The 113914-nt window shown below is 70.8% G+C and carries 102 protein-coding genes, 2 rRNA genes and 1 pseudogene (1 of these 105 cut by a window edge); 43 read left to right on the top strand and 62 right to left on the bottom strand.

The features are described from left to right. From IEY82_RS27730 to IEY82_RS27705, 6 genes are all read right to left on the bottom strand, one after another. A protein-coding gene (locus tag IEY82_RS27730; protein ID WP_189127172.1) for a GNAT family N-acetyltransferase crosses the window boundary here: on the bottom strand, positions 1 to 80 show its 5' portion. Its footprint begins 394 nt before the window's first position; 80 of the gene's 474 nt are visible here — the first part of the coding sequence; the start codon lies at positions 78 to 80; the stop codon falls past the left edge of the window. 133 nt (positions 81 to 213) lie between these two features. Then, positions 214 to 951, bottom strand: a complete 738-nt coding sequence (gene dapB, locus IEY82_RS27725) for a 4-hydroxy-tetrahydrodipicolinate reductase (protein WP_189127171.1) — start codon at positions 949 to 951, stop codon at positions 214 to 216. A gap of 63 nt (positions 952 to 1014) precedes the next feature. Further along, on the bottom strand, positions 1015 to 2322 hold the full coding sequence (locus tag IEY82_RS27720; protein WP_189127204.1) for a M16 family metallopeptidase: 1308 nt from the start codon (positions 2320 to 2322) through the stop codon (positions 1015 to 1017). A gap of 135 nt (positions 2323 to 2457) precedes the next feature. Beyond that, the gene (locus tag IEY82_RS27715; protein ID WP_189127170.1) at positions 2458 to 4776 is read right to left on the bottom strand and encodes a polyribonucleotide nucleotidyltransferase; all 2319 of its coding nucleotides are present in this window, start codon (positions 4774 to 4776) and stop codon (positions 2458 to 2460) included. A 279-nt stretch (positions 4777 to 5055) separates the two neighbouring features. Further along, complete coding sequence (gene rpsO / locus IEY82_RS27710) at positions 5056 to 5325, bottom strand: 30S ribosomal protein S15 (RefSeq protein WP_189127169.1); 270 nt, start codon at positions 5323 to 5325, stop codon at positions 5056 to 5058. A 130-nt stretch (positions 5326 to 5455) separates the two neighbouring features. Next, positions 5456 to 6427 (bottom strand): bifunctional riboflavin kinase/FAD synthetase, encoded by a 972-nt coding sequence (locus IEY82_RS27705; RefSeq protein WP_189127203.1) that lies wholly within the window; start codon positions 6425 to 6427, stop codon positions 5456 to 5458. An 83-nt stretch (positions 6428 to 6510) separates the two neighbouring features. Here IEY82_RS27705 and IEY82_RS27700 point away from each other — a divergent pair, with 83 nt between their 5' ends. Continuing rightward, the gene (locus tag IEY82_RS27700) at positions 6511 to 7521 is read left to right on the top strand and encodes a TRM11 family SAM-dependent methyltransferase (RefSeq protein WP_189127168.1); all 1011 of its coding nucleotides are present in this window, start codon (positions 6511 to 6513) and stop codon (positions 7519 to 7521) included. Between the two features lie 4 nt (positions 7522 to 7525). Here the strand turns inward: IEY82_RS27700 and truB are convergent, their stop codons facing one another. From truB to rimP, 8 genes are all read right to left on the bottom strand, one after another. Continuing rightward, positions 7526 to 8398 carry a tRNA pseudouridine(55) synthase TruB gene (gene truB / locus IEY82_RS27695; protein WP_189127167.1) on the bottom strand — a complete coding sequence of 291 codons (873 nt, stop codon included), beginning with the start codon at positions 8396 to 8398 and terminating at the stop codon, positions 7526 to 7528. Next, on the bottom strand, positions 8398 to 9414 hold the full coding sequence (locus IEY82_RS27690) for a DHH family phosphoesterase (protein ID WP_225263836.1): 1017 nt from the start codon (positions 9412 to 9414) through the stop codon (positions 8398 to 8400). Before IEY82_RS27690 ends, truB begins: the two co-directional genes overlap by 1 nt. A gap of 8 nt (positions 9415 to 9422) precedes the next feature. Further along, on the bottom strand, positions 9423 to 9944 hold the full coding sequence (gene rbfA, locus IEY82_RS27685) for a 30S ribosome-binding factor RbfA (protein WP_189127165.1): 522 nt from the start codon (positions 9942 to 9944) through the stop codon (positions 9423 to 9425). 40 nt (positions 9945 to 9984) lie between these two features. Continuing rightward, on the bottom strand, positions 9985 to 10281 hold the full coding sequence (locus IEY82_RS27680; RefSeq protein WP_189127202.1) for a DUF503 domain-containing protein: 297 nt from the start codon (positions 10279 to 10281) through the stop codon (positions 9985 to 9987). Positions 10282 to 10402: 121 nt separating this feature from the next. After that, entirely contained in the window at positions 10403 to 13522 is a 3120-nt protein-coding gene (gene infB, locus IEY82_RS27675; RefSeq protein ID WP_189127164.1) for a translation initiation factor IF-2, read from the bottom strand. A 111-nt stretch (positions 13523 to 13633) separates the two neighbouring features. Beyond that, the gene (locus IEY82_RS27670) at positions 13634 to 13948 is read right to left on the bottom strand and encodes a YlxR family protein (protein WP_189127163.1); all 315 of its coding nucleotides are present in this window, start codon (positions 13946 to 13948) and stop codon (positions 13634 to 13636) included. Beyond that, positions 13932 to 14936, bottom strand: coding sequence for a transcription termination factor NusA (gene nusA / locus IEY82_RS27665; RefSeq protein ID WP_189127162.1), 1005 nt, complete (start codon positions 14934 to 14936; stop codon positions 13932 to 13934). Before nusA ends, IEY82_RS27670 begins: the two co-directional genes overlap by 17 nt. Positions 14937 to 14948: 12 nt before the next feature. Next, on the bottom strand, positions 14949 to 15443 hold the full coding sequence (rimP, locus tag IEY82_RS27660; protein ID WP_189127161.1) for a ribosome maturation factor RimP: 495 nt from the start codon (positions 15441 to 15443) through the stop codon (positions 14949 to 14951). 222 nt (positions 15444 to 15665) lie between these two features. Between rimP and IEY82_RS39445 the strand changes: the two genes are divergently transcribed. Both IEY82_RS39445 and IEY82_RS39440 read left to right on the top strand, forming a co-directional pair. After that, positions 15666 to 16154 carry a twin-arginine translocation signal domain-containing protein gene (locus IEY82_RS39445; RefSeq protein WP_225263838.1) on the top strand — a complete coding sequence of 163 codons (489 nt, stop codon included), beginning with the start codon at positions 15666 to 15668 and terminating at the stop codon, positions 16152 to 16154. Beyond that, positions 16151 to 16600 (top strand): ferritin-like domain-containing protein, encoded by a 450-nt coding sequence (locus IEY82_RS39440; RefSeq protein WP_225263841.1) that lies wholly within the window; start codon positions 16151 to 16153, stop codon positions 16598 to 16600. The genes IEY82_RS39445 and IEY82_RS39440 overlap by 4 nt, the downstream gene beginning before the upstream one ends. A 108-nt stretch (positions 16601 to 16708) precedes the next feature. Here the strand turns inward: IEY82_RS39440 and IEY82_RS27650 are convergent, their stop codons facing one another. From IEY82_RS27650 to IEY82_RS27640, 3 genes are all read right to left on the bottom strand, one after another. Continuing rightward, complete coding sequence (locus tag IEY82_RS27650) at positions 16709 to 18454, bottom strand: proline--tRNA ligase (RefSeq protein ID WP_189127159.1); 1746 nt, start codon at positions 18452 to 18454, stop codon at positions 16709 to 16711. A 70-nt stretch (positions 18455 to 18524) separates the two neighbouring features. After that, positions 18525 to 19196 (bottom strand): hypothetical protein, encoded by a 672-nt coding sequence (locus IEY82_RS27645; RefSeq protein WP_189127158.1) that lies wholly within the window; start codon positions 19194 to 19196, stop codon positions 18525 to 18527. Positions 19197 to 19353: 157 nt separating this feature from the next. Then, a complete protein-coding gene (locus IEY82_RS27640) occupies positions 19354 to 19815 on the bottom strand; it encodes a hypothetical protein (RefSeq protein ID WP_225263843.1) in 462 nt (153 codons plus the stop codon). Between the two features lie 279 nt (positions 19816 to 20094). Between IEY82_RS27640 and IEY82_RS27635 the strand changes: the two genes are divergently transcribed. After that, entirely contained in the window at positions 20095 to 21402 is a 1308-nt protein-coding gene (locus tag IEY82_RS27635; protein ID WP_225263851.1) for an FAD-dependent oxidoreductase, read from the top strand. Positions 21403 to 21428: 26 nt separating this feature from the next. Beyond that, the gene (locus tag IEY82_RS27630; RefSeq protein WP_189127156.1) at positions 21429 to 22598 is read left to right on the top strand and encodes a DUF6986 family protein; all 1170 of its coding nucleotides are present in this window, start codon (positions 21429 to 21431) and stop codon (positions 22596 to 22598) included. 37 nt (positions 22599 to 22635) lie between these two features. Here the strand turns inward: IEY82_RS27630 and IEY82_RS27625 are convergent, their stop codons facing one another. The 3 genes from IEY82_RS27625 to IEY82_RS27615 form a co-directional block, all read right to left on the bottom strand. Beyond that, positions 22636 to 23316: a copper homeostasis protein CutC gene (locus IEY82_RS27625; protein ID WP_189127155.1), complete on the bottom strand. Its 681-nt coding sequence runs from the start codon at positions 23314 to 23316 to the stop codon at positions 22636 to 22638. Between the two features lie 108 nt (positions 23317 to 23424). Continuing rightward, positions 23425 to 24030 (bottom strand): GNAT family N-acetyltransferase, encoded by a 606-nt coding sequence (locus tag IEY82_RS27620; protein WP_189127154.1) that lies wholly within the window; start codon positions 24028 to 24030, stop codon positions 23425 to 23427. Between the two features lie 200 nt (positions 24031 to 24230). After that, positions 24231 to 24968 carry a GntR family transcriptional regulator gene (locus tag IEY82_RS27615; protein WP_225263853.1) on the bottom strand — a complete coding sequence of 246 codons (738 nt, stop codon included), beginning with the start codon at positions 24966 to 24968 and terminating at the stop codon, positions 24231 to 24233. Between the two features lie 618 nt (positions 24969 to 25586). Here IEY82_RS27615 and IEY82_RS27610 point away from each other — a divergent pair. From IEY82_RS27610 to IEY82_RS27600, 3 genes are read left to right on the top strand one after another with little or no spacing between them, the layout of a single operon-like run. Beyond that, on the top strand, positions 25587 to 26882 hold the full coding sequence (locus IEY82_RS27610; RefSeq protein WP_189127152.1) for a DUF2252 domain-containing protein: 1296 nt from the start codon (positions 25587 to 25589) through the stop codon (positions 26880 to 26882). Positions 26883 to 26915: 33 nt separating this feature from the next. Further along, positions 26916 to 28118, top strand: a complete 1203-nt coding sequence (locus tag IEY82_RS27605; RefSeq protein ID WP_225263855.1) for an ATP-grasp domain-containing protein — start codon at positions 26916 to 26918, stop codon at positions 28116 to 28118. A gap of 33 nt (positions 28119 to 28151) precedes the next feature. Continuing rightward, positions 28152 to 28898 carry an SDR family oxidoreductase gene (locus IEY82_RS27600; RefSeq protein WP_189127151.1) on the top strand — a complete coding sequence of 249 codons (747 nt, stop codon included), beginning with the start codon at positions 28152 to 28154 and terminating at the stop codon, positions 28896 to 28898. Between the two features lie 16 nt (positions 28899 to 28914). Here IEY82_RS27600 and IEY82_RS27595 read toward each other — a convergent pair whose 3' ends face one another. Further along, positions 28915 to 29730: an ATP-grasp domain-containing protein gene (locus tag IEY82_RS27595; RefSeq protein WP_189127150.1), complete on the bottom strand. Its 816-nt coding sequence runs from the start codon at positions 29728 to 29730 to the stop codon at positions 28915 to 28917. 254 nt (positions 29731 to 29984) lie between these two features. On the opposite strand from IEY82_RS27595, the gene IEY82_RS27590 reads away from it, so the two are divergent. Further along, positions 29985 to 30647, top strand: coding sequence for an NIPSNAP family protein (locus tag IEY82_RS27590; protein WP_225263857.1), 663 nt, complete (start codon positions 29985 to 29987; stop codon positions 30645 to 30647). A gap of 173 nt (positions 30648 to 30820) precedes the next feature. Here the strand turns inward: IEY82_RS27590 and IEY82_RS27585 are convergent, their stop codons facing one another. Both IEY82_RS27585 and IEY82_RS27580 read right to left on the bottom strand, forming a co-directional pair. Next, entirely contained in the window at positions 30821 to 31492 is a 672-nt protein-coding gene (locus IEY82_RS27585; RefSeq protein ID WP_189127149.1) for a pentapeptide repeat-containing protein, read from the bottom strand. Positions 31493 to 31496: 4 nt separating this feature from the next. Next, a complete protein-coding gene (locus tag IEY82_RS27580) occupies positions 31497 to 32993 on the bottom strand; it encodes a glycoside hydrolase family 3 protein (RefSeq protein ID WP_189127148.1) in 1497 nt (498 codons plus the stop codon). A 156-nt stretch (positions 32994 to 33149) separates the two neighbouring features. On the opposite strand from IEY82_RS27580, the gene IEY82_RS27575 reads away from it, so the two are divergent. Continuing rightward, complete coding sequence (locus IEY82_RS27575; RefSeq protein WP_189127147.1) at positions 33150 to 33812, top strand: TetR/AcrR family transcriptional regulator; 663 nt, start codon at positions 33150 to 33152, stop codon at positions 33810 to 33812. Beyond that, positions 33809 to 34489 carry a DNA alkylation repair protein gene (locus IEY82_RS27570; RefSeq protein ID WP_189127146.1) on the top strand — a complete coding sequence of 227 codons (681 nt, stop codon included), beginning with the start codon at positions 33809 to 33811 and terminating at the stop codon, positions 34487 to 34489. The genes IEY82_RS27575 and IEY82_RS27570 overlap by 4 nt, the downstream gene beginning before the upstream one ends. Here IEY82_RS27570 and IEY82_RS27565 read toward each other — a convergent pair. After that, complete coding sequence (locus IEY82_RS27565) at positions 34482 to 35318, bottom strand: LysR family transcriptional regulator (protein ID WP_225263872.1); 837 nt, start codon at positions 35316 to 35318, stop codon at positions 34482 to 34484. The two genes, IEY82_RS27570 and IEY82_RS27565, sit on opposite strands and share 8 nt — an antisense overlap. An 83-nt stretch (positions 35319 to 35401) precedes the next feature. Here IEY82_RS27565 and metE point away from each other — a divergent pair, with 83 nt between their 5' ends. After that, the gene (gene metE, locus IEY82_RS27560) at positions 35402 to 37675 is read left to right on the top strand and encodes a 5-methyltetrahydropteroyltriglutamate--homocysteine S-methyltransferase (protein WP_189127144.1); all 2274 of its coding nucleotides are present in this window, start codon (positions 35402 to 35404) and stop codon (positions 37673 to 37675) included. Positions 37676 to 37775: 100 nt separating this feature from the next. Here metE and IEY82_RS27555 read toward each other — a convergent pair whose 3' ends face one another. Genes IEY82_RS27555 through IEY82_RS27530 form a run of 6 tightly spaced genes read right to left on the bottom strand, consistent with a single transcriptional unit; the run spans position 37776 to position 43564 of the window. Next, positions 37776 to 38621: a phosphotransferase family protein gene (locus IEY82_RS27555; protein ID WP_189127143.1), complete on the bottom strand. Its 846-nt coding sequence runs from the start codon at positions 38619 to 38621 to the stop codon at positions 37776 to 37778. A 52-nt stretch (positions 38622 to 38673) separates the two neighbouring features. Continuing rightward, a complete protein-coding gene (locus IEY82_RS27550) occupies positions 38674 to 39591 on the bottom strand; it encodes a carbohydrate ABC transporter permease (RefSeq protein WP_189127142.1) in 918 nt (305 codons plus the stop codon). A gap of 30 nt (positions 39592 to 39621) precedes the next feature. Then, the gene (locus IEY82_RS27545; RefSeq protein ID WP_189127141.1) at positions 39622 to 40530 is read right to left on the bottom strand and encodes a carbohydrate ABC transporter permease; all 909 of its coding nucleotides are present in this window, start codon (positions 40528 to 40530) and stop codon (positions 39622 to 39624) included. Then, complete coding sequence (gene ngcE / locus IEY82_RS27540; RefSeq protein ID WP_189127140.1) at positions 40530 to 41939, bottom strand: N-acetylglucosamine/diacetylchitobiose ABC transporter substrate-binding protein; 1410 nt, start codon at positions 41937 to 41939, stop codon at positions 40530 to 40532. The genes IEY82_RS27545 and ngcE overlap by 1 nt, the downstream gene beginning before the upstream one ends. A 19-nt stretch (positions 41940 to 41958) precedes the next feature. Further along, positions 41959 to 42693: a sugar isomerase domain-containing protein gene (locus IEY82_RS27535; RefSeq protein ID WP_189127139.1), complete on the bottom strand. Its 735-nt coding sequence runs from the start codon at positions 42691 to 42693 to the stop codon at positions 41959 to 41961. Position 42694: 1 nt separating this feature from the next. Beyond that, positions 42695 to 43564 (bottom strand): MurR/RpiR family transcriptional regulator, encoded by an 870-nt coding sequence (locus IEY82_RS27530; RefSeq protein WP_189127138.1) that lies wholly within the window; start codon positions 43562 to 43564, stop codon positions 42695 to 42697. 79 nt (positions 43565 to 43643) lie between these two features. On the opposite strand from IEY82_RS27530, the gene IEY82_RS27525 reads away from it, so the two are divergent. From IEY82_RS27525 to IEY82_RS27510, 4 genes are all read left to right on the top strand, one after another. Beyond that, positions 43644 to 44591 carry an N-acetylglucosamine kinase gene (locus IEY82_RS27525; RefSeq protein WP_189127137.1) on the top strand — a complete coding sequence of 316 codons (948 nt, stop codon included), beginning with the start codon at positions 43644 to 43646 and terminating at the stop codon, positions 44589 to 44591. A 135-nt stretch (positions 44592 to 44726) separates the two neighbouring features. Continuing rightward, positions 44727 to 45197 (top strand): methyltransferase domain-containing protein, encoded by a 471-nt coding sequence (locus IEY82_RS27520; RefSeq protein WP_189127136.1) that lies wholly within the window; start codon positions 44727 to 44729, stop codon positions 45195 to 45197. Between the two features lie 146 nt (positions 45198 to 45343). Continuing rightward, positions 45344 to 46192 carry a LysR family transcriptional regulator gene (locus tag IEY82_RS27515; RefSeq protein ID WP_189127135.1) on the top strand — a complete coding sequence of 283 codons (849 nt, stop codon included), beginning with the start codon at positions 45344 to 45346 and terminating at the stop codon, positions 46190 to 46192. A gap of 15 nt (positions 46193 to 46207) precedes the next feature. Further along, positions 46208 to 46843: a MerR family transcriptional regulator gene (locus IEY82_RS27510; RefSeq protein WP_189127134.1), complete on the top strand. Its 636-nt coding sequence runs from the start codon at positions 46208 to 46210 to the stop codon at positions 46841 to 46843. A 90-nt stretch (positions 46844 to 46933) separates the two neighbouring features. On the opposite strand, the gene IEY82_RS27505 is transcribed toward IEY82_RS27510, so the two are convergent. The 4 genes from IEY82_RS27505 to IEY82_RS27490 form a co-directional block, all read right to left on the bottom strand. Then, complete coding sequence (locus IEY82_RS27505) at positions 46934 to 47302, bottom strand: hypothetical protein (RefSeq protein WP_189127133.1); 369 nt, start codon at positions 47300 to 47302, stop codon at positions 46934 to 46936. Between the two features lie 23 nt (positions 47303 to 47325). After that, entirely contained in the window at positions 47326 to 50715 is a 3390-nt protein-coding gene (locus IEY82_RS27500; protein WP_189127132.1) for an NUDIX domain-containing protein, read from the bottom strand. 215 nt (positions 50716 to 50930) lie between these two features. Further along, entirely contained in the window at positions 50931 to 51236 is a 306-nt protein-coding gene (locus IEY82_RS27495; RefSeq protein WP_189127131.1) for a hypothetical protein, read from the bottom strand. Next, positions 51233 to 51637 carry a YbaB/EbfC family nucleoid-associated protein gene (locus tag IEY82_RS27490; protein WP_189127130.1) on the bottom strand — a complete coding sequence of 135 codons (405 nt, stop codon included), beginning with the start codon at positions 51635 to 51637 and terminating at the stop codon, positions 51233 to 51235. The genes IEY82_RS27495 and IEY82_RS27490 overlap by 4 nt, the downstream gene beginning before the upstream one ends. A 241-nt stretch (positions 51638 to 51878) precedes the next feature. Here IEY82_RS27490 and IEY82_RS27485 point away from each other — a divergent pair, with 241 nt between their 5' ends. Continuing rightward, a complete protein-coding gene (locus IEY82_RS27485) occupies positions 51879 to 52757 on the top strand; it encodes an alpha/beta fold hydrolase (RefSeq protein WP_189127129.1) in 879 nt (292 codons plus the stop codon). Here IEY82_RS27485 and IEY82_RS27480 read toward each other — a convergent pair. After that, positions 52747 to 53421, bottom strand: a complete 675-nt coding sequence (locus IEY82_RS27480) for a ThuA domain-containing protein (protein WP_189127128.1) — start codon at positions 53419 to 53421, stop codon at positions 52747 to 52749. The genes IEY82_RS27485 and IEY82_RS27480 overlap by 11 nt on opposite strands. 65 nt (positions 53422 to 53486) lie before the next feature. On the opposite strand from IEY82_RS27480, the gene IEY82_RS27475 reads away from it, so the two are divergent. The 5 genes from IEY82_RS27475 (at position 53487) to IEY82_RS27455 (ending at position 59867) form a co-directional block, all read left to right on the top strand. Beyond that, positions 53487 to 54347: an RNA polymerase sigma-70 factor gene (locus tag IEY82_RS27475; protein ID WP_189127127.1), complete on the top strand. Its 861-nt coding sequence runs from the start codon at positions 53487 to 53489 to the stop codon at positions 54345 to 54347. A 7-nt stretch (positions 54348 to 54354) separates the two neighbouring features. Then, a complete protein-coding gene (locus IEY82_RS27470; RefSeq protein ID WP_189127126.1) occupies positions 54355 to 55113 on the top strand; it encodes an SDR family oxidoreductase in 759 nt (252 codons plus the stop codon). An 88-nt stretch (positions 55114 to 55201) separates the two neighbouring features. Further along, positions 55202 to 56851: an NAD(P)/FAD-dependent oxidoreductase gene (locus tag IEY82_RS27465; protein WP_189127125.1), complete on the top strand. Its 1650-nt coding sequence runs from the start codon at positions 55202 to 55204 to the stop codon at positions 56849 to 56851. A gap of 86 nt (positions 56852 to 56937) precedes the next feature. Continuing rightward, positions 56938 to 58389 (top strand): ATP-binding protein, encoded by a 1452-nt coding sequence (locus IEY82_RS27460; protein ID WP_189127124.1) that lies wholly within the window; start codon positions 56938 to 56940, stop codon positions 58387 to 58389. Between the two features lie 218 nt (positions 58390 to 58607). Beyond that, positions 58608 to 59867: a serine hydrolase domain-containing protein gene (locus IEY82_RS27455; RefSeq protein ID WP_189127123.1), complete on the top strand. Its 1260-nt coding sequence runs from the start codon at positions 58608 to 58610 to the stop codon at positions 59865 to 59867. 11 nt (positions 59868 to 59878) lie between these two features. Here the strand turns inward: IEY82_RS27455 and IEY82_RS27450 are convergent, their stop codons facing one another. Continuing rightward, complete coding sequence (locus tag IEY82_RS27450) at positions 59879 to 60616, bottom strand: SDR family NAD(P)-dependent oxidoreductase (protein WP_189127122.1); 738 nt, start codon at positions 60614 to 60616, stop codon at positions 59879 to 59881. A 225-nt stretch (positions 60617 to 60841) separates the two neighbouring features. On the opposite strand from IEY82_RS27450, the gene IEY82_RS27445 reads away from it, so the two are divergent. Further along, positions 60842 to 62677, top strand: a complete 1836-nt coding sequence (locus IEY82_RS27445; protein ID WP_189127121.1) for a serine/threonine-protein kinase — start codon at positions 60842 to 60844, stop codon at positions 62675 to 62677. A gap of 130 nt (positions 62678 to 62807) precedes the next feature. Beyond that, positions 62808 to 63557 (top strand): glucose 1-dehydrogenase, encoded by a 750-nt coding sequence (locus tag IEY82_RS27440; RefSeq protein WP_189127120.1) that lies wholly within the window; start codon positions 62808 to 62810, stop codon positions 63555 to 63557. A gap of 22 nt (positions 63558 to 63579) precedes the next feature. On the opposite strand, the gene IEY82_RS27435 is transcribed toward IEY82_RS27440, so the two are convergent. Beyond that, a complete protein-coding gene (locus tag IEY82_RS27435) occupies positions 63580 to 64266 on the bottom strand; it encodes a PaaI family thioesterase (protein ID WP_189127119.1) in 687 nt (228 codons plus the stop codon). Positions 64267 to 64564: 298 nt separating this feature from the next. On the opposite strand from IEY82_RS27435, the gene IEY82_RS39435 reads away from it, so the two are divergent. Next, entirely contained in the window at positions 64565 to 66718 is a 2154-nt protein-coding gene (locus IEY82_RS39435; RefSeq protein ID WP_225263860.1) for a CHAP domain-containing protein, read from the top strand. A 15-nt stretch (positions 66719 to 66733) separates the two neighbouring features. Here IEY82_RS39435 and IEY82_RS27425 read toward each other — a convergent pair whose 3' ends face one another. Further along, entirely contained in the window at positions 66734 to 67699 is a 966-nt protein-coding gene (locus IEY82_RS27425; protein WP_189127118.1) for an alpha/beta hydrolase, read from the bottom strand. A gap of 147 nt (positions 67700 to 67846) precedes the next feature. On the opposite strand from IEY82_RS27425, the gene IEY82_RS27420 reads away from it, so the two are divergent. The 4 genes from IEY82_RS27420 (at position 67847) to IEY82_RS27405 (ending at position 71387) form a co-directional block, all read left to right on the top strand. Next, complete coding sequence (locus IEY82_RS27420; RefSeq protein WP_189127117.1) at positions 67847 to 68452, top strand: VOC family protein; 606 nt, start codon at positions 67847 to 67849, stop codon at positions 68450 to 68452. Between the two features lie 293 nt (positions 68453 to 68745). Continuing rightward, positions 68746 to 70089: a glycoside hydrolase family 16 protein gene (locus IEY82_RS27415; RefSeq protein ID WP_189127116.1), complete on the top strand. Its 1344-nt coding sequence runs from the start codon at positions 68746 to 68748 to the stop codon at positions 70087 to 70089. Between the two features lie 135 nt (positions 70090 to 70224). Further along, positions 70225 to 70740, top strand: a complete 516-nt coding sequence (locus IEY82_RS27410) for a cupin domain-containing protein (protein ID WP_189127115.1) — start codon at positions 70225 to 70227, stop codon at positions 70738 to 70740. Further along, a complete protein-coding gene (locus IEY82_RS27405; RefSeq protein ID WP_189127114.1) occupies positions 70740 to 71387 on the top strand; it encodes an ArsR/SmtB family transcription factor in 648 nt (215 codons plus the stop codon). The genes IEY82_RS27410 and IEY82_RS27405 overlap by 1 nt, the downstream gene beginning before the upstream one ends. Positions 71388 to 71398: 11 nt before the next feature. Here the strand turns inward: IEY82_RS27405 and IEY82_RS27400 are convergent, their stop codons facing one another. From IEY82_RS27400 to IEY82_RS27380, 5 genes are all read right to left on the bottom strand, one after another. After that, positions 71399 to 71893: a flavin reductase family protein gene (locus tag IEY82_RS27400; RefSeq protein ID WP_189127113.1), complete on the bottom strand. Its 495-nt coding sequence runs from the start codon at positions 71891 to 71893 to the stop codon at positions 71399 to 71401. Continuing rightward, positions 71890 to 73107, bottom strand: a complete 1218-nt coding sequence (locus tag IEY82_RS27395) for a styrene monooxygenase/indole monooxygenase family protein (protein ID WP_189127112.1) — start codon at positions 73105 to 73107, stop codon at positions 71890 to 71892. Before IEY82_RS27395 ends, IEY82_RS27400 begins: the two co-directional genes overlap by 4 nt. Positions 73108 to 73140: 33 nt before the next feature. Next, a complete protein-coding gene (locus IEY82_RS27390) occupies positions 73141 to 74184 on the bottom strand; it encodes an AraC family transcriptional regulator (protein WP_189127111.1) in 1044 nt (347 codons plus the stop codon). A gap of 123 nt (positions 74185 to 74307) precedes the next feature. Beyond that, positions 74308 to 74847, bottom strand: coding sequence for a hypothetical protein (locus tag IEY82_RS27385; protein WP_189127110.1), 540 nt, complete (start codon positions 74845 to 74847; stop codon positions 74308 to 74310). 128 nt (positions 74848 to 74975) lie between these two features. Further along, positions 74976 to 76736, bottom strand: a complete 1761-nt coding sequence (locus IEY82_RS27380; RefSeq protein ID WP_189127109.1) for a hypothetical protein — start codon at positions 76734 to 76736, stop codon at positions 74976 to 74978. Positions 76737 to 77392: 656 nt separating this feature from the next. On the opposite strand from IEY82_RS27380, the gene IEY82_RS39430 reads away from it, so the two are divergent. Next, positions 77393 to 78439 carry a PLL family lectin gene (locus IEY82_RS39430; protein WP_465263433.1) on the top strand — a complete coding sequence of 349 codons (1047 nt, stop codon included), beginning with the start codon at positions 77393 to 77395 and terminating at the stop codon, positions 78437 to 78439. Between the two features lie 65 nt (positions 78440 to 78504). Here the strand turns inward: IEY82_RS39430 and IEY82_RS40400 are convergent. After that, positions 78505 to 78663: pseudogene (locus IEY82_RS40400) on the bottom strand (type I restriction enzyme endonuclease domain-containing protein); the annotation flags it as partial. Positions 78664 to 78935: 272 nt separating this feature from the next. After that, entirely contained in the window at positions 78936 to 81149 is a 2214-nt protein-coding gene (locus IEY82_RS27370; RefSeq protein WP_189127108.1) for an MMPL family transporter, read from the bottom strand. A gap of 97 nt (positions 81150 to 81246) precedes the next feature. On the opposite strand from IEY82_RS27370, the gene IEY82_RS27365 reads away from it, so the two are divergent. Continuing rightward, positions 81247 to 81768 carry a TetR/AcrR family transcriptional regulator gene (locus IEY82_RS27365; protein ID WP_189127107.1) on the top strand — a complete coding sequence of 174 codons (522 nt, stop codon included), beginning with the start codon at positions 81247 to 81249 and terminating at the stop codon, positions 81766 to 81768. Positions 81769 to 81970: 202 nt separating this feature from the next. Here the strand turns inward: IEY82_RS27365 and IEY82_RS27360 are convergent, their stop codons facing one another. The 3 genes from IEY82_RS27360 to IEY82_RS27350 form a co-directional block, all read right to left on the bottom strand. After that, positions 81971 to 83920 carry a serine/threonine-protein kinase gene (locus IEY82_RS27360; RefSeq protein WP_194518803.1) on the bottom strand — a complete coding sequence of 650 codons (1950 nt, stop codon included), beginning with the start codon at positions 83918 to 83920 and terminating at the stop codon, positions 81971 to 81973. 108 nt (positions 83921 to 84028) lie between these two features. Further along, positions 84029 to 84448: a hypothetical protein gene (locus tag IEY82_RS27355; RefSeq protein WP_189127105.1), complete on the bottom strand. Its 420-nt coding sequence runs from the start codon at positions 84446 to 84448 to the stop codon at positions 84029 to 84031. 11 nt (positions 84449 to 84459) lie between these two features. Further along, positions 84460 to 85269 (bottom strand): LLM class F420-dependent oxidoreductase, encoded by an 810-nt coding sequence (locus tag IEY82_RS27350; protein WP_189127104.1) that lies wholly within the window; start codon positions 85267 to 85269, stop codon positions 84460 to 84462. Between the two features lie 203 nt (positions 85270 to 85472). Between IEY82_RS27350 and IEY82_RS27345 the strand changes: the two genes are divergently transcribed. Both IEY82_RS27345 and IEY82_RS27340 read left to right on the top strand, forming a co-directional pair. Then, positions 85473 to 86282: a HipA family kinase gene (locus IEY82_RS27345; RefSeq protein ID WP_189127103.1), complete on the top strand. Its 810-nt coding sequence runs from the start codon at positions 85473 to 85475 to the stop codon at positions 86280 to 86282. Continuing rightward, positions 86279 to 86656, top strand: coding sequence for a DUF3037 domain-containing protein (locus tag IEY82_RS27340; protein ID WP_189127102.1), 378 nt, complete (start codon positions 86279 to 86281; stop codon positions 86654 to 86656). Before IEY82_RS27345 ends, IEY82_RS27340 begins: the two co-directional genes overlap by 4 nt. A gap of 45 nt (positions 86657 to 86701) precedes the next feature. On the opposite strand, the gene IEY82_RS27335 is transcribed toward IEY82_RS27340, so the two are convergent. The 4 genes from IEY82_RS27335 to dxr form a co-directional block, all read right to left on the bottom strand. After that, positions 86702 to 87544, bottom strand: a complete 843-nt coding sequence (locus tag IEY82_RS27335) for a GNAT family N-acetyltransferase (protein ID WP_189127197.1) — start codon at positions 87542 to 87544, stop codon at positions 86702 to 86704. A 36-nt stretch (positions 87545 to 87580) separates the two neighbouring features. Then, the gene (locus tag IEY82_RS27330) at positions 87581 to 89158 is read right to left on the bottom strand and encodes an alpha/beta hydrolase (RefSeq protein ID WP_225263866.1); all 1578 of its coding nucleotides are present in this window, start codon (positions 89156 to 89158) and stop codon (positions 87581 to 87583) included. A gap of 127 nt (positions 89159 to 89285) precedes the next feature. Further along, positions 89286 to 90452: a flavodoxin-dependent (E)-4-hydroxy-3-methylbut-2-enyl-diphosphate synthase gene (gene ispG, locus IEY82_RS27325; RefSeq protein ID WP_189127100.1), complete on the bottom strand. Its 1167-nt coding sequence runs from the start codon at positions 90450 to 90452 to the stop codon at positions 89286 to 89288. A gap of 42 nt (positions 90453 to 90494) precedes the next feature. Beyond that, complete coding sequence (gene dxr, locus IEY82_RS27320) at positions 90495 to 91694, bottom strand: 1-deoxy-D-xylulose-5-phosphate reductoisomerase (protein ID WP_189127099.1); 1200 nt, start codon at positions 91692 to 91694, stop codon at positions 90495 to 90497. A gap of 197 nt (positions 91695 to 91891) precedes the next feature. Here dxr and IEY82_RS27315 point away from each other — a divergent pair, with 197 nt between their 5' ends. Together IEY82_RS27315 and IEY82_RS27310 are read left to right on the top strand one after the other, a co-directional pair. Next, entirely contained in the window at positions 91892 to 92887 is a 996-nt protein-coding gene (locus IEY82_RS27315; protein WP_189127098.1) for a trypsin-like serine peptidase, read from the top strand. Positions 92888 to 92943: 56 nt separating this feature from the next. Further along, complete coding sequence (locus IEY82_RS27310) at positions 92944 to 94017, top strand: trypsin-like serine peptidase (protein WP_189127097.1); 1074 nt, start codon at positions 92944 to 92946, stop codon at positions 94015 to 94017. Between the two features lie 16 nt (positions 94018 to 94033). On the opposite strand, the gene IEY82_RS27305 is transcribed toward IEY82_RS27310, so the two are convergent. Continuing rightward, the gene (locus IEY82_RS27305) at positions 94034 to 95461 is read right to left on the bottom strand and encodes an aldehyde dehydrogenase family protein (protein WP_189127096.1); all 1428 of its coding nucleotides are present in this window, start codon (positions 95459 to 95461) and stop codon (positions 94034 to 94036) included. A 230-nt stretch (positions 95462 to 95691) separates the two neighbouring features. Between IEY82_RS27305 and IEY82_RS27300 the strand changes: the two genes are divergently transcribed. After that, entirely contained in the window at positions 95692 to 96315 is a 624-nt protein-coding gene (locus IEY82_RS27300; RefSeq protein WP_189127095.1) for a TetR/AcrR family transcriptional regulator, read from the top strand. Here IEY82_RS27300 and IEY82_RS27295 read toward each other — a convergent pair. Then, entirely contained in the window at positions 96275 to 97843 is a 1569-nt protein-coding gene (locus tag IEY82_RS27295; protein ID WP_189127094.1) for a PucR family transcriptional regulator, read from the bottom strand. The two genes, IEY82_RS27300 and IEY82_RS27295, sit on opposite strands and share 41 nt — an antisense overlap. A gap of 94 nt (positions 97844 to 97937) precedes the next feature. Between IEY82_RS27295 and gabT the strand changes: the two genes are divergently transcribed. Further along, positions 97938 to 99266 carry a 4-aminobutyrate--2-oxoglutarate transaminase gene (gene gabT, locus IEY82_RS27290; protein WP_189127093.1) on the top strand — a complete coding sequence of 443 codons (1329 nt, stop codon included), beginning with the start codon at positions 97938 to 97940 and terminating at the stop codon, positions 99264 to 99266. 174 nt (positions 99267 to 99440) lie between these two features. Then, positions 99441 to 99674, top strand: coding sequence for a hypothetical protein (locus IEY82_RS27285; protein WP_225263868.1), 234 nt, complete (start codon positions 99441 to 99443; stop codon positions 99672 to 99674). On the opposite strand, the gene IEY82_RS27280 is transcribed toward IEY82_RS27285, so the two are convergent. From IEY82_RS27280 to IEY82_RS27265, 4 genes are all read right to left on the bottom strand, one after another. Next, positions 99671 to 100885, bottom strand: coding sequence for a saccharopine dehydrogenase family protein (locus IEY82_RS27280; RefSeq protein ID WP_189127092.1), 1215 nt, complete (start codon positions 100883 to 100885; stop codon positions 99671 to 99673). The genes IEY82_RS27285 and IEY82_RS27280 overlap by 4 nt on opposite strands. Positions 100886 to 101066: 181 nt before the next feature. Continuing rightward, a complete protein-coding gene (locus IEY82_RS27275; protein ID WP_189127091.1) occupies positions 101067 to 102188 on the bottom strand; it encodes an extracellular solute-binding protein in 1122 nt (373 codons plus the stop codon). 92 nt (positions 102189 to 102280) lie between these two features. Further along, positions 102281 to 103786, bottom strand: a complete 1506-nt coding sequence (locus IEY82_RS27270) for a CoA-acylating methylmalonate-semialdehyde dehydrogenase (RefSeq protein WP_189127090.1) — start codon at positions 103784 to 103786, stop codon at positions 102281 to 102283. Further along, entirely contained in the window at positions 103783 to 105060 is a 1278-nt protein-coding gene (locus IEY82_RS27265) for an aspartate aminotransferase family protein (RefSeq protein ID WP_189127089.1), read from the bottom strand. The genes IEY82_RS27270 and IEY82_RS27265 overlap by 4 nt, the downstream gene beginning before the upstream one ends. A 314-nt stretch (positions 105061 to 105374) precedes the next feature. On the opposite strand from IEY82_RS27265, the gene IEY82_RS27260 reads away from it, so the two are divergent. Then, the gene (locus IEY82_RS27260) at positions 105375 to 106097 is read left to right on the top strand and encodes an alternative oxidase (RefSeq protein ID WP_189127088.1); all 723 of its coding nucleotides are present in this window, start codon (positions 105375 to 105377) and stop codon (positions 106095 to 106097) included. On the opposite strand, the gene IEY82_RS27255 is transcribed toward IEY82_RS27260, so the two are convergent. Next, positions 106094 to 107539, bottom strand: a complete 1446-nt coding sequence (locus IEY82_RS27255; protein WP_189127087.1) for an MFS transporter — start codon at positions 107537 to 107539, stop codon at positions 106094 to 106096. The genes IEY82_RS27260 and IEY82_RS27255 overlap by 4 nt on opposite strands. Positions 107540 to 107593: 54 nt before the next feature. Here IEY82_RS27255 and IEY82_RS27250 point away from each other — a divergent pair, with 54 nt between their 5' ends. The 4 genes from IEY82_RS27250 (at position 107594) to IEY82_RS27235 (ending at position 113282) form a co-directional block, all read left to right on the top strand. Next, on the top strand, positions 107594 to 108292 hold the full coding sequence (locus IEY82_RS27250; RefSeq protein WP_189127086.1) for a TetR/AcrR family transcriptional regulator: 699 nt from the start codon (positions 107594 to 107596) through the stop codon (positions 108290 to 108292). A 13-nt stretch (positions 108293 to 108305) separates the two neighbouring features. Then, complete coding sequence (locus IEY82_RS27245; protein WP_189127085.1) at positions 108306 to 109925, top strand: AMP-binding protein; 1620 nt, start codon at positions 108306 to 108308, stop codon at positions 109923 to 109925. Between the two features lie 64 nt (positions 109926 to 109989). Next, positions 109990 to 111606, top strand: coding sequence for a PucR family transcriptional regulator (locus IEY82_RS27240; RefSeq protein WP_189127084.1), 1617 nt, complete (start codon positions 109990 to 109992; stop codon positions 111604 to 111606). Positions 111607 to 111806: 200 nt separating this feature from the next. Next, positions 111807 to 113282 (top strand): phosphodiester glycosidase family protein, encoded by a 1476-nt coding sequence (locus tag IEY82_RS27235; protein WP_189127083.1) that lies wholly within the window; start codon positions 111807 to 111809, stop codon positions 113280 to 113282. 108 nt (positions 113283 to 113390) lie between these two features. Here the strand turns inward: IEY82_RS27235 and IEY82_RS39425 are convergent, their stop codons facing one another. From IEY82_RS39425 to IEY82_RS27225, 3 genes are all read right to left on the bottom strand, one after another. Further along, positions 113391 to 113504, bottom strand: coding sequence for an Lrp/AsnC ligand binding domain-containing protein (locus IEY82_RS39425; protein ID WP_225263870.1), 114 nt, complete (start codon positions 113502 to 113504; stop codon positions 113391 to 113393). A gap of 111 nt (positions 113505 to 113615) precedes the next feature. Further along, positions 113616 to 113732 (bottom strand): 5S ribosomal RNA (gene rrf, locus IEY82_RS27230). Positions 113733 to 113808: 76 nt separating this feature from the next. Further along, positions 113809 to 113914: ribosomal RNA gene (locus IEY82_RS27225) — 23S ribosomal RNA — on the bottom strand; the annotation flags it as partial.

The following is a 113914-nucleotide window of genomic DNA, read 5'->3' as shown; positions in this document are numbered from 1 at the left end:
ACCTGCTGGAAGAGCCCGTCGGCGGCCAGCTCGACGGAGATCAGACCGGACAGTTCGCTGGATTCGGCCCACCGCACCATGGCGACACGGTCTCATGTCCGGGCGGATCCGGTCACTGTATTAATGTGAAGATCGTGGCTCGGCTGTGCGGAGCCGAGACCCCCTCCCCACTTCGTGCCCACCGCCTGCCACCAGGCCGTGGGCACGTCGTGTTCAGAGGTCGAGCAGAGGCTCCAGGCCGAGGGTGAGGCCGGGCAGCTCGTGTACCCGCCGGATGCCGAGCAGCACGCCAGGGGTGAACGCCGCGCGGCTCATCGTGTCGTGCCTGATCGTGAGGGTCTCGCCGTCACCGCCGAGCAGCACCTCCTGGTGCGCGATGAGGCCCGACAGGCGTACGGCGTGCACGTGCACCCCGTCGACGTCGGCGCCGCGCGCTCCGTCGAGCTCGGTGCTGGTGGCGTCGGGCATGGCGCCCAGCCCGGCCTTGGCCCGCGCCTCGGCGACCAGCTCCGCGGTGCGGCGGGCGGTGCCGGACGGGGCGTCGGCCTTGTTGGGGTGGTGCAGCTCGATGATCTCGACCGACTCGAAGTGCCGGGCCGCCTGCTGCGCGAAGTGCATCATGAGCACGGCCGCGATGCCGAAGTTGGGGGCGATCAGGGCGCTGGTGCCGGGCGAGGCGGCCAGCCAGCCGCGCACGGTGTCGAGCCGCTCTGCGTCGAACCCGGTGGTGCCGACCACCGGCCGGATGCCGTGCTCGATGGCCCACCGCAGGTTGTCCATGACCACGTCGGGATGGGTGAAGTCGACCACCACCTCGGCCCCTTCGAGGCCCTCGATGGCGTCGTCCTTGTCGAGCGCGGCCACCAGCTCCATGTCGGGAGCCGCCTCGACCGCCTTGCACACCTCGACGCCCACACGGCCCCGGGCACCGAGCACGCCTACCTTGATCACAGGGTCAACCCTATACGGCCACCCGGACGCGGGCCCACCCGAGGGCCCGCGTGCGGGCGTACGTCAGCGGATGGCGTCGGAGAAGTCCCGGTCGCCGTAGGGGCCGATCACGGCCAGCGTGAGCGGCCGGCTCAGGATGTCTCCGGCCACCTCGGCGATCTCGTCCGGGGTGACGCCCTCGATGCGCCCGAGCACCTCGTCGATGGACATCAGCTCGTCGTAGACCAGCTCGTTCTTGCCGATCCGCGACATGCGCGAGCCGGTGTCCTCTAGGCCGAGGACGAGCCCGCCGCGCATCTGGCCCTTGCCCCGCATGATCTCGTCGGCGCTCAGCCCGTCGGCCACCACCCTGGCCACCTCGTCACGGCAGATCTTGAGCACGTCGTCGATCTTCGACGGCAGACAGCCGACGTAGATGCCGAACTGCCCGGTGTCGGCGTAGCCCGAGGTGTAGCTGTAGGCGGAGTAGGCCAGACCGCGCTTCTCGCGGATCTCCTGGAAGAGCCTGGACGACATGCCGCCGCCGAGCGCCGCGTTGAGCACGCCGAGCGCGAAGCGGCGGTCGTCGGTGCGGGCCAGGCCGGTCGTGCCGAGCACCAGGTTGGCCTGCTCGGTCGGCCGGTCGAGGACCATGGCCCGGGACCGGGTCTCGGCGCCCGGGCCGCTCGTGCGTGGCGGATCGAACTCCGGCGGCCCGTCAAGGGCGCCCGCCCGCTCGTAGGCGCGGGTGACGAGCTCGACGACCTCCTCATGGCGGATGTTGCCCGCCACCGAGACGACCGTACGGCGTGGCTCGTAGTGACGCCGGTAGTACTCGGCGATCCGGTCGCGGTCGAGAGAGTTGATCGATTCGACCGTGCCCAGGATGGGCCGCCCGATCGGCGAGTCGCCGTAGAGGGCCGCCGCGAACTGCTCGTGCACCACGTCGGACGGGTCGTCGTCGTGCATGGCGATCTCTTCGAGGATCACCCCGCGCTCGGACTCGACGTCGTCGGGGGTCACCAGCGAGCTGGTCACCACGTCGGCGAGGACGTCGACCGCGACCGGCAGGTCCTCGTCGAGCACCCGCGCGTAGTAGCACGTGTATTCCTTGGCGGTGAACGCGTTGATCTCGCCGCCGATGCCCTCGATGGACGCCGAGATCTCCATGGCGTCACGCGTGGGCGTGCCCTTGAACAGCAGGTGTTCGAGGAAGTGGGTGGCTCCCGTGTGCTCGGGGGCCTCGTCACGCGAGCCGATGCCGACCCACATCCCGACCGCGACGCTTCGCACGGTCGGCATGGTCTCGGTCACCACGCGCAGCCCACCGGGGAGGACGGTGCGCCTGACCACCCCGGCCCCATCGCGGCCGGGGTGCAGCGTCACGGTGATCACGGGACCTCCTTCGTCGGCCCCGTGATCGAGATGCTGCGTCTAATCGTTCCCTCGCAACGCTCGGTCACAAGACCTCCTTCGTCGGCCCCGTGATCACCGTGCCACCTCGAATGGCTCCCTTGGTGAGCTCGATCACGAGTTGCGGTCGTCGCCGTCGTTACGGGGAGCGCGAACGCGGGTGCGGGTGCGGCGGGGCCGCTCCTCACGAGGCTTGTCGTCGGCCTGCGCGGCCTCGCCCTCGTCGGCGCCGGACTCGCCCTTGGCCTCCTTCTCGGCGGCCTCCTTCTCGATGACCTCGACCGGCACCAGCGAGAGCTTGCCCCGCTGGTCGATCTCGGCGATCTCGACCTGGATCTTCTCGCCGACGCTCATCACGTCCTCGACGTTCTCGATGCGCTTGCCGCCGTGCAGCTTGCGGATCTGGGAGACGTGCAGCAGACCGTCCTTGCCGGGCATCAGCGAGACGAACGCGCCGAACGCCGCGATCTTGACGACCGTGCCCAGGTAGCGCTCGCCGACCTCCGGCATGTGCGGGTTGGCGATGCCGTTGATCGCGGACCGCGCGGCCTCGGCCGACGGGCCGTCGGTGGCGCCGATGTAGATCGTGCCGTCGTCCTCGATGGTGATCTCGGCGCCCGTGTCGTCCTGGATCTGGTTGATCATCTTGCCCTTCGGGCCGATGACTTCGCCGATCTTGTCGACCGGGACCTTGATCGTGATGATCCGCGGCGCGGTCGGGTTCATCTCCGCCGGAGAGTCGATCGCCTCCTGCATCACGTCGAGGATCGCCAGGCGGGCGCCCTTGGCCTGCTTCAGCGCGCTCGCCAGCACCGAGGCGGGAATGCCGTCGAGCTTGGTGTCGAGCTGGAGCGCGGTGATGACATCCTTGGTGCCGGCGACCTTGAAGTCCATGTCGCCCATGGCATCCTCGGCGCCGAGGATGTCAGTCAGCGTGACGTAGTTGTCGCCGTCACCGATCAGGCCCATCGCGATGCCCGCGACCATCGCCCGCAGCGGCACACCCGCGTCGAGCAGCGCCATCGTGGAGGCGCAGACCGAGCCCATCGAGGTCGAGCCGTTGGAACCGAGGGCCTCGGAGACCTGCCGGATCGCGTAGGGGAACTCCTCACGCGCGGGCAGGACCGGGATCAGCGCCCGCTCGGCGAGCGCGCCGTGGCCGATCTCGCGGCGCTTGGGCGAGCCCACCCGGCCGGTCTCACCGGTGGAGTAGGGCGGGAAGTTGTAGTTGTGCATGTAGCGCTTGGTGCGCTCGGGGTTGAGCGTGTCGACGTTCTGCTCCATGCGCAGCATGTTGAGCGTCGTGATGCCCATGATCTGGGTCTCGCCGCGCTCGAACAGGGCCGAGCCGTGCACCCGCGGGACCACCTGGACCTCGGCGGACAGCGCGCGGATGTCCTTGGTGCCACGGCCGTCGATGCGCAGGCCCTCCTTGATGACCCGCTCGCGCATGAGGTTCTTCATCACCGAGCGGAACGCGGCGGAGATCTCCTTCTCGCGCCCCTCGAACTCGGGCAGCAGCTTCTCCGCGGCCAGCGCCTTGACCTTGTCGAGCTCGGCCTCGCGCTCCTGCTTGGCGCCGATGGTCAGCGCGGCGGCCAGCTCGGTCTTCACCGCGGCCTCGACCGCGTTGTAGACGTCGTCCTGGTAGTCGAGGAACACGGGGTACTCGGCCGTCTCCTTGGCCGCCACCTGCGCGATGCGGGCCTGCGCCTCGCACAGCACCTTGATGAACGGCTTGGCGGCCTCAAGCCCCTGCGCGACGGTCTCCTCGGTGGGCGCGACGGCGCCGTCGGCGACCAGCTTGAGCGTGTCCTTGGTGGACTCGGCCTCGACCATCATGATCGCGACGTCGCCGTCACCTAGCACCCGCCCGGCCACGACCATGTCGAACGTGGCGCGGGCCAGCTCGGTGTGGGTCGGGAAGGCCACCCACTGCCCGTCGATCAGCGCGACGCGTACGGCGCCGATCGGACCTGAGAACGGCAGCCCGGCCAGCTGGGTCGACAGCGAGGCGGCGTTGATCGCGACCACGTCGTAGAGGTGGTCGGGGTTGAGCGCCATCACGGTGGCGACGACCTGCACCTCGTTGCGCAGGCCCTTGACGAACGACGGGCGCAGCGGCCGGTCGATCAGCCGGCAGGTGAGGATGGCGTCCTCGGACGGACGGCCCTCACGCCGGAAGAACGAGCCGGGGATGCGGCCCGCGGCGTACATGCGCTCCTCGACGTCGACCGTCAGCGGGAAGAAGTCGAGGTTTTCCTTGGGCGACTTGGACGCGGTCGTCGCGGACAGCACCATCGTGTCGCCGTCGAGGTAGGCGACGGCGGAACCCGCCGCCTGACGGGCCAGACGACCGGTCTCGAATCGGATCGTTCGTGTGCCGAACGTGCCGTTGTCTATGACGGCTTCGGCGATGTGGACACCCTCCACGGGGGACCTCCTTGGTCGGTCGGTCTCCCGCGCCCTTCTTCTCACCGGCACCCTCGTTAGGTGCAGCGCCGGTCTTCGATCGAAGCGCCCGGTCCTGATGACCGGAAGCCACTACCGAGGACCGGCCCGCATGCGTCGCGGGTCGCATGGTGCTTGTGCGGACGCGGGGCTGTAAGTGTCTCGGATCTTCAGTTGTACGCCAGGCGCGCGGTGGCATGCCTCCCGACGCGCCGGGCTGATAGCCGAAGGGAGCGACGCGGACGCCGCTCCCTCCTCATGCTATCGGCGCAGGCCGAGCCGCTCGATGAGCGAACGGTAGCGCGCGATGTCGACCTTCTGCAGGTACTTCAGCAGGCGGCGCCGGCGCCCGACGAGCAGGAGCAGACCACGACGGCTGTGGTGGTCGTGCTTGTGCGTCTTCAGGTGCTCGGTGAGCTCGCTGATGCGCTTGCTGAGGAGCGCGATCTGCACCTCGGGCGAACCGGTGTCGCCGTCGGCCGTCGCATACTCGGCGATGATGGACTTCTTGGCAGCGGTGTCGAGGGACACGGCTCTCCTTCAAATACATGGACACGCGCGGATGAACAAGAATTGCGAACGACCGTGCGTGCCTACAGTCGCCGCAGCGAAGCCGTTCGGGCAGCGCTCTCCGCCGCCGTCACAGAGCCGACATGCAAGGTTACCACTCCGAGTCGGGTGCTCGCGTATCGTCACGCGCCACGGACTCGGCGGTCAGGCGGCGGGTCTCGGCGACGTCGGCGTGGATCTGGGTGACGAGCGCCTCGATGGAGTCGAACCTGGTGTTGCCGCGCAGCCTCGCGGCGAAGTCGACCGCCACGTGCACGCCGTACAGCTCCAGGTCGTCGCGGTCGAGCGCGTACGCCTCGACGGTGCGTGGCACGCCCTCGAACGTCGGGTTGGTGCCGACCGAGATGGCCGCGGGCCAGCGCTCTCCCTCGTAGAGGGTGGGCAGGTTGGCGACCGGCACGCATTCGAGCCACCCCGCGTAGACCCCGTCGGCGGGGATGGCGCTGTGCGGCGGGGTCTCGACGTTGGCGGTGGGGAAGCCGAGCTGGCGGCCACGCTGGTAGCCGCGCACCACCACGCCCTCCACCCGATGCGGACGGCCCAGGCCGGCGGCGGCGCCCTCGACGTCGCCCGCCGCGAGCCGCTCGCGGATCCGGCTGCTGGAGATCGCGTCGAGCAACGGGACGGCCTCGACGGTGAAGTCGTACTTGTCGCCCAGCGCGCGCAGGGTCTCGACGTCGCCGGCCGCCCGGTGGCCGAACGTGAAGCCCTCCCCCACCACGACGACGGCCGCGCGCAGGCGGTCGGCCAGCACGGTCCGCACGAACTCACCGGGGCTCATCCTCGACAGCTCCAGCGTGAACTCCAGCACGCAGATGTCGTCCACCCCCAGCTCGGCCAGCAGCTCGGTGCGGCGGCCGGGCGTGCTGAGCCGGGGCGGCTGCATGCCGGGCCGCACCACCTCGTCGGGATGCGGCTCGAACGTGACGGCCACGCCGCGCAGCCCCTTCTCACGGGCGATGCCCACGGCCCGCTCGACCACCCGCCGGTGCCCCCGGTGGACCCCGTCGAACATGCCGATCGCGACGACGGCCCTCTCCGAATCCAGCACTCCCGGCCCCATTCGCTCGTGGCAGATCAATCCCCACCAGCCTGCCATGCTGGTCGGTCTTCGTTCCAATCGAGGGCGGTACGATCGGTCGCACCATGCCTCGATACGCCCTTCTGATCCTGCCTGCCTTCAACCGGGTCTACGGCGCCAGCGCCGTCCGGCTGACCCGCGCCGAGCTGACCGTCTTCGGCGGCGCGCTGGAAGGCGAGCTGTCGGGGATCGAGGAGACCACCCTCGGTGGCGTACCTTATGTCACCTTCGAGGGGTCCTTGACCTCGCACGACCTCGACCTGCTGGCCAACCTGTCGTCGGTCTACGCGATCTTCGGCATGGAGGGCGACCTGCTGCGGCCGCTCACGATGCGGCCGCTCGACCGGCTGAGCAGCGACCTGATCACCATCCAGAAATACGCCGGCAAGACCAACGAGCACTTCACCAAGCTCCTGCTCAACGTCACCGTGCTGGCCTCCGGCTTCCCCCTCGACGGCAAGCTGTCGGTCCTCGACCCGATGTGCGGCCGCGGCACCACGCTCAACCAGGCCCTCATGTACGGATACGACGCCTACGGTGTCGACGTCGACGGCAAGGACTTCGAGGCCTACTCCGGCTTCCTCAAGACCTGGCTGAAGAACAAACGGCTCAAGCACACCGCCGAGACCGTGCCCGTACGCCGTGAGCGGGCACTGGCCGGGCGGCGGCTCAACATCTCCTTCGGGTTGACGAAGGAGGCGTTCAAGGCGGGCGACGTGCAGCGCGTCTCGGTGGTCAACGCCGACACCCTGCGCGGGCGGGAGTTCTTCAAGCCACGTTCGTTCGACGTGATCGTCACCGACGCGCCCTATGGCGTACAGCATGGCAGCAAGAGCGGCGGCGGCGGGCTCTCGCGCAGCCCGCTCGAGCTGATCAGGCAGGCCGTGCCGGTCTGGGCCGAGCTGTTGCGGCCCGGCGGCGCGCTCGGCATCTCGTGGAACACCTACGGCGGCAGCCGCGACGACCTCGCCGAGATCCTCACGTCGGCCGGGCTCGACGTGGCCGGGCATCCCGACTTCGAGCACTGGGTGGACCAGGCGATCGTCCGTGACATCCTGGTGGCCCGCAAGCGGTGACCCGTCAGGTCACGAAGACCGCCAGCGGCTTGGCCAGCCGGCCCTGCTCCTCGACCAGCGCGAGCAGCTCCCCGTCCGGGCCGAACACGCCGATCGGCTCCTTGCCGAGCCCCGCGGCCGGCAGCCGGCCCCCATGCCGGACGATCACGGCCTCCTCGACCGTCACGTCGCGCCGTGTGAACGCCGCCGCGACGGCCTCGCCGATGGGCAGGATCGCGCACTCGGCGGCCAACTCGTCGAGGGTGCGCGCCAGGGACAGGTCGTAGGGGCCGACCCGGGTGCGGCGCAGCGCCGTCAGGTGACCGCCGACGCCCAGCCCGGCGCCCAGATCGCGGGCCAGCGACCGGATGTAGGTGCCGCTGGAGCAGGTGACGACCGCGTCGACGTCGACGACGTCGCCGTCCGTCCGGATGTCGAGCACCTCGAAGCCGCGCACGGTGACCGGACGGGCGGCCAGCTCGACGTCCTCACCCGCGCGGGCCCGCTTGTAGGCCCGCTCGCCGTTGACCTTGATCGCGCTGACCTGCGGGGGGATCTGCATGATCTCGCCGGTGAGCGCGGCGACGCCCTTGTGGATCTCGGCCGGCGTCACGCGCGCCGCCGATGCCGTCACGGTGACCTCACCCTCGGCGTCGTCGGTGTTGGTGGTCACGCCCAGCCGCATCGTGGCGGAGTAGACCTTCTCCGTCAGCGCCAGGTGACCGAGCAGGCGGGTCGCCTTCTCCACGCCGATCACCAGCACACCTGTGGCCATCGGGTCGAGCGTGCCCGCGTGGCCCACCCGCCGGGTGCCCGCGAGACGCCGGATGCGGGCCACCACATCGTGGGAGGTCCAGCCGGCCGGCTTGTCAACGATGATCAGACCGCTCTCGGCCATCAGACCTTCCCCAGCAGACGGCGGAATGCGCCGATGGTGTCGTCAACGCTCTCGTGCGAGGTGAACCCGGCCGCGTTGCGGTGACCGCCGCCACCCATCGCCGCGCAGAGCGCGCCCACATCGGCCGTGCCCTTGGACCGGGTCGAGACCTGCCAGGCGCCCTCGTCGTCCTCTTTCAGCACCACGGCCACCTCGGCCTCGTCGGTGCGCCGTACGATGTCGATGATGCCTTCGACCTCGGAATAGGGCAGGCCGTAGGCCGCTCGGTCGACCCGGGTGACGTAGGTCCAGACCAGCTCGTCACAGAGCTCCACCCGGTCGAGCGCGGCGGCGAGCACCTTGAGATAGCCGAACGGCGAGCGGTCCCACAGCTCGCGGGCGATCTCGTCGGTGCGCAGACCGGTGGCGACCAGCCGGGCGGCCATCTCGTGGGCCGCGGGCGTGGTCGAGGAGTGCCTGAACGATCCGGTGTCGGTCACCAGCCCGGCGTACAGGCAGGTGGCGATGTCGCGGTCAAGCGTGCCCCCGAGCCGGTGGATGAGCTGCTCGGCGAGCATGGCCGTCGCCGCGGCGCCGGGATCGACGAGGCCGACCGTGCCGAAACCGGTGTTGGACCGATGATGGTCGACCACGATGACCTCGCGGGCGGCGGCGACGCTCGGCCCGATCAGGCCCAGCCGCTCGGCCGATGGGGAATCGAACGTCATCATCAGCTCGGGCGCGGCCGGATAGTCCTCCGGCGGGACCAGCATGTCCTGGCCCGGGAGGAACCGCAGCAGGCGCGGCACCGCGAAGTGCCGGTCGCCGAAGGACCCGACCACCCGCTTGCCCATCGACCTCAACGCGAAGCCGGTGGCCAGCATCGAGCCGAGCGCGTCACCGTCAGGTGACACGTGACAGGCCAGCGCGATCTCGTCGGCTCCCGCGATCAGGTCGAGCGCCCGCTCCCAGGTGGCCTCGGAGATCGGTGACACCGCGGCCCCCAGGCGGGGCGGGCGCTCAACGCGGTCGCGCACGTCCGGCGTCACGGTGCCGCATGTCCCGCCTGGTCGGCCTCGTCCTCGTCGGGCTTCCGGTCGAAGTCGGCCTCGTCCTCGTCGGGCTTCCGGTCGAAGTCGGCCTCGTCCTCGTCGGGCTTCTTGTAGGGGTCGGCCTCGCCGGCGTAGGCGGCGCCCTCCGCCTTGCGGGCCACCTCCGCGTCCCGCGCCCTGGCCACGCTGATCAGATCGTGGAGCTGGCGGGCGCTGTCGGGCAGCGGGTCGTGAGTGAACGTCAGTGTCGGAGTGAAACGCACGCCGGTCTGCCTGCCCACCTCAGATCGGATGATGCCCTTGGCGCTTTCCAGAGCGGCGGCGCTGTCGGCGCGCTCGGCATCGGAGCCGAACACCGTGTAAAACACCGTGGCCTCACGCAGGTCTGCGGTGATGCGGGTGTCGGTGACGGTCACGAACCCCAGGCGAGGGTCCTTGATCCGGCGCTCCAGCATCTCGGCCACGATCTGCTGGATGCGATCGGCAAGCTTACGCGCTCGTGCTGCATCCACCATGTTCGCTCCCCCTCACGCACGACCGTGGTCGTGCCGTCGTTCAGTCATCGTCGTTGTAGAGCCGCTGCCTGGCGGACAGCAGCTCGATCTCAGGATGGAACGCCACCACCCGCTCGCAGGCGTCCAGCACCTCCTTGCAGTTACCCGCTGAGGCGGAGACCACCGCGATGCCGACCTCCGCTCTGCGATGCAGGTCGAGGTGGCCGGTTTCGGCTACGGCGACGGCGGGAAAGCGCCGGTGCAATTCGGCGACCAGAGGCCGCACGACCGAGCGCTTCTGCTTCAGCGAATGCACGTCGCCGAGCAGGATGTCCAGGGTTAGCGCACCCACATACATCGTTGGCAACCACCGCTTGTCCTGGTGTGTGAAGCGCACGCCGAGCCTGCTGCGGTGGTGACCAGACTCTGACGTACGAGAGGCGCCCGGCGGATGGTCCGCCGGGCGCCCGGCCGCGCGGTTATGCGCGCGGCTTCTCCCGCATCTCGAACGTCTCGATCACGTCGTCGATCCGGAGATCGTTGTAACCGAGCCCGATGCCGCACTCGAAGCCCTCACGGACCTCGGTCGCGTCATCCTTGAAGCGCCGCAGCGAGGAGACCGTCAGGTTGTCGGCGACGACGACGCCGTCGCGGATCACCCTGGCCTTGCTGTTGCGGACGATCACACCGGAGCGGACCAGCGAACCGGCGACGTTGCCGATCTTCGGCACCTTGAAGACCTCGCGGACCTCCGCCGTGCCCATCTGGACCTCTTCGAACTCGGGCTTGAGCATGCCCTTGAGCGCCGCCTCGATCTCCTCGATCGCCTGGTAGATGACCGAGTAGTAGCGGATGTCGACGCCCTCGCGCTCGGCCAGGTCGCGCGCCCGAGGCTCGGGGCGGACGTTGAAGCCGATGATGACCGCGTTGTCGTCGGCGACCGCCAGGTTGACGTCGTACTCGGTGATGGCGCCGACGGCGCGGTGCAGCACCCGAAGGTTGACCTCGTCGCCCACGTCGATCTTGAGCAGGGCGTCTTCCAGGGCTTCCACCGAACCGGACACGTCACCCTTGATGATGAGCTTGAGCTCGTCGACGCGACCCTTCTCGAGGTCGCTGAACAGCTCCTCGAGGGTGCGGCGACGGCTCGACTTCGCCATGTCGGCGCTGCGCTTGCGCGCCGCGCGCTGCTGGGCGATCTGCCGGGCCATCCGGTCGTCGGTGACGACGATGAAGTTGTCACCGGCGCCGGGCACGGCCGTCAGACCCATCACCTGAACGGGACGGGACGGCGTGGCCTCGTCGACCGGCTCGCCGTTGTCGTCGAGCATCGCCCGGACGCGGCCGAAGGCCTCGCCACAGACGATGGAGTCGCCGACGCGGAGCGTGCCGCGCTGGACCAGGACGGTCGCGACGGGGCCGCGGCCCTTGTCGAGGTGGGCCTCGATCGCGATGCCCTGGGCGTCCATCGTCGGGTTGGCCCGCAGGTCGAGCTCGGCGTCGGCGGTCAGCACGATGGCCTCGAGGAGGTTCTCGATGCCGGTGCCGTTCTTGGCCGAGATGTCGACGAACAGCGTCGAGCCGCCGTACTCCTCGGCCACCAGGCCGTACTCGGTGAGCTGGGCCCTGACCTTGTTGGGGTCGGCGCCCTCCTTGTCGACCTTGTTGACCGCGACCACGATCGGCACGTCGGCCGCCTGGGCGTGGTTGAGGGCCTCGATCGTCTGAGGCTTCACGCCGTCGTCGGCCGCGACCACCAGCACGGCGATGTCGGTCGCCTTGGCACCACGGGCACGCATGGCGGTGAACGCCTCGTGACCCGGGGTGTCGATGAAGGTGACCTTGCGCTCTTCGCCCTCGTGCTCGGTGGCGACCTGGTAGGCGCCGATGTGCTGGGTGATGCCACCCGCCTCGCGCGCCGCCACGTTGGTCTTGCGGATGGCGTCGAGCAGCTTGGTCTTACCGTGGTCGACGTGACCCATGACGGTCACGACCGGCGGCCTCGCGGCCAGGTCGGCCTCGTCGCCCTCGTCCTCGCCGAACTCGATGTCGAAGGCCTCGAGAAGCTCGCGGTCCTCCTCCTCCGGGCTGACCACCTGGATGTTGTAGTCGAGCTCGGCGCCGAGCAGCTGCAGCGTCTCCTCGTTGACCGACTGCGTGGCGGTCACCATCTCGCCGAGGTGCAGCATGATCTGCACCAGCGCGGCGGGGTTGGCGCCGATCCGGTCGGCGAAGTCGGCCAGCGACGCACCGCGCGGAAGACGGATGGTCGCGCCGTTGCCACGGGCGACCTGCACACCGCCGATCGCCGGAGCCGACATGTTGTCGAATTCCTGGCGCCTCTGACGCTTGGACTTGCGGCCACGCGCGGGACGACCGCCGGGACGCCCGAAGGCACCCGCGGTGCCGCCGCCACGACCACGGCCACCGCCACCCGGACGACCGGCGAAACCGCCGCCGCCACCGGGACCACCGGTGCTCGTGCCGGGACGACCCGCACCGCCACCGGGACGACCGGCGAAACCGCCGCCGCCACCGGGACGACCGCCGCCGCCACCCGGACGGCCACCGCCGCCACCACCACCGGGACGGCCACCGCCGCCACCGCCGCCAGGACGGCCACCGCCGCCACCGCCGGGACCGGAAGGCCGGCCCTGCGGCATCATCATCGGGTTGGGACGCGGACCACCGGGACGGGGACCACCCGCGCCGGGACCGGGACGCGGTCCGGCGGCGCCGGGCGGACCCGGACGCGGACCGGCCGTGCCCGGCCTGCCCTCGCCGCCGCCACGACCCTGCGGCGGGCGCGGGATGGCGCCGTCACGCGGCGGGCCGTCACGACGCTCGCGCTGGCCGGGGCCGCCGCCATCGCGACCGGCGCCGGGACGCGGCGGACGGGACTGGCCCATGCCGCTGGCGTTGGACGAGAAGGGGTTGTTGCCCGGACGCGGGCCACGGGGACCCGGCTTGGGACCGGGACCCGGACGGGGGCCACCACCGGTGGACGCACCCGGACGCGCGCCGCCGGAGGCACCGCCACCGGACGCCCCGGGACGGGCCGCGGGGCCGGGCTTGGGACCCGGACGAGCCGCGGGACCCGGACGCGGGCCGGGCGCGGGACGCGCGCCGCCGTCGGAACGCGGAGCGCTCTCGGGACGCGCGCCGCTGTCGAAACGGGCCTGCGGAGCCCCGGACGTGTCGCCACGAGCGGCCTCGGGCTGCTGCGCCGGGGGCTGCTGCTGGGGCATGGGGACCGGCGGGCGAGGCGTGCCGCTCGTCGCCGGGCCGGGACGCGGACCGGGCTTGGGACCCGGACGCGGAACCGTGGGGGTCGGCGCCTCGGCGGCGCCGTTGGCGGCCTGGCTGCTCGCCGGCCGTGGTGCAGCCTTCGGCGGCTGCGGTCTGGACGGCGAACCGCCGCCCCTTGAGGGCCCACCCTTGGATGCGCCCAGTGCTTCGGTGAGCCTGCGGACCACCGGCGCCTCGATGGTGGAGGACGCCGAACGGACGAACTCTCCCATCTCCTGGAGCTTGGCCATGACGACCTTGCTCTCTACGCCGAACTCCTTAGCGAGCTCGTATACCCGGACCTTCGCCACTGCACTCCCTTACTGGCCCGGGAGGCTGGCTGTGCCGTCCGGACCGTCGCTACCTTGACGTCTTCATCGCCGCGTGCTCATCAGGCGCTCATAGCAATCTGACTCCGCCCATCAACTCGGCGTCCTACATGACATTTCGTATTTCTCCTCTTCCAGGTGCGCCCGCACGCGCGAGACGTCAAGCGGCCCCGGCACGCGGAATGCGCGCGGAAACGCCCGGCGACGCTCGGCAAGCTCCAGACAACTCATGGTCGGATGCAGCGATGCACCCCGGCCAGGAAGCCGTCCTCGCAGGTCAGGGACCAGATGATCCTCGACCAGCACCAGGCGGAGCAGCTCGGACTTTGCCGTGCGGCCCCTGCAGCCCACACAGGTGCGCTGTGGAGCCGCGTGGCCACCATATTCCAGCTTACCGTGTTGACGCATCTACGGAACCGGCGGCATCCTCGGCCTGGGTGTCAGGGCGGATGTCAATCCGCCATCCGGTGAGCCTGGCCGCGAGCCGGGCATTCTGCCCTTCCTTGCCGATGGCCAGCGAAAGCTGGTAGTCGGGCACGGTCACCCTCGCCACCCGTCCGTCGAGGTCGAGGACCTCAACGTGGGAAACACGCGCGGGAGACAGGGCATTCCCGACGAACTCGCCCGGATCCTCGGACCAGTCGATGATGTCGATCTTCTCGCCGTGCAACTCGGTCATCACGTTGCGCACCCGGGAGCCCATCGGGCCGATGCAGGCGCCCTTGGCGTTGACGCCCTGCTTGCGAGACCTCACCGCGATCTTGGTACGGTGACCGGCCTCGCGGGCCACCGCGGCGATCTCCACGGTGCCGTCGGCGATCTCGGGCACCTCAAGGGCGAACAGCTTCTTCACCAGGCCGGGGTGGGTGCGCGACAGCGTGACCGAGGGACCCTTGTGGCCCTTCTTGACCTGCACCACGTAGACGCGGATGCGCTCGCCGTGCACGTAGTCCTCGCCGGGCACCTGCTCGTTGTGCGGCAGCACGGCCTCGATCTTGCCGAGGTCGACCAGCACCACGCGCGGGTCCTTGCCCTGCTGGATCACGCCGGAGACCAGCTCGCCCTCGCGGCTGGCGAACTCACCGAAGTTGATCTCGTCTTCGGCGTCGCGCAGCTGCTGCAGGATCACCTGCTTGGCGGTGGTCGCCGCGATCCGGCTGAAATTGCTGGGTGTGTCGTCGTACTCCCGGACGATCTCGCCGTCGTCGTCGAGCTCGGCCGCCCAGATCGTCACGTGCCCGCTGCCCCTGTCGAGCTCGGCCCGCGCCTTGGGCGCGGCGCCGTCGGTGCGGAAGTAGGCGATCAGCAACGCGTCCTCGATCGCCTTGACGACCAGGTCGAAGGAGATGTCCTTCTCCCGCTCCAGGCTGCGCAGGACGCTCATGTCGATGTCCACGAGGCTTCCCCCTTAGCCTTCGTCGCCGTCGACGTCGGTGTCGTCGTCGATCCGGCGGAACTCCACCTGCACCCGTCCGCGGGTCAGGTCCTGATAGTCGAGCCGGCGATCGGCGCCGCCGATCTCGAGGTCTACGCCGCTCTCGTCGGCCGAGCGCACCCGGCCCTCCAGCACGGTGCCGTCTCTCAGCTCGGCCTTCACCAGCCGCTTGGCCGCGCGCCGCCAGTGGCGCGGCTCGGTCAGCGGGCGGTCGACGCCCGGCGAGGAGACCTCGAGCGTGTAGGCCGCGTCGCCCATCGCGTCGTCCTCGTCGAGGGCGGTGGAGACGGCCTGGCTCACGTCGGCGACGTCGTCGAGGCTCACCCCTCCGTCGCGATCGACGATCACGCGCAGCAGCCGGCGCTTGCCGGCCTGGGTGACCGTGACGTCCTCCAAGTCGAGGCCCTCCGCGCTGACGACGGGCTCGAGGAGCTTCATCAGGTGGTCGCGGGGTGATGCGCTGCCCATATCGACCTCCCCTATTGTCAAGTCTCAGCCGGGCGGACCTCGCCACTGGCTCTCCGCCGTGCGGGCGCTCAGCCAGCGACGACAGTTGACACCCTATCTGTACGAGGGCACGGATAGAGCGCCACTCGACGCGCGGGGAACGGCAAGCCCGGCCTGACAGCGAGCGGGGGCACGAGCCCTTACGATGCTAGCTGCGGTCCGTAGTCCTGGAGGTCCCTGCCCGTGCGCCCTTCTCTCTCCCGGCGAGCCGTGCTGGCGGGCGCAGCGGCCGCGGCGGCGCTGGCCGGATGCAGCACCACGACCGGCGCCCCGCCCACCTCACCGCCGCCGGAGCCGCCGGAGCGGGTGCTGGCCCGGCAGTTGATCGCCGAGAAGGAGGCGACCATCGCCCTCTACTCCACGCTGATCGCGGACGGCGGCGCCAGGCTGACCCCGTTCAGAGATCGTCACCAGGCCCATCTGTCCGAGCTGCGCAGGCGCTTCCCCGGTGTCCCCGCCGCCTCGGCCACTCCCTCGGCCACTCCCTCCGCCGCCCCTTCGGCCACGGCCGCTCCCAAGGTGACGCTGTCGCGGCTGCGGACCCTCGAACGCAGGGCGGCCGCCCTGCGCACCCGACAGCTGACCGGGGTGCCGCCGGCCATGGCCCAGCTGGTGGCCAGCATCGGCGCCTGCGAGGCGGCCCACGCCGTCGCCCTGCCGAGGTCGCTGTGAGCGACGATCTCGACAAGCTGCGCAAGGCGCTGGCGGCCGAGCACGCGGCCGTCTTCGCCTACGGTCTGATCGGTGCCCGCACGTCGGGGTCGCTGCGGGCGCTGGCCACCCAGGCGTTCGACGCCCACCGGGCCCGCCGCGACCAGCTCCGCGCGCTCATCACGGGCCGGGGCGGGCAGCCGGTGGAGCCGGAGGCGTCCTACGCCCTGCCCGCGGTGCCCACGGGAGCGGCGGCCGCCGTACGGCTCGCGGCGCACGTGGAGGCGGGCATGACGGCCGCCTACCTGGAGCTGGCGGCCGGTGAGGACGCCGCTTTGCGGAAGTACGCGGCGCTGGCCATGCAGGAGTCGGTCACCCGGTCCTACTCGTTCCGGCCCACGATCGCCGCCTTTCCCGGTCTGCCCGAGGCGACCCCGCAGCCGTCCGGCACGACGCCGGGCGGCTGACCCGGGCTGCGGCCCGCGAGGGCGGGGTCAGGCATCGGGGGCCGGGCATCGGACGACCAGGCCGGGGCCCGCCGACAGTGGACCCACCCGGCCGGGGCCGCGTGGGCGTCAGGACCGGGTGGCGGCGAGGACGAGGTCGGCGGCCTCGGCGAGCGGGATCTCCGACTTGTCGCCGGTGACCCGGTCGCGCAGCTCGACCACGCCCTGGGACAGGCCGCGGCCCACGACCACGATGGTCGGCAGCCCGAGCAGCTCGGCGTCCTTGAACTTGACCCCGGGCGACACCCCGGGCCGGTCGTCCACCAGCACGCGCAGGCCCCGGGACTCGAGCTCCGCGCCCAGCTCCAGTGCCGCCTCCACCTGGTGCTCCTTGCCGGTGCCGACAATGTGCACGTCGGCGGGGGCCACCTCGCGGGGCCACACCAGGCCGAGCGAGTCGTGCAGCTGCTCGGCGATGACGGCCACGGCTCGGGAGACGCCGATGCCGTAGGAGCCCATCGTGACGCGGATCGGCTTGCCGTCGGGGCCGAGGGCGTCGAGGCCGGCCGCGTCGGCGTACTTGCGGCCGAGCTGGAAGATGTGGCCGATCTCGATGCCGCGGTCGATGGACAGCGGCGACGCGCAGCGGGGGCAGGAGTCGCCCGCGCGCACCTCGGCGGCCTCGATCGTGCCGTCGGGGACGAAGTCGCGCCCCGCGACCACGTGGGCGGCGTGCTTGCCCGGCTGGTTGGCGCCGGTCACCCAGGAGCTGCCCGTGACCACGCGCGGGTCGACGAGGTAGCGGATGCCCAGGTCGCGCAGCACCTGCGGGCCGATGTAGCCGCGCACCAGGCCGGGGTGCCGGGCGAAGTCCTCGGCCTCGAAGATCGCGGGCTCCCCGGGGGCCAGTGCGGCCTCCAGACGCTTGAAGTCGACCTCACGGTCGCCGGGGACGCCGATGACCAGGGTCTCGACCTTGTCGGAGCCAGGCGTGGAGATCTTGACGACGACGTTCTTCAGGGTGTCGGCGGCGGTGATGGACAGGCCGTGGTGCTCGTTGACGAACGAGACCAGCGTCTCGATGGTCGGCGTGTCAGGGGTGTCGAGGACCCGCTGCTCCTCCAGGCCGTCGAGGGACACGGCGGCGGGGGGTGTCGTGGTGACGGCCTCGGCGTTGGCCGCGTAGCCGCACGAGCGGCAGGCGACGAAGGTGTCCTCGCCCGTGGGGGTCGGCGCGAGGAACTCCTCGGAGGCCGAGCCGCCCATCGCGCCGGACGTGGCGAACACGATCTTGTAGTTGATGCCCAGCCGCTCGAAGGTCTTGATGTAGGTCTCGCGGTGCTGCTCATAGGAGCGCTTGAGCCCGTCGTCGTCGAGGTCGAAGGAGTAGGAGTCCTTCATGAGGAACTCCCGGCCGCGCAGGATGCCTGCGCGGGGCCTCGCCTCGTCGCGGTACTTGGTCTGGATCTGGTAGAGCGTGACCGGATAGTCCTTGTACGAGGAGTATTCGCTCTTGACCATGTCGGTGAAGAGCTCCTCGTGCGTGGGCCCGAGGAGGTAGTCGGCGCCCTTGCGGTCACGCAACCGGAAGAGCGTGTCGCCGTATTCGGTCCAGCGGCCGGTGGCCTCGTAGTATTCGCGGGGCAGCAGGGCGGGGAAGAGCACCTCCTGGCCGCCCATCCGGTCCATCTCCTCGCGGACGACGCGGGCCACGTTCTCCAGCACCATCTTGCCCAGGGGCAGCCACGAGTAGATGCCGGGGGCCACCCGGCGGACATAGCCGGCGCGGACGAGGAGCTTGTGGCTCGGCACTTCCGCGTCTGCCGGGTCGTCCCGCAGGGTGCGAAGAAACAGCGACGACATGCGCAGCAACACGGCTACTCCTTGGTCGAGCCTGGATGTGAAGGACTACAGGCTATCGACTCGGGGCGGCAGGCCGCTCCGGTTAAACGAGGGGCGGAAACCAGCCTGACAGCGGACCGGCGAGCAAGAAGGCGGCCAGGCCGGCCAGCGTGGTGGTGACGGCGAGCGCGCGCACGCGTCCTCGGGCGCCCCTCCGCACGACGATCACCAGGATGACGGCCAAGGAGCCGATCACCAGAGCCGGGACCGGCCAGAACTCCCGCACCTCGCCGATGAAGCCCGGCGTGGCCCGGTCGACCACGTCGGTGAGCAGCACCGCTCCCACGAGGCCGGCGGCGAGGTCGCCCCAGCGGTCGCGCCTGCGCGTCAGGTAGGCGAGCAGCCCCAGACCGACCAGCAGGACGAGCGTCCAGTTGAGCCCGGCGGGGCTGTCACCGACCACGTCGAAGCCGAGATCACCTCGGAACACGCTCCCGCCCATGGCCGCGACCAGCATGGACACGGCGGCGAGGAAGGTGGTCAGCAGCGCCCAGCCGAACCCGGACGCGGTCGCCCCCACGACCAGGGTCAGCGCGAAATAGGCATAGGGATGGTAGATCTGTTCCACCCATCCAGGCCCCCTGCCGGACATGAGCATGCCGATCAGGCCGACGACCAGCCCTCCGAGGAAGGCCGCCAGCACATGACGCTCGATGCCGCGCTGCCGCCGGTCGAACTCGGCGAAGTCGGCATAGTCGATCGCGGTGTCGTTCATCTCCATTCCCTGGTCATCCCTGCCCCGGAAATGTCTTGGGACGACCACCCAAAGACTATGCAACCCTACAGAAAAGGCAAATTTCGGTTAACCCTTTTTGACCAAGCTATTGCTTGTTCGACAGTGGAGTCCCGTCCTCGCCCTGGAGCCTGGGCGGCTAACCGCCGAGGAGCTCCTCCCACGGGTGACGGGTGTTGGTGGCGCGGGTGGTGTCGAGCGCCTCGGCCAGCCTCCAGAACCCCGGCCGGGCTCGTACGCTCACCCTGCCCATCGGGTCGATGGCCCGCAGCACGAAGCGGACGCCCATCACGCGCAGGACGGCCGAGGAGGCTCCGCCGGGGGCGTCGGCCGTGACGAGGCCGGCCATCCGCTCGTCGAGCAGCGCCGCCACCTCGGAGGCGTAGGGGCCGTCGCGCCACTCGAGGTGCCAGCTCCGCTCGGAGCCCCGCCACCAGGTCAGGTCGCGGCAGGACTCGATGAACTCGGCCTCGGCGGCGAGCGCGGCCATCACCCGCCCGAACGCTTCGTACCTGCGGGAGCTCGTGGGCGAGAGGTCGTCGTCCCGGGTGCCCGGGAGCGGACCATCCTTCGGCCGCCGTAGCGCGTGCTTTCGCCTCACGAACACCCACTTTGATCGCGAGCGCGCCCTTCCCGCAAGAGTTTGGTCCCGCCAGTCTCGACGACCGGCCTCCACCCGCCCATGGCGGACTCGACGGGCGGATCCTCCGCGCCGGGCCTCGGCATGCCGATTCGGCAGGTCCTGATATGTCATAAGAAAGGTCAAGTCAGGGTATGGATTCGTCGCTCGGGGCGTCCGGGGATACATCGAACACGCCGGCCCGTTACATCTGGTGTAACGCGGGCTCTCTGTTGCAGAATCGCCGGCTAAGGAGGCGACGTGACATTGCGCGTGGCGGTCATCGGATCCGGCCCTGCCGGGATCTACACGGCCGAGGCACTGGTCAAGCAGTCCGCCGGAGCGGTCGAGGTCGACGTGATCGAGCGGCTGCCCACCCCGTACGGGCTGGTCAGATATGGTGTCGCGCCCGATCACACGTCGATCAAGTCGATCGCCAACTACCTGCGCCGCGTCCTGGAGCTGCCCGAGGTCAGATTTCTCGGCGGGCTCACCCTCGGCGACGACGTCACGGTGGACGACCTGCTCGGCGCCTACGACGCCGTCGTCTACGCCACCGGCGCGATGGTCGACCGCAAGCTCGGCATCCCGGGCGAGGACCTTCCGGGCAGCGTGGCGGCCACCGACTTCGTCAACTGGTACTGCGGCCACCCCGACGTCGACTCCTCCAGGTTCGTCCTCGACAGCTCCGAGGTCGCGGTCATCGGTGTGGGCAACGTGGCCGTGGACGTGGTGCGGATCCTGGCCAAGACGGCCGCCGAGCTGAGCGCCACCGACGTGCCGCACGAGGTGCTCGAACGCCTGGAGGACAGCCAGGTCAAGGCCATCCACATGATCGGCCGCCGGGGCCCCGAGCACGCCAAGTTCACCCTGAAGGAGCTGCGCGAGCTGGGTGAGCTGGCCAACGCCGACGTGTGCGTGCGGCCCGACGAGGCCGTGGTCCTCGGCGGCGACTTCCCCCGGCAGATCCGCGGCAACATCGACGTCCTGCGCTCCTGGGCGGCCCGCGAGCCGACCGGCCGGCCGCGCCGCCTCGACGTGCGCTTCTGGATGCGGCCCGTCGAGATCCTCGGCACCGACCGGGTGGAGGGCCTCCGGCTCGAACGCACCCGGCTGTCGCCCGAGGGCCGCGTGGTGGGCGCCGGCGAGTTCGAGACGCTCCCGGTCGGCATGGTGCTGCGCTCGGTCGGCTACCAGAGCGTCCCGCTGCCGGGCGTGCCGTTCTCGGCCGAGACGATGACGGTGCCCCACGAGGCGGGCCGGGTGCGCGAGCGCGAGTACGTCGCGGGCTGGCTCAAGCGGGGCCCCACCGGCGTGATCGGCACCAACAAGTCCGACGCGGCCGAGACCGTCCGCACCCTCCTGTCCGACCTGGCCGGTCGCGAGCCGGCGCGGACCACCGACATCGACACGCTGCTGGCCGAGCGCGGGCTGCGGCCGGTCAGCTACGAGGAGTGGCTGGCCATCGAGGCGGCCGAGGCCGAGCTGGCCAGGTCGCTGGGCCGGGGCGAGCGGGTCAAGCTGGCCGGCCTGGAGGCCATGCTGCGCGCCTACCGACCTGGGGAGTGATCCGCTTCCCGGCTAGGGTGCGGGACATGCGTGTCAGCCTGGAAGACGTCCCCATCGCCGGGTTCGAGGAGAGCTACCGGGTCCAGCGGGCCCGCTATCCGGGCGCCGGCCCCGACCGCCAGCCGGTGCACACCGTCTACGTGCCCGCCGACCGGTTCTCCGCCACCACGGTCGCCGACTGGGGCGGGCAGGCGCTGGCCCTGGTCTGCGAGCATCTGGCGGGTCCCGCCGAGCTGGCCGAGGTGTTCGGGGTGCCCGGCGACCTGGCGGCCGCCGTACACGAGCGGGTGCTGCGCAAACTCGGCCGCGAGCCGGTCGAGGACCTGCGGATCGACTTCGAGGACGGCTACGGCGTACGTCCGGGGCAGGAGGACGGCGACGCGGAGCGGGCGGCGGTCGCGGTGGCCGAGCTCTGGGCGGCGGGGACGTTGCCGCGCCGGTGGGGCCCGCGGGTCAAGTCGTTCGCCGACGGCGACCCGGCGCGGTCGGTGCGGACCCTCGACGGGTTCGTCACCACGGTGGTCGAGCGGGCGGGCGAGCTGCCTCCCGGGTTCACGGTGACGTTCCCCAAGGTGCTGATGGAGGGCTATCTCCGGCAGTTCGCGGGCGTCCTGGAGCGGCTGGAAGCCGCGCTGGGGGTGCGACTGCGGTTCGAGATGCAGGTGGAGGCGCCGCAGACGCTGGGGTTCCTGAGCGCGGAGCTGGCCGAGTCGCTCGGCGGCAGGCTGGCCGCGGCGCACTTCGGCGTGTTCGACTACACGGCGGCGATCGGCCTGCCGCCGCACGAGCAGCGGCTCGACCACCCGGCCTGCGACCACGCGCGACACGTGATGCGCGTGGCGTTCGCGGACACCGGGGTCGAGCTGTCCGACGGGTCGCTGGCCGCCTCCCCCGCCTCCGGCTCGGCCGGCGACGTGCGGGCGCTGTGGCGCCGGCACGCCGAGCTCGTCAGGCACTCGCTGGCGCACGGGTTCCAGCAGGGGTGGGACATGCATCCCTCGCATCTGGTGAGCCGGTTCGCCACGGTCTACGCGTTCCATCTGGCGCGCTACGACTCCTACCGCGAGCGGGTGCGCGCCTGGGAGGAGCGGCGCGACGCCGGAGGAGGGGTCATGGACGAGCCCGCCACCGTCGGGACGATGGCCGCCGCCCTGCGGCGTGCCGACGCCGCCCTGGACGAGCCTCCGGCCAGGTGACGTCCGGTCCCGGGGCGAGCGTCCGGCCGCGCGACGCTCAGTCGCGCTCGACCAGGTCGCGCCAGCGTCGGACGAGGCGCCACTCGACCGGGTCGGACCAGCCGGCCCGCACCGCGGAGCCGACGTGGAAGGCGCGGATGCCGAAGTCCAGCAGGGTCGGCACGTGCGCGGCCCGGAGCCCGCCGCCGGCCAGGATGATCGAGCCGTCGCCCGCGTCGGCGCGCCCTCTGAGCACGGACATGCCCTCGCCGACCCCGGTGGGTGAGCCCGAGGTGAGGACGGTCGCGAGGTTCGGGAGCAGGCGCACGGCGCGCCAGGAGGCCTGGATGTCGGCCGCGTGGTCGACGGCCCGGTGGAAGGTCCACGGCAGGGGCGACACGGCGTGGATGAGCGCCTCGGTGGCCGCCAGGTCGACGGCGCCCGCGCCGTCGAGGAAGCCGAAGACGAACCCGGCCGCGCCCGCCTGGGCGAGCGCCTTGGCGTCGCGGCTCAGCCGGCCGATCACGTCGGCGCCGGCCGTGAAGGAAGCGTCGCAGCGGAGCATCACCATCTGGGGAAGCGGGCACTCCGCGGCGATCGCGGCGACCGTCTCCGGCGAGGGGGTGAGCCCGTCGGCGGCCATGTCGGCGACGACCTCCAGGCGGTCGGCGCCGCCCTGTTCGGCGGCCACGGCGTCGCGCACGTCGAGCGCGATCACCTCAAGGAGGGATCCGGTCATGCAGCAGAGGCTATAGGGTGCTCTGCACCATTTTGCATGAATGACGGCAGAAGATCCCGTCTCTACCTGGCGCCCGGTTCACCTCGGACGCGAGGGCTGCCCGAGAGGTCAGACCGCGATCAGCTCAGGAACCGTGAGGTCACGGAAGGCCATGACGCCCACGTCCTCCGCACGCCGCTGGAAGAGCGCGCCGGAGCTGCGGTGCGGGAGGTCGACCGTGCGCACGTGCCGGAAGCCGCGGCTGCGGTAGTAGTGCTGCAGCCCGGGGTTCGCCTTGGCGCAGTCGAGCCGCAGCCAGGGCCGCCCGGTCGCGTAGGCCCACGTCCCGGCCCAGTCGAGCAGCGCGTCACCGAGCCCGCTGCCGGACCACTGCCGCGCCACGGCCAGCTTGTGCACGTACAGAGCGGCGCCCGGGTCATCCGCCTGGGTCCAGAACTCGGGGTCGGCGTGCTCGTCGACGGCGATCGTCGCGACGGGCGGCGCGTCCTCGTCGGGGTCGAGGTAGCGGAGCTCGTCGTCCAGCAGGTACAGCACTCGTTCCTCGATCAGGGGCTCGATCCGCGCCGCGCTGAACCCGCCGCGCGGCCACTGCCGCACCCCCCGCGCGTGAAGCCACTCGGCGGTGTCGGCCAGCAGTCTCAGCACGCCCTTGAGGTCGGCCGGCTCGGCCTGGCGCAGGGCGAGCGGGTGCAGGAGGAGGGTGTTCGAGAGCATGATCCATCCCTTCGTCGCATGGTGCGATCAGTTGATGACACAGAGTGACAGTCGTGTAGCGCACTGGATAGGCTTGGGTGACGGAAGGCAATATGAACGGATAAAACGGGTTTCAGGGGAGCGCGCACAACTCCCCTAGCCCTGCGAGGCCGGATTACTCGCGGCGGGCGGCCGGCGGGATCACCCCCAACCGAGCTCGATCAGCGGCGGTCGAGCTCGTACCTGATCAAGTGCTTGTCCGCGGGGAGCACCGACACCGCGACACGCACCGGCAAATCAGCCCTGTCGTAGCCAACTCGGACATACACCACAACTGGGGTACCGAGTTCCAATTGAAGCCTCTCTGCTTCCTCTTGGTTGGGCATACGCGCTGAAATGTCGTCAATTACTCGCATTTGCTCGTGCCCGAGCTCCTCGAGCACCCGGTTCGCGCCGCGCGCGATGTCGCCTGGCCTGGCGATTTCCGAGTTGGCGACCAACTCGCGGGGAAAGTAGGAGTCATTGGTGTTGTACGGCTGCCCGTCCACGAAGCGCAGGCGCCGGCGCACCACCGCGAGCTCACCGTCGGCCAGCTCCAGCCGGCTGGCGATCTCCTCGACGGGGGTGACGGTCAGCACCTCGATGAGCTGAGTCGGCTCCCGGCCCTCCTGCGAGACGGCGAAGGCGAAGGCCTCGCGCACCTCTCCCGTCGGCTGGGGCTCCAGCTCGCGTTGCGGATAGATGAGCAGCGGCCGGCGGTCACGGACCACTGTGCCGCGCCGGGGAGTGCGCGTCACGAGCCCCTCATTGACGAGCTCGCCCAGCGCCAGCCGGACGGTGTTGCGGCTCACCCCGTGGTCGTCCATGAGCTGCGCCTCGGTCGGCAACTGCGCTCCGGGACCGAGGACACCGGAGTAGATGGCTTTACGGAGTTCCGAAGCCACCTGCTGATACAGCACCGACCTTGCCACTTTCACCCCTTTTGTTCCAACAATTTAGACGATCTGGTTCTAGCAGGCCACAACCTCTTGACCGAACGGCTCCGACAGCCGCATCATCCATTCGTTGGTACAAATCCATCGAAAAGCCGGTGAGGAGGTGGAGGCCGTGCTGCCGGTCCGCGCGGGTATGCCATACCTGCCCTGGCATGACCCACACGATGCAACACGTTTACTGCGTTACGCGTCGCATCGCCAGGGGTTCAGCCACACCCACCAGCGCGAAGGTCATGGCACGTCCGTGCACTCCGTGCCGACCGAGCCGACCGTGTGGTGCGAAGACGGTCCGTTCGAGTCTCCTCACCCCCTCACCGACTCCGTGCGCGAACCAACGACCCAGGACTCCATCCCTCGCCGGAGTCCTGGAGTCACCGCGCATGGGGCAGGAAGCGCGCCCTGGCGGGTCCCCCACGCCCGCCAGGGCGCGCGATCCTTTCCTCAGGCCCGGCCCGGCGGCCGGTCGGCCGGGCTTGAGCGCCCCCTTCCCGCCTGCGAGGTGGTCTCGGTGCCGGCGCGACACCCCCTGACCTGGTCGCCGAAAGGGTAGGCGGGGGCCGTCGGGCGGCTTACCGTCCAGGTATGCACACACGCTCCAGGTATCTGCTCGACGTGCTGATGACGGAGTTCGGCGATTCGATCAAGCGCGATCCCGCGGCTTTCCGGCGGAAATTTCGGAAGATGGCGGCCTCGCCGTTCGCGTTCTACCGGGGCAGCGCCTGCCTGTTCTACGCCGACCTGACCGACGCGTTCACGGACCGGTCCTACCTCGACCCGGCGACCAGCAGGGTGTGGATCCACGGCGATCTGCACGCGGAGAACTTCGGCACCTACATGAACGCCTCCGGTGTCCTGGTGTTCAACGTCAACGACTTCGACGAGGCGTACGTCGGGCCCTACACCTGGGACCTCAAGCGGTTCGCGGCGAGCGTGGCGCTGCTGGGGTACGCCAAGGCGCTGTCGGACGACGTGATCGGTGCGCTCGTGGCCGGGTTCGGCACCGCGTACCTGGCCGAGCTGACCGGGATCGCGCACGGCGGGGACGACGCGATCGGGTCGCTCACCATCGACACCACCAGCGGCGTGCTGCACCGGGTGCTGCAGACCGCCCGGCTGAGCACCCGGGTGGCGATGCTGGACGTGGAGACCGTGATCGACGCCTACGACCGGCGCTTCGCGATCATGGAGGGGCGTGAGCCCGTCGACCGGGCGACCCGCTCGGCCGTGCTGACGGCGTTCGACGACTACCTGACGACGCTGCCGGGGCAGGCCAACCCGGTCGAGCACGTCATCAAGGACGTGGCGCTGCGCAAGGGGGTGGGCATCGGGTCGGCCGGGCTGCCCTCGTACAACCTGCTGCTGGAGGGACGCTCGCAGGCGCTGGAGAACGACGTGATCCTCTACATGAAGCAGGCGCAGGTGCCGGCGGTGGCGCGGCACATCATGGACGAGAAGGTGTCTGGATATTTCCGGCATCAGGGGCATCGCACCGCCGAGTCCCAGCGGGCGTTGCAGGCCTACGCCGACCCGTGGCTCGGCTACACGATGCTCAACGGCGTCGGCCAGCTCGTGGCCGAGGTCTCGCCCTACTCCGCCGACCTCGACTGGGACGACGTCAACGAGCCCGACGAGCTCCAGTCGATCATGCGGGATCTCGGTCGGGCGGTGGCGCGCATGCACGCGGTGGCCGACGACGAGTCGAGCCACGACCTGGTGGACTTCTCGACCGAGGAGTCGATCGTGGCGGTGGTGCGAGACGACAAGCCCGGCTTTATCGCGATGCTGGTGGATTTCGCCCATCGGTACGGGGCACAGGCCCGGGAAGACCATCGGACGTTCGTCGACCTGTTCCGCAACGGCCGCCTCCCCGGAGTGTGACGGCCGGCGCGTTCGGGCGTGGGAGGAGCCATCGTGAGGCATCTGGTCGGGTTACTCCTGGGCACGGAGCAGGACTGGCCGGCGGCGTTCGAGACCGTGTTGCGACGGCTCGGGCCGGTCAAGGGCGTGGGCGAGTTCGACGTGGAGCGCATCACGATCGAGCCGTTCGACCTGCGTGACTCCCCGCGTCACGATCTGGTGATCGACCGGCTGGCCTACTGGTACTACCACCCGCGCGAGTGGCTCAAGAAGATCGCCATGATGGACGACGTCTACCTGCTGAACAGCCCGTTCACCTTCCAGTCGATGGAGAAGCAAGCCGCCTACTGCGCGATGATGCGGCTCGGGCTCAAGGTCCCCGACACGGTGCTGGTGCCGTACAAGAATCCGCCCGACAACACGCGGTACGCCTACACGGCGGCCCGCTACAACCGCCCGTTCGATCTCGACGAGGTCGCCGACCGGATCGGCTACCCCCTCTTCATGAAGCCGTACGACGGCGGGGCGTGGCGGGGCGTGTCGCTGGTGCGGGACCGGGCCGAGCTGCACCGGGCCTACGACCAGAGCGGCGAGATGCTCATGCATCTGCAGAAGGCCGTCGAGGGGTACGACGTGTTCGCCCGGTCCCTGTCGATCGGGGCGGAGACGATGGTGATGAGGTTCCGGCCGGACGAGCCGATGCACGCCAGGTACGCGGTGGACCACGAGTTCCTGTCACCCGCCCTGGGTGAGGAGGTGGTCACCATCGGCCGGCTGGTGAACGCGTTCTTCCGGTGGGAGTTCAACTCGTGCGAGACGCTGGTCAAGGGCGCCGACGTGCACCCGATCGACTACGCCAACGCCTGCCCGGACGTGGCGCTGACCAGTCTGCACTACTACTTCCCGTGGGCGATCAAGGCGTTGGTGCGGTGGAGCGTGTTCTGCGTGGGCACCGGGCGCAGGCCCCGGCTCGATCTGGACACCCGCGAGTACTTCGCGGTGACCGGCTCGTACGAGGAGCGGCTCGCGGCCTACCGGCGGCTGGCCGACGCCTACTTCGAGACCGACCGCTACCACGACTTCTGCGAGAGCCGGCTGCGGCACCTCGACGAGATCGTGCTTGACTGGGTGGCCGGGCCCGACTTCGACCGGCTCCTGGTCGACACCGTGACGGCCACCTATCCCGCCGCCGAGCGGGATAGGTTCGTGGCGCACTTCCGCGGGCTGCTGGGTCTGTGGGTGAAGGATTCCGGCTAGCGACCGACCAGTCGGTATGGCATGCTCCAGAACATGACTCTGTTCTCGGTGGAAGGCAAGACCGTCGTCGTCACCGGTGGATCCCGGGGCATCGGACGCATGATCGCGGCCGGGTTCGTCGAGGCCGGCGCGACCGTCTACATCTCCGCGCGCAAGACGCCCGAGGTCGAGAAGACCGCCGCCGAGCTCGGCTGCGTCGGCGTGCCCGCCGACCTGTCCACGCCCGAGGGCGTGGCAGCGCTCGTCGCGGCGGTGGACGGCCCCCTGCACGTGCTGGTCAACAACGCGGGCGCCACCTGGGGCGCGCCGCTGGAGGAATATCCCGAGCACGCCTTCGACAAGCTCTGGAACATCAACGTCAAGGGCGTCTTCTACCTCACCCAGAAGTTCCTGCCGCAGCTGCGGGCCGCCGCGAGCGCCGACGACCCGGCGCGGGTGGTCAACGTGGGCTCCATCGACGGCATCAGGGTGCCGTCGATGGAGAACTACGCCTACTCGGCCGCCAAGTCGGGCGTGCACATGCTGACCCGGCATCTGGCCAGGCAGCTCGCGCCGGAGCACATCACGGTCAACGCGATCGCGCCCGGGCCGTTCCCGTCGAAGATGATGGCCTTCGCGCTGGACGACCCGGCGACCCGCGACCTCGTCTCGTCGAGCGTGCCACTCGGCCGCATCGGCCGCCCCGACGACATGGCCGGGGCGGCGATCTTCCTCTCCTCGCGGGCCGGGGCCTACCTCACCGGCACGATCATCCCGGTGGACGGCGGCATCTCCTGCTGACGGACGTGGCCGACGCTCAGATCAGCTCGCGCAGCGCCCTCGCGAGGTTGGCCGGGGCGCTGGGCTCGTAGCGCAGGAACAGGTAGGGCTCGGTCAGCTCCACCTCGATCACCACGGGGCTGCCGTCGGGAAGCCGGACCAGGTCGATCCGCGCGTACAGAAGGGCTTGGGGGATGGCGGCAAGCACCTTCTCGGCGAGCTCGACCTGGTCCGGTGCTGGGGTGCGCGGCTCCGCCCTGACGTGGTCCGCGCCTGATCTCCCCGGTGACAGCATCGGAGTGCGCCGGACCGCGTGACTGAACCGGCGGTTGAAGTAGAGGAGCGAGGTCTCGCCCTCGGACTCGACCATGTCGAGGTAGGGCTGAACCATGGGGGTGCGGCCGCCGGCCTGGAGCAGGGCGGCGTGGGCCTCGGCCCTGGCCCGGTCGGTGGTCCTGATCGTGTCGCGGGCGCCCGCCGAGATCGCGGGCTTGACCACGTATTCGCGCCAGGCCGGCAGGCGCTCGGCCGACCAGTGGGTGGGCACGATCGGCACGCCCAGGTCGCGCAGGTAGGTCTTGTCGGTGTTGGACTCGAGGACCGAGGCCGGGTTGAGCAGCGGGACCCGGCTCTCCACCCGGCGCGCCCAGGCCAGGAAGTCGGACCGGCGATCGAGATAGTCCCAGACCGAACGCACCACCACGGCGTCGTACGCGCTCCAGTCGACCGTGGGGTCGTCCCAGCGCTCGGCACGGCCGTCGAGGCCCGCCTCCCGCCAGGCGGCCAGGGCCGGCTCACGCTCGTCATCATGGGCGTCACGGTCGTCGAATGTCACATATGCACAGATAGCCATCCGGGTGATGGTAGCCGCGGCGCGAATCGAGCCGTGCCGGGCCTGGCCCCTGCACCGGATCCGCGACCTGCCGACCACGTCAGCCCCTTCGCTCGCATCCACGACAACCTTGACCATGAGTTGATCCATGCATCAAGGCCATGGCGATCCTATAGCCAGGCGTTGACGTTCGATCACGATACGTTACCAAAACATTGTTCGGTCGGGTGGACGCTGACAGAGGATGTCAGCGGAACACTCCTAGGGTCGGGCGCGTGATCTACGAGCTACGCCAGTACACGTTGCGGCCCGGACGACGCGAGACCCTGATCGAGCTGTTCGAGAGGGAGTTCGTCGAGTCTCAGGAAGAAGCGGGCATGGGGGTGGTGGCCCAGTTCCGCGACCTGGATGCACCGGACATGTTCTCCTGGATACGGAAATTTCCGGATATGGAGGCTCGGCGGTTGGCCCTCGCCACCTTCTACGGCGGCCCGGTCTGGAAGGCGAACCGCGACGCGGCGAACGACACCATGATCGACTCTGACAACGTCCTGCTCCTGCGTCCCCCGGCCGGGTCCGCCGACCCGTTCCCGGCCGCCGACCGGCCGCCCATCGGCGCCACCGCCCTGCCGCCCGCACACTACGTGGCCACGATCTACCACGTCGGCGAGGGCTTCTCCGCCTTCTTCGCTGGCCATGTCCGGCCCGTGCTGGCCGAGGCCGGGGTGCCCCCGGTCGCCTGCCTGGAGAGCGAGCACGCGGCCAACACCTTCCCCGCCCTGCCGGTGCGCACCGGCGAGAATGTCTTTGTGTGGTTCGCCCGTTTCGACCGCCCCGAGGACGAGCGTGACGTGCCGCTGCCCATGCTGGAGGGCCGGCTGACCGCCGCCCCCCAGCGCCTGCGCCTCGCCCCCACGGCCCGTTCCGCTCTGCGCTGACCCCGGAGCGGCGCCCCGGCCAGCGCTCGGACCACACTGACGGCCCCGGTCAGGGCTCAGAACACGTTGACAGCCCCGGTCAGGGCTCAGAACACGTTGACGGTCCCGGTCAGGGCTCGGGCCCCGTTGATGCCCCGGTCAGGCTCAGATCACGTTGATGCCCCGGTCAGGGCTCAGATCACGTTGATGCCGCGGGCGGCGAGGATGGCGGCGGCCTGGGCGTGGTTGATCGTGGCGCCCGCGAGGGCCCGGACGCGGTCGTCGTCACAGTCGCCGAGGTCGGCGCCGCGCAGGTCGGCCTTGGCGAAGACGGTCTTCAGCAGCCTGGCGCCACGCAGCCGGGAGTCGCTGAACGTGGCCCCGGTGAAGTCGCACCCCGCCAGGTCGGCGTCGTCGAAGCGGACGCCCTCGATGAGCTCGCCCCGCAGCGAGCAGCCGCCGAGGTTGGCCAGGGTCAGGTTGGAGCCGCTGACCCTGAAGCCGGTGCCCCGGGAGCCGGTGAGCGACGCGCCGATCAGCCGGCAGCCGGTGAAGGAGGCGTCGGTCAGCAGCGCCCCGCCGAAGTGCGCGGCGGACAGGTCGACGTCGGTGAACGTCACGTCGACGAGGTCGGCGTCGACGAACCTGATCCCCGTCCCGCCGCCGCCCGAAAAGGAGGCGCCGTCGAGGTCCGCCTTGCGGAAGTCGGTCCGCTCCAGCACGCACGACTCGAAGCGCGCGCCGGCCAGCGAGGCGCCCCACAGGTCGGTCTCGGTGAGGTCGCAGGAGCGGAAGGTGTGGGTCTCGTCCGGCTCCAGCCGATCGGTCAGAGAGGTGTGGGAGAGGTCTTCGCCGTCGAAGTTCACGGTGTCAGAGGCTACCGGTGATCACCTCCGCCGCGGCCAGGCCGCAGACGGGGGCGGAGCCGTAGGTGGCGATGTGCACGGCGCCCAGGTCGGAGCGCTCGGGCAGGCCCATCTCGACCACCACGGCGTCCGGGCGGGCGCTGAGCAGGTGGCGCAGCGCCTCGGTCTGCCACCGGTGGCGGTGCGCGTCGCGGACCGCGATCGCCAGCGGGCGGCCGGCGGCCTCGCCGATCAGCCGCTCGATCTCGGCGCCCGTCGCCTGGCCCGCGGTGAGCCTGGCGACGCGGGTGCCGGGCAGCAGCCGCCGGAGCGGCTCCCCCACACCCCACGGGGTGCGCCTGTCGATGGCCAGGTTCATCTCGGGGGCCAGCTCGATCACCTGCGCCGGGCCGGCGAACGGCAGCACGGCGGCCGTCGACCTGCGGGTGACCCTGATCGCCCGGCGGGCGGCGGCGAGCCCGAGACGGCCGTCCCGGGCGGCGACGCCGCCCGGGCCGCCCGAGCCGCCCGAGGAGGTGGTCCAGGCGGCCAGCTCGCGGACCCTGCGAGCGGCGTCGGCCAGACGCTCCTCGGGCAGCAGCCCCTGGGTGACGGCGGCGGCGATCGCGTCGCGCACCTCGGCCGCGGTCGTCTCGCCGGCGCGCTCTCCGCCGACGCAGACGGCGTCGGCCCCGGCGGCGATGGCGCGGGCGGACGCGCCGCCGATGCCGTGACGGCCCGAGACCGCCGCCATCTCGATCCCGTCGGTGACGATCACACCGTCGAAGCCGAGTTCCTCACGGAGCAGGCCGGTGAGCACCTTGGGGCTGAGCGTGGCGGGCAGTCCGGCGTCGTACGCGGGCACCAGCAGGTGGCCGGTCATGATCGCTCTGACGCCTTCCCTGATCGCCTCCCGGAACGGGTGCAGCGCGTCCTCGATCCCGCCGGTGGAGACGACCGGGACGCCGTGGTGGGAGTCGACCGAGGTGTCGCCGTGGCCGGGGAAGTGCTTGGCGCAGGCGGCCACGCCGGCCGACTGGAGGCCGCGGACGAAGGCCCTGGTGTGCCGGGCGACGAGCGCCGGGTCGGCGCCGAAGGCGCGCAGGCCGATGACGGGGTTGTCCGGATTGGAGTTCACGTCGGCGGAAGGGGCGAAGTCGATGGTGATCCCGGCCGCGGCGAGCTCGTCGCCCAGGTCCCTGGCGAGCGCCTCGGTCAGCGCCACGTCGTCCACGACGCCGAGGGCGTGGCCGCCGGGGCGGCTGCTGCCGGTGGCCACCTCCAGCCTGGTCACCTCGCCCGTCTCCTCGTCGGTGCCGATCAGGGCGCCGGGGTTCTCCGCCCGGAGCTCGGCCGTCAGGTCCGCCACCTGGGCGGGGCCGGTGATGTTGCGGGAGAACAGGACGACGCCAGCCAGCCCGTCGCCGAGCCGTCGGCGGAGCCAGTCGGGAGGCGTCGTCCCCTCGAAGCCGGGGAGGAGCACGGCGTCGGCCAGGCGAAGGAGGTCACCGCTCGTGGGCATGCCTCGCAATCTAATAGTAAAGTTTCCTATTTGCTAGGGCCCGGCCCCTCCGGCTCGCGCGTACCCGTTCAGCAAGCGCTTGGTAGAGCCCGGAACACCGGGTGAGCTGGAACACTTCGGTGAACAAGCGATTGTCCGAGGGCTCATAATGGGAACGTGACCACGCGAAAGAACTCCGGCTCCGCCACCACGAAGCGCCGGCGCGCGAGCTCCACGGGGCCGGCCTCCGAGCGGCGTGACCACCTCGTCAAGCTGGCCGCGGAGCTCTTCGCCCGTAAGGGCTTCCAGGCCACGACCGTGCGCAACATCGCCGACGAGGCCGGCATTCTGTCCGGAAGCCTCTACCACCACTTCGACTCCAAGGAGTCGATCGTGGACGAGGTGCTGTCGACCTTCCTCGATGATCTCATCGCCCGCTACCGCACCGCGCTCGAGTCGGGCTCCGACCCGCGCACCGTGCTGTCGGAGATGGTACGCATCGGCTTCGGCACCCTTGAGCCCCACCGCGCCGCGATCACCGTGATGCAGAACGACTGGAACTACCTGCGGCAGTTCGAGCGGTTCAACTACCTGGTCAAGGCCGAGGACGAGGTCGAGCAGATGTGGGTCGCGCAGATCAAGGCGGGCCAGGCGGCCGGGCAGTTCCGGGCCGACGTCGACGCCAAGCTGACCTACCGGCTGATCCGCGACACGATCTGGGTCGCGGTGCGCTGGTTCCGCCCAGGCGGGCGGCTCAACACGACCGGGCTGGCCGAGCACTACATCACCGTGCTCTTCGACGGCCTCGCCACCGGCGAGCGGACCAGCCAGCGGGCATGAGCCTCGGCGAGAAGGTGCGGCTGGCACTGCGGGAGGCGGCGGAGCCCGGCAAGGCCGCCGCGATGCAGGCGTACATGAAGTCCCCGATGCCCTTTCTCGGTGTGCAGGCCGGGCCCCGGCGGGCCGCGCTCAGGCGGGTCTTCGCCGGCCACCGCCTCGCCACCGCGCCCGAGTGGCGCCGGGCGGTGCTGGAGCTGTGGCGTGAGGCCGAATACCGCGAGGAGCGCTACGCGGCCGTGGAGCTGAGCGGCCACCGCCACTACCGCGAGTTCCAGACCCTCTACACGGTGCCGATGTACGAGGAGATGATCGTCACGGGCGCCTGGTGGGACCTCGTCGACGAGCTGGCCACCCATCGGATCGGCGGGCTGCTGACCGCGTTCCCCGACTCCATGCGGCCGCTGCTGCTGGAGTGGGCGCACGACCGCGACCTGTGGAAGCGGCGCACCGCGATCCTGAGCCAGAACCGCTTCAAGGCCCGCACCGACACCGCGCTGCTCTACGCGTGCATCGAGCCGAGCCTGTCCGACAACGACTTCTTCGCCCGCAAGGCGATCGGCTGGGCGCTGCGCGAGTACGCCAAGACCGACCCGGGTGAGGTGGTCCGCTACGTGCGGGCCAAGGGCCTGTCGGGGCTGAGCCGGCGTGAGGCGCTGAAGAACGTCCCCGTCACCTAGTCCACAACGCCTCCTGCACGGCCTGTACGAGCGCCATCAGCTCAGGGGTGACACGCTCCCTCGACCAGGCCAGCGCGTAGGTGATGCGCAGGTCGCCCGCGTCGAACGGGACGAACCGGATGTCGTCGCGGCGCACGGCCCTGACCAGCAGCTGCGGGCTCGGCAGCAGCCCGGCGCCCGCTGCCACAAGGTCGAGCGCGGCGCCGAAATCGTCGTCGGCGACCACGCGCGGGCGGCCGGGCAGCCCGGTCCACGACCTGCCCGGCGTCAGCAGCACCTGTCCGGTCAGGTCGTCGGGTGCGACGCGGGCCCTGGCCCACAGCGGATGCCCGGCCGGGACGGCCAGGTGGTCGATCGTGATGTGGAACCTGGCCGCCGTGCCGAACGGCGCGGGCGCCGGGGTGGCCAGGATGGCCGCCGACACCTCTCCGCGCGTCAGGGCGGCCGAGGCGTCCCCTCGTCCGGCCGGGCGCAGCTCCACGCCGATGGCCGGGGCGCGACCGGCCAGCCGCCTGGCGATCCGCGCGGCGAGCGGGCCGATGAGCGGTGGATAAGCGAGATGAATGAGCGGCCGGGTCAGCCGGGCCGCTTCCGAGGAGAACTCGGCCGCCGCCTCCAGCAGCCGATCGGCGTACGACAGCAGGGTCCTGCCCTCGGCGGTGAGCCGCACCTGACGGGCGGTCCGCTCGAAAAGCCGGACGCCGGTGGCCCGTTCGAGCCGGGAGACGGCCTGGCTGACGGCCGGTTGCGACATGCCCAGGTCGGCGGCGGCCCGCGAGAAGCTGAGCCGGGCGGCCACGCCGGCGAAGCACTGGATCTCCCTGAGCATAAGCGTCACGAATAGATGATGCCCGAGCTCGACGAGGCCGTGCAGGATGCCTCCGATCCACCGCCTATCGAGGGAGCATCACGATGTCCCGTTCACCGTCCCCTTCGCTGTCCCCTTCGCCGTCCCGTTTTCCGCGCTCCACCGTGCTCGGCTATCCGCGGATCGGCCCGCGCAGGGAGCTGAAACGGGCCCTGGAGGCCTACTGGGACGGCCGTGGCAGCCGCGCGGAGCTGGAGGCGGTAGGGGCCGCGATCCGCGAACGGACCTGGACCCGGCTCGCCGAGCTGGGACTGGAGGGGTTGCCGTCCAACACGTTCTCGCTCTACGACCAGGTGCTGGACACGTCGGTGCTGCTCGGCGCGGTGCCGGAGCGCTATCAGGCGGCCGAGGACCCCTACTTCGCCATGGCCAGGGGCACCGACGGGCTGGCACCGCTGCGGATGACGAAGTGGTTCGACACCAACTACCACTACATCGTGCCGGAGGTCGGACCGGACACCGCGTTCGAGCTGGACGCCGCCAAGCCGCTCGCCGAGCTGCGGCAGGCCCGCGAGCTGGGGTTCGAGACGCGGCCGGTGGTCATCGGGCCCGTGACGTTCCTGCTGCTGGCCTCCGCGCTGGACCGCCTCGACGACGTGCTCCCCTGCTACGAGGAGCTGCTCGCCCTGCTGGCCGCCGAGGGCGTCACCTGGGTACAGCTCGACGAGCCGGCGCTGGTCGCGGACCTGACGCCCGAGGAGCTGGCCGCCGTGCGGACCGCCTACGAGCGGCTCGGAGCGCGGAGCGCCCGGCCGGGACTGTTCGTCGCCTCCTACTTCGGCCACCTGGGCGAGGCGCTGCCGGTCCTCGCCGCCACCCCGGTGGAGGCGATCGGGGTGGACCTGGTGCGCGGCGGTCTCGACGGGCTCGGGGCGCTGGCCGGCAAGACGGTCGTGGCGGGGGTCGTGTCCGGACGCGACGTGTGGCGGACGCCTCCGGAGCGGGCCGCCCGCCTGCTGTCGGCCGTGCGGGAGCAGGCCGGGCGGGTGGTGGTCAGCACCTCCTGCTCGCTGCTGCACGTGCCGTACGACGTGGAGGCCGAGCCGGACCTGGACTCCGGGCTGAAGGCGCGGCTGGCGTTCGCCGAGCAGAAGGTCGCCGAGGTGGTGGAGCTGGCCCATACCGGCTTGGAGGACGGGGAGCGGGTCGCGCGGCCCCGGCCGGACACCGGAACGCTTGCCCGGCCGGACGCCGGGCCGCTCTCCGGGCCGCTGTCCGGGCCGCTGTCGCGGCCGCCCGCTGAGCCGGTCGTGGGCGGCGGGCGCGCGCCGTACGCGGTGCGGGCCGCGGCGCAGGCCGCGCACCTGCGCCTGCCCCTGCTGCCGACCACCACCATCGGGTCGTTCCCGCAGACCGGCGAGCTGCGTGAGGCCCGCGCGGCCGCGGTGGCGGGCAGGCTGAGCGCCGCTGACTACGAACGGCGGGTGGAGGGCGAGATCGAGCGGGTCATCCGGGCGCAGGAGCGGCTCGGGCTCGACGTCCTCGTGCACGGCGAGCCGGAGCGCAACGACATGGTCCAGTACTTCGCGGAGCACCTCGACGGCTTCGCGGTCACCAGGAACGGCTGGGTCCAGTCGTACGGCTCGCGCTGCACCCGGCCGCCCATCCTGCACGGCGACGTGAGCCGTCCCGAGCCCATCACCGTGCGGTGGGCCCGTTACGCCCGCTCGCTCACGGACCGGCCGGTCAAGGGCATGCTCACCGGGCCGGTGACGATCGTCGCCTGGTCGTTCGCGCGGGACGACCTGCCACTGCGTGACGTGGTGTTCCAGGTGGCCGACGCGGTGCGGGAGGAGGTGCGCGACCTGGAGGCGGCCGGTGTCCCGATCATCCAGGTGGACGAGCCCGCGCTGCGCGAGCTGCTGCCGTTGCGCGAGGCCGCGCGGGCCGGCTACCTGGAGTGGGCCGTGGCGGCCTACCGGCGAGCCACCTCCGGCGCGGGCGACCGCACCCAGATCCACACGCACCTGTGCTATTCCGACGCCGACCAGATCCTGGACGCCATCGACGGCCTCGACGCCGACGTCACCACGATCGAATCGGCCCGTTCGGGGGCCCGGCTGCTCGGCTCGGTCGGCACGTTCGAACGCGGGCTCGGTCCCGGTGTCTACGACATCCACTCGCCGCGGGTGCCCGGCGTCGACGAGGTCGAGCGGCTGCTGCGCGCGGCGCTGCGGACGCTGCCGGCCGAGCGGGTCTGGGTCAACCCGGACTGCGGGCTGAAGACGCGGACGTACGAGCAGGTCGAGGCGGCGCTGGCCAACATGGCCACGGCCACACGGCGGCTGCGCGACGAACTCGCCGGCGCGGGCCGCTGAGCGGGCGGCACTCCGGCCGCACGAGTGCACGGGCGCGCCGGGTGAGCCGGCGCGTCCGGGCCCGGCGAACCGGCCCAATGAAAGCGGCCGGGCGAACGGGTTAGGCGAAGGTGTGCGCGAGGTGGGCGAGGGCCGCGTCGGCGTAGTGGCGCGGGCCCGTGCTGAGCCCGTAGGCGAGGTCCTCGATCAGGGCGCACCGGGCGTAGAACAGCACGCGGGCCCGGCCGGCGTCGTCGAGGCGGCCGTCGTAGTGGAACAGTGTCCGCTCGAACACCTCGGGGCCGAGGTCGCGGTAGATGAGGGCGAAGTCGTGGGCCGGGTCGGTCACCGCGGCGTCGGTCCAGTCGATGACGCCCGTCAGCTCGCCGCTCGCGGGGTCGGCCAGCAGGTGCTCGGCGCCCAGGTCGTTGTGGCAGAAGCGCGGCGACGTGGGCTCGGGCGGCGGCGCCGCGCCGAGGAAGCTCTCGATCAGCGGCCGGTGCCGCTCGGGGACGTGCGCCGCGACGTCGAGGTATTCGAGCTCGGCGTCGTGGAGCAGGGTCGGCGCGGGATAGGCGTCGAGCGGCGCGAGGTCGAGCATCGTGCCCGGCTCGGCACCGTGCAGGGCGCTGAGAAAGCCGCCCAGCGGCTCGGCGAGCCGCGCTGGCTCGGCCACCGGGTGCCGGTCGAGGGACCGGCCGGGCAGCTTGGCGTAGGCGATCACCGCCGCCTCGGGGTCGATGAACACCACCTCGGGCACCGGGAGCGTGGACAGCTCGGCGACGACGGCCAGCAACTCGGCCTCACGCCGGGTCGCCTCCGGGTCGGCCGCCCGGCCATGCCGGACGATGAGCTCGCCGTTGACCTCGTACACCACGTTGTCGAGGCCGCGACCGGACTCGGCAAGGCTGCGCACCTCGTAGTGGGGAAGATGGCGGGACAGCAGAGCGTGGATGTCGCCGATCACACCGGCAGCCTAGGCCCGCTCGGGCCGGGACGCGAACGCCCGGCCCAGGCGGCTACTTGAGGGCGCCGGCCGTCAGACCGGACTGGATCTGACGCTGGAAGACCGTGTAGACGACCAGCATGGGCAGGATCGCCAGGGTCAGCGCGGCGAACAGGGCGGCCCAGTCCTGGTCGTAGCCCGCGGCGGTCGAGATGTCGGCGATGCCCTGCGTGAGCACCCACTTGTCGCGCTCCTGCAGCAGCACCAGGGGTAGTTGGTACTGGTTCCACTGGCCCAGGATGTTGAAGATGGTGATGCTCACCATGCCGGGCCGGGCCATCGGCAGCATGATCTGGAAGAAGACCCGCGTGTGCGAGGCGCCGTCGACCAGGGCCGCCTCCGCCACCGCCTGCGGCAGCGTACGGAAGAACGCCGCCAGGAAGAACACCGTGAACGGCATCGAGTAGGCGATGTAGACGAGCACCAGCCCCGCGTGCGTGTTGAGCCCGATGAACGGCCCGACCAGCGGCACGTTGCCCATGTTCTGCACCACGAAGAAGAGCGGCGTCAGCGCCAGGTAGACGGGGAAGGCCAGCCCCGACACGAACAGCAGGTAGACCGCCCGGTTGCCGCGGAACTCGTAGCGGGCCAGCACGTACGCCGCCATGGAGCCGAGCAGCATGGTGCCGAAGGTGCCGAACCCGACCACGACGACGCTGTTGAGCATGTACTGGCCGATGTGCGCCTGTTCCCAGGCCCGGGCGAAGTTGTCCCACTGGAGGGTCGCGGGCAGCGACCAGGCGTCGCCGAAGATCTCGTCCTCGCTCTTGACCGAGGCGAGGAACGTCCACAGGATCGGCACCACGGTCAGCACGGTCCACAGCAGCAGCGCCAGGTGCGACAGCGCCGCCATCGGCCCGAGCCGCCGCCTGCCCTCGCGCCGGGCCAGCCGGCGGGAGTTGGCGACCGTCCAGGAGGTCGTCGTCGTCATCTCTCGTACGTCATCTCTAGTACGTCATCTCTAGTACTCGATTCGTTCGCGGCGGGACAGGCGCAGCGAGAGGATCGTGAAGCCGATGGTGAAGAAGAACATCACCACGCCCAGTGCCGAGGCGTAGCCGAAGCGGAAGTAGTGGAAGGCGTTGCGGTAGATCTCGGCGGCCATGACCGTGGTGGAGAAGTCGGGGCCGCCGTGCTGGTCGGTCATCACCCACACGATCGCGAACACGTCCAGCGCCAGGATGCCGAGGTAGACCCACGCCACCTGGATCGTGTCCCAGAGCAGCGGCAGCGTGACGCGGACGAACATGCTCACCCGCCCCGCCCCGTCGATCTGCGCCGCCTCGAACATGTCGCGCGGGATGGAGGCGAGCCCGGCGGAGAACAGCACCACGTAGAAGCCGACCGCCTGCCAGAGCATGACGCCGAGCACCGACCAGAACGCCACGTCCGGATCGGACAGGAAGCCCACCGGCCTGGCGCCGAGCGCCATCAGCGGACCGTTGAGCATGCCGCTGCCGTCGGGCCTGAACACCTGCTGGAACAGCACCGCGACCACCGCGACGGCCAGCACGTGCGGGAAGAAGAACACCACCCGGTAGAACTTCGACCCGGCGACGCCGCCCACGCCCCGCCCGTTGCCCACGTTCAGGAGGAAGGCGAAGAACAGGGCGATGACGATCGTCAGCAGCGGCAGCAGCACGAGCAGCGCCAGGTTGTGCGTGACCGCCTTCCAGAAGATCCCGTCAGAGAACAGCCGGACGAAGTTGTCCAGCCCGACGAACTCCGGCGTGGCGGACACGCCCCGCCAGTCGGTCATGGCGATGTAGAACGCCTGGACGTACGGCGAGATGACGTAGACCAGGTAGAGCGTCACCGGAGCCGCCAGGAAGGCGAAGAGGAACAGACTCCGCCGGTGAGCGTTGTACATCAGCGCCTGAACTTCTTGATCGAGGAGTCGTTCTTGATCTCGTCGGCCTTCTTCTGCAGGCGTTCGAGGTACTTGTCCGGGGTGAGCCCGCCGCTCATCAACTGGCCGGTGGCGGCCATCGCCTCGTCCTTGAGCTGCGCGTACCACGTCTGCCAGCGGTAGGTGACGGTGTTGGCGCCCGCCTCGGTCATCGCCTTGGAGGCGCTGGCGGCGCCGGGTGAGAGCTGCCTGCCCTCGCCCGCGCCCTTGACCACCGAGACGGTCTTGACCAGCTCGCTGAAGTCGCCGGCCGCCTTCTTCGACAGCATGGCCCGGAGGTACTCCATGCCGGCCCGCGGGTTGGCGCCCTTGGACGGGACGATGAAGTTCTCGCCGGGCGTGGTGTGCAGTGTGCCGTACGGCAGCTTGTCGGAGCCGGTGACGTCGGGCAGCGGGAACATCCCGTACTCGAAGTCGTCGGGGGTGGTGGTCTTCTGCTCGTTCTCCAGCCACGACCCCGACGGCAGCATGGCGACCTTGTACTTGTTCTGAGCGGTCTGGGTCTGCACGTGGTCGAGCCCGGCGGTGCCCTCCATCAGGTACTTGGCGCCGATCTCGGCCCAGGCGGCGGCGGCCGCCTTCATCGGCTCGGCGGTCCAGGCGCCGTCTTCGAGGTTGTCGAGGTTCACCAGCACCTCGTTGCCGCCGATCTTGGCCGCCATGGTGAGCAGCGGCTCGTACAGGTACTGCGGGTGCTTGCCGGCGTAGGTGAACGGCGCCATCTTGCCGGACTTCTTGATCGTTTCGTTGAGCTTGAGGAACTCGTCCCAGGTCCTGGGCACCTCCCAGCCGTTGTCGCGGAAGACCTTCTGGGAGTACCAGATGCCGAAGATGTAGTTGACGTAGCCCAGCACGCTGAACTTGCCGTCGTAGGTGCCGAGCTCGACGACGGCCGGATCGATGGTGTCGCGGACCTTGGTGGCGGGGTCGTCCCAGGAGGGCGCGTCGAGCAGCGGCGTGAGGTCCTGCAGTTGGCCGTCCTGGGCGAGCGCGCCGAAGTCCATGGCGTTGGCGCCGGAGTTGTCGATCACGTCGGGCGGGTTGCCGCCGGCGAACCTCGGTTGCAGGACCTTGGTGATCTCCTTGGTGGAGTTGTGCTTGATCTCGACACCCGGATACTTCGCCTTGAACAGTGGCTGGTGGATGTTCTTGGCGTAGTCCTGGCCGAACCCGCCGTCGAAGATCCACACCTCCAGCGGCTTGTCGCCGGGGACGCCGAGCGGGTTGGCGGCGCTGGTCGCGGCCGGCGCGGCCGAGGACGCGGTGGGCTTGGCCGCCGGGGTGGCGCAGGCGGCGAGCGCTCCCGCGACGGGCGCCAGTGCTGCGGCTCGGAGAAGGTCACGCCGGGTGATGCGGGGGGTGTGCGGCATTATGTCTACTCCTGACTATTCATGCTCCACGTCTGATGCGCCCTGCGTAACGGCTCTCCAGGGCTCTGTTGTGCTCGTCGCCGCCCGCCACGTTGGCCGACAGGTAGACGGGCGGTGTCTCACCCAGCGCCACCAGCCGGTCCACGGCCTCGGTGACCACCATCTGCGCGAGCAGCGCCGAGGTGATCGTCGAGACCGCGCCGTAGCCGCCGCCACCGGGCAGTTCGAGGAGGGAGTCCCCGTACGGGGCTCCGTTGTCCAGCACGACGTCGGCCAGGTCGAGCAGCTTGCCGCCGGACGGATGCCGCGAGGTCATCCGCGTGCTGTGCGCGACCGAGGTCAGCGCGATCAGGGCGTGGCCGCGCTCCTTGACGATCGTGGCCAGTTCGACGACGGCGCCGTTGACGCCCGAGCTGGAGACCAGGACGAACACGTCCTGCGGCTCGACGGGCGCCAGGGCGTAGATCTGGTGGGCGATCGCCGGGTCACGTTCGAGCTCGGGGGTGAGCACGCTCGGCGGCTGCCCGCCGTACAGGACGAGGTCGCGCGGGGTGAGCCGGTTGCTGGGCACGAGCCCCCCGGCGCGGCCGGCGATCTCCATGGCGATGGCCTCGGAGTGGCCGGAGCCGAAGGCGTTGACCACGCCGTCCGCGCGGAGCGAGGCGACGATCAGCTCGGCGGCCCGCCCCACCCCCTCCGACTGGGTCTGCGAGACCTGGCGGGCCAACTCCAGGGCCTTGGTCGCGTACGTCAATTCAGCCTCTCTCCACCCGATGGCTTTCCACGGCGCTGATCGTCAGCTCGAACGCCTCGTTGGTGCGCTCGTAGGTGCGCTGGGCCACCGCCACGTAGACGGCGTCGAGCACGAACAGCTGCGAATGGACGGCGGCCAGCCCGCCGAGCCGGAACGTCGTCTCCCGGCTGGCCGTCGTCAGCACCAGGTCGGCCAGCTCGGCCAGCGGCGAGCGGGCGAAGGAGGTGACGGCGACCGTGGTGGCGCCGTGTCCGCCGGCCTCGGCCAGCGCCTCCATGACCTCGCGGGTGCGGCCCCGGTGGCTGATGCCGATGGCGATGTCACCCGGGCCGAGCAGCGCGGCGTCGGACAGCGCCACGTGCGCGTCGCCGGCGCTCCAGCCGGGGATGCCGATGCGGCGCAGCCGTCCTTCGAGCATGGTGGCGACGTTACCGCTGGTGGAGACGCCGACGAGGAGCACTCTGCGCGCCGCGACGATCGCGTCGGCAACCTGGGCGACGATCTCGGAGTCGAGCTGGGCGGCGGTGTCCTGGATCAGCCGGGCGTCGGCCGCCGCCATCACCTCGATGGCCGACTCCAGCGGGTCGTCGGGGCCGATCTCGTGGCCGACGCCCGCTCCCCAGCCGGCCTGGGCGGCCCTGCCGGTCTCGGTGGCGATCGCCACGCGGAGCTCCGCGTAGCCGGAGAAGCCGAACGCCCGGCAGAACCTGGTCACGGTCGCGGGCGAACTGCCCGCCCGCTCGGCCAGGGCGATGATCGTCGAGCGCGCGGCCTCGGCGGGGTCACCGAGGATCACCTCCCCGACCCTGCGCAGCGCCTCCGGCAGACCCGGCAGCTCGGTCTCGATGCGCCCGAGGGCTCCTGAGCTCACGAATATTCCTTCCGGACACCCGGCATTGCAGCGAAAATTATTCTTGCAACTCGATCACGTCAAGACCCACAATCGGTCCGTGACTCATTCGCCGCTGGTCGTCGGGGTCGACGCCGGAGCCACCTCCACCCGGGTCTCGATCCACACCCTCGACGGCACCCGGGTCGGCTACGCCAGGGCCGGAGCGGGCAATCCGAGCGCCCACGGCCTGGCCAGAGCGGTGGCCGCCATCGGCGCGGCCCTGGAGGAGGCCTTGGGCTCCCTCGACGGCTCCCGGGTCGTCGCCTCCCTGGCGGGCGTGGCGGGCAAGGTCGACGAGCTGGCGCCCGAGCTGGCGCGGATCTGGGCCGGGCACGGTGTTCCCGGCGGGCCGGAGGTCGCGGGTGACGTGGCCATCGCCTACGTCGCGGGCTCGCCCGAGCCGTGCGGCTCGCTGCTGCTGTCGGGCACCGGCGCGGTGGCGGCCCGGATCGTCGGCCACCAGCAGGACGTGATCGCCGACGGGCTCGGCTGGCTGCTCGGCGACGAGGGGTCGGGCTTCTGGATCGGCCGCGCCGCCGCCAAGGCCGTCGTGGCCGCCCTCGACCGGGCCGAGCCCGAGGGGCTGCTCGCCACCCTGGTGCTGGACCACTTCCTCGGCGCGGAGCGCGGCCCCTCACCGCGTCAGAGCGCGGACCGGCTGGTACGCCTCGCCCAGGCCGACCACATGCGGCTGGCCGCGCTGGCGGCGCCGGTGAGCCAGGCCGCGACGGCGGGCGACCCGGTGGCGCTGGCGATCGCCCGCCGGGCGGCCGGGCACCTGGTGACCACCGTCCGCAGGGTGCACGTGTCGGGCCCCGTGGTGCTCGCCGGGAGCGTGCTGACCAGCGAGGGCCCGGTGCGCCGAGCGGTGCGCGAGCTGCTGGCGGGCGAGACCGTGACGACGGCGCGTGACGCGGCGGGCGCGGCCGCCTGGCTGGCCGCCCGTCCCCTGCTGCCGGAGGACCGGGCCCGCGACCTGCACCCGAGGTTCACCGCCGCCCCCTGACCACCCCGCCATGGTCATCTTCCTGCGAAATCCGTTGCGCACTCGTACGATCACGGTACGCGGATCGAGGCGCTGATCGAGGAGATCGGCGCCATCGCGCCGCGTCCCGGATGGGTCCGCGACGCGTTGCGGGCCGTGCCCCGTCACCGGTTCATCACGCCCGTCGGTCAGGCCCACGACGAGGGCGTGCGCCTCATCGACCGGGAGGCCGACCCCGACGACGGGTGGGACGCCGTCTACTCCGACACCGGCATCGTCACCCAGTTGGACGACGGCGACACCGACGTCAGGAGGGCCGCCGGCGACTACACCTCCTCGGCCTCCCAGCCCAGCATGGTGGCCGACCTGCTGCGGTGGCTGGATCCCGAGCCCGGCCACCGCGTGCTGGAGGTCGGCACCGGCTGGACCTGTGTCCTGCTGTCCCACCTGGTCGGCGAGGGCGGCGTGACCTCGGTCGAGGTCGATCCCGCGGTGGCGGGGCAGGCGGCCGGCAACCTGCGCGAGGCAGGCGTCCACCCGCACCTGATCGTCGGTGACGGGGCGGCCGGCTGCCCGGAGCGCGCCCCCTTCGACAGGGTCCACGTCACCTGCGGCGTCCGGGTGTAACTGGACGAGCCGGGGAGGCTCCTGGAGCCTTCCGGCGAAATATCGTCACCCAAGGGCAACTGAACCGCTTCGCGATGGATATCCCGTTCGCGGCCGGGAGGTGCGATCATCCGATAGCCCGCGCCTATCACCGGAGAAGGTGAGCGATGGATCTACGGCACGTACGGTACGCCATCGCGATCGCCCGCGCGGGCAGCCTGCGCCGCGCCGCCGCGGTGCTCCACATCGCCCAGCCCACCCTGTCCGAGCAGCTCAGAGCGCTGGAGAAGGAGATCGGTGTGGAGCTGTTCTCCCGCTCCTCCAGCGGCGTGCGGCTGACCGAGGCGGGCGAGGTCTTCCTGGCCCAGGCGACCATCGCGGTCGACGCGTTCGAGCGGGCCGTCACCGCCGCGCGCGGCAAGGGCCAGACCATCCGCCTGGGCGTGGCCGACGGTCTGGGCGACGTGGTCGCCCGGCTGCTGTCGCAGCTCCAGGGCTCGCGGCTGCGCGTCGCCCCGATGGGCACGGCCGAGCAGATCGTCTCCATCATGGACGGCACGCTGCAGGCGGGGCTCGGCTACGCCCCCGGCTCGCTGCCGCGCGGCGTCGCCCGGATGCTCATCCGCCGCTATGCCGTGCACGCCCTCCTCCCCCGTGACCACGAGCTGTCCGGGCGGGAGTCGCTGCACCTGGCGGACCTCGCCTCGGAGCCGCTGGTCATGCCCGACTCGGAGGCGGTCGCGGGCGCGCGCCGCTACCTGGAGGGCTTCGTACGGCACGGTCTGCATCCCCGCCTCGGCCCGTCGGCGGCCGGGCACGACGCGGCCATCGCGATGGTCGGGTCGGGCGCCGGCTACACGCTCAGCATCCGGGAGGTCACTCCCGTGCCGGAACACCTGGTGTTCGTCCCGATCGCGGAGGACATGCCGCCCATCGAGGTGGTCTTCCTGTGGAACCGGCAGGCCGACGTGCACGACCTGACACATGCCGCCCGCCACCTGGCCCGCTCTGGATAGCCTTATTATCTAGCGATGCGCATCTCGGAGCTGAGCACCCGGACGGGCGTGGCCATACCCACGATCAAGTACTACCTCCGCGAGGGCCTGCTGCACTCCGGCGAGCAGGTCGCCGCCACCCGGGCGGAGTACGACGACTCCCACCTGCGCAGGCTCCGGTTGATCAGAGCGCTCCTGGAGGTGGGGCGGCTTCCGGTGGCCGCCATCAAGAAGATCATCGAGGCGGTGGAGGACGAGTCGCTGCCGGTCCACAACCTGCTCGGCACCGCCCAGTACGCCCTCGGCCCGGTCGTCGAGCCCGAGCCCGGAGCCGAGTGGCAGGCCGCCCGCGCCCAGGTGGACCGGCTCATCGAGGAGCGGGGCTGGAGTGTCGCCGCCGAGGCCCCCGCCCGGAACGAGCTCACCCAGACCCTCGTCCGGCTGCGCCAGCTGGGCCTGTCCACCGACCTGACGCCCTACGCCGCGGCGGCCCAGCGGCTGGTCTCGGAGGTGGAGATGGACACGATCCCGTTCGACGGGCCCCGCGAGACGGCGGTCGAGGCGATGGTGCTCGGCACGGTGCTGTTCGGCAGGGCGTTCGACACGCTGCGCCGCCTGGCCCACGAGTCGGAGTCGGCCCACCGGCTCCTCCTTCGGCCGCCCCCTTCGTAGGAGGCCGCAGCGGTTCGGACGAGGGTTTCCCTGCTGTTCGGCGCTGCTGTTCGGCGCTCTACCGAGGAGCGAGCACCGCCTTGGTGCTCTTCAGCCGGCGGCCAGTCGCTCCAGCGCCGGCAGGCCAGGCAGTTCCTGCTCTGCGTCCCTGAGGATGCGTCCCGCACGGGCATCCTCCGCCTGCCCCGCCCAATGCCGCAGCGCCCGCAGCGGCGTGAGCCCGTTGGCCTTCGCCCAACGCAGCCGCTGCACCCAGGCCACTCCGGCGTTGGCGCCGACGTCACCGGCGTCGGCACGCGCCACATACCGCGCCGCGTCATCGGTGAGCGCCGCCCATAGATAGCCGACGACCACGTCACCCGTAATCACCGAAACGAACCGAACGGCGGACTCGGTCGTCCGCGAATAGCTCTCAGGCGCCCACACCGTCTGGAATTCCGGCTCATCATGCAGAGACATCTTGTTCCTCCCAACGGTCAGCCTCAGCCGTCAAAGTCCTCAGGGAGCATCTGAGCGTAGATGCGCCAGTGATCCCCCTGCTTGACCACGTCTTCGGCCAACCATGGCAGGCCGCTACCGAGCAGCAGCTCGAATTCGCGGCTCGAGACGAGCGGCTCAAGGTAGATCGCCGGCGTACCTTCGGGCAATCGGAGATGGAGAAGTGCCGGACGCGACGCGGATGTCGGCCTCTCCTCGCCGAGGTACGTCGACTGGAATCCCTTGGCGCGCTGGACCGTGCCCGGCAAATCCTCGACGGGCACGGTGAAGGGATCGCCGGCCAGGTCTATCCAACGGAGGACGTCGATCATCTCGGGTACCGGCCGTAGACGCGTCGCCTCGTTGATCAAATTTATGTTCTTTTCGGTGTGGGCACGAATCAGCGCGCGCCCCTCCGGCAGCCGTGAGAGGTACTCCCTTTCGGTGAGGAAATACTCGGGATCGCGCAGCAAACCATTGATCCGTGTAAAGCCGTTCTGGCTGTACATCCAGAGCGCCCGCCTGAGCGGCGCCGGCAGGTCGTCGATAACGGGCCTCCAGATGGCGTCGCCGAACGACGGGCTGACGAGGCGAGCGCCGATGGGCTCGGCCAACGGCGCAGATCTGGCTGGTGCGGTGTGGGCCGTTTCCGGCGTCACCAGGGGCGTCTCGGGGCCGGGCTGCCGGGTTTCCCCGGTCGGCCCTGCGGGGAGGGGCTCGGCATCCGGGGTCACCTCCGTCGGCGAGCGGCTTCCTGCCGGATCAGTGGTGCCGTCTGAGTGGTTCACGCCGCCGTGTGAATCCTCCTGAACGCCGAAGCGTTCCATGAGGTCGAGGCGCCGGGCTTTGAGTGTGGCCTTCAGATAAGCGGCCTCCTCGGCGGGGAAGCCCTTGTTGTCCACCAGTTCGTCGATCCGGTGCTCACTGACCCTCGCGACCTTTTGCACACCGGTCCGGATATCCGCGTCGGTGACGTGCTGGAAGACCGCCCTGGCCTGTGGATTCCTGTGGGAATACCGCAAGGAGTCGATCTCACCGACAAGGCCGGCGAACCTTTCGCCCTTCGGCTCGCCTCGAGCGCGGAACAGGAGTCCGCCACCGCCGTCGATCCGCATCTTCCCGTCCGGGGTGTTCAAGATGTTGTCGTAGGCGCGCCCGATCGTGTCCCAGTTCGCCACCCAGGCGTCTACCGCGAAGTCTCCGTACAAGTCCTTGAGATACGCGGGATCGTCCAGATGGGTGGCGAGATCCTGCACGCCCTCGACGATGCCGGACCGCACCCCCAGGTTGCCTTCACCGAGATCGCCGTTGAGATAGATCAGCTCGACCACCGGCACGAATACCCCGGCCTCCCGATAGAGCTCCATAACGAGGACCTCATTCATGGCGTGCACATCGGTCTTGGGCGCCTTGATGTACCACTCCTTGCCCGACGGGTCCATGTAGCGCCCGCCCTCGTTGAAGCCCCCCTGCCCACCGGTCTGGGTGTATCCCTCCATCCGGGGGATCTCGGGGATCGTCGCCGGAGCGCCGGTCTCGTGGACACCGCCTGCGTATGGCCCCGCCGAAACGACCGGCTCACCATCGGGAGACGCGGCGGGCACATCCACCGGAGAAGGGTGCCCCGGTGGTCGCGTGGCGACCGCTTCATCGCCGGCACGCGCTCCGGTGTCGAACAACGACAGCACATCACCGAGCGACTCGGCCAAAGCAGGGTGTAGCTGCTCCCTGTTCGCCATGATCGCTAGCTCGCCAAGCGTCAGCCACCTGGCGGCACTGGTCTCGCCTCCGTCGACCCTGGGTGTGAACGCGTCCCCCTCCGCGGCGATGTTGGTGTAGGTCCAGCCGTTCGGTCCCTCGGCCACGTGGGTTCCGGTGAACTCCAACGTGTTGAGATACTCCTGCCCGACTCCCAGCTCCTCGCGGAGTTCCCTGGCGACGCCCTGCGGAGCGGATTCCTTGCTGTCCAGCGCCCCACCGGGCAGCTGCCATTTCCCCGCGTTCGAGCTGACCTCGGGGCCCCGCTGCACCAGGAGAAACCGCGGGATCCCATTCGCGTCGACATGCTTTATCAGGACGCCCGCGGCGCCGTACTTGCCCCACAGTCCCGGACTCGCATAGCCGTCGCCTGAGCGCCCCCGATCCGCCAGGATCTGAAACGGGCTGGACGCCTGCGGATCCTTACCCACCACCGGCGGAGGGAGAGCCGCAGCCGAAGGAGATGCCGGACTAGGAGATGCCGGACCATCGGTGAGCTTGGTGGCCACGGACCCGGGGTTGGCCTGATTGATCAGAGAGTCGACGTCAAGGCCGGGTGCGGTCACGGGGTCCCGCGCGCCCTTCAGAGTGGGGTGGGCGCCCTGTTCGGGTACGGCCCCCAGTGACGTCGTCGTCTCGCCTCCACCATCCAGCCCCAGCGCCCTCTCCGCAGCAGGCCGAACAGGATCCTTCAGATCCGCGGCATCCATACGGCCGCGCGCAGAACCCTCCTCAACAGGGACACCATCCCTATGAGCCGCCGGCCCAGGCGCCCGCTCAGGCAACCCGACAGAACCACCGTCACGCCCGTCCCGGCCCGAACTTGGCACATACGTGTCCCCACCATCCAATTCCTGCGCCTTCTGCGCCGCACTCAGGACGGGATCCTTCAGATCCGCGGCATCCATGCCCGCCCGGACAGCAGTCTGTCCAGTGCCGCCATCGCCGGTCGGCGTGGAGTCAGGTAACCCCGTGAGGCCGGCATCGCGCTCACCACCCAGGCCGCTCATGGGCCCCTCACCGCCGGGAACGCGTCCGCCTGGGCTCCAACTGGCCCAATGCGCATCAGCGCCCCCTAAAACCCCCGACGTCACCCCCTTCAGCACCATCTCCCAATCCACCGGCTGATCACTGAAGACCATCGGAGTCAGCGTGCTCGCCCCACTGGCCAACCCCGACCGGCCCATCAACCCCCACATCGACCTCGTCGGGAAAAATCCCGTGAACGCGGTCAGAAAAACACCCATCAACGCGCCCGTACCCGCCGACATCCCCAGCTGCGCCACATCCAGACCATCACGCCGAGACTGCGACGCCTGCACCGCCAGGTCCATCCCACCCAGCAACGCCCCGAACAACCCCACATTGATCAGCAACCGCTTACCAAGCTGCGCGATCACCAACCTCGACAACTGCACCCTCGGCCCGATCAACGCCAAAGACACACCACCCCACGGCCCCACCGCCGCCGCCAGCAACCACCCGATCTGAAAAATCAGAAACCAGACCGATACCTCGATCATTCGCTTGGTGTACTCAACCTGCACACCCAGCTCATTGAATTCGAACGCCGCATCGACCAGCCGATCAACCGCCTTTACCAGCTCCGGCTCCGACAGGTCCCGCACATGCTCCACGAACTCCCGAAGAGCAGCACCATCCCAATCCTCACCAGGCAACGCAAACCCAGAAACCCCATCCCCCTCAACCAATCTGCCCGCAGATGCCACACAAGCATCCGCCAACCGAAAACACCCCGACTCATCCCCTTCAGGCCAATCCATCCCCACAGCCCAACCCACATACGGCTTGGCCCAATCGGGTACGAGAAACCCGTCAAACCCCACAACATTCACCCACCGTTGACGTGCTCCGCTGCCGAATAAGTGACCGTGCTCAGCCGCAACCGCTCAGCCACGCTCTCCAACTCCCCGATCACCGCGTCAAAAGCGCCGAAGACACCTTCGTTGATCACAGGCAGTCTTTTCTCCAAGGCCGCGCCGTACTGGTCGTTGCCAAGCGGATTCCCCTCCCGCATGAAGACCTCGCGCAGCGCCTCGCGCTCGGCCACCCATACGTCGGCTTGGTCACGAGCCCGAGCCGTCCGCCGCTGCAGCCCTTCGAGACTGACGTGGTAGCCGCCGTGGGGCGTCGTCATTCCCGCGCTCTGCGCTCGTCGGGCAGCAGTTCCAACGGCTGAGGCAGGAACGACTCCAGACTCGCCCCCTCACCGAAGACGTCCTCGTAAGCCAGGCCCGCCGGCACCAACGGCGCCATGAGCTCCTTCGTCCGTTCCGCCACCTCGGCCGTGGCCACACCGATCTGCTCCATGATCGACGAGGCCAGCTCCGACGGCGACAGCTTGCGATAGGCGCGGGGATCCAGCCGGAGGTCACAAACCTGCCCGCGCGGCCCTACCGTCACGGTCACCATGCCGTCGGCCGACCGCCCCACCGCCGAAAGCTCCGTCAGCTTGGCGTACGCCTCCCGCACCTGGGCGGCCTGACGGTTGTACTCCCCGGCCAGCTCTTCGATGGCCAGTCTGAACTCGTCGCTCACGATCCCACCATCCAAACCACGGCACGACTGAACGCGCCGAGCCCGATCCTCCGGCACGAGTCCTTGGAGCCTGCGAATCGCCATCCAAGATCTCGCCACCGCATAGTAGGTGAGATCGACAACGCGTGGAAGGCGAGTCAAGCTCAGTCCGGGTGCGCCGACACGACGGGTCGCTTCAGCACCCACAAACGGGTTGGAACTTCAAGGGGACAACACACGCTCGCGGGGTAGGGGCGGCCGGATGTTCGATGACTTCACGACGGCCACCGTCGATGTCGGCGAGGCCGAGCTGTTCGTCCGGCACGGTGGCTCCGGCCCGCCGGTGCTGCTCCTCCACGGCCACCCCCGCACGCACGCCACCTGGCACCAGGTCGCGCCGGTGCTCTACCCCCACCATGTGGTGGTCTGCCCGGACTTAAGGGGATATGGGCGCTCGTCCAAGCCGCCGACCACACCTGACCACGAGCCCTACTCCAAGCGGGCGATGGCCCGCGACCTGGTCGCCCTGATGCGCGATCTCGGCCATGACCGGTTCGCCGTCGTCGGCCACGACCGCGGCGCGTACGTCGCCCAGCGGCTCGCGCTCGACCATCCCGACGCGGTCACGCACCTGGTCGTGCTGGACAGCGTGCCGATCGGCGAGGCGCTGGCCCGGTGCGACGCCGCCTTCGCCGCCCGGTGGTGGCACTGGTTCTTCCTGGGCCAGACGGCCAAGCCCGCCGAACGCGTCATCTGCGCCGACCCCGACGCGTGGTACCAGGCGGATCCGGAGCAGATGGGCGACCCCGAGGCGTACGAGGACTTCCGCCGGGCGATCCACGACCCGGCGACCGTGCACGCGATGTGCGAGGACTACCGCGCGGGGCTGGGCGTCGACCGCGCGGCCGACGACGCCGACCGGGCGGCCGGCCGCCGCGTGACCTGCCCCACGCTCTTCCTGTGGGCGACGAAGGATGACATGAACGACCTGTACGGCGATCCGCTGGCGATCTGGCGGTCCTGGGCGGTGGACGTGCGCGGGCACGCTTTGGACAGCGGGCACCACATGGCGGAGGAGGCGCCCGGCGAGCTGGCGAGAGAGATCATGGACTTCGTGGGCGGCCGGGAGGTCAGTCCCTGACCGTGACGGGCCGCTTCAGCAGCCACAGGGCGGCCCGCTGCAGCAGCGTGCGGTGGATCTCGTTGTCGTAGGACCGGGTGTCGTGGCCCAGCGCGTCGTAGAGCACCCGGCCCCGGCGCACCGAGCGCGCCCAGACGAGGGGCTGGCCGTTGGAGGAGGCGAGCGGCCGCACGTCCGGCAGCACCCGAAGGTCGCTGTAGACCTCGTCCACCAGGTCGAAGTCGCGCAGCCCCTCCACCACCGGGTGGCCGCCGAGCACCCGGACCCCGGTCCAGCCGAGCGGCGGGTGGTGCGACGCGGGCCAGCTCCAGCTGCCGCCCAGCACCCTCGGCCAGCCCTGCCAGTCGTCGAAGCAGATCGACGCCGTGTGCATGCCCAGCAGGCCGCCGCCCCGGTCGAGGTGGTCGAGCAGGGTGGTGCGGGCCTGGGCCGGCAGTTCGAACCGCCACTCGTCACGCAGGTCGGCGAACCGGTCGAGGCCCATCTGCCAGCGCAGCGCGTTGACGGTGATGAGCTGGACCTCCGACGGCTCGCTCAGCGCGCCCGCGATGTCGTCGGTGATCTCGGATTCGATCCCCACCTCGGCGAGCACCTGCGCGAGCGCGGACGAGGTGGCGTCGAAATCGTGGAACAGCCCTCCCGACAGGATCAGATTTCTCGCCATTTGCCAAGCTCATCACGGTCTTACCGGCTTTGCCACCCGCGAACCCCGCGGGCATGATGCCGTTCATGGACTTCGAGGAGCTCCGCCCCACGCTGCTCGGGCTGGCCTACCGGCTGCTCGGCAGCATGTGGGACGCCGAGGACGTGGTGCAGGAGGCCTGGCTGCGCTGGGAGGGCACCGACCGGAGCGAGGTCAGGGAGCCGCGCGCGTTCCTGATCACGGTGGTGTCGCGGCTGGCCCTCGACCAGCTCCGCTCGGCCCGGGTCAAGCGCGAGGCCTACACCGGCCCCTGGCTGCCCGAACCGGTCACGACCGCCCAGGCCGGGCCGCTCGACACGGCCGAGCTGCGTGACACCGTGTCCTTCGCCACCCTGCACATGATGGAGCGGCTCACTCCGCCCGAGCGCGCGGTGTTCGTGCTGCGGGAGGCGTTCGAGCTGCCGTACGACGAGATCTCCGGAATCGTCGGCGTGTCGGTCGTCAACGCCCGGCAGCTGCACCGCCGGGCCGCCATGCGGCTGACGGACGGCCGTGAGCGGTTCCGGCCGACGGCCGAGGAGCACGACAGGCTGCTGAGGAGGTTCATGGAGGCGGCCTCGGGCGGCGACCTGGCGGCGCTCACCGAGGTGCTGCACGAGGACGTCGTGTTCTACAGCGACGGCGGCGGCAAGGTCAGGGCCGCGCTGCGCCCGATCCTGGGCCGGCACAAGACGATGGCCTTCCTCAACGGGCTGCGGTCCCGCTACGACTTCGAACGCGCGCGGATCGTCCAGGTCAACGGCCATCCGGCCGTCTGGATGCGGGTCGGCCCCCAGGAGCAGCTGATCATGGTGGGCGTGCGCGACGGTAGCGTCCGCGAGATCTACGCCATCCTCAACCCGGACAAACTAGGGCGAGTACGGTCGGCTGCGGCTTCCGATCTATAGTCAGCCCATGGATCTCGGCATCAAGGGAAAAGTCGCACTCGTCACCGGCGGCAGCGCGGGCATCGGCCTGGCGGCGGCCAAGAGCCTGGCCCGCGAGGGATGCGACGTCTGCGTCAGCGCCCGTGACCCCGAACGGCTCGCGGACGCGGTGGTCGAGCTGCAGGAGTTCGGCGGGGTGGTGCACGCCGTGCTGGCCGACGTGGAGGACCCTGAGGCGGCGGCCCGCCTGGCGGCCGAGACCCGCGAGGTGCTCGGCCCGGTGGACATCCTGGTCGCCAACGCCGGTGGCCCGCCCGCCGGCCGGTTCGTCGACGCGAGCCTGGCCGAGTGGGACGTGGCGATCCAGCGCAACCTGCTCGGCACGGTCCGGCTGATCCATGCCGTGCTGCCCGAGATGCGTTCGCGCGGCTGGGGCCGGATCGTCACGATCACCAGCAGGTCGGTGCGCGAGGCGATCGACGGGCTGGCCCTGTCCAACGCCACCCGCTCGGCCGTGGCCGGGATCGTCCGCACCCTGGCCCGCGAGGTGGGCGGCGACGGGGTGCTGGTCAACAACGTGCTGCCGGGCCCGATCGACACCCAGCGGATGCGTGAACTCTCGGGGCGGCTGGATTCGTCCGCGAACGGCGCCGACGTGCCCGTGGGCCGGATCGGCCGGCCGGAGGAGGTGGGCGACGTGGTCGCTTTCCTGGCGAGTGAGCGGGCCTCGTACGTCAACGGGATCTCCATGCTCGTCGACGGCGGCGCCAGCCGGATCATCGCCTGACCAGCGCGTTGCTGCCCACCGCGCGTTGTCATCAGCCGGGAATCACATGACATCCTGCCATTAGGGACCTCGTGGGGAAGGCAGAGCCATGGACAAGCCGGTCATCGTGACGGTCGACGACGATCCGGGGGTCTCGCGGGCGGTGGCCCGCGATCTCCGGCGTCGGTACGGCCGGCAGTACAGGATCGTCCGGGCGGAGGCGGCCGGCGAGGGCATCGAGGCCGTCAGGGAGATGCGGCTGCGCGGCGACGAGGTGGCCGCGATCCTCGCCGACTACCGCATGCCGCAGATGAACGGGGTGGAGTTCCTCGAAGCGGCCATGGACATGTACCCGTACGCGCGCCGGGTGCTGCTGACCGCCTACGCCGACACCGACGCCGCGATCCAGGCGATCAACGTGGTCGACCTCGACCACTACCTGCTCAAGCCGTGGGATCCGCCGGAGGAGAAGTTCTACCCGGTGATCGACGGCCAGCTCGACGCCTGGCAGCGCACCGACCGGATCGAGGTGGCGGAGCTGCGGGTGGTCGGCGACCGCTGGTCGGCGCCGTCCTACAAGGTGCGCGACTTCCTGGCCCGCAACCGCGTGCCGTACCAGTGGATGCTGGCCGACGACCCCGAGGGCGCGCAGCTGGTCGCCGCCGTGGGAGAGGAGTGCCGTCTGCCACTGGTGATCACCGTGGACGGGGAGTCGCTGCAGTCACCCGACCAGTCCACGCTGGCCGCGGCCGTGGGCCTGTCGACCACTCCGGCGACCGACTTCTACGACCTGATCGTGATCGGCGGCGGCCCGGCCGGGCTGGGCGCCGCCGTGTACGGCGCCTCGGAGGGACTCAACACCGTGCTGGTCGAGGCGCACGCCTCCGGCGGGCAGGCGGGCCAGAGCTCCAGGATCGAGAACTACCTGGGCTTCCCCGACGGCGTCTCCGGCCAGCAACTGGCCGACCGGGCCCGCAGGCAGGCGCTGAAGTTCGGCGCCGAGCTGCTGACCGCGCGCCGCGTCACCCACCTGGAGCCACGCGGGCAGGCCCGGGTGATCGGCTTCCAGGGAGGCGGCGAGATCGCGGCGCACGCGGTGATCCTGGCCACCGGCGTCACCTACCGCCGCCTGGACGCACCCGGCCTCGACGACTTCGTCGGCCGCGGCGTCTTCTACGGCGCCGCCCTGACCGAGGCGCCCGCATGCCAGGACAGCGAGGTCTACATCGTCGGCGCGGCCAACTCGGCCGGGCAGGCGGCCGTCTACCTGGCGGGATTCGCGAGCAAGGTGCATTTGTTGGTGAGAAGTGACGGTCTGGAGAGATCCATGTCGCACTACCTCATCGAACAGATCAACGCGATCCCCACCATCGAGGTGCACGTCCAGAGCCAGGTCACCGGCGGCCAGGGCGACGGGCACCTGGAGCGGCTCTCGATCTCCACCAAGGGCGAGGAGCGCACGGTCGACGCGCAGTGGCTGTTCGTGTTCATCGGCGCCGAGCCGCACACCTCATGGCTCGGCGACACGGTCGAGCGCGACGAGCGCGGGTTCGTGGTGACCGGCCCCGACCTGGTGCACGGCGGGAAGCGGCCGCGCAACTGGACGCTCAGGCGCGAGCCGTACCACCTGGAGACGAACGTCCCGGGAGTGCTGGCCGCGGGTGACGTGCGGGCCGATTCGATCAAGAGGGTCGCGTCGGCCGTCGGCGAGGGGGCGATGGCCGTCGCCCTCGTGCATCGGTACCTGGAAAAGCAGTGACTCGAAGAGCAGTGATTCGAAAAGCAGTGACTCGAAGAGCAGTGATTCGAAAAGCAGTGACTCGAAAGCAGTGAGCGGTGAAGCAGATGAGCACAGAGCTGCCGGCGAGAGTCGACATCGATGAATTGCGGAAGTTGTTCCTGTTCGAGCGGTTGACCGACGATCAGCTGGCCAAGCTGGCCGGCAGCGGGGCGATGAGCCGCTTCGAGCAGGACGAGTTCGTGGTGCGGCAGGGCGATCCCGCCGAGTGCTTCGCCGTCCTGGTCGAGGGCGAGGTGCAGATGATCCAGGAGACGGTCAGCGCCGGGACCGTCGCCATGCCGCGCACCTCCCAGCCCGGCGTGTACGGCGGCGCCACGGCCGCCTACCTCGGCGACCGGGCGCCGCAGACCTACCAGCACTCGCTGAAGGCGACCGCGCCCTCGCGGATGTTCCTGCTGCCGGCCAGGAAGTTCGCGCACGTCGTGGCCGAGTGGTTCCCGATGGGGATGCACCTGCTCGACGGGCTGATGTCGGGTGGCCGGGCGCAACGCGAGGTCATCGACCGGCGGCAGCGGCTGACCGCGCTCGGCACGATCACCGCGGGGCTCACGCACGAGTTGAACAACCCGGCGGCGGCGGCCGTGCGGGCGGTCGGCGAGCTGCGCTCCCTGATCAGGACGTCGCGCATGCGGCTCGCCCAGCTCGCCGAGGACGGCATCCCGCCCGAGCGGCTGCGCGCGATCATCGAGATGCAGGAGCGGTGCACCGCGGCGGTGGGCACGCTTCCGCCGCGCAGCCCGATGGAGATCTCCGACGCCGAGGAGACACTCGGCGACGCGCTGGAGGAGCTGGGCGTCGAGGACGCCTGGGATCTGGCTCCCGCGCTGGTCAGCGCCGGTTTCGCCGATGAGCACCTGGCGAAGGTGCGCGACAAGGTGGGCGAGCGGCACGCGCCCGCGGCGCTGCGCTGGCTGGCGGGCGCGGTCGAGATCTCGCAGATGCTCAGCGAGGTCACCGAGGCGACCGAGCGGATCACCTCACTGCTCCGCTCGGCCAAGCAGTACTCCCAGATGGACCGCGCGCCGTTCCAGGTCTGCGATTTGCGCGAGCTGCTCGACAGCACGGCCGCCATCTTCCGCGGGAAGATCCCGCCGGGCGTCACCCTGGTCACCGACTACGACCCGACGCTGCCGCCGGTCCCCGCCTACGCGGGCGAGCTCAACCAGGTGTGGACCAACCTGATCCACAACGCGCTGGACGCGATGGGCGAGGAGGGCACGCTGACGATCCGCACCGCCTACGACGAGGACGAGGCGATCGTCGAGATCGGCGACACCGGCCACGGGGTGCCCGAGGCGATCAAGGACCGGATCTTCGAGCCGTTCTTCACCACGAAGTCGGTCGGCCAGGGGACGGGGCTCGGGCTGGACATCGCCTACCGGATCGTGGCGGGGCGGCACGGCGGTGAGATCAAGGTGCGGTCGGTGCCCGGCGAGACCTGGTTCGAGGTGCGGCTGCCGTTGCGCGAGCCGGCCACGGTGCCGGCACCGGCCTGAGCGCGCCGGAAACGCTCCGCTCGCCCGGCCCTCGACGAGCGGGTGCCGGTCCCAACTCCGATCGTCCTGCCCCGGACGAGCGGGTCCCGGTCCCAACTCCGATCGTCAGCGACGGGACCGGGCCGTCCACTCGGCGAGACCGGCTTCTGGGCCGGGGCGATCCCAGTTGTTAGGCTCGGCAGCCAAGTAAGCGCTTCCTTTCGAGGTGGAGGGGTCCCATGCACTGCGATCCACGGTTCTCGCGCGTCCAGGAGGTGTTCGAGCGCCACTTCGCCGACGGAGAGGAGCTCGGCGCGGCGTTCGCGGTCTACCTCGACGGCGAGCTGGTCGTGGACCTGTGGGGCGGTGTCGCCGACCGGCACACCGGGCGCGCCTGGCGGGAGGACACCTCCGCCTACGCCTACTCCTGCACCAAGGCGATCACCGCCACCGTCCTGCTGCGGCTGGTGGAGCGGGGGCTGGTGGACGTGGACGCGCCGGTGGCGGAGGTGTGGCCGGAGTTCGCGGCACAGGGCAAGGAGGCGATCACCGTCGGCCAGTTGCTCACCCACGAGGCCGGGCTCCCGGCGCTGGAGGAGCCGGTGCCCGTGTCGGAGTTCGAGGACCATCCGGCCATCGCGGACCGCCTCGCCCGGCAGCGGCCGCTGTGGGAGCCGGGGACGGCCCACGGCTACCACGCGCTCACGTACGGGTTCCTGGTGGGCGAGGTGGTGCGGCGGGTGACCGGCAAGTCGGTCGGCGAGCTGGTCGCGGCGGAGATCGCCGGGCCACTCGGGCTGGACATGTGCCTGGGCGCCTCCGACGCGGTGATCGCCCGCGCCGCCCGCCTGTCCAGCGGTGAGCGCCGCTCCGCCTCCCCTGCGGGAGCCGTGCCCGGCCCCCGGCCGGCGAAAGCGGGCGGCGGCACGGACGGCGGCACGGACGGCGGCACGGACGGCGGCACGCCGGGTGGCGCCGGTGCGGCGCTCAGCGGGCTCACGGAGGCGCGCGGCGACGTCTTCACCCGGATGGCGCGGGCCGCGCGGGACCCGGAGAGCCTGATGAACCGGGCCCTCGGCAACCCTCGGATGCAGGCGCTCGACGGCGGCGCGAACAACCCGGTCATCCTGCGGGCGGGCTGGCCCGCCGCCGGCCTGGTCACCACGGCCAAGGGGCTGGCGGGCTTCTACCGGTCGCTGATCGCGGGCGACGTGCTACGTCCCGAGACCCTGCGCGACGCCGTCCGCCCGCGCGTCGAGGGCCCCGACCGGGTGCTGTACGTGGACAGCTCGTTCGGCCTCGGCTACATGCGCCCGTCGATGACGTTCTTCGTGCCGTCGGCGACGGCGTTCGGTCACACGGGCTTCGGCGGCTTCCTGGGCCTGGGTGACGAGGAGCGGGGGCTGGCCGTCGGCTACGTGATGAACAAGATGGCCGACGCCGTCTCCGGCAGCCTGCGGGCGTTCCGCCTCACGGAGGCCGTCTACCAGGCGCTGTGACCGCACGGCGCTCAGTGCATGGTCACGCCGCCGCTCACCGACAGGATCTGCCCGGTGAGGTAGGCGGCGCGTTCGGTGCACAGGAAGGCGACGAGCCCCGCCACGTCGGCCGGGGCGCCGAGGCGGCGCAGCGGGATGCCCCGGGCGATCCGGTCGACCAGTCCGGGTTCGGCGGCCGACACCCGGCGCAGCATCGGGGTGTCGGTCGGACCGGGGCAGACCACGTTGGAGGTGACCTCGGCCCGGGCGGCCTCCCGGGCGAGCGTCTTGGCCAGGCCGAACAGGCCCGCCTTGGTCGCCGCGTAGGCGCCCTCGCCGCCCGAGCCGGCGCGGGCCCCGTCGGACGAGACGAACACCAGCCGGCCCCATCTCCTGGCCGTCATCCCGGGCAGCAGCAGCTTGGTCATCAGCATCGGACCGCGCAGGTTGACCTGCCACATGAGGTCCCAGTGGGCGGGGTCGCTCTCGGTGAACGGCTCGACGATCGAGACCCCGGCGTTGTGCACGAGGATGTCCACCTCGCCGCAGGCGCCGCAGAACCGCTCCACGGACTCGGGCGAGGTGAGGTCGACGGCCATCGGGACCGCTCCGGCCAGCCCGGCGGCGACCTTCTCCGCGCCCGGCAGGTCGACGTCGGCGATCACCGTCCGGGCGCCCAGTGCCGTCAAATCGGTGGCGATGGCCGAGCCGATGGCGCCCGCGCCCCCGGTCACCACGGCCGTCCGGCCGTCCAGTCGCATCCCGTCCATCACGGCAGCCCTCCCCCGGCTCCGGGAGGCGCGGCTCCCGGCTTCCTGCGCCCCCAGCCCCGCCCGAGCGCTTGCTCGGGCAAGCGTACATGCGCCCCATTACCGTACAAGACGGTAACAGCGGGTGATATGCGGCGACTTACGGCGAAATATCTGCCATCGTGACAACCGGAACCCCGGGTGAGACCGTCGAACCTCAGGACGGCTGCGTGATGGGGGTTGGACTTGGTCCCTGGTTACCGCGAAGTACGCCAGCTGGGCGCCAGCCACACCGGCCGCGTCTTCCTCGCCACCTACCAGTCCACCGGCGCCTACGTCGCGATCAAGTACCTGAACGCGACGCTGCGCAGGGACGCCGAGTTCATGGAACGCTTCCGGGTGGACGCCCCCGCCCTGGTCGAGATCGACGATCCGAACGTGGTCAAGCTCTACGAGTACGTCGAGACGCAGACCAGGGCCGCCGTGGTCATGGAGCTCGTCGACGGGGTGTCCCTGCGCACGCTGCTGGACGAGCACGGCCGGACCAGCCCGGAGGCGGCGCTGGCACTGCTCAAGGGGACCCTGCTCGCGCTGGCCGCGGCCCACGACAAGGGGGTGCCGCACCGGGACGTCACGCCCGGGAACGTGCTGGTCCAGGCCGACGGCACGACCAAGCTGGGCGACTTCGGCGTGGTGGTGCACGCGGAGGAGCCTGGGGTGCCCGCGGGCAGCCCGCCGTACATGTCGCCCGAGCTGTGGACGCGGGGGCAGGCGGGGCCGCCCGCCGACCTGTACGCGGCGGCCTGCGTGCTGTTCGAGGCGGTCAAGGGGCGGCCGCCGTTCCGCGCCGACGATGTCCCGGGGCTGCGCGACCTGCACCTGGCGGAGCCCGTGCCGCTGGAAGTGGTCCCCGACACGCTGCGCGACCTGCTCCGGCGGGGGCTGGCCAAGGATCCGGCGCTCAGGTACGCCTCGGCCCGGCAGTTCGCGGCCGAACTGGAGGAGGACGCGGTCGCCGGCTACGGCCCCGACTGGGAGCAGCGCGGCCGTCGTCACCTCGCCGAGCTGGCCACGCTGCTCGCCCTGCGGTTCCCGCTGGCCAAGGCCGGCAGCGGAGACGGCCCGGCACCGGTCACCGTCCGCGAGCGGCTGTCGAAGGTGCCCCGGCTGCCGCCCCACCTGTGGATCGCGGCCGCGACCGTGCTCGCCGTACTGGTGACGCTCATGCTCTCGGGCGGCCAGCTGCCTCCCGGTCCCGGGACGGTGCTGATGCCGCGGCCCGAGACGGCCGGCGAGCTCGACCCGGCCGACGACACGACCCCCGCGCGTTCCACCGAGGAGAGCGAACCTCCCACCTCCTCCGCGCCCGCGCCGACCGCCTCCCGACCGGCCGGCTCGCAGCCCGCCGTCCCCACGCCCACCGCGATCCGCACCGGCCCTCCCACCGCGCCGCCCACCACCGGTCCTCCCACTGGCCCTCCCACCACCGTGCCCACCGCCACCGGGACCGCCCCGGGCCCCACCGCCCGGCGCAGCGCGAACGCGCGTCCGGTCGTGCGCGCCGCCGCCATCGTCCAGTGGAGCGGCTCCGCGGGCGAGGTGCGCGTCACCGCCGACGGCACGGGCCCGGTCCGGCTGCGCATCACCTACACCGTGCGCGAGGGCGACGGCCCGGCCCGGACCGTCGGCGAGGAGGCGCGCACGCTGACCGGACGGACGCTCTACACCAGCGGCGTGACCCGCGCTCCGGGGAGCGTGGCGTGCGGCGTCACCACCCACTTCGGCATCGTCGTGCTGACCGAGCCCGCCGCCGGCAACGGGCCGCAGGTCAGTGAGGCGGCCGTGGACGGCGCCGCCTGCCCGGCCACCCCCACCCGGCCGACCGGCCCGTCGCCGTCACAGGACGCCACCTCGGCTGCCCACACCGCCTCGACGAAGCCAGGCGAGGAGCCGACCGAGGAGCCGCTCTCCCTGCCCACCGGCTCCCCCGTGACCGAGCAAGCGTCCTCCCTGCCCACCGGCTCCTCCCCCGCCGAGCTCATGGACGGCGGTGACCTTGCCGGAGGACCAAGCGTTCACTAGCTTGGCTAGCGATGATCGGCTACACCTGGGGCCGTACGCCGGCATCGAGGTACGGAAGATCGCGGCGGCGGTGTCTCCGTCCGCCGATCGATGCAGGCGGCCTCGGTGGCCGTCGCGGCGGGAGGACGACATGGGTCTGCTTGACGGCAAGGTGGCGTTGATCACCGGCGGCGCGCGCGGCATGGGCGAGGCCCATGTGCGGCTGTTCCTGGAGGAGGGCGCGTCGGTGGTGTTCGGCGACGTGCTGGACGAGGAGGGCAAGGCGCTGGCCGCGGAGACGGGGGCGACATACGTGCGTCATGACGTGACGAACCCGTCGGAGTGGGAGCGGGCCGTCGACACGGCCGTCTCGACCTACGGCAAGCTCGACGTGCTGGTCAACAACGCCGGGATCCTGAAGTTCCGGCGGATCAGCGAGATGACGCTCGACGACTTCGACCGGGTGATCGGCGTCAACCTCAGGGGCACCTGGCTCGGCGTCAAGTCGGTCATCGAGCCGATGAAGGCCGCCGGCCGCGGCTCGATCGTGAACATCTCGTCGATCGAGGGCTTCGTCGGCGCCGAGGGCCTGTCGGCCTACGCGGCCTCCAAGTTCGGCGTGCGCGGGGTGACCAAGTCCGCCGCCCGCGAGCTCGCGCAGTTCAAGATCCGCGTCAACTCCGTCCATCCAGGGGCGATCAACACCTCGATGGTGATGGACCCGGAGATCATGGAGGCCGTGGACGCCGACGCGTTCGTCAAGTCCATGGTCATCAAGCGCTTCGCCAAACCGGTCGAGGTGTCACACGTGGTGGCGTTCCTGGCCTCCGAGCGGTCCAGCTATTGCACGGGCAGTGAGTTCACCGTGGACGGGGGCCTGCTCACCGGCGCCGGCTACTGAAGCCCGCCACCCCGCGCCGCGGTCAACCGTCCTGTCCGGTGACCGGCGGCGGCCAGCCCGCGTCGCCGGGGGTGAGCTGGGCGGGGTCCGTCGGGTCTCGGCCGAGCCAGGCGGACGGGACGATGAACAGGCCCGTCGCCTCCACCAGCGGCGTGCCGTCAGGCAGCGCGATGCGGCCGTCGGCCCAGGTCTTGCGGCCCTCCGCGCGGGTGTATTCGGCCGTCGCCACGAGCGGCCGGCCGTACGGCACGGGGGCGCGGTAACGGATGGTGAGCGTGCCGGTCATGCTCGCGAACCCGGCGACGGCCACCGCCTGGCCGAGCAGGTGGTCGAGCACCATGGCGCTGATCCCGCCGTGCACCAGGCCGGGAGGCCCCTCGTGCAGCGGCCGGAAGCTGATCTCGGCTCGCACCCCGCCCTCGGGCGACGCCTCGATCACCACCGGCGGGGCGTACGGGTTGGCGGCGCCGGTGACGGCGTTGCCCAGGTGCCGGACCGTTCCGCCGGGCCCGATCTCGAAGGGCTGCGGGGTGCCGCGGCGGACGGCGTTGAGTCGCTCGGTCAGCGCCGTCAGCTCGGCGGTGACGGCCACCAGCTCGCCCTCGCCGACATCGGTGACCGCCACCGCGTCCATCAACTCGCGGGTCTGCTGCGCGAGCACGCACAGCGCTGCGAGCCCGCTCTCCCCGGTGGTCACCTCGGTCGTCATGAGCCCATCCTAGAACACGTTCTACCGAATCTCGTTCACCGAGAGAACATGGTAGATCTTTTACGCATAAACCGACTTTGCGGGGACATTTCTGGCAAGCTCTTGACCTGCACCTTCACCCACCTTGAGAGTTTTACCCTCTCATGACGCGTGCTTGACCTGCCGTTTTGTCACGGTAGCCTCCTTCATCACGGAAGAGTACAGGCCTCCGGATTGTCACACCTGTCCCGGGATACCCGCTTTACCCAGGATTGGGGTGGTAAACCCGGTCTTGCCCGGAAGGTTCCCCCGCACGTCCATGACGCCAGAGACGAAGAAGTTCATCGACCTTCTCGAGAGCCAGCTCGGCTACTCGGAGAAGTCCGGCGCCTACACCAAGTTCGGCGACTGGTACGGCAAGAACGTCGAGTTCGACGCCGACTACAGCTCCGCACCCTGGTGCGACATGCTGCTCTCGTGGGCCGCGCACAAGCTCGGCTACGAGGAGTGGATGGGCCAGTTCGCCTGGACCGTCGGACACGCCAGATGGTTCAAGAAGAACGACGCCTGGGGCCGCAAGCCCGAGCCCGGCGCCTTCGTCTTCTTCGACTGGGGCGGCTCCAACTCGATCGGCGCGATCGACCACGTAGGCGTCGTGACCAAGGTCGAGGGCAACACGATCCACACCATCGAGGGCAACATCGACGGCGGCGTGCTCAAGCGCAAGGAACGTGACACCAGCAAGGTCGTGGGCTACGGCTACCCGGCGCGGATCAAAGAACGCCTCGACCAGCGGCTGGTCGAGCAGCAGGCCAGGGAGAACGCCTCCCGCGACCGGGCGAACCAGCCCACCACCGAGAACTCCCCGGACCTCAGCCGGCTGCAGAACGGTCCACTCAGCTCGCTGATCCCCTACTCCGAGGTCCAGCAGGAGCCCCAGGCCGGCCTGAACGCCCAGACCAAGCCCTCCCAGAAGCGCCGCGACGAGGTCCCGCAGGCGGGCGCCAGCGCCCCGGCCGCCCCTCAGGCCCAGGCCGCCAAGCCCCAGTCGTCCGACACCTCCCGCACGAGCGCCGCCAAGCCCTCCACCGGCACCGGCACCGGGCAGACGGTCAAGAAGGGCAAGCACGCCAAACCCGCCACCGCCGACACCAAGGCGGTGACCAGCGAGCCCCTTCCCGTCCTCGTCGACGCCTCCGCCTCCCATCCGGCTCCGGCGCTCGGCTCCCCCGCCCTGATCGGCTCCGCCCTGGTGGCCGCCCTCGCCGTGCTCGCCGTCGCCAAGACGAAGCAGCTCCGCGTACGGCCCTTGCTCGCCGTCCCGTCACCGGTGGCGCCCGCCCGGCGCGGTCACCACCGCCGCAAGCCCCGCACCGCCATCCGGGCCACCGCGATCCTGGCCGCCCCCGCGCCGGCAGCCGTCGAGCCCGCCACGCCGCTCATCGCCGAGCCCGTCATCCCGGCACCGCTCGTTCCCGTCGGGGTCGCCCTGCCGTTCGCCCCGGTCGTCGTTCCGGACATTCCCGAGGCGGTCAGCGCCTTCGACGCGTTCACGCCGTTCGCGGCGCCTCAGCGCGCCACCCGCGAACTCCGGCCCGTCGCGGCCGTCCCCTCGCCGGCTCCGATCCGGCGCCCCTTCGAGAGCCCTATCCGCACCCGCCGCCCCTTCGCGGTCCTGGACGACGCCTGGCAGGAGCTGGACAGTCTGTCGCGGCCGTCGCACGCCCATCGGAGGGACAGCGGCTACTACGGCCGTCGCCGTCGCAGCGGCCACCCGGTCGAGGAGCCCGCGGCCTTCACGCCCGACGCCCCGCTGCGCGGCCGCCGCCACCGCACCTCCGACACGCATCGCGCCGACATCCACCGAATCGAGCCGCACCGCATCGAGCCGCACCGCACCGACATGCACCGCTCTGAGCCGCACCGCGCCGACCAGCGCTGGTCCGACCCCCGCTTCTCGGACCCCCGCCGCGCCGACCTGTCCCCTTGGCCCTCGCCCCGCCGACTCGACTCCCACCGAACCGACTCCCACCGGGCCGAGCCATACCGGGCCGACCCCCACCGGACCGAGCCGTACCGATCCGACCCCCACCGGGCCGACCCACTCCGTACGGACCAGCCGCGCACCGACGCCTATTGGGCGGACGCCCTGTGGCCGATCCCCTCGGGCGTCGACGGCGGCCGGGGCAGCGATCCCTGGGTGATTGAGCGCCCGCAGGCCGTATCGCGCGGACGACGTGACCGCGTGGCGGACGCGTACGTCGATACCCACGTCGGCGCGGACACCTACGCCGGCGCGGAATACGCGTACGCCGGCGCGGACGCGTGTTCCGACGAACCGCTCACGCGAGCGGCCACGCCACGCGGACGCCGCCACCGCGTCACGTCCCATGCCATCGCCACACCCGCCCTGGTGGCCGCGACCGGTCCAGGCAAGGACAAGGCCTCCCGCCGAGGCCGTCACCGCGCCTGACCCGTCCCCCGGCGGTCAGCGCTGGAAGGCGCGGGAGAGCGCGGCGAACCTGGTCTCCACGGCCCTGCGGCTCAGCTCGGTGGCCGGGATCAGCGCGTCGAAGCCGTGGAAACCGCCCGGATACAGGTGGAACTCGGTCGAGACCCCGGCCTGGACGAGCCGCCGGGCGTAGTCGAGGTCCTCGTCCCTGAACACCTCCAGCTCCGCCACGTCGATGAACGCCGGAGGCAGCCCTGACAGATCCTCGGCCCGGGCCGGCGCGGCGTACGGGGAGACGTCGTCGCCGCCCATCCGGTCGCCGAGCAGGGCGGTCCAGCCGAAGAGGTTGGCCTCGCGGTTCCAGAACGCGGACTCGGTGAACTCGTGGCTGGACGGCGTGGCGTTGCGGTCGTCGAGCATGGGAGACAGCAGCAGTTGGAAGGCCACGGCGGGGCCGCCCCTGTCACGGGCGAGCAGCACGGTCGCGGCGGCCAGCCCGCCGCCCGCGCTCATCCCGCCCACGGCCAGCCGTTCGAGGTCGATGCCCAGCTCGGCGGCGTGCTCGGCGGTCCACACCAGCCCGGCGTAGCAGTCCTCGACGGGCACGGGGTGGGGGTGCTCGGGGGCGAGCCGGTAGTCGACCGAGACGACGACGCAGCCGAGCCGTTCGACGTAGCCGACGAGGGTGTGGTCGTCCATCTCGGGGGTGCCGAGGATCATCCCGCCGCCATGCACCCAGTAGAAGCAGGGCCACCCGGTGCCGGACCCGGCCGGCTGGTAGACGCGCAGCCGCAGGCCGGGCCCGCCGTCGGGGTGCGGCACGTGACGGTTCTCGATGACGACGTCGCTCTCGGGCGCCGGAATGCCCGCCAGCATCACCTGGAGCCCGGCCCGGTGGCCGGCGATGCTCTCCATGGTCGCGGTGGACGCGTCGAACACCGGGACGAACAGTTCTTCCAGCCCCGCGCGGAGCTCGGGGTCGAGATTGGGATGGGACACCATCGGTTTCCTTCCACGGGCCACGTGCCGCACTTCTTGATGATCGACGCGTTTCGGGGGCAACCGCCGTTCCGTCTTTTTCGCCTACCCGAACGAGACGAAACCAGGTACTGGCTCCACGGGAATAGTTGAAAGGCGTACGGTTAACGCATGGCCGCAACCCCAGAAACGATGCACTGGCGGGGAGTGCATCACCTCGCCCTGGTGACCGCCGACATGGACGCGACCGTGCGGTTCTGGCACGGTGTGCTCGACGCCCGGCTGGTCACCACCCTCGCCATCCCCGCGTTCAGGCACTACTTCTTCGAGGTGGGCCCGGGCAACACGATCGCCTTCTTCGAATACACCGACCAGGAGCTCGACAGCTTCGCCAAGCCGGCCGGGGTCCCCTACGCCCGCGCCGCCCAGTTCGACCACCTGTCGCTGCACCTCCCCGACGAGGACGCCCTCATCAGGATGCGCGACCGGCTCAAGGCACACGGATGCGAGGTCACCGACGTCATCGACCACGGCTTCCTGCGCTCCATCTACTTCAGCGACCCCAACGGCATCGCCCTCGAAGCCTCCTGGTGGACCATCGATCCGACCGGCCGGCCGGTGGACCACGCGGACGAGCGGCTGTTCTCCGACCCCGATCCGGTGCCGGCCGTACGTGAGCTGCGCGAGACCGGCGAGCTGGCCCACACCGTGAGCACCCGGCTGGTGGACGGCATCATCGAGGACCTCCGGCGCGAAGGAATCACCTTGGAGCCGTGATTCCGAGTCCCCGATGACACGACCGGAACGGCGCCTGTCCTCATCATCTGAGGACGGGCGCCGTTGTGCGTGAATCATGCTCTCCGTCGTTCGCGGATGAGCTTGCGCACCGGTCCGTCCATGCGTAAGTTGATCACCGCCATTCGATGCCGATGCCCATGGGAATTCTCTCGTCGGCGATCCGAGTCCGGATTGCCGCCCTGGCCGGCTCTCCTTGCGTTATTAGCCCGCACGCCGGACGAATGCGTGCGGGCTTATCCGGAGAGGAAATGATGAAAAGGGCTTTAGGTTCCGTGGGACGCGCCACTGTGGTGGCCACCGCCGCGAGCGCCTTACTCGTCAGCATCACGGGCGTCACCTCCGCGACCGCCTCCGCAGCGGCCTCCGCGACGGTCAACGCGTCAGCTGACACCACGTACACACAGGTGGTTCAGGACGGCGACAACAGCGCCAGGACCACCTTGGCGACCTGTCCTTCACTGTGCGACGGAAACCCCAGCGGTGAGCGCATGGCCGTGGTCGGATTCACGGTGGCGGGGCTGCCCGCCGGCGCCTCGAACATCACGGCGCGACTCGAACTGTATTCATGGACCGCCTTCGCGAGCACCACGACCGCCGTTCACCAGGCGAGCGGCGGCGCGGGCGGCGCCGGGACCTGGGCGAGCAAGCCGACCCTCGGCGCCGCGCTCGACACCAGCACCGCGGTGACGGCGGGCTACAACGCCTGGAACGTCTCGTCGGCGGTGAAAGGCAACGGCGCGGTGACCTTCGCCGTTCGCCAGTCCACCCGAAACACCCGGGTTTACTGGGCGTCCAAGGAGAGCACCAACACCGCCGCGCGGCCACGGCTGGTCATCTCCTACACCGCGCCCAGTCCCACGCCAACTCCGACCCCGACGCCCTCCCCCGGCCCCGGCTGGCGGCTCGTGTGGTCCGACGAGTTCGACGGCACCGCGCTGAACACGGCCAAGTGGCGCGCGCGGGACTCGTACGTCGACTATGACCGCGCCTGCATCACCAGCCGGGCGAAGAACGTCTTCGTCGCGAACGGTTCGCTGACCATCCGGGCGCAGAAGGAGAACTACACCTGCGGCGGCGCCACGCGGCCCTACACCACCGGCTACGTCGACACCATAGGCAAGGCGTCGTTCACCTACGGCCGGTTCGAGGCGCGGATCAAGTCGCCCAACGGACCGGCGAACTCGCGCGGCCTGTGGCCCGCCTTCTGGATGCGGCCCGATGACGGCGGCAACGGCGAGATCGACGTGACCGAGCTTCCCGGCGGCGCGAGCTACTACAAGGCGGCGACGGCGGCCATCTTCCGCGACTACAAGCCCACCAAGAACGACTTCCGCTACACCTTCCCCACGGGTCACCCTGGGGACGGCTTCCACACCTACACCACCGAGTGGGAGCCAGGCGTGATCCGCTGGTACGTGGACGGTCGCGAGATCTGGCGCCGGACCGGCGACACGACGTCGTGGCTGGAGGAGACCTTCGGCGCCGACGACACCTACAAGCGCAAGTTCCACCTGCGACTGAACTTCCAGGTCGGCGGCTGGCTGGGCGACCCCGACGCCGCCACCGTCCTCCCGGCCGACTTCGTGGTCGACCACGTCCGGGTCTGGCAGCGCTGACCCCCGAGCCAAGCCCGACGCAACGCCCGCGGCTCTGACGTCCGTCCACTGGACGAACGTCAGAGCCGCGGCTCTTTACAGGGACAGCACTGCCTATTATTCTAAAGATCCTTAGAACTTTCGAAGGAGACGGACGTGTCCTACCCCGAACCCCGCTACCTCGACGAGCACGGTGCCGCCAGCGGTGTCTTCAGGTCCGCCGACCTGCCGCCGGACCTGACGATGGGCCCCAAGACCGACGACCCGGCCGAGAGGCCCACCGAGGTCCACTACCTCGGCACCGGCGCCTCGACCGGCGGCGCCTTCGGCCTCTACCGGTGGGAGATGGGCCCGCGCAAGAGCGGGCCGAGCCCCCACTTCCACCGCACGATCACCGAGTCGTTCTACGTCCTCGACGGCACCATCAGGCTCTACAACGGCGAGCGGTGGGTGGACGGCAGGCCGGGCGACTTCCTGTACGTGCCCGAGGGCGGCATCCACGCCTTCTGCAACCAGTCGGGCGAACCCGCCTCGATGCTCATCCTGTTCACCCCCGGCGCCCCGCGAGAGGCCTACTTCGAGGAGCTGGCCGACATCGCCACCACCGGCCGGCAGCTCACCCCCGAGGAGTGGACCGACGTCTACCTCCGCCACGACCAGTACATGGTCTGATGTCCGGCTTCCCCGAGGAACCGATCTACGCGCAGCTCGCCCGCATCGGCAAGGCCCTGTCCAACCCGGTGCGGCTACGCCTGCTCGACGTCCTCGACCAGCGCGAACGCACGGTCGAGGAGCTGTCCGAGGAGGCCGGCGTCCCGCTGAAGAACACCTCGGCCCAGCTCCAGCACCTCAGGGCCGCCCACCTGGTGACCAGCCGTAAGGACGGCACCAGGGTGCGCTACCGGCTGGCCGACGAGCGGGTGTCGCGCTTCCTGGGCGAGCTGCAGGGCTTCGCCCACGGGCGCCTGGCCGACCTGCGCGACGCGGTCGCCGAGCACCTCGGGGCGCTGGAGGGCGTCACGGCCGACGAGCTGGCCGCCCGCCTCACCGACCCCGACACGGTCGTCATCGACGTACGGTCCGCGGCGGCCTACGCCGAAGGCCACGTCCCCGGCGCCATCTCGCTGCCCCTGGCGACCCTCCAGGACCACCTCGACGACCTCCCCCACGACGCCGAGATCGTCGCCTACTGCGGCGGCCCCTACTGCGTCGTCTCCCCCAAGGCGGTCCGCCTCCTGCGGGCCCACGGCCACACCGCCCGCCCCCTGGACGGCGGCTTCATGGCCTGGCGCCGCTCCGGCCACCCCTCCACCCCCTGAGCGGCGGCGGCTCAGGCTCCGATCCGGTCCATGGACGGGTCCATGGCCCCCAGCTCGCGGTAGCGGCCCGCGTGGAAGACCAGCGGCTCGCCTTCGTGCCACTGGAAGTGCTCGACCTCGCCGACGAAGATGCGATGGTCCCCGGCCTCGTACGCGGTCACCGTACGGCAGGCGAAGAAGGCCAGGGCGCCGGCGAGAGCCGGCAGCCCGCTCGGCGTGAGACGGGTCTCCACTCCGGCGAACTTGTCCGGCGCCGGTCTGGCGAACCGCTGCGACAGGTGCTCCTGCCCGCAGGCCAGGACGTTGACGGCGAACCGCCCGGCCCGCAGGAACGCCTGGGTGCTCGGCGCCCGCCTGGACAGGCACCACAGCACCAGGGCGGGATCGAGCGAGACGGAGGCGAAGGAGTTCACGGTCACCCCGATCCGCTCCCCGCCCGGCGCGCAGGTGGTGACCACCGCCACCCCGGTGGCGTAACGGCCGAGCGCGTCACGCAGGGACCTCATGACGCGCTCGCGAGGTAGTCCCGGGCCGCGGCCGGGTCCATGAACCACTCGGCGAAGTCCGCCGGGTCGTCGAACCCGTTGACGAAGCGGGAGGCCACCGCGGGCAGGGAGCCGGCGGCGCCGAGGATCTCCAGCACGTGCGGCGGCGGAGGGGCGAGCAGCGCGTTGGTCCACGCGGTGGCGTGCCGGGCGCCCGCCCAGTAGCGCTCGAAGGTGTCCTCCATCCACGCCTGGTCGAACGGCTGGTCGCCGCGCTCCAGGATGGCGGCGAGGTAGGTGGAGGCGCACTTGGCGGCGTTGTTGGCGCCCTGGCCGGTGATGGGATCGTTGAGCACCACCACGTCGGCGACGCCGAGCACCGGGGCGCCCGTGGGCAGGACGGCGACGGGCCGGCGGACCGTGGGCGCGAACCGCCCGGCGAGGGTGCCGCGCTCATCGGTGAGCTCGACGCCGGCGCAGCGGGCGGCCTCCCACGGCAGGTACGTCTCCAGGATCGAGCGGCTCCTGGCCAGGTGCTCGGCGGGGGTGAAGACGTCGCCCCAGCAGTCCATCGGCCCGCCGGGGATCCCCTCGAACACCATGATCTCGCACGGCCCGGTGACGGTGAGCGCGGGAAAGACGAAGTACTCGCCGACGCCGGGGATCAGGTTGAAGCAGACCGCGGAGTGTCCGGGCCGGGGCGTGAGCCCGTTGACGTAGGTGAGGGCCAGGGCGCGCTGCGGGACGTCGTACGGCGAACGGGCGGCGTCCCGCTCGAACAGCGAGGCGATCTTCCCCTTGCCCGCCGCCACCAGGACCAGGTCGTACCGGGCCGCGTACTCCTCCAGGTCGCCGGGTGTCGCGTCGTGGATGACGACCTTCCCGCCTAGCCTCTCCACCTCGGCGAGCCAGGCGGGCATCTTCAGCCGCTGGTCGACCGAGCGGGCCGGCTCGTCCAGCCGGGCCGCCCAGCCGATGGCCTTGCCGCCGTCGGGCCCGGGGACGGCGAGCTGGATCCCGTCGATCGGCGGGCAGTCCGGCCACTGGTCGAGGCCGAGGGCGCGCTCGTGGCCGAGGGCGGTGCCGAACATGGCCTGGCTCGACGTGACCCGGCCGTCCCGGATGTCGTCGGGGGTCCGGTTGGAGACGACGGTGACGCCGTAGCCGTTGCGCAGCAGGCCGAGCGCCAGGTGCAGCCCGGCCTGCCCGGCGCCGACGATGAGGATCTCGCGCATGGTGGTGTTCCTTCGGTGAGCTGGAGTGGATGCTCAGAAGGTACGTTTCGCCGCCGTACGCCATCCATCCGCTGAGCGCGGGTTCCGTCCAGTTGACGCGGAGTTTCGCAGCGTCGCCGACGGAGCCTGGCCGTACCTTTCCCGGTAGGCCGCGGCGAAGCGGCCCTGGTGCGGGAAACCCCAGCGTGCGGCCACGGCGGTGACCGTGACCCGCGCCGGGTCGGCGGCCAGCAGGTCCTCGTGCACCCTGGCCAGCCGCACATCGCGCAGGTGAGCCATCGGGGTCAGTCCCAGGTGCGTGCGGAAGCCCTCCTGCAGCGAGCGGGTGCTGACCGCGACGGCCCCCGCCACGTCGGCGGTGTTGATCGGCAGATGGGCGTGCTCCTCGATGAACCCCATCGCCCGCCGCACCACCTTCGGCACGGCCGGCCGCCGCGGCGCGGCCAGCTTCGGCCAGTAGTTGGACGGCTGCATGGTGAGCAGGCTGGACAGCAGCGCGTTCTCCAGGTGGGCCAGGGCCAGCGACTGCGCGGCCAGCCCGCCGCCGTCCTCGGCCGCGTGGACGACCAGGTCGGCCATCGCCCGCCAGCTGCGCGCCCAGCCGCTGGTCATGTCCACGCCCAGGTCGAAGACGAGCGGCCGGTCGAGCCGCTCACCGAGCATCTGCTCCAGGGTCTGCTCGACGGTCTCGCGATCGAACTTGACGATCAGCTGCGGGCACTGCGCGGCCCAGCGCATGTCGAGATGCTCCGTGGGCGACGGCAGCGAGGCCAGCGACGGGGTGGAGACGATCTCCTGCCCGCCGCAGCGGATCAGGCTGTGCCCGGCCAGGGGCACCTGCACCAGGAAGAACGACTCCAGCTCCCCCGGCTCGATGCGGACGTCGGTGCCGTAGTCGAGGTAGCTCACCCGTACGGAGCCGAGCTGCGCGGAGTTGAACCGCGCCGCCAGCAGGGCGGGATCGCCGGTCAGGTCCAGCCGGTGCGCGCAGAACACCCGCCCCACCTCTTCGCGGACCTCGTCCGGATCCGAGCTGGCGAACAGCGGCGTGTTGTCCAGTAATACCCTGTGCCCCATCGAGCGCCCTGCCTTCGCACGTATCCGGGTGACACATGATCATCGTCGAAGGGAGCGGCGGCGTTCCAGGTAGAAGTGCACACAACCACAGTTCAGTCGGCGCCGATCTACGGGAACGACCGGTCAAAGGGCGAACGCCGCCCGGGTCCACGTGTACTGGGCGTCCAGCACCTCTCCCAGCAGTTCGAACAGCATCCCCTCCGGCCGGACCTCGATACGCCGGGGCACGTCGTGACGACCTGACGGGTCCCGATCGACGATCAACGCGACCTGGCCGCCGGCCCGATCGACGCCCAGCGCCACCGCGGCCTCCCGGGCATCCACGCACGCCTCCGCATCGCCCTCCCGGTAGTAGCCCTCGGCCAGGTTCGCCAGCAGCGCCCTGGCGGCCTGGCTGTGCTCCGGCGTCATGGCACGGGCCGCGACGACGAGCACCACCGCGTCCACCCGCATGGCGGCCGCCAGCCGCTGCCGCGCCTGATCGAACGATCCCTTGGGCGGCACCGGGCTCGCCCTGATCGAGTCGGCGAGCATGCGGAGCAGCGTGGCCGGATCGACGGCCGCCGCTCCCGGGCCACATTCGTACGGCAGGAAGCCCACCATCGGGAACGGTGGATCGGGCAGCGTGTTGTAACCGAGGTAGAGCCCCGATCCTTCACACATGCTGAGAGGAGAGGAGGTCAGCGCACCGTGGGCCACCTGTCCCAGTCCTCCGCACCCGTGGTCGGGAAGGCCATCGGCCGGCTTGAGCATCGACATGCACGTATTGTGACAGAGAAATTACTCACGACTCATGGATCAATACACAACCCACCCCTCAGCCCTCCCCATGAGCACCATAGGTCATGGCGCGAGAGGAAGTCCTCTCTCGGTTCACGACGGCGATCACCTACGACTGCGGATGGGGCGCCACCCCGCGATGAAGGATGGCCCGGATACCAGAAGGTCATCCTGACCGTGTCCTGCTTCGCGGTCCCCGCGAACACGCCACCGAGATCACACTGCCAGGTCGCGAGCGCCTCCGGCTCGTCTCGCAGGCGCCGGTCGAGCCGGCGCGCCAGGCTGCGGGCCGGCCACTCCCACCCGTGGTCGCGTACGGCCTGGGCGACCGTCTCGGCGTACTGCGCCGCGTGGAAGCGGAACAGCGGCAGCGTGACCGTTCCGTCGGGATCGCGCCAGTTGTGCCAGATCACGGTGTCGCCGTCGCGCACGATGGTGACGTAGAGGGCTCCGCAGCAGCCCTCGGTGCAGTACGCCTCGGCCAGCCGCGCCTCGTGCGGCCGGTCGGTGGCCTCCAGAGCGCCGGGCAGCTGCGCCGGCTCGTACGGCGGGCCCTTGCGGAACGCCGCCGCGATCACCGGCCGGTGGTTCACCAGCAGCCGGGTCTCGACCTGACCGGACCGTACGGGATCGGGGACGGCGACCCGGATGGCCAGCCGGTCATGCGCGTCGTCCGGCGACGCCAGGTCGGGGAACGGTCTGGAGAGGGCACGGGCCGCCCAGCCCGCCCGCCACCGCGTCGTCCGATCGGCGGAACGCCGCGCTTCCGCCAGGACCGGCACCCAGCGCGGCGAGGCGATCAGACGGTCCAGCCGGGTGAGCGTGGCGGCGGACTCTCCGGTCGGCCAGGGCAGGAGAGCGGCAGGGCCGGAGCGCAGTTCCTCGGCGAGAGTGATGAGCGCGGCCAGCAGGTCCGGCTCCGGCCTTGCCCCGGCGGCGTGTACCGCGAAGGCCGCGATCGCCCGGCAGGCGTCCTGGTATTCATCCGGCCGGGCCGGATAGCCGTCGGCGGAGCACAGTCCCTGCAGAAGCCGGGCGGCGGTGAGGACGATCTCGTTGTCGATCGTGGTGCCCTCCTCCAGGACGTCCGCCAAGGACACCGCTTCGGCGATCCGTACGGCCTCGCTCCCCGTCGGATGATGGCCGTCGGCGGCGTGGCGGAGCAGCCAGCCGAGGGCGATCGGGTCACCGATGCGGCACATCGCCGCTGTGGCCCGGGCGCGAGTGAGAGGTGATGCCCGATCGGCCAGCCAGATCAGCTCGGCCGTCACTGCGGGGATCGTCTCCAGGACGTCCACCGCCGTTGGGCCGAGGCAGGACAGCAGGCCGAGGATCCGGATGGGTTCGACATCAGGCAGGGTGGCTCTGCCGGCCAGCAGGTGGAGGCCGACCCGGGTGGGGAGGTGGTGGGTGCCGTGGCGCACCAGCCAGATCCCCGTCTCGTGCGCGAGATCACCGGAAAGCCAGGACAGGTCGTCCGGTTTCAGATGGTCGAGCACCCACAGGGGGGCTCGCAGGTCACGGATGTCGTCGTGGAGCGAGGCGAGAGAGCGGTCGGGATCGGTGGCGAACGCTTCCAGCCTGGCGAGGAGCCTCCCGAGCGAGGAGGACGTCGAGTCGGGCGCCCACTCGACAGGCTCGTCGTCCTGGTTCGGACAGCGGCAGCCGCCGTCGGGAGGCGGCAGGTCGGGCGCCGACGCATGGAGTCGGGAGGCGTGATCGAACAGGGCATGCGGGTGGTCGAGCGCCCAGCGCTCGTCGGCCACGTTCACCGCTGGAAGGAGGTCTCGATTCTCTTGGTCACGAGCGACACCATCCCACCGCGGATGACCGGCACACAAGTGCCCACACGCCCGCCCCCCTGAGTGAGCCAGACGGTTCTCCGCGCCCACGGCCACACCGTCCGCCCTCTGGACGGCGGCTTCACAGCCTGGCGCCGCTCCGGCCACGGCTCCACCTCCGTGCCGTAAGGACTACACAGCACCGTGTTGTCGGGGAGCCAGTAGTAGGTCATGTGCGATCCTCTGCCGTGCTCCTCCGCGTCGGCGATCGCCTGCTTCTCCACACGTCGCACCGATCGGCCACTGGAGCCTGCCGAGGCGCCGATCGTTCCCTGAAATCCTTTGCTACCGGTCGGTAACTTGTTTGAGATTCACCTGATTACGATGAAGCGAGGTCAATAGATACCCGAGACGCCAGCCACGTCGGCGGTTCCCTCTGGACCCGCTTGGCGGTTGAAACTGGCGGCACCGAAAGGCAGCAAACGGCAACGCCATCTTCATGAGCGCAGCCGTTGATCAGCTATCAGATTCAGCCGACAAATCCGCGTCGCACCCACTGGATACCTCATCGCGTCCCAGGTCGGGGTTCGAAACGACGTCCAGCCTCTCGCCGAACAATCGAGACACAGCCCGAGGAGGGTAAGAGTATGGGTACTCCCACAACCACTACCGCCAGGATCGCTCAATTCTGCGCGACTCACAACGCGGACGGACGTGTGGAGATCTTCGCCGTCGGGCAGGACGGTACGATGCTGAGTCGCCGGCAGACCGCAGCCGATGGCGAATTCGAGAACGCCTGGCGCTCCTTGCACGGCACCGTCGCCCAGCCATTCGTTGTCCGCGACCCGGACGGGCGGATCGAACTCTTCGCCATCGGCGCAGGAGGCGACCGGGGGGTGTGGCACCGCATACAGATGACGCCCAACGCCGCAGAATTCAGCAACTGGGAACCCTTGGGTGGGACCGTCAGTCAGCCGTTCGCGATTCACAACCAGGACGGTCGGATCGAACTCTTCGCCATCGGCGCAGGCGGCGACCGGGCGGTGTGGCATCAATGGCAGGTGGCGCCCGGCGGTAAGTTCGCCGGCTGGAACTCCCTGGGCGGCACCGTCACACAGCCATTCGCGATCAGCAACGCAGACGGCAGGATCATCCTTTTCGCCGTAGGCGCTGGCGGCGATCGCTCCTTGTGGCATCGCTCGCAGGTGACGCCCAACGGCCACTTCGGAGACTGGCAATCCCTGAACGGCACCATCAGCCAGCCGTGCGCGATTCGCAACCTGGACGGGCGGATCGAAGTCTTCGCGATCGGCGAAGGGGGCGATCACTCAGTGTGGCATCGGTGGCAGACGTCACCCAGCGGAGCCTTCGACGCCGAATGGCACAGTTTGGGCGAGAACGTCAGCCAGCCGTTCGTGATTCACAACCAGGACGGTCGGATCGAGCTCTTCGCCATCGCTGCCGATGGTCGCCTCCTCTACCGTCGGCAGATCGCACCCAACGCTCAATTCGCCGACTGGCAGTCCCTCGACGGCAATGTCAGGCAGCCGTTCGCACTACGCAAGCAGAATGGCGCGATCATGGTCTTTGCCGTCAGCAACGATGACAACACCCTTTGGCATCGCATCCAGAGCGGTCCCGACGCCGTCTCGTATGACGGCTGGGACCCTGTTGAAGGAGGAATTTCACCGTGACCAGGCCTCTCCGTAGCCCCAACTGGTACGGGTGACCCCGCCGCGGCCACTTGATTCGCAGTGGGTTTCATGTCCGGTGGATAACCGTGTTTGGCGAGGAGACGTTGATTCGTCGAGCGGAGATGGGCGCGAACGTCGTCTCGGGAGACCCAGTGGGTGGTGATGTCACGCTCCATCGACCTCACCAGATCGCGGGCGATGTCGGCCGGCACGCCGTCTCCCAGAACTCCGACACGATGACGGCCACGGGAGCCCGTTCAGATACGCCACCACGTCAAGACGGCTGGCGTCCCCATCGACCACCCGCCCCTTTCGCACCGCGGGAAAGTCAATGCTGTACGGCTGACGCCGATCGATCAGGTGGATGGCGGGGTTCTGCTCGGCCCCGAACGCATCGGTGTAGACGACCCTGCGCACACCCGGGGTCAGGTACTCGTGAACCCGAAGATTCTCGCTCTTGGCATCGAGCGACCCTCCTGAGATCGGGCCGCACCGGTCAGGTGCGGACGAGTTCCTTGGCGGGCGGCGCGGGGGCCGGATCGTCGTCGTGGCCCTCGACCGACAGGTTGGGCAGCAGGCGGTCCAGCCAGGCCGGGCACCACCAGTTGAGCCGGCCGAGCAGCACCATGGTGGCGGGCACCAGGAAGCCGCGGATGATCGTGGCGTCCACCGCGACGGCCACCGCCAGGCCCACCCCGAACGTCTTGACCAGCGGGTCCGGATAGGCGATGAAGGCGACGAAGACGGCCACCATGATGAGCGCGGCCGAGGTGATGACCCGGCCGGTCGTGCCGAGTCCCTCCGCCACCGCCCGCGAGTTGTCGCCGTGCCGCTGGTACGCCTGGCGCACGGCGGTCAGCAGGAACACCTCGTAGTCCATGGACAGCCCGAACAGCACGGCGAACAAGATGAGCGGCGTGTAGCTCTCGATCGGCACCGTGAAGAAGAGCGTCTCCAGGTAGGAGGCGCTGGCCGGCGCGTCCATGCCGACGAGTCCGCTGCCCAGCCCGATCGAGAACACCAGGGCCAGCGCCCCGAAGGCGGCACCCAGCGAGATGAGGTTCATCAGCGCCGCCTTGACGGCGATGACCGGCGCCCGGAAGGCCAGCAGCAACAGCAGGGCGCTGAGCAGCACGACGACCGCGATGACCAGCGGGGTCCGTTCGGCCATCCGGTCGGAGGCGTCGGCCAGGGCGGCGACCTCCCCTCCGACGTGCAGCGTGACGCCGGGCACGGAGATCGCGCGGACGTCCCGCACCACCTCGGCGGCCCGGGCGTCGCTGGGGGCGTACTCGGGCACGACCTGGACCAGCACGGACCTGCCCGAGTCGTTGACCTGCGCGGGCGCGACGTGCGCGACGCCGTCGACGGCCTCGATCTCGCGGGTGATCCGCTCGACGATCGGGGCGGGCTCGTCGGTGTCCGCGACCCGTGACGGCAGCTCGGCGACGACGGCGAGCGGCCCGTTGATGCCGGGGCCGAAGCCGACCTCCATCAGCTCGTACGACCGCCGGGCGTCCGAGCCCTGCGTGCCGTAGCCGTCGTCGAGCGGCCCGAGCTTCAGCGCCAGCGCGGGCGCGGCCAGCGCGGCGAGCACGAGCACGCTGCCGAGGAGCACCCGCCACGGCCGGCGGGCGACCCAGGCGCCGAGCCCGGCCCAGCCGGACGCTTCGGGACGCCGGCCGAGGAACGGCACCTTGAGGGCGTTGATCCGGTGGCCGAGCAGCCCGAGCAGCGCCGGCACCAGCGTGATCGAGGTGAGCACGGCGGTCACCACGGAGATGCCGGTGATCCAGCCGAGCGTCCGCAGCAACGGGAAGCCACCGAGCATGAGCGCGCTCAGCGCGATGATGACCGTGCCGCCCGCGAACACCACGGCCCCGCCCGAGCTGGCCACGGTCCGGCGCACCGACTCGCCGACGGAGACGCCGGAGGCGAGCAGGCCACGGTGCCGCGACAGCAGGAACAGGGCGTAGTCGATGCCCACGCCGAGCCCGATCATCGTGGCCATGATGCCGGCCTGCTTGGGCACGTCCACGACATGTCCGAGCAGTCCGATGACGCCGAGCCCGGTGGCGACGCTGACCAGCGCGGTGAAGATCGGCACCAGCGCCGCCGCGAGCGTCCCGAACGCGAACACCAGCACCACCAGCGCGCACGTCACTCCGATGATCTCGCTGGGGCCGGTCTTGATCTCCTTGTCGGCCGGCGTCGAGCTGTCGGCGGGCACGACCTCCAGCCCGGCGGCACGCGCGGGGTCGGCCGCCTTCGACAGGGCCTGCGTGGTCTCGGCGAGCTTGGCGTGGTCGTGTCCCTCCATGCGCACGGTGATGACGCCGATGCGCAGGTTGGACGCGATCCCCCCCCTCCGGTACGGCGTCTCCACCTTCACGACGTGCGGCATGTCGCCGAGGCGGTCGATGGTCCGTTCGACGGCCTCCTTGCGGGGCTCGTCGGTCAGCGGTCCCCGCTCGGAGTAGAGCACGAGCTGGACGGTGCCACCCGGCGCGTAGCCGGGGCCGAACCCGGAGCGCATCAGGTCGTGGGCGCGCTGCGCGCTGGTGCCGGGGATCGTCATGTCTGTGCTGACCGGGCTGCCGAGCACCAGGCTGCCGCCCAGCAGGCCCGCCGCCGCGATCACCCATAACGCCAGGACGATCCGCCCGTGTCGTGCGCACCAGCCGCCCAGCCGTCCCAGAAAACGCGTCATCGCAGAATCCCCCTCGACGGCCGTCCTGTACGGTCGTACAGGACTACGGTAGAACGCCAAGTATCCGCCACGCCGGTGCATGTACGGAAATGAGACGATGACCACAGCCGACGACACCCGAACCAGGATCCTGGCGGCCGCCCAGGAGCTGTTCGCCGAGCGCGGCTACTCCAACACGTCGCTGGCCGACATCGCGGCGGCCGTCGGCCTCACCAAGACGGCCGTCGCCTACCACTTCCACCCCAAGGACCGGCTGGCCGCCGAACTGCTCGCCCCCGCCGCCGATGACATGCTCGCGCTGCTGGGCACCGACTTCGACGGCCGGGCGGCGTTCCTCGACGCGCTGGTCCGCTTCATGGTGCGGCATCGGGCGGTGATCCGGCTCGTCATGGAGGACGTCAACGGGGCCGACGACGCCCCGCCGGGCTCGCCGGGAGAGGCCTTCAGGACCTTCCGGGACGAGATCTTCACCCGCCTGGCGGGCCCCGAGCCCGGCCCCGAGAGCAGGCTGCGCGGCTGGGCGGTGCTCGGCGCGCTGCAGTGGGGCGTCGTACAGACCGTGGACCTGCCGGCGGAGCAGGTGGAGAAGGTGCTCACCCGAGCGGTCCAGGCGATCTAGGCCGGACGCGCTGGGCGGTCGCCAGGCGGGCGGCACCACGCGCGTGCCCGCCGCCGGCACGCGGGAGACTTCCCTGGGGAGGCGGCATGACCATCGGACCTGGACTCACGTCCGGCCCGGCGAGTCGCGGGGAACCGGCTCGACCGGGCGCCGTCGATCCGGGGCGAGCGGGTGGTGGGCGAGGGCGGAGTCGACGCTCACCCTAGGCGGGCGGCTCCGGAGGCGGGCTGGACGGCGGGTCCGAAGGTTCGGTGGGATCGGGGCCGGTCTGCGCCGCGACGCCGACGGTGATGACCACCACGCCGCCCGCCCCGGCGCAGCCGCCGGCCGCGACACTCTGCGCCAGTACGGTGCCCACCTGAGCCTGGTCGATCACCTGCTGGTTCTGCCGCCGTACCGCGAACCCGGCGGCGCGCAGTTCGGCCCGCGCGGCGGCGGGCGCCTGGCCGGTGACCGAGGGGACCGGCACGCCCTGGCGGGACACGACCAGCGACACCCGGGCGCCGCCCGCGACCCGGCTGCCCGCCTCCGGCTCGCTCGACAGCACCTGGCCGTTCGGCTGCGCGGAACAGGAGGTGGTGACCTGGCCCACCGCGAGCCCGGCGCCGGTCAGAGCGGCCTCGGCGGGCTCACGCTGGAGCCCGGCGACCGCGGGCACGGCCAGCCCGGCCGACACGCGCAGCCCGACCGTGCTCCCCTTGGACACGAGCGCTCCCGGCCCGGGCTGGGTGCTCAGCACCCGCCCGACCGCGCGGGCGGACTCGGTCCGCGTGACGGCGCCGGCGACCAGCCCGGCCCGCTTGAGCGCCCGGATCGCGGCGGCCTGGTCCAGCCCGGCCAGTGCGGGCACCCGTACCGCCGCGGGCACCCTGGCCGGTGCTTCGGACGACGACGACCCGCGCGGCTCCGGGGTCGGGACGCCCGTCTTCGCGGTCCTGCCGGGCGAGGGCGACGTGACGGCCGGCGCCGTCGTGAGCGCGGTGGGCCGCCCGGCGGCCTGCGGCGGGCCGTCCGGGCGGAACGCCGGCACCACCACCGCGGCCAGCACGGCCGCGCTGACCAGCAGTGCGGCGGACACCGCGAGCCCCGCCCGGTTGAACGCCCGGCCGGTCCGCCGCGTCGCCTCCGCCTCACCCAACCCCGGCCCGGTCCCCTGCGCCGCCCCCTCGGCGGCGCCGGGAACCGGGTGGCCGGCGGACCCGGCCGCGCCAGCGAGGCGATAGCCGCCGGGCGTGCCGGTCACCTCCGGCTGTGCGACCGGCCCATGGTCCGGCCCGGAGTCCGGCGGTGCGAAGGCGTTCATGGGCGGCACCCGCAGGATGTGCGGCGGCGGCGAGCGCAGCACCTCCGCCGGAACGGCCTCCGGGTCGCCCAGCAGGTCGAGCAGCAGCTCGCGACTGGCGGGCCGGTTGCGCGGGTCCTTGTCCAGGCACGCCTCGACGAGCTCCCGTAACCGGCCGTCCAGCCGGCCGAGCTCGGGCTCGGCGGTCAGGATGCGGTGCAGCACCGGCGCCACGGAGTCCTGCCCGAACGGCGCCGAGGCGTTGGCCGCGAAGCACATCGTGGCGCCCCAGGAGAACACGTCGGCGGCCCCGGTGACGACCGACGCGGTGATCTGCTCCGGCGCCATGTAGGCGGGCGTGCCCACTCCCCTGCCGCTCACCGTCGCCGCCGCGTCCAGCGCCCGCGCCAGCCCGAAGTCGATCACCCGCGGTCCGTCCGCGCCGAGCAGCACGTTCTGCGGCTTGAAGTCGCGGTGCACGATGCCCGCCCGATGGATCGCCGCGAGCGCCGTCGCGGTGCCGACCGCGATCCGCTCCAGCGCGCCACCGGCCGGCGGCCCGGTGAGCGCGACGTGCCGCTGCAGCGACGGCCCGTCGACGTACTCGCTCACGATGTACGGCCGGCCGTCGTCGAACCCCGCCTCGATCACCTGGGCGGTGCAGAACCGGGCGACGTGCTTGGCCAGCTCCACCTCCCGCAGGAACGCCACCCGCTCGTCCCCGACGGGTCCGTGCAGCAGTTTGACCGCGTAGTGCTCCTCACCCCTCGTCCCGAGGTACACCACGCCCTGACCGCCCTCGCCCAGGCGCCCGGACAACTCGTATGCCCCGAGCCGCCTCGGATCCCCCGTTCTGAGCGGCTGTGCCATAGGCACGGCCCCTCCCCTCGCCGCCTTCTTCCCTTCCCACTGAAGGCAACCGGCGGCCGGGAGTCAACGGTGACCACGACAATCGCCACCCGAACGAGACAAAAACGGTCAAGAAGGGCGGGATAGATGACCCGAATACGTCACATCCTCGTCACCCTGGCGCGTCACCTTGATGACCAGCCGGTCGAGGTCCCGGCCAGGGAACATCCGCAGCGTGCCCCCATCACAGCGGTCGCCCTGGACCCGGTCCAGCGTGAACACGAACCCGCTGCCGGTGCGGCCGAGCCGGCCGGAACAGCGCAGCCCGGCCTCCCATCGCATGGTCGCCCCGGCCCCGGCCAGCCGGATCTCCACCGGAAACACCCGCCCGGCGCCCGGCCGACCGGCCGACCCGGTCCACGTGCCCTCCAACCCCGGCCCCTGGGCGCCGCGCAGCCAGAACACGAAACCGGCGGCGGCCATCGCCACCCCGGCCGCCGCCACCCCGGCCTGCCACAGCCGTGCCGGTCGCCGCTCGCGCGCGCTCACGCCGGCGGCGCTCAGATGAGCCGGGCGTACTCGTCGAGCTTGGCCAGCACCTCGCCGGACGACGCGCTGGGCAGGGCGGCCACGACCTCCTCGACGCCCAGCCGCGCGTAGTAGTCGAGCTTCTCCCTCGTCAGCAGCGTGCCGAACGGGATCACCTTGGCCATCGGCCGGCCGGCCTTCTCACACGCCTCGCGCAGGGCCGGCAGCGCGGCCTTGATGCCCTTGCCGCCGATCGGCATCCAGCCGTCGGCGTACTCGGCGACGTGCGCGAACAGCTTGGGCCCCGCGGCGCCGCCCACGTAGACGGGCGGCGCGGAGATCGGCTTCGGCCAGGACCAGGACGCCTCGAACCCGTCGAAGGAGGCGACCTCGTCACGCCACAACGCCCGCATCGCCAGCATGTGGTCACGCGTGACCGCGCGCCGCGAACCGTACGGCACGCCGTGGTTCTCGATCTCCTCCACGTTCCAGCCGAAACCGATCCCGATCACCGCGCGCCCGCCCGACAGGCGGTCGAGCGTGGCGATCGCCTTGGCGGTGACGATGGGGTCGCGCTGGGCGACGAGCAGGATGCCGGTGCCGACGAGCAGTCGCTCGGTCACCGCGGCGGCGAACGAGAGCGCGACCAGCGGGTCGAGGGTGCGTTTGTACTCCTCGGGCAGCTCGGCCTGCCCGGCCGGAGGCGGGGTGCGGCGCGAGATCGGGATGTGGGTGTGCTCGGGCACGTACAACGAGGCGAAGCCGCGTTCCTCGGCCGCTCTGGCGAGAGCGGGGACCGGCATGGCCAGATCCGTGGTGAACATCGTGACGCCGATCCTCATGCCGCACCGTCCTTGACCGTCAAACAAGCGATTGTTAGGCAGAGTACCTTGCCGCGGAGCGGCGCTCCATGGAAGAGGTCTTCGGCGAAGTCTTCCACCTTCCCCGGTCCGCGGAACTGCGGCCCGGGGGTGACCGTGGCGACCGGAACCAGTGGAGGAACGCCCCGGCCGGGCACCGGCCGGCGGCGCGATAGCCTCGGGACGTGCTGGAGAGGATCGCGGCGACGCGTTACGTGACGCCGCTGCGCGAGGGCGGCTCGCTGCCAGGGGTGGTCGAAGCCGATGACCTCGGCACCTATGTCGTGAAATTTCGCGAAGCCGGGCAGGGCCGTCGCGTCCTCGTCGCCGAGATCATCTGCGCCGAGCTCGCCCGGCGGCTCGGCCTGCGCACCCCCGACCTCAGGCTGATCGACCTCGACCCCCAGCTCGGCGTCCGCGAGCCCGACGAGGAGGTCCAGGACCTGCTCAAGGCCAGCACCGGCGTCAACCTGGCGATCGACTTCCTGCCCGGCGCCCTGGGCTTCGAGCCGCTCACCTGGACACCCGACCCAGCGTTCGCCTCCCGGCTGCTCTGGTTCGACGCGCTGATCCACAACATCGACCGCAGCTGGCGCAACCCCAACCTGCTCGTCTGGCACCAGGATGTCTGGCTGATCGACCACGGTGCCGCGCTCTGGTTCCACCACAACTGGCGGACGGCCGACCCCCAACGCCCGTTCGACGCGGGCGACCACGTGCTGGCCCCGTTCGCGACCGACATCGACGCCGCCGCCGAGGAGCTCTCCGCGCGGATCACGCCGGAGCTCCTGACGAAGGTGACCGCCCTGGTGCCTGACGCCTGGCTCGACGGCGAGCCGGGGTTCGACTCGGCGCAGGCCGTCCGCGACGCCTACGTCGACCACCTGCTGCGGCGCGCCCACGGACCGCGCGCGTGGCTCACCCGCGGCGAGCCGAAGACCTCCCGGCCGGGGCCGGGGTCCGTCGGCGAGTTCTGGCGCGGAGGCCGCCGATGAGCAGGGACGTGTACGAGTACGCGGTGATCCGCGTGGTGCCCCGGATCGAGCGCGGCGAGCAGATCAACGCCGGCGTGCTCCTCTACTGCCAGCCCCGCGGCTACCTCTGCGCGCGGGTCGAGCTCGACGCCGTACGGCTACGCGCCCTCGACCCCGACGCCGACGCAGAGAGCGTCCGCCGGGCCCTCGGCGCCTACGAGCTGGCCTGCGGCGAGCAGGCCGGCCCGCTGACCGGCGAGCCGCTGGGCGGCAGGTTCCGCTGGCTGACCGCGCCACGCAGCACGATCGTCCAGACCGGTCCGGTGCACGCCGGCCTCACCGCCGACCCCGGCGCCGAGCTGACCCGGCTCTTCGACGTCCTCGTACGCCTGTGACCTGGCACGGACCCAGAACACCTGAGACCTGGAAACGCCTGTGACCTAGAAGAGGACCGACATGAAGGTGTCGACCTCGTGGAAGCCCACCTTGCGGTAGACAGCCCGTGCCGAGGTGTTGAAGTCGTTGACGTACAACGTGACCACCGGGGCGAAGCAGGCGAGGGCCGCCTCCACGACGGCCGCCATGCCCGCCACCGCGTGTCCCCGGCCGCGCAGCTCGGGATCGACCCAGACGCCCTGGATCTGGCTGGCGGACGGCGTGACCGCGCCGATCTCCGCCTTGAACACCACCCGCCCGTCGTCGATGCGGGCGTAGGACCTGCCGATGCGGATCAGCTCGGCGACGCGGGTGCGGTAGAGGGCGCCGCCGTCGCCGAGATTGGGCGAGACGCCGACCTCCTCGGTGAACATCGCCACGCAGGCGGGCAGCAGGATGTCGAACTCCTCCGGCCGGACCCGCCGCACCAGCGGGTCGGCCGCGACGAGCGGCTTCCGCGAGGTCGCCATGACCGGCTGCGCCCATCTGATCGCGCGCGCCCTGCCCCAGTAGGGCTCCAGCCGCTCCCACATCAACGAGACCGCGTCGACCGGCCCCACGATCGACGAACAGCGACGTCCCTGCTTGCGGGCCCGGTCGGAGAACGCGTGCGCGGCCTCCGGACCGGCGCCGACCGGCACCAGATTGGCTCCGGCGTAGCAGAGCGAGACGAGACCGCCGCGCGGCCCGAACCCCCACATCTGCCCGCCCAGCCGCGCCGGATTGAGTCCGACGGTCCGCACCCGGGAGGCGACGAAGACGTTGGCGACCGGGTCGTTGTCGAGCAAGGCGAGTGCCTCGTCCCGGTCGCTGTCGTCGAGCACGCGCGACGCCGATGTACGCAGCATCACATGGTCAGACTACGCGAACGACTACGGATTGGCTTATCCGGACAGCACGTCGGTGAGCCGATCGTGACCCAAGCCCCCGCCGGCCGCCATCCGCACGACCGGCCGGGGCTCCGGAAGGGCGGCGCAGGTGGTCGTGCGCCTCGGGATCGTGCCGTCCGTCAGGTACGCGGCCAGGTGCCGGTCGACGCACCGGTTGCCGGCCAGCGAGACGCCGTGGTTGCCGCCCTCCTCCACGACCATCCGCGCGGTCGGGAAGTGCCGGAGCATGCGCAGCGCTCCCTGGTACGGCGTGGCCGCGTCACCGCGCGACTGAAGCATGAGGATGGGCGGCAGCTTCGGCGACCCGTGGACGTCGACCGGCCTGCCCCCGCTGACCGGCCAGAACGCGCACGGAGCGTTGAACCAGGCGTTCTGCCAGGCCATGAACGGCGCCCGGCGGTGCATCCGCGTCGTGTCCTGCCGCCAGGTGTCCCACGAGCGCGGCCAGGCGGCGTCACGGCACTGCACGCTCAGGTAGACGGCGTAGCCGTTCTCGTCCTCGGCGTCCTGGCCGCCGAACCGGTTGTGCGCCTCGACCAGCCCCTTGACGTCGCCCGCGCGCACGTACGCCGACCAGACCCGGGCCAGCTCCGGCCAGATGCGGTCGGTGTAGCCGCCGAGGGTGAACAGGTCGTCGAGCTCGCTCGGGCCGACGACGCCACCGGCCGGCCGGTCGCGCAGCCGGGAGCGCATGGCGTACCAGGCGAACCCGGTCTCCTTGGCGGTGCCGCCCAGCTTGTAGACCGAGTTGTGCCGCGCGGTCCAGTCGAGGAAGTCGCGGTGCCTGCGGTCGAACGCGGGATCCTGGTCCAGGTTGGACTGGTACCAGACGTCGTCGGGGCTGACCGAGCTGTCCATGACGAGCCGCTTGACCCGGTCGGGGAAGAGCGTCGCGTAGACCCCGCCGATGTAGGTGCCGTAGGAGTAGCCGAGGTAGCTGATCTGCCGCTCGCCCAGGGCGGCCCGGATCGTGTCGACGTCCCTCGCGACGTTCTCGGTCGTCATGTGGGGCAGCAGCCAGGCCCACAGGTTGCCGCAGCGGGCGGCGTAGTCACCGGCCCGGTCGAGCAGGGCCCGTTCGTCGCGCCTGGTGGCCGGCACCGCGTCGAGCCGCGGCGGCGCGTAGTAGGACGAGGCGTCGACGCAGCGCAGCGCGGGCCGGCTGCTGCCGACCCCGCGGGGGTCGAAGCCGACCACGTCGTAGCGCGCGGCCACCTCGGCGGGCAGCGTGGCGGCCACGAACTCGCCCAGCCGGAGGCCGGACGCGCCCGGACCGCCGGGGTTGACGAGCAGCGTGCCCAGGTGGTTGGCGTCGCGCGAGACCTTGCCCCGGATCCGGTTGACGGCCAGGGTGATCGACTGTCCCCACGGCTCGCGGTGGTCGAGCGGCACGCGCACCGTCGCGCACTCCACCCCCGGCGTGCCGCCCGGCGGCGTGTCCTTGGTCTGCGGGCACGCCCCCCACACGATCGCGTCGACCGGCCGGCTCCGCGCGGTGGCGCTCCCTTGAACGCCCACCACCCCGCCGACCAGCATGCCCAAGGCCGCGACCACTCGTACGAACCGCTTCACCTGACCGCTCCCCCATCTCATAGGCAGAGATGCTCGCGGGGTGACGGACCGGTGACGCAGGGTATGGAGGAAAGCTTGCCAACGTGTAATCAGACGATTGCACGCCGTAATGGAAGGGTGGGGAAGGTCAGCCCACGGTCACCTGCGGGCCCGGGGCGTCGTCGTCGAGGTCGACCTCCACGCCCATCTCCTCGGCGATGCGCAGGGCCTCCTCGATCAGCGTCTCCACGATCTGCGACTCGGGCACCGTCTTGATGACCTCGCCCTTGACGAAGATCTGCCCCTTGCCGTTGCCGGAGGCCACCCCGAGGTCGGCCTCGCGCGCCTCGCCGGGCCCGTTGACGACGCAGCCCATGACGGCGACCCGCAGCGGCACCGTCAGGCCCTCAAGCCCGGCCTGGACCTGCTCGGCCAGCGTGTAGACGTCGACCTGGGCGCGACCACAGGACGGGCAGGACACGATCTCCAGGCCGCGCTCGCGCAGCCCGAGCGACTCGAGGATCTGGGCGCCGACCTTGACCTCCTCGACGGGAGGCGCCGAGAGCGACACCCTGATCGTGTCGCCGATGCCCTCGGCGAGCAGCGCGCCGAAGGCCACGGCCGACTTGATCGTGCCCTGGAAGGCCGGGCCGGCCTCGGTGACGCCCAGGTGCAACGGGTAGTCGCACCTGGCGGCCAGCAGCCGGTAGGCGTTGATCATGACGACCGGGTCGTTGTGCTTGACCGAGATCTTGATGTCGCGGAAGCCGTGCTCCTCGAACAGCGAGCACTCCCACAGGGCCGACTCGACCAGCGCCTCGGGCGTGGCCTTGCCGTACTTCTCCAGCAGGCGCGGGTCGAGCGAGCCCGCGTTGACGCCGATGCGGATGGGCACGCCGTGGTCGGCCGCCGCCCTGGCGATCTCGCCCACCTTGTCGTCGAACTTCTTGATGTTGCCGGGGTTGACCCGCACCGCCGCGCAGCCCGCCTCGATCGCGGCGAAGACGTACTTGGGCTGGAAGTGGATGTCGGCGATCACCGGGATCTGCGACTTCCTGGCGATCGTCGGCAGCGCCTCGGCGTCGTCCTGGGACGGCACGGCCACGCGGACGATCTGGCAGCCCGAGGCGGTGAGCTCGGCGATCTGCTGCAGGGTGGCGTTGACGTCGGCGGTGACCGTGGTGGTCATCGACTGCACGGAGACCGGCGCGTCACCGCCCACGGGGACGTCGCCGACCATGATCTGGCGGGAGTGTCGGCGTTCGGCGAGCGGCTTCGTGCGGACCGTCGGGATGCCGAGTGCTACAGAAGACATTTCTCCCTCTTGGGTGTCGACGACGTTGTCCAGTCTAGGTAGCTATCGGGACTGCCCGGCCGCGAGCTCCGCGAGCTCCGCCGCCCGGGCGCGGGCCCAGGCGTCGGCGGCGAGCACCTCCTCGACCGTGTCGGCCGGGGTGACCTGGTGCTCGGCGACGACCTTGGCCACGGTGTCGACGATCGCCGGGAACGGCAGCTCGCCACGCAGGAACGCGTCGACGCCCGCCTCGTTGGCCGCGTTGTAGACGGCGGGCGCGGTGCCGCCCTCGGCGCCGACGTGCCTGGCCAGCGCGACGGCGGGGAACGCCTCGTCGTCGAGCGGCTCGAAGGTCCAGGTGTGCGCGGTGGTCCAGTCGACGGGCCGGGACGCGCCCGCCAGGCGGCCCGGGTGGCCGAGCGCCAGCGCGATGGGCAGCCGCATGTCGGGCGGGCTGGCCTGCGCGATGGTGGAGCCGTCGATGTACTCGACCATGGAGTGGATGATCGACTGCGGGTGCACCACGACCGTGATCCGGTCGAAGCCGATGTCGAAGAGCAGGTGCGCCTCGATCACCTCCAGCCCCTTGTTGACCAGGGTGGCGGAGTTGACGGTGATCACCGGGCCCATGGACCAGGTGGGGTGGGCGAGCGCCATCTCGGGCGTCACCTCGGCCATCTCGGCCCGCTTCCTGCCCCTGAACGGCCCGCCGCTCGCCGTGATCACGAGCCGCCTGACGGCGTCGGGGTCGTGGCCGTCGGGCCCGGAGGCCCACAGGCACTGCTGGACGGCCGAGTGCTCGGAGTCGACGGGAAGGATCTGGCCCGGCTTGGCCAGCCGCTTGACCAGGGGCCCGCCGATGATCAGCGACTCCTTGTTGGCCAGCGCCAGGGTGCGGCCCGCCTCCAGGGCGACCAGCGTGGAGGTCAGCCCGAGCGCTCCGGTGATGCCGTTGAGCACCACGTCGGCCTGCCAGGCGGCCACCTCCGCGACGCCGTCGGGCCCGGCGAGCACGGTGGGGTCGGCGCCGTGCTCGGCCAGCGCCTCGCGCAGCGCCGGGACCGTCGCGGGGTCGGCGACCGCCACCGCCTCGGCGCGGAACTCGGCCGCCTGCCTGGCCAGCAGCCCGACCCTGCCCCCACCGGCCGCGAGCGCCGCGACGCGGAAGCCGCCCGGGTTGGCGGCGATGACGTCGAGGGCCTGGGTGCCGATCGAGCCGGTGGAGCCGAGGACGACCACGGAGCGCTGGGTGTCTGCATGCACCCGTCCATTGTCCCCGCTCCGCGTGGCGCCCAGACACGGGGTTCGCCGGCACCCGAAAATCGGCGACCCATGTGACGGCAGATATCTGAGCCGATTAATGCCGGAATATCGCCATATCCGTATTCGCGAATGTCGAGAAATACGAATATTTCTCCCGCTACCTTCCAACCCCTGATTCCGGTTTCGGGAGGTACGTAATGCACCGCAGAGTCGCTCTGCTCTCCGTCGTCACCCTTGCCCTCGGGGGTGCCCTGCTTCCGGCGGGAGCGGCCCAGGCACAGGCGGCGCCCAGGCCCGCCGCCAAGGCCGCCGCCGACTCCCCCGCGGAGCAGAAGACCGTCCTGCGGTACTGGACGCCGCGGAAGATGGAGGCGGCGCAGCCGCTCGCCGCCCCCTCGCCCAGGCAGGGCGCCAAGACGGAGTCCGGCCTCGCCGACGAGCCGACCACGGGGGTCCCGTGGACCACCCAGGGCGCCGCGCCGGCCTCCGCGCGGGCGCAGGCCGCCAACAGCCCCGGCGCCCCGTGGACCGGCGGCGGCACGGTCACCCGCACCACCGGACGGGTCTTCTTCACCTATCAGGGACGCAACTCCTCCTGCTCCGGCTCGGCTGTGACCAGCGCCAACAAGAGCGTGGTGATGACCGCGGGGCACTGCGTGAAGCTGGGCGGCGCGTTCCACACGAACTGGGTGTTCGTGCCGGGCTACGACAACGGCAGCCGTCCCCACGGCACCTGGGCGGCCAGCAGGCTGCTGACCACCCCGCAGTGGAACGCGAGCGAGGACATCGACTTCGACATCGCCGCCGCCGTGGTGGCGCCATTGGAGGGCAGGACGCTGGTCGACGCGGTGGGCGGCCAGGGCGTGGCGTTCAACCAGGCCAGGCGGCAGCAGATGTACGCGTTCGGCTACCCGGCGGCGGCGCCGTACGACGGGTCGAAGCTGATCTACTGCGCCGGACGAGCGTTCGACGACTTCCTGATGTCCCGGGATCACGGCCTGACCTGTGACATGACCGGTGGTTCCAGTGGCGGCCCGTGGTTCCGGAATTTCAACGAGTCCACCGGGCTGGGCACGCTGAACTCCGTCAACAGCTTCAAATACAACTTCGCCCCGAACTGGATGTTCGGCCCATATTTCGGAAATGAGGCACAAGCCGTCTACCAGGCCGCGCAGAGCGCCGGCACCCTCTGACGCTCTTTACCGAAAGTAGCGGCGACGGCACATCGTGTAGTGCAAACTCGGGTGCCATGACCTTGAGCACCCCCATGCTTGCAGCCGTTCCGCTCGTCGCGGGACTGATGGGCCCGGCTCTCGTGGGCGCCACTCCCACGCACCAGCGGGAGCGGCAGCCAGACCGTCCCGCGGCCGCCACGCACCCGCGCGCGGCGCGATCCGAGGTCGTCGAGCACGTGGCCGCGCGCGGTTCCGCCGACCACCGGCGCGTGCTCGACTACTGGACACCCCAGCGGATGGCCGCGGCCCTGCCGATCGACATGCTCGACATCGTCACCGACGGCGGCGGCCTGGTGAGCGGGCTGACCGGCAAGGCGGGGCTGGGCGTCGCCCCGGACCTCTCCGGCGCGACCACGAAGGTCGCGCCCTCCCGCCGGCACCAGGCCTCGCGGCCGCAGCAGCAGACCGCCGGCTCCCGGTGGACGACCGGCGGCGCGGTGACCAGGACCACCGGGCGGGTCTTCCTCACCGTCGCCGGGACCGACTTCGTCTGCTCCGCGAGCACGGTCCGCAGCGCCAACCGCGACGTGGTGGTCACCGCCGGCCACTGCGTCAAGGACGGGACCGGCCAGTGGGCCGACAACTGGACGTTCGTGCCCGGCTACCGCGAGGGCGGCGGCCAGCCCTACGGCCAGTATCCCGCCCGCCGCATGTTCGTCGCCGCGCCATGGTCGCGGGCCGCCGACGACAGCTACGACGTGGGCATGGTGGCGCTGGCCACCTCCGGCGGCAGGCACGTGGCCGACGTGGTGGGCGCCCAGGAGATCTCCTTCGACGCGCCGCGCGGCGGCCAGGCCTTCGGCTTCGGCTATCCCGCCGACCCGCCCTACAACGGCGAGCACCTGGTCTACTGCGCCGGCCCGCTGCGCGACGACCCCCACGGCGAGACCCACGACCAGGGCCTCGGCTGCGACATGACGGCCGGCTCCAGCGGCGGCCCGTGGCTGTCCGGCTTCGACCTCGGCACCGGCCGGGGCACGGTCACCTCGGTGAGCAGCTTCAAGTACAGCGACGACCGCCGCACGATGTACGGCCCCTACTTCAGCGGCTCGGCCAAGGCCCTGTTCACCGCGGCCGAGCGCGCCTGACCCCGGGCGGGGCCGATCAGAGCATCAGCCCCGTCAACACCATGACCTTCTCGTACGTGTAGTCGCGCATGGCCGACTGCACGCCCTCGCGCCCCACGCCCGAGTCCTTGACCCCGCCGTACGGCATCTGGTCGGCCCGGTAGGAGGGCACGTCGCCGATGATCACGCCGCCCACCTCCAGCTCCCGGTTGGCCCGGAAGGCGGCGTCCAGCGAGCGGGTGAACACCCCGGCCTGCAGCCCGTACTTCGAGTCGTTGACCATGGCATACGCCTCGTCGATCGACGCCGCCCGCTGGAGGACCATGACGGGGCCGAAGACCTCCTCGCAGGAGAGCGCGGCGTCGGCGGGCACATCGCTGAGGACGGTGGGAGCGACCGTGGCGCCCTCGCGGGTGCCTCCGGCGAGCAGGCGGCCGCCCCCGGCGACGGCCTCCTTGATCCACTGCTCCACCCGCTCGGCGGCGGCGACCGACACCAGCGGGCCGACCTGGGTCTTCTCGTCGGCCGGGTCACCGGTGACGAGCGCGTCGACGGCGGGCAGCAGCCGCTCGACGAACGCGTCGTAGACCGACTGCTCGACGATCACCCGCTGGACGGCGATGCAGCTCTGGCCGGCCTGGTAGTTGGAGAACAGCGCGACGCGGGCCGCGGCCCAGTCGAGGTCGGCGTCGGCCAGGACGACCGCCGCGGCGTTGCCGCCGAGCTCCAGGGTCACGTGCTTGCGCGGCACCTGGTCGCTGATGGCGTAGCCGACGGGCGCGGAGCCGGTGAAGGAGACGATGGGCAGCCGGGGGTCCTGGACCAGTCCGGCGGCGCGCTCGTTCTCGACCGGCAGCACCGAGAACATCCCGGCGGGCAGGTCGGTCTCGGCCAGGATCTCGCCGAGGACGAGCGCGGAGAGCGGCGTGGCCGGGGCGGGCTTGACGACGACGGGAGCGCCGACGGCGATGGCGGGGGCGACCTTGTGGGCCACCAGGTTGAGCGGGAAGTTGAACGGCGTGATCGCCAGCACCGGCCCGTGAGGCACGCGCGAGACATAGGCCAGGCGGCCGGCCGCGGCGGGCTCGGTGTCGAGCCGCTGCACGTCGCCCGACCAGCGACGGGTCTCCTCGGCGGCGAAGCGGAAGGTGGCGACGGCCCGGCCGACCTCGCCCCGCGCCCAGAAGATCGGCTTGCCGTTCTCGGCGGAGATCAGCCGGGCGATCTCGTCGGCCCGCTCCGCCAGCCGCCGCGCCACGTGGGCGAGCGCCTCGGCGCGCACGTGCACGGGCAGCGCGGCGGCCTGCCGGGTGACCTGGTGGGCGGCCGCGACGGCCTCCTCGACCTGGGCCTCGGTGGGCACGGAGTAGCGGCCGACCTCGCGTCCGTCGTGGGGGTTGGTCACGGTGAGCTCGGTGTCCCCGGTGGCGGGGTGTCCTGCTAGCCAGAAGGTGCGCACGTCCATGCGACGACGTTATGCGACAACGCGGAGCGGGGACTTACACCACGTTGCACAAGTGCCCCCACAGCGCTCACCGATAAGTACAAGCCCTCTGGTATACCCGCTATGTAACAGAAGTAGACGTAATTAGGGATGTTTACCATGCGAGGCGGTTTGAAAAATCTCCGCCATGGCTAAGTCTCGGGTGCGGGTTCCCCAGCGCGGTGGGCCCACGAGCAGAAAGGCGTGGGCCCATGACCTCCTCGGCGCCGCTAGGGCTTCAAGGCGCCTACCTGTTGGGCGAACGGGCCGGCCATGACGAGCTGCGTTCCCGGTTGCTCGACGTCGCGGTGAATCTCCTGGTCACCGACGGCCCCGAAAGCCTGACCATGCGCCGGATCGCCACCGAGGCCGGCTGCACCACGACCGTCATCTACACGATGTTCGGCAACCGCGAGGGTCTCGCCGAGGCACTCTACCTGGAGGGGTTCGAGCGGTTCCGGCGCTTCCTGGAGGCGGTGCCGCACCGCGGCGACCCTCTCGAATACCTCACCGCGCTCGGCCCCGCCTACCGCCACGCCTGCCTGGCCGAGCCCGGCTACTACAGCCTGATGTTCGAGCGGGCGATCCCCGGTTTCGAGCCGAGCGAGCGCGCCCGGACCCTCGCCCGCGCGGCGCTCAACCTCCTCGACCGGGCCATCGCCGACTGCATCTCGGCCGGCTACCTCATCGCCACCCAGCCCCGCAAGATCGCCGACGCGCTGTGGGCCGCGGCACAGGGGGCGATCAGCCTGGAACGCGGCGGCCACCTGCCCGACGGCCGCACCTACGAGGCGGTCACGACGGCGACGATCTGCTGCTTTCTGGTGCAGAAGTAGCGGAAGTAGCGGAAGAAGCGGTCGCCGCCAGCGCGATCCACAACTCCGCCCGCACACCGGGATCGTCGAGATCACGCCCCAGCAGCTCGGCCACCCGCCTCATCCGATAGCGCAGGGTGTGGCGGTGGATGCCGAGCCGCTGAGCCGCGGCGTCCCAGTGGCCGTTGCTGTCGAGGTAGGCCCGGAGCGACTCGACCAGGTCGGCGCGCGAGCCGTAACGCACGAGCGGGGCGAGCAGCGCCGCGGCGAACGCCTGCGCCGCGGCGGGGTCGAGCAGCTTCAGCACTCCCTGCCCGGCCAGCTCGGCGAACCGCACGACTCCGCCGCGAGCGGCCCTCAGCGCGCGTCGCGCCTGGTCGAGCCCGGCCCGCAGGTCGGTGTAGGCACACGGCGCGCTCATCCCCACCGACCCGCCGGTCTGCGCGGCCACCTTCTCGGCCGTCTCCTCGCCCACCAGCGCGACGGCCAGGCCCTCCTCGCCTAGGCGGGCGGCGAACGCGACCGGCTCCAGCGCGTCGAGCGCCTCACCGCCGGCCGCCAGCACGACCAGCGGCTCGTCGGGCGGCCGCGCGCCGAGCGGGCCCAGCACCTCGCGGGCCCGCTCGATGTCGCCGCCGAGCAGCAGCTCCAGCACGGCGGAACGGACCCGGCGTTCGCCTTCGCGCTGGGCGCCGCCCTGCTCCAGCGCCAGCGTGAGGAGCGAGCCGGCGGCGTTGATCACCGTATGGCTGACCGGCGAGAAGGCGTGCGCCGCCCCGACGGCGAAGAACCCCCGCGGCCGCGCCCCGCCGCCGAGCGGCTGCACGACGATGTGCCCCTCGGGCCCGGAGATCGCCAGACTGGCCGGCGGCCTCACCGCGGACACCTGGCCACCCCGGCCCGCATCAGCCGGAGCCCGGCTGATGCGGCGCGCCCCCGCCCGCTCGCCGGGACCGGACTCGCCGGCGGTGTGGCCGCCACGCAGGCGGCTCAGCTCGGCGGTGACCGCCGCGACGCGGGCTCCGGGGGTGACGTGACGCGCCTCACCCGCCTCGTCGAGCAGCGCCGCCCAGCCGCCGACCTCCTTGGCCAGCCGGTCGACGACCGCGTGCATGCCCTCGGGCCGCAGCGCCGCCCGGGTCAGCCGGCCCTGCGCCGCGAAGGCCCGCGCGATCTCGTCGTACTGCTCGGCGGCGAGCAGCTCGCTGACCACCTTGCCGATGGCGATGAACGGCGTCTCACGCGGGACCTCCAGCAGCGGCAGCCCCGCCTGGGACGCGGCCGCCACCAGCGCGGCGGGGACGTGCTCGTGGGACAGCCCGACGCCGAAGCCCAGCCCGGCCACGCCCCGCTCCACCAGGCGGGCGACATATCCGGAAAAGTCATGCTCCAACCGCATCCCCGTGGTCAGCAGCAGCTCGTCCCCTTCGAGGAAGGGAGTGGGGTCCGCGAGCTCGCTCACCGCCACCCAGCGGACGGTCGAGTCGAGTGTCCCGGCAAGGGGCCGCAGCCCCATCCGGCGCACCACGACCCGCAGTGAAGGCGCCATACGCGAAAGTTGTCCATTCTGGCGAAGGGCAGCACCACCAGTGTGCCATATCGACATATCGGCGCAGTTCACGACGGGTCGTACCGTCGGACCCATGAGCATTCCCCAGGAGCGTCGTCTCGTCACCGCGATTCCCGGCCCGAAGTCGCAGGAGCTGCTGGCCCGCAAGCAGGCGGCCGTCCCCACGGGCATCGGCACCACCCTGCCGGTCTTCGTGACGCGCGCCGGAGGCGGCGTCGTCCAGGACGCCGACGGCAACTCGCTGATCGACTTCGGCTCCGGGATCGCCGTCACCAACGTCGGCAACGCGGCGCCCAAGGTCGTGGAGCGGGTCCAGCGCCAGGTCGCCGAGTTCACCCACACGTGTTTCATGGTCACCCCCTACGAGTCGTACGTGCGGGTCTGCGAGAAGCTCAACGACCTGACCCCCGGCGACCATGACAAGCGCACCTTCCTCGTCAACAGCGGCGCCGAGGCCGTGGAGAACGCGGTCAAGGTCGCCAGGCACGCCACCGGGCGCCAGGCGGTGGTGGTGTTCGACCACGGCTACCACGGCCGCACGCTGCTGACGATGACGCTGACGGCCAAGAACATGCCGTACAAGCATCGCTTCGGCCCGTTCGCCCCCGAGGTCTACCGGGTGCCGCTGGCCTACCCGTTCCGCTGGCCGACCGGGCCCGAGAACTGCGCCGAGGAGGCCGCGGCCGAGGCCATCAGCATGATCACCAAGCAGATCGGCGCCGAGAACGTGGCCGCCGTGGTGATCGAGCCGATCGCGGGCGAGGGCGGCTTCATCGAGCCGGCCAAGGGGTTCCTGCCGCGCATCGCCGAGTTCTGCCGCGAGAACGGCATCGTGTTCGTCGCCGACGAGGTGCAGACCGGGTTCGCCCGCACCGGAGACCTGTTCGCCTGTGAGGACGAGGGCGTGGTGCCCGACATCATCTGCACCGCCAAGGGCATCGCGGGCGGCCTGCCGCTGGCCGCGGTGACGGGCCGCGCCGAGCTCATGGACAAGGTGCACGTGGGCGGTCTCGGCGGCACCTACGGCGGCAACCCGCTGGCCTGCGAGGCCGCGCTGGGCGTGCTGGAGACCATCGCCGAGGACGACCTGGTCGCCAGGGCCCGCCGGATCGGCGAGATCATGCTGCCCCGGCTCGAGTCGATGCGCGAGCGCTTCGACGTGATCGGCGACGTGCGCGGACGCGGCGCGATGATCGCGATCGAGCTGGTCAAGCCCGGCACCACGGAGCCCGACGCGGCCGCCGTGGCCGAGGTCGCCAGGCGCTGCCACGCGGAGGGGCTGCTCGTGCTCACCGCGGGCACGTACGGCAACGTGCTGCGCTTCCTGCCGCCGCTGGTGATCCCCGAGAACCTCCTCGAAGAGGGCCTCGGCATCCTGGAGAAGGCCCTCGCCGCCCTGTAGAAAACCATACGAATCGGGCATCCAGCTTGTTGCTGGATGCCCGATTTTGTGGTGTAAGGCGTGCTGACCGGGTAGAGAATTCACCCTGGCTTGACGTGCAGCTAGACGATCAGGGGGACGGTCCGGGTTATAACGGATCCGGTAAACGGGTGAGCGATCACCACAGGGAGCGTGATGAACTGGAGCCCCACACGAACGGCACAGGACATGGTGACGTTCGACCCTGATGATCTCAGCCAGGCGCAGCGCGAGGGCGAGGCCTGCGTCGTCTGCCACAAGAGGTGGCCCCGGCCGCGCGTCCGCGTGGGCCGCCTGCCCGACCACTCGGCCGTGCTGGCCTGCGGCGACTGCGCCGAGGCCCTGACGCCCGCGCCACTCGCGACCGTGGTGGCCTTCCCCGCTCGTTAGGCGGCCTCACGCGCCTCACGCATCGCCCACGGCGAGCCGTACGCGTCCAGCAGGTTCAGGAACGGCACCGCGTCGAACGCCTCCGGGCCGAGCACGCCCTCCCCCTTCCAGACACCGTTCGCGACCAGCTCCAGCGCCACGACGGGATGGACGGCGGTCTGCCACACCACGGCCTGCGAACCGTACTCCGCCATCGACCAGGCGTTGTCCACCACGTGATAGAGGTAGACCTCGCGCGGCGAGCCGTCCTTGCCGGTGCCCTTGACCCAGGTGCCCGCGCACGTCTTGCCCGACATCCTGTCGCCGAGCGTCGCCGGGTCGGGCAGGCTCGCGGCCACCAGGTCGCGCGGCGCCACCTCCGCGCCGCCCACCCGGATCTTGTCGGTGCTGTCCAGGCCCAGCTTGCGCAGGGTCTTCAGGACGCCGATGAACTCCTCGCCGATCCCGTACTTGAAGGTCACCCGGCGCGCCTGGATCCACCTGGGGACCAGCAGCACCTCCTCGTGCTCGACGTTCACGCACTCCACGGGCCCGATGCCGGCCGGGAAGTCGAACACCTCCGGCTCACTGAACGGCTCGGTGGTGCGCCACTCCCCGTCCTCCCAGACGACCGGCGGGTTGAGGCACTCCTCGATGGTGGTCCAGATGGAGAACGTCGGCGCGAAGTCGTACCCCTCGACGACCAGGTTGGAGCCGTCCCTGATGCCGATCTCGTCGATGTCGGCGAACAGGTGGTCGGCGGCGTAGCGGGCGAACACGTCGGCCAGCCCCGGCTCGACCCCCATCCCGACCAGCGCGAGGCGTCCCGCGTCCCGCCACTCGCCGTCGCGCGCGAACTGCTCGTCGCCGAGCTTCACCCCCGTCTTCTCGTACGGGTCGCGCGGGTGTGGCCGGGACAGCGACATCGCCATGTCGAGGTAGTGGGCCCCGGCCGCCAGCGCGGCCTCGAACAGCGGCATGGTGAATCTCGGATCGACGGCGTTGAACAGCACGTCGCACCGGTGCTCGCGGAGCGCGGCCTCGACCTGCGTCCGGTCGGAGGCGTCGAGCCGGATGGCGCTGAAGCGCGGGTCGTCGACGGCGGCGACGGCCTGGGCCGCCCGGTCCTGTTGGGAGTCGGCCACCACGATGTGTTCGTAGAAATCTCGGCGTGCGGCAATGGGGACAACGGCGGAACCGACTCCGCCGGCCCCGACCAGGAGGATTCTCATGCCCCCAGCCTACTCACTGACTGGTCATTCAGTCGAATTTCCGGGCCGGACACTTCCCGGACCGTGAACAGCGAGACGCCCCGGGGCGGGGGAAGGCCCGGGGCGTCTCAGCAGGTCGCACCCCGCGGGGGGACGGGTGCGCCCGCGGCATGGTGCTGCAGGCGAGCCGGCTGTCCCGCGCTCAGCCGACGAGTGAGCGCCACCGAGCGGTCCAGGCGGCGTAATCAGTGCATTCCCCCTCACCGGCGGAGCAACCCCCCGGAGGACGGACGGCGAAGACGATGCGGTCGAGCCGGCCGGGCTTGTCAGCCCCGTAGACGTCGCAGATGCGCTTGGCCTTCGAGGTGCACGCCTTGGGGTTGGCCGGAGCCAGCCCGACCCAGGCCGCCGCGTTGCGCTGGACCGCGGGCGAGGCGGTGTAGCTGAGCCAGCGGTAGGCGCAGTCGGTGTTGGGCAGCCCGGCGCCGAGCATCCAGGAGTCGACCCAGCCGGTGGTCTTACGGGCGTCGACCGCCTTGACCGGCTTGCCGGCCTTCTGCAGCAGCAGGCGATAGTAGGGCGTGGCCTGCGCGTAGTCGAGGGACCCGGTGGCGAAGCCCTTGAGCAGGTCGAGGGGGTTCTTCCAGTAGGTGCGCCCAGGGCGCTCGCGCAGCAGCCGCATGACCCGGTCGAGCTCCTCGGTGGTCAGCTCGTAGGGGTCGTCGACCCCGCCGACGGCGAGCGCGGCGTCGGCGATGGTCAGCGGGCTGTCCTGGAGCGCCACGTCGTCGGAGGTGAACACCCGCCGCAGGTCGCCGCCCTTCTTGACCTTGGCCGAGTCGTAGAGGAACTCGTGGTGGCCCCACAGATAGGGCACCCCGTAGACCTTGCCCGACTGGCTGGTCATCTCGCGGAACCGCTTGGTGAGGTCGCCGTAGCCGGACACTCTGGCCGGGTCGATCGGCTGCACCTGCTTGCCCTCGATCAACGACGCCGCCAGGACGGGGCCCGCCGAGATCACGTCATAGGGGCGCTCGGTGACCCTGGCGGCCATCTCGTCGGCGGTCTGCACGGTGTCGAAGCGCGCGATGCGGCAGCCGGTGACCCGCTCGAACTCCGTGGTGGTGCTGGAGTAGTCGGCGTAGCCGCGGTAGGTGAGGATCTGCAGCGTGCCGTCGCTCTGCGCCGGAACGGCCGAAGCCGAGGCCGAAGGGGAAGGCGTGGCCGAAGGCGGCGACGTGGGCGTGGGCGACGGACCGGCCGCGCCCATGCCCGCGATCAGAGTCGTCACGGCGAGCGCCACGACCGGAATTCGGCGATCCAACGATGTCCCCCTTGCCCGATGCCCAGGAGCTTACCGGGGGGCGCCACGGCGGAGGGACGCGCGGCCGGACCACGCGCCCTCCGCCACACGGGCTACTTGTTGGTGGGGAATCCGAGGTTCACGCCGCCGTGCGACGGGTCGAGCCAGCGGGACGTGACGACCTTGCCCCGGGTGTAGAAGTGGACGCCCTCGGTGCCGTGCAGGTGCGTGTCACCGAAGAGCGACGCCTTCCAGCCGCCGAAGCTGTAGAACGCCATCGGCACCGGGATCGGCACGTTGATCCCGACCATGCCGACCTCCACCTCGTTCTGGAAGCGCCGCGCGGCGCCGCCGTCGTTGGTGAAGATCGCCGTGCCGTTGCCGTACTCGCCGCCGTTGATGAGCTCCACCCCCTCCTCGTACGAGCCGACGCGGACGATCGACAGGACGGGGCCGAAGATCTCCTCCGTGTGCACCCGCGAGCGCGGCGGCACGTGGTCGAGCACGCTCGGGCCGAGCCAGAAGCCGGGCCGGTCGGCCGCCGTGCCGCCGCCCAGCACGGCGCTCTCGCGGCCGTCGAGGACCAGCTTGGCGCCCTCCTCGACGCCGAGGTCGAGATAGGAGGCCACCTTGTCGCGGTGGGGGCCGGTGACGAGCGGCCCCATTTCCGACTTCGGATCGTCGCCGGGGCCGATCACCAGCTTGCCGACCCGCTCGACGATCTTCTCGACCAGCTCGTCGCCGATCGGGCCGACGGCCAGCACGACCGAGATGGCCATGCAGCGCTCACCGGCCGAGCCGAAGCCCGCCGACACGGCCGAGTCTGCGACCAGGTCGAGGTCGGCGTCGGGCAGCACGAGCATGTGGTTCTTGGCGCCGCCGAGCGCCTGCACCCGCTTGCCGTGGGCGGTGCCGGTCTCGTAGACGTACCTCGCGATGGGGGTGGAGCCGACGAAGGAGACGCCGCTCACGCCGGGGTGCTCCAGCAGCCGGTCGACGGCCACCTTGTCACCCTGCACGACGTTGAACACGCCGTCGGGCAGCCCCGCCTCCTGCCAGAGCCGCGCCATGAGCAGCGACGCCGACGGGTCCTTCTCCGACGGCTTGAGGATGAACGTGTTGCCGCAGGCGATCGCGATCGGGTACATCCACATCGGCACCATGGCCGGGAAGTTGAACGGCGTGATGCCGGCCACGACACCGAGCGGCTGGCGGATCGAGTAGGAGTCGACCCGGGTCGAGACGCCCTCGGAGAAACCGCCCTTGAGCAGGTGCGGGATACCGCAGGCGAACTCCACGACCTCCAGGCCGCGGGCCACCTCGCCGAGCGCGTCGGAGTGCACCTTGCCGTGCTCGGAGGAGATCAGCGCGGCCAGCTCGTCGCGGTGGGCGTACATGAGCTCCCGGAAGCGGAACAGCACCTGCGCCCGCTTGACCAGCGACGCGTCGCGCCAGGCGGGGAAGGCCGCCGCGGCGGCGGCCACGGCCGCGTCCACGTCGGCCACCGAGGCCAGCGCGACGTGCCCGCTGACCTCACCGCTCGCCGGGTCGAAGATCTCACCGGCGCGGCCGTCGCCGTCGACGAGGGTCCCGTTGATCCAGTGCTTGACTGACTTCACTGCGCTGCCTCTGCGTTGATGACTTCGAGTGCGTTGACGATGATGCCGAGGCCCTCGGCGGCCTCGTCCACCGTGAGGGTGAGCGGCGGGGCCATCCGGATGGCCGTGCCGTACAGACCGCCCTTGCCGGCGAGCAGGCCGGCCTTCTTGGTCTCCTCCATGAAGCGCGCCGCCTGGGCGGGGCTCTCCAGCTCGACGGCGAACATCAGGCCCTTGCCGCGGACGTCCTGGACGATCGGGAGCCGCTGGGCCGCCTCGCGCAGGCCGTCGATGATGATCTTGCCGGTCCTGGCGGCGTTGGCCTGCAGGTCGTGGTCGAGCACGTAGTCGAGGGTCGCGTTGGCGGCGGCCATGGAGACCGGGTTGCCGCCGAACGTGGCCAGGCCGGCGGCGGGCAGGGCGTCCATCAGGTCGCCGCGCGCCACGACGCCGCCGACGGCGAACCCGTTGCCGAGGCCCTTGGCGAACGTCATCATGTCGGGCGTCACGCCATGGTTCTGGATGCCGAAGAACGCGCTGCCCGTGCGGCCCCAGCCGGTCTGCACCTCGTCGGAGACGAACAGGATGCCCTGCTCGTCGAGGACCTCCTTGTAGGCGGCGAACAGCCCGTCGGGGGCCATCGTGAACCCGCCCACCCCCTGGATCGGCTCGGCGATCAGCGCCGCCACGTCGTTCGACACGGCGGTGGCCAGCAGGTGGCGCAGATCGTCGACGCACACCTTGATGTAGTCGGCGTCCGACAGTCCCCTGAACTGGGCCAGCTGCCGGTCGGCGCCGTGCAGGAAGTGCACGTTCAGCGGGGAGAGCGAGTTGTTCTTCCAGGACCGGTTGGAGGTGACGCTGATCGCGCCGAAGCTGCGGCCGTGGTAGCTCTGCCGCATGGCCAGCACCTGGTCGCTCTTACGGGCGTAGGTGGCGAGCAGGAGCGCGGTCTCGTTCGCCTCGGTGCCGGAGTTGGTGAAGAAGACCTTGGCGTCGGGGATGCCGGACAGCCTGGCGATCTTCTCGGCCAGCTCGACCTGACCGCGCAGGAGGTAGACCGTGCTGGTGTGCACGACGCCGGTGGCGATCTGCCGCTCGACCGCCTCGCGCACCTCGGGCACGTCGTACCCGATCATGTTGGTCAGGATGCCGGCGAAGAAGTCCAGATAGCTCTTGCCGTCGGCGTCGACGACACGGTTGCCCTTGCCGCTGACGATCTCGATGGGCTCGTTGTAGTTGAGGGCCACCCAGTTGGGGATGACTGCCCGGTGGCGCGCGAGGAGGTCCGACATGTCTTGAGTATCCCGGCTGTCAGCCGGTGCTCCTAACCATCAATATGTCGCAATACGGACAATTCACCTTACAGCTTGTACCATATCGCTCCCTAATGACCTCATGTCTAGACATTAGGTGATAATCCTCCGCAGTGCGCAGTGGCGCGCCGCATCCCCTAGGGGATCTCCCGTCCGTCTGCCGGCGTACGCCTCCGGGGGCCGCTACCCCGCGAGAGGCACCTCGGAAGCCCACCACGGGCCGACGACCGGAGGGGGTCCGGTCGAGCACGATCAGGTCATCACCGAAGAGACCGATCCGAGGAGAAACGGCCATGACCGTCACCGTCACCCACCGGCCCGAGGCCCCCGCCGGCCCGCCGAAGCTCGACCGCGACCAACTGCTCCTGGCCCAGCAGCAGACCCTGGACACCCCCCGCATGAGGTACGGCCTGCTGGCCAGGATGATGTTCAAGCCCGTGGACCTCCTATACGGCAAGCAGGGCTCCTACACCAAGTTCGCCATGCTGGAGACCATCGCCCGCGTCCCCTACCAGGCGTGGGAGCGGATGGGCTACTGGGCCGTCCAGCGTCACGCGGGCCGCTCGGCGCTGGCCCGCAGGGTCTTCGAGCGCATCGTGGAGGCCCGCGCCGACCAGGACAACGAGCAGTGGCACCTGCTGATCATGCAGGACCTCGTGCAGCGTCACGGCCACCGGCAGACCTGGCTGCTGCACAAGGCGGCGCCCTGGCTGATCTCGTTCTTCTACTACCACGTCTCGTGGATGTTGTTCCTGGTCCGGCCGGACTGGAGCTACCGGCTCAACGCGGAGTTCGAGGACCACGCCGAGCACGAGTACATGACGTTCGTGGCCGAGAACCCCGGCCTGGACCGCGTCCCCGACCCGGGCACCTACGCCGCCGAGTACGGCCACCACCGCTCGGTGGCCGACCTGCTCAGACAGGTGGGCCACGACGAGCGGACGCACAAGCTGGACAGCCTGCGGAACATGCGTGAGCCGCGCCTCCACCAGGCTGCCCGACCGCAGGACGGCTAGACCTCCACCGGCTCCCGGGCGACGGGCGCGGCCGGGCGCAGCACGCTCACCGCGAGCAGCGCGGCGGCCACACAGAACACGGCACCCACCCAGGAGCCGACGTGCATGGCGACGGTGAAGGCCTCGTTCGCGGGGCCCTGCAGGCCGACGGCGTGCGCGGCGCCGATCGACTCCCGGGCCGCGCCGGGCGCGCCCGCCGGCATCCGCGAGGTGAAGACCCCGGCCAGGACGCTGCCGAGGACCGCGATGCTCAGGGCCATGCCGACCTGCTGCACGGTGTCGTTGAGGGCCGAGCCGACACCCGCGTGCTCGATCGGGATCGCGCCCATCAGCGAGGCGTAGGCCGAGGGACCGGCGACCCCGGCCCCCATCCCCATGATCACCAGGCCGGTGGCCAGCGGCGCGTAGCCGGTGGTGGTCGCCATGACCACGAAGCCGCCCGCCATGACCAGCAGGCCCACCCCGACCAGCACCCGGTTGCTCACCTTCTGGCCGAGCGCGGCGCCGACCCCGTTGCAGACGGCCGCGGCCACGGCGTAGGGCAGCAGCGCCAGCCCCGCCCGCATCTCGCCGTAGCCCAGCACGAACTGCAGGTACTGGGTCAGCATCAGCATCACGGCGCCCGCCCCGAACGACATCAGCAGGATCGAGAACGACGCCCCGCTGAAGTTACGGTCGGCGAACAGGTGCAGCGGCAGCATCGGGTGCGGCGAGCGGCGCTCCCAGATCACGAACGCGGTGAGGGCCACGACGGCCAGCGCGATGCCGGCCACGTTCCACTCCCGCTCGATGATGACGTAGACGGCCGAGGTCAGGCCGACGATGGAGAGCACCACCCCGACGGGGTCGATCCGCCGTCCGGCGCTGCGGGTCTCCGGCATCAGCACCACGGCCGCCACGATCGCGACCGCCGCGATGGGGATGTTCAGCAGGAAGACCGAGCCCCACCAGTAGTGCTCCAGCAGGAAGCCGCCCAGCGTCGGGCCGGAGATCATGCCGACCACGGCGACCGCGCTCCAGGCGGCCATGGCCTTGCGCCGTTCGGAGTCGTCGAAGACGGTCATCAGGATCGACAGCGTCGAGGGCATCATGATCGCCCCGCCGACGCCCATCAGCGCCCGCGCGCCGATCACCTGCCACGGCTCGGAGGCCAGCACGGCCAGCAGCGACGCGCCGCCGAAGAAGGCCAGGCCGACGATCAGGAACAACCTGCGGCCGTACCTGTCGGACAGGCTGCCCGCGGTGATCAGCAGTCCGGCGAAGGCCAGCACGTAGGCGTCGATGATCCACTGGATGTCGGCGGGACTCGCGCCCAGGTCCGTGATCAGCGACGGGATCGCCAGGATGAGGACGGTGTTGTCCACCACCAGGACCAGCAACGAGAGACAGAGGACGACGAGAATCCACCACCGCCGGGGGTCTCGTACAGTGTTCGAGTTCACTCGCACACCGTACGATAAACTCGTACAGTGTGCGAGTGGTTTTATCCTGGGAAGATGACCGGCAAGCAGTTCCCCTCCGTCTGGCTCCGCGAACCTCGCAAGACCACCAGTCCTGGCCGCAGTCGCGAGGAGATCGTGCGCGCCGCGATGGAGCTGCTCGACGCCGAGGGCCTCCACGGCCTGAGCATGCGCAAGCTCGGCGCCAAACTGGTCACGGGCGCGACCAGCCTCTACTGGTACGTCGCCAACAAGGACGAGCTGCTGGAGCTGGTCTACGACGAGGTGTGGGGCGAGGTGCGCCTGCCCGAGTCGGAGACCGCGCACTGGCGTGAGTTCGCCTCCGTCATGGCCCACAGCATGCGGCAGGTGATCCTCCGCCATCCCTGGTCCGCCGACCTGATCGGCCGGCTGCCCGCGCTCGGCCCCAGCGCGCTCTCGCTCACCGACCGGATGCGCCGGATCCTGAAAACCGCCGGATTCCGCGGCGCGGACGTCGACTACGCCACCGCCACGCTCACCTCATTCGTCTACGGCTTCACGATCCCGGAGGTCGCCTGGAAGTCCTCGATGGGCGAGGGCTACGACATCCCGGCCATGCACGACATCGCGGCGCGAGCCGCGCGAGACTTCCCCGACCTCGCGGCCGACTTCGCCGTCGAACAATCCGAGGATCCCCAGGTGATGCGCGAGGTGGCGTTCGACTTCGGGCTGGTGTCCATCCTCGATGGCCTTGAGGCCAGGCTGGTCACGTAGCAGGATCCGGTTCATGAGCGATTTCCGCGCGGCGCGTGACTTCCTGCTTGAGGCCGACTACGAGACCGCCCGCCGGGAGTTCCGCTGGCCGGAGCCGGCGGAGTTCAACTGGGCACTCGACTGGTTCGACGGCGTGCTGGCCGCCGAGACCCCCGACGCGGTCGCTCTCAAGATCACCGGCAAGGTCGCCTACACGTTCGCCGAGCTGTCCGCCCGCTCCAACCAGGTGGCCCACTGGCTGCACGAGCAGGGCGTGCGACGCGGCGACCGGATCCTGCTCATGCTGGGCAACCAGGCCGAGCTGTGGGAGACGCTGCTCGCCGCGATCAAGCTGGGCGCGGTCGTCATCCCGGCCACCACCCTGCTGACCGCCCAGGACATCGCCGAGCGCATCAAGCGCGGCGGGGTCGCGCACGTCATCGCCAACGCCTCCGACGCCGGCAAGTTCGGCGCCGGCGAACACACCAAGATCTCCGTGGGCGACGCCTACGGCTGGCTCCCCTACCACGAGGCCTACCAGGCGTCCGAGCGATTCGTCCCCGACGGGCCGACGCGGGCCGGCGACCCGCTGCTGCTCTACTTCACCTCCGGCACGACCTCCCAGCCCAAGCTGGTCGAGCACTCGCACGCGTCCTACCCGGTGGGACACCTGTCGACCATGTTCTGGATCGGCCTGCGGCCCGGCGACGTGCATCTCAACGTCTCGTCCCCCGGCTGGGCCAAGCACGCCTGGAGCAACGTGTTCGCCCCCTGGAACGCGGGCGCGACCGTGCTGATCCACGACTACCAGCGCTTCTCCGCGCGCGCCCTGCTGGAGGTGCTGCGCGACGAGCACGTCACGACGTTCTGCGCGCCGCCGACCGTGTGGCGGATGCTCATCCAGGAGGACCTGACGGCCTGGCGGCTCCCCCTTCGTACGGCCGTCGCCGCCGGAGAGCCGCTCAACCCGGAGATCATCGACCAGGTCGGCAAGGCGTGGGGCATCACGATCCGCGACGGCTACGGCCAGACCGAGACGACCGCCCAGATCGGCAACGTCCCGGGCGAGCCGGTCAAGCCCGGATCGATGGGCCGGCCGCTGCCCGGCTACGACATCGTGCTGCTCGACCCGGTCACCGGCGAGCCCGGCGACGACGGGGAGATCTGCCTGCCGCTGCGCGACCGTCCCATGGGCCTCATGACCGGATACGTCGGTGGATCAGACGAGGCCATGCGAGAGGGTCACTACCACACCGGCGACGTCGCCACCCGTGACGCCGACGGCTACATCACCTACGTGGGCCGGACCGACGACGTCTTCAAGGCCTCCGACTACCGCATCTCACCGTTCGAGCTGGAGAGCGTGCTGCTGGAGCACGCGGCCGTCGCCGAGGCGGCCGTGGTGCCCGCCCCCGACCCGTTGCGGCTGGCCGTGCCGAAGGCCTTCGTGACGCTGGCGCCCGGATTCGAGCCGGGCGAGGAGACCGCACGGTCGATCTTCGAGTACTCCCGGCGGCATCTGGCCCCGTACAAGAGGGTGCGCCGGCTGGAGTTCGGCGAGTTGCCCAAGACGATCTCCGGCAAGATCCGGCGGGTGGAGCTACGCGAGCAGGAGGCGGCGCGGGAGTATCGCGAAGAGGATCTCTACCAGTGATTTGACTTCAATGTGTAAACCAGCACATAACCGATCTTACAGGCTGATCGGATAGGCTCTGCCCGTGCTCCCCACCATCGCCGATGTCCTCGCCCTGGAGACCGTCCGCCGGGGCAATCCCCGTGTGGTCGCGGGCGCCGACCGGCTGGACAGCAAGGTGCGGTGGGTGCACGTGGGCGAGATCGTCGACATCGCCCACCTGCTCCGGGGCGGCGAGCTGGTGCTGACCACCGGCGTGGCGCTGCCCGAGGACCCCGAGAAGCTGGTCGCCTACATCGCCGAGCTCTCTTCCGTGGGAGCCTCCGGGCTGATCGTCGAGCTGGGGCGCAGGTTCGTCACCGAGCTGCCCCGAGCCGTCGTCAGGAGCGCCGAGGAGCACGGGCTGCCGCTCATCGTGCTCGGCCGCGAGACGCCGTTCGTGCAGATCACCGAGTCGGTCCACGCCAGGATCATCGACATCCAGCTGGAGGAGCTGCGAGCCTCGGAGCAGCTGCACGAGGTGTTCACCGAGCTGTCGGTCGAGGGCGCCTCCCCGGGTGAGGTGCTCACCCAGGTGGCCCGGCTGTCCAACCGCCCGGTCCTGCTGGAGAACCTCGCCCACCAGGTGCTGGCCTGCGAGTCCGCCGGGCGCGACACGGGCGCGCTGCTGGCCGGCTGGGAGACCCGGTCGAGGGCGGTCGCCCCGGCCGAGCGCACCGCGTACGACGCCGCCTCGGGCTGGCTGGTCACCACGGTCGGCGCGCGTGGCCAGGACTGGGGCCGGTTGATCCTGCTCTGTGACGTGCCTCCCTCACCACGCGACCTCGTGCTGGCCGAGCGCGCGGCCACCACGCTCGCCCTCGGCCGCCTGCTCGAACGCCACCAGGAGTCACTCGAACGCCAGGCGCACGGCACGATCATCACCGGCATCCTCACCCATGCCTACGCCGACCCCGACGAGGCCGCCGCCCGTGCCCGCGCGGTGGGCGTGCCGCTCACCGGCCGCAAGCTGGTCAGCGTGGTGATCCGCCCCACCGACCCGATCGAGCAGGCCCTCGACGGGCAGGCCCAACTCGGCGAGCTGGCCGAGGCCACCGCCGCCGCCTGCCGCGACGCCCGGCTTCCCGCCCTCGTCGGCGCGCTCGACCAGGACCGCGTCGGGGTCCTGCTGCCCCTGCCGCCCCGCACGGACGCCGAGCCCGCGCTGACCACCCTCGCCGAACGCCTCCGCGCCCTGTGGAAGCACGGCGCCGCGTTCGTGCTGGCCGCGGGCTCGGTGGTCGAATCCATCAAGGACGTACGGCGCAGCTTCCTCGAAGCCGAGCAGGTGGCCGACGTCGCCGTCCGCCAGCCCGACGGCCGGCCCTTCTACCGGCTCCCCGACCTGCGCCTGCGCGGCCTGCTCCACCTTCTGCGCGACGACGCCCGGCTGCAGACGTTCGCCGAACGCGAGCTCGGGCCGCTGCTCGCGCACGACGCCCAGCGCGGCGGCGACCTCACCCGGATCCTGCGCGTCTACCTCGACGCGGGCCGCAACAAGGCCGTGGCCGCCCAGAAGGCTCACCTGTCGAGACCTGCCTTCTACGACCGGCTCCGCCGCCTCGAACGCATCCTCGAGACAGACCTCGACGACGTCGAGTCGTGCATGTCGCTGCACGTCGCGCTGCTGGCCCTGGAGTCCTTCCGCAGAGAAACCCGGTAAGGCCCCACACCCCGTCAGGGTCACGGTCGCCGCCACATACCGGCACGGGTCATGAACCCATTGTCGATGGTTGATCAAACTTGCCAGTCCTGCTCGATGTCAATCTTGTAACCTCGCCAACCGTTTGGCGTGTTTCACTCACTTCCTGACCATGATCTCGCCAGGATGGTGCGGATTGCTGTCCGCCCTCTGGAGTATTCATGTCTCGACGCACCCTCGCCGCAGGCCTGTCCGTGGCCGTCGTTCTCACGGTCACCACCGTGCCCGTCGCCGCCGCGGAGCAACTGTCGGTGAAGTTCCCGTCGGCCAAGTTCCCGCTGGGCGTGCCCTCCGCCGCCACCACCTCGGTGACGAGCGTGGCGTACGGGGTCGACCTCTACAACGTGCGGGCCGGCAAGTCCACCGACGGCTACACCGTGACGGTCCTGATGCCGAGCGGCCGCGACTACGGCCAGCAGGCGACCGCGGAGGCGAAGGCCGCCGAGGTAGAGGCCGCGGGCGAGGTCGCCGGCGTGCAGAAGGTCGTCCGCCCGCAGGTCGCCGACGCCCCCGCGCAGACCGTCTACATGGTCCGGGTGGGCCTGTGGAAGCTCGAGGACAAGAAGGAGGCCGAGAAGACGGCCAAGAAGCTCAAGGAGGCCGGCCTGAAGGTCAAGGTCGACTACCTGGGCGACGACGGCCTGGAGACGACCGGCCCCTGGGACGCCAGAGTCGTGATGATCGACGCCAGGACGTTCCGCGGCTCCTACGCGGCCTCCCTCGGCACCAGCGTCGCCAAGCGCGAGACGGTCTCCTCGATGGCCAAGCCCGGCAAGGCGCTGGCCGCGGTCAACGGCGGCTTCTTCAACATCCACACGGCCAAGGCCCTGCAGGGCGAGCCGGTCGGCGCCTCCGTGGTCGCCGGCAAGCTGCTCAGCGAGGCCGTCCCCGGCCGCTCCGCCGTCGTGCTCCGCGGCCGTACGGCCCGCATCACCGAGCTCACGACCACCGTCACCGCGATCTCGCAGGACGGCGGCAAACTCCAGGTCAACGGCGTCAACCGGGCCGGCGTGGCCGACGAGCTGCTCCTCTACACCGAGGAGTTCGGCGCCAAGACACCCGCAGACGGCGGCACCGACGTGGTGCTCGACCCCGCCGGCAAGGTCGTCACCGTGCGTACGGCGGGCGCCGCGGTGCCTCGCGGGATGCGCGTGCTGCACGGCTCGGGCACCGCCTCCGACTGGCTCAACGAACACGCCTGGGCGGGCTGGACGGTCAAGGTCGACACCAAGGTCGTCGACCTGCGTAAGCGCAGGGCGCTCAAGCTCACGCCCGACCTGCACGTCATCGCCGGCGGCGTGGGCCTCGTCCGCAACGGCCGCACCAAGATCACCGCCAAGCGCGACGGCCACGACTCGATGAACATGATCCTCCGCCGCCACCCGCGCACCCTGCTGGGCACCACCCGCAACGGCAGCCTCATCCTCGCCACCATCGACGGCCGGCAGCCCGGCGTGACGGTGGGGGCCAACTTCGTCGAGGCGGCGCGGTTCATGCGCTGGCTCGGCGCCACCCAGGCGATCAACCTGGACGGCGGCGGCTCCACCGCGATGGTCGTGGGCGGCAAGGTCGTCAACCGCCCGTCGGACGGCGGGGAGCGCAGCGTCGGAGACGCGCTGCTCGTGCTGCCCAAGTAACCCAGCATGCACGTCGGCCGCTGGGCCGGGCCTGTGTCCACGTTCATCGCGAGGTGCGAGGTCAGTCGGGCCTGCAGCCCGGACCACACCACCGCGTAGAACCGCTCGTCAGGCCGCCAGATCGGCCACGACGACATGCAGCAGGAAGTCGGGATCGCCGAACCTCAGGTGGGCCTCCACCGAGCTCCGGCGTCCCGGCGACCTGTCGCTCCACTGGGCCACCTGGCCACGATGTCGCGTTCATCGGAGCGCATAACTACACCCCGATGAACGCGAAAACCCCATAAACGCGAGAAGGGCCCCACCCAACGGTGGAGCCCTTCTCAAACAATTGTCCGGCGGTGACCTACTCTCCCACACCCTCCCGAGTGCAGTACCATCGGCGCTGGGAAGCTTAACTTCCGGGTTCGGAATGTAACCGGGTGTTTCCTTCCCGCCATAACCGCCGTAACCCTATGAAACAAACAAACAACAAACGCTGTTTGCAGTCTCAGAATTGCCTAGTGGACGCGAGCAAGAAAGCTTTGAGGTCAAGTCCTCGGCCTATTAGTACCGGTCAGCTCCACACGTTACCATGCTTCCACCTCCGGCCTATCAACCCGGTCGTCTACCGGGAGCCTTACCCACTCTCG

It is taken from the genome of Nonomuraea cavernae, assembly GCF_014646355.1.
Taxonomy (GTDB): domain Bacteria; phylum Actinomycetota; class Actinomycetes; order Streptosporangiales; family Streptosporangiaceae; genus Nonomuraea; species Nonomuraea cavernae.
Note: the sequence above shows the minus strand (reverse complement) of the source record. Positions and strands in the feature narration are given on the sequence as shown.

What these genes read in the sequence shown, in the direction of transcription:
- IEY82_RS27570 (WP_189127146.1), top strand. Translation starts at nt 33,809, where the DNA reads ATGAGCCTCGGCGAGAAGGTGCGGCTGGCACTGCGGGAGGCGGCGGAG.
- IEY82_RS27350 (WP_189127104.1), bottom strand. Translation starts at nt 85,269, where the DNA reads ATGAGGATCGGCGTCACGATGTTCACCACGGATCTGGCCATGCCGGTC.
- IEY82_RS27360 (WP_194518803.1), bottom strand. Translation starts at nt 83,920, where the DNA reads ATGGCACAGCCGCTCAGAACGGGGGATCCGAGGCGGCTCGGGGCATAC.
- IEY82_RS27625 (WP_189127155.1), bottom strand. Translation starts at nt 23,316, where the DNA reads ATGACCGGATCCCTCCTTGAGGTGATCGCGCTCGACGTGCGCGACGCC.
- IEY82_RS27285 (WP_225263868.1), top strand. Translation starts at nt 99,441, where the DNA reads ATGAACTGGAGCCCCACACGAACGGCACAGGACATGGTGACGTTCGAC.
- IEY82_RS27235 (WP_189127083.1), top strand. Translation starts at nt 111,807, where the DNA reads ATGTCTCGACGCACCCTCGCCGCAGGCCTGTCCGTGGCCGTCGTTCTC.
- IEY82_RS27340 (WP_189127102.1), top strand. Translation starts at nt 86,279, where the DNA reads ATGAGCAGGGACGTGTACGAGTACGCGGTGATCCGCGTGGTGCCCCGG.
- IEY82_RS27680 (WP_189127202.1), bottom strand. Translation starts at nt 10,281, where the DNA reads ATGTATGTGGGTGCGCTAACCCTGGACATCCTGCTCGGCGACGTGCAT.
- IEY82_RS27610 (WP_189127152.1), top strand. Translation starts at nt 25,587, where the DNA reads ATGCACACACGCTCCAGGTATCTGCTCGACGTGCTGATGACGGAGTTC.
- IEY82_RS27400 (WP_189127113.1), bottom strand. Translation starts at nt 71,893, where the DNA reads ATGAGGTCCCTGCGTGACGCGCTCGGCCGTTACGCCACCGGGGTGGCG.
- IEY82_RS39430 (WP_465263433.1), top strand. Translation starts at nt 77,393, where the DNA reads ATGGGTACTCCCACAACCACTACCGCCAGGATCGCTCAATTCTGCGCG.
- IEY82_RS27300 (WP_189127095.1), top strand. Translation starts at nt 95,692, where the DNA reads ATGACCTCCTCGGCGCCGCTAGGGCTTCAAGGCGCCTACCTGTTGGGC.
- IEY82_RS27600 (WP_189127151.1), top strand. Translation starts at nt 28,152, where the DNA reads ATGACTCTGTTCTCGGTGGAAGGCAAGACCGTCGTCGTCACCGGTGGA.
- IEY82_RS27545 (WP_189127141.1), bottom strand. Translation starts at nt 40,530, where the DNA reads ATGTACAACGCTCACCGGCGGAGTCTGTTCCTCTTCGCCTTCCTGGCG.
- IEY82_RS27565 (WP_225263872.1), bottom strand. Translation starts at nt 35,318, where the DNA reads ATGCTCAGGGAGATCCAGTGCTTCGCCGGCGTGGCCGCCCGGCTCAGC.
- truB (WP_189127167.1), bottom strand. Translation starts at nt 8,398, where the DNA reads ATGGCCGAGAGCGGTCTGATCATCGTTGACAAGCCGGCCGGCTGGACC.
- IEY82_RS27465 (WP_189127125.1), top strand. Translation starts at nt 55,202, where the DNA reads ATGGACAAGCCGGTCATCGTGACGGTCGACGACGATCCGGGGGTCTCG.
- IEY82_RS27425 (WP_189127118.1), bottom strand. Translation starts at nt 67,699, where the DNA reads ATGGTGTCCCATCCCAATCTCGACCCCGAGCTCCGCGCGGGGCTGGAA.
- IEY82_RS27620 (WP_189127154.1), bottom strand. Translation starts at nt 24,030, where the DNA reads ATGCTCTCGAACACCCTCCTCCTGCACCCGCTCGCCCTGCGCCAGGCC.
- IEY82_RS27510 (WP_189127134.1), top strand. Translation starts at nt 46,208, where the DNA reads ATGCGCATCTCGGAGCTGAGCACCCGGACGGGCGTGGCCATACCCACG.
- IEY82_RS27595 (WP_189127150.1), bottom strand. Translation starts at nt 29,730, where the DNA reads ATGGCTATCTGTGCATATGTGACATTCGACGACCGTGACGCCCATGAT.
- IEY82_RS27550 (WP_189127142.1), bottom strand. Translation starts at nt 39,591, where the DNA reads ATGACGACGACGACCTCCTGGACGGTCGCCAACTCCCGCCGGCTGGCC.
- IEY82_RS27450 (WP_189127122.1), bottom strand. Translation starts at nt 60,616, where the DNA reads ATGGACGGGATGCGACTGGACGGCCGGACGGCCGTGGTGACCGGGGGC.
- IEY82_RS27370 (WP_189127108.1), bottom strand. Translation starts at nt 81,149, where the DNA reads ATGACGCGTTTTCTGGGACGGCTGGGCGGCTGGTGCGCACGACACGGG.
- IEY82_RS27515 (WP_189127135.1), top strand. Translation starts at nt 45,344, where the DNA reads ATGGATCTACGGCACGTACGGTACGCCATCGCGATCGCCCGCGCGGGC.
- IEY82_RS27700 (WP_189127168.1), top strand. Translation starts at nt 6,511, where the DNA reads ATGCCTCGATACGCCCTTCTGATCCTGCCTGCCTTCAACCGGGTCTAC.
- IEY82_RS27455 (WP_189127123.1), top strand. Translation starts at nt 58,608, where the DNA reads ATGCACTGCGATCCACGGTTCTCGCGCGTCCAGGAGGTGTTCGAGCGC.
- IEY82_RS27580 (WP_189127148.1), bottom strand. Translation starts at nt 32,993, where the DNA reads ATGCCCACGAGCGGTGACCTCCTTCGCCTGGCCGACGCCGTGCTCCTC.
- IEY82_RS27365 (WP_189127107.1), top strand. Translation starts at nt 81,247, where the DNA reads ATGACCACAGCCGACGACACCCGAACCAGGATCCTGGCGGCCGCCCAG.
- IEY82_RS27630 (WP_189127156.1), top strand. Translation starts at nt 21,429, where the DNA reads ATGCGTGTCAGCCTGGAAGACGTCCCCATCGCCGGGTTCGAGGAGAGC.
- IEY82_RS27705 (WP_189127203.1), bottom strand. Translation starts at nt 6,427, where the DNA reads ATGGGGCCGGGAGTGCTGGATTCGGAGAGGGCCGTCGTCGCGATCGGC.
- IEY82_RS27260 (WP_189127088.1), top strand. Translation starts at nt 105,375, where the DNA reads ATGACCGTCACCGTCACCCACCGGCCCGAGGCCCCCGCCGGCCCGCCG.
- ngcE (WP_189127140.1), bottom strand. Translation starts at nt 41,939, where the DNA reads ATGCCGCACACCCCCCGCATCACCCGGCGTGACCTTCTCCGAGCCGCA.
- IEY82_RS27485 (WP_189127129.1), top strand. Translation starts at nt 51,879, where the DNA reads ATGTTCGATGACTTCACGACGGCCACCGTCGATGTCGGCGAGGCCGAG.
- IEY82_RS27475 (WP_189127127.1), top strand. Translation starts at nt 53,487, where the DNA reads ATGGACTTCGAGGAGCTCCGCCCCACGCTGCTCGGGCTGGCCTACCGG.
- IEY82_RS27480 (WP_189127128.1), bottom strand. Translation starts at nt 53,421, where the DNA reads ATGGCGAGAAATCTGATCCTGTCGGGAGGGCTGTTCCACGATTTCGAC.
- IEY82_RS27470 (WP_189127126.1), top strand. Translation starts at nt 54,355, where the DNA reads ATGGATCTCGGCATCAAGGGAAAAGTCGCACTCGTCACCGGCGGCAGC.
- rimP (WP_189127161.1), bottom strand. Translation starts at nt 15,443, where the DNA reads ATGGGCAGCGCATCACCCCGCGACCACCTGATGAAGCTCCTCGAGCCC.
- IEY82_RS27265 (WP_189127089.1), bottom strand. Translation starts at nt 105,060, where the DNA reads ATGTCGGACCTCCTCGCGCGCCACCGGGCAGTCATCCCCAACTGGGTG.
- metE (WP_189127144.1), top strand. Translation starts at nt 35,402, where the DNA reads ATGTCCCGTTCACCGTCCCCTTCGCTGTCCCCTTCGCCGTCCCGTTTT.
- IEY82_RS27440 (WP_189127120.1), top strand. Translation starts at nt 62,808, where the DNA reads ATGGGTCTGCTTGACGGCAAGGTGGCGTTGATCACCGGCGGCGCGCGC.
- IEY82_RS27405 (WP_189127114.1), top strand. Translation starts at nt 70,740, where the DNA reads ATGTCCGGCTTCCCCGAGGAACCGATCTACGCGCAGCTCGCCCGCATC.
- IEY82_RS27395 (WP_189127112.1), bottom strand. Translation starts at nt 73,107, where the DNA reads ATGCGCGAGATCCTCATCGTCGGCGCCGGGCAGGCCGGGCTGCACCTG.
- IEY82_RS39435 (WP_225263860.1), top strand. Translation starts at nt 64,565, where the DNA reads ATGACGCCAGAGACGAAGAAGTTCATCGACCTTCTCGAGAGCCAGCTC.
- ispG (WP_189127100.1), bottom strand. Translation starts at nt 90,452, where the DNA reads ATGTCTTCTGTAGCACTCGGCATCCCGACGGTCCGCACGAAGCCGCTC.
- IEY82_RS27250 (WP_189127086.1), top strand. Translation starts at nt 107,594, where the DNA reads ATGACCGGCAAGCAGTTCCCCTCCGTCTGGCTCCGCGAACCTCGCAAG.
- IEY82_RS27390 (WP_189127111.1), bottom strand. Translation starts at nt 74,184, where the DNA reads ATGGGGCACAGGGTATTACTGGACAACACGCCGCTGTTCGCCAGCTCG.
- IEY82_RS27310 (WP_189127097.1), top strand. Translation starts at nt 92,944, where the DNA reads ATGACCTTGAGCACCCCCATGCTTGCAGCCGTTCCGCTCGTCGCGGGA.
- IEY82_RS27420 (WP_189127117.1), top strand. Translation starts at nt 67,847, where the DNA reads ATGGCCGCAACCCCAGAAACGATGCACTGGCGGGGAGTGCATCACCTC.
- IEY82_RS27505 (WP_189127133.1), bottom strand. Translation starts at nt 47,302, where the DNA reads ATGTCTCTGCATGATGAGCCGGAATTCCAGACGGTGTGGGCGCCTGAG.
- IEY82_RS27315 (WP_189127098.1), top strand. Translation starts at nt 91,892, where the DNA reads ATGCACCGCAGAGTCGCTCTGCTCTCCGTCGTCACCCTTGCCCTCGGG.
- IEY82_RS27670 (WP_189127163.1), bottom strand. Translation starts at nt 13,948, where the DNA reads ATGCGTCAACACGGTAAGCTGGAATATGGTGGCCACGCGGCTCCACAG.
- IEY82_RS27435 (WP_189127119.1), bottom strand. Translation starts at nt 64,266, where the DNA reads ATGACGACCGAGGTGACCACCGGGGAGAGCGGGCTCGCAGCGCTGTGC.
- IEY82_RS27645 (WP_189127158.1), bottom strand. Translation starts at nt 19,196, where the DNA reads ATGAACGACACCGCGATCGACTATGCCGACTTCGCCGAGTTCGACCGG.
- IEY82_RS27335 (WP_189127197.1), bottom strand. Translation starts at nt 87,544, where the DNA reads ATGCTGCGTACATCGGCGTCGCGCGTGCTCGACGACAGCGACCGGGAC.
- IEY82_RS27280 (WP_189127092.1), bottom strand. Translation starts at nt 100,885, where the DNA reads ATGAGAATCCTCCTGGTCGGGGCCGGCGGAGTCGGTTCCGCCGTTGTC.
- IEY82_RS27495 (WP_189127131.1), bottom strand. Translation starts at nt 51,236, where the DNA reads ATGACGACGCCCCACGGCGGCTACCACGTCAGTCTCGAAGGGCTGCAG.
- rbfA (WP_189127165.1), bottom strand. Translation starts at nt 9,944, where the DNA reads ATGGTGGATGCAGCACGAGCGCGTAAGCTTGCCGATCGCATCCAGCAG.
- IEY82_RS27305 (WP_189127096.1), bottom strand. Translation starts at nt 95,461, where the DNA reads ATGGACGTGCGCACCTTCTGGCTAGCAGGACACCCCGCCACCGGGGAC.
- IEY82_RS27460 (WP_189127124.1), top strand. Translation starts at nt 56,938, where the DNA reads ATGAGCACAGAGCTGCCGGCGAGAGTCGACATCGATGAATTGCGGAAG.
- gabT (WP_189127093.1), top strand. Translation starts at nt 97,938, where the DNA reads ATGAGCATTCCCCAGGAGCGTCGTCTCGTCACCGCGATTCCCGGCCCG.
- IEY82_RS27295 (WP_189127094.1), bottom strand. Translation starts at nt 97,843, where the DNA reads ATGGCGCCTTCACTGCGGGTCGTGGTGCGCCGGATGGGGCTGCGGCCC.
- IEY82_RS27385 (WP_189127110.1), bottom strand. Translation starts at nt 74,847, where the DNA reads ATGTGTGAAGGATCGGGGCTCTACCTCGGTTACAACACGCTGCCCGAT.
- IEY82_RS27245 (WP_189127085.1), top strand. Translation starts at nt 108,306, where the DNA reads ATGAGCGATTTCCGCGCGGCGCGTGACTTCCTGCTTGAGGCCGACTAC.